The 115343-nt window shown below is 70.4% G+C and carries 97 protein-coding genes, 10 tRNA genes, 1 other RNA gene, 4 pseudogenes and 1 riboswitch (1 of these 113 running past the window's edge); of the genes and pseudogenes, 63 read left to right on the forward strand and 49 right to left on the reverse strand.

What is annotated here, in order from left to right; all coding sequences use genetic code 11:
• Positions 1–426: 426 nt before the first annotated feature.
• Complete coding sequence (locus AB0937_RS30625; RefSeq protein ID WP_366716199.1) at positions 427–975, reverse strand: MarR family transcriptional regulator; 549 nt, start codon at positions 973–975, stop codon at positions 427–429.
• Positions 976–1097: 122 nt separating this feature from the next.
• On the opposite strand from AB0937_RS30625, the gene AB0937_RS30630 reads away from it, so the two are divergent.
• Entirely contained in the window at positions 1098–2363 is a 1266-nt protein-coding gene (locus tag AB0937_RS30630) for an MFS transporter (protein ID WP_366716389.1), read from the forward strand.
• A gap of 36 nt (positions 2364–2399) precedes the next feature.
• Here the strand turns inward: AB0937_RS30630 and AB0937_RS30635 are convergent, their stop codons facing one another.
• Both AB0937_RS30635 and AB0937_RS30640 read right to left on the reverse strand, forming a co-directional pair.
• Positions 2400–4067 carry a SpoIIE family protein phosphatase gene (locus AB0937_RS30635; protein WP_366716201.1) on the reverse strand — a complete coding sequence of 556 codons (1668 nt, stop codon included), beginning with the start codon at positions 4065–4067 and terminating at the stop codon, positions 2400–2402.
• Positions 4068–4241: 174 nt separating this feature from the next.
• Complete coding sequence (locus tag AB0937_RS30640) at positions 4242–5609, reverse strand: NAD(P)/FAD-dependent oxidoreductase (protein WP_366716203.1); 1368 nt, start codon at positions 5607–5609, stop codon at positions 4242–4244.
• Between the two features lie 371 nt (positions 5610–5980).
• On the opposite strand from AB0937_RS30640, the gene AB0937_RS30645 reads away from it, so the two are divergent.
• Together AB0937_RS30645 and AB0937_RS30650 are read left to right on the forward strand one after the other, a co-directional pair.
• A complete protein-coding gene (locus AB0937_RS30645) occupies positions 5981–6748 on the forward strand; it encodes a helix-turn-helix domain-containing protein (RefSeq protein WP_366716205.1) in 768 nt (255 codons plus the stop codon).
• Between the two features lie 327 nt (positions 6749–7075).
• Positions 7076–9160 carry a sigma-70 family RNA polymerase sigma factor gene (locus AB0937_RS30650; RefSeq protein WP_366716207.1) on the forward strand — a complete coding sequence of 695 codons (2085 nt, stop codon included), beginning with the start codon at positions 7076–7078 and terminating at the stop codon, positions 9158–9160.
• Between the two features lie 12 nt (positions 9161–9172).
• Here AB0937_RS30650 and AB0937_RS30655 read toward each other — a convergent pair whose 3' ends face one another.
• Positions 9173–12466 carry a BTAD domain-containing putative transcriptional regulator gene (locus tag AB0937_RS30655; RefSeq protein WP_366716209.1) on the reverse strand — a complete coding sequence of 1098 codons (3294 nt, stop codon included), beginning with the start codon at positions 12464–12466 and terminating at the stop codon, positions 9173–9175.
• 499 nt (positions 12467–12965) lie between these two features.
• Positions 12966–15083 (reverse strand): asparagine synthase-related protein, encoded by a 2118-nt coding sequence (locus tag AB0937_RS30660; RefSeq protein WP_366716211.1) that lies wholly within the window; start codon positions 15081–15083, stop codon positions 12966–12968.
• A 922-nt stretch (positions 15084–16005) separates the two neighbouring features.
• Between AB0937_RS30660 and AB0937_RS30665 the strand changes: the two genes are divergently transcribed.
• The 4 genes from AB0937_RS30665 to AB0937_RS30680 all read left to right on the forward strand — a co-directional run bounded on the left by AB0937_RS30665 (position 16006) and on the right by AB0937_RS30680 (position 21280).
• On the forward strand, positions 16006–17430 hold the full coding sequence (locus AB0937_RS30665; protein ID WP_366716213.1) for an MFS transporter: 1425 nt from the start codon (positions 16006–16008) through the stop codon (positions 17428–17430).
• Between the two features lie 139 nt (positions 17431–17569).
• A complete protein-coding gene (lhgO, locus tag AB0937_RS30670; protein ID WP_366716391.1) occupies positions 17570–18775 on the forward strand; it encodes an L-2-hydroxyglutarate oxidase in 1206 nt (401 codons plus the stop codon).
• A 232-nt stretch (positions 18776–19007) separates the two neighbouring features.
• On the forward strand, positions 19008–19847 hold the full coding sequence (gene trmB, locus AB0937_RS30675; protein WP_366716214.1) for a tRNA (guanosine(46)-N7)-methyltransferase TrmB: 840 nt from the start codon (positions 19008–19010) through the stop codon (positions 19845–19847).
• Between the two features lie 59 nt (positions 19848–19906).
• Positions 19907–21280 carry a PrsW family intramembrane metalloprotease gene (locus AB0937_RS30680; RefSeq protein WP_366716216.1) on the forward strand — a complete coding sequence of 458 codons (1374 nt, stop codon included), beginning with the start codon at positions 19907–19909 and terminating at the stop codon, positions 21278–21280.
• A 71-nt stretch (positions 21281–21351) separates the two neighbouring features.
• Here the strand turns inward: AB0937_RS30680 and AB0937_RS30685 are convergent, their stop codons facing one another.
• The 4 genes from AB0937_RS30685 to AB0937_RS30700 form a co-directional block, all read right to left on the reverse strand.
• Positions 21352–22296 carry an aldo/keto reductase gene (locus AB0937_RS30685; protein ID WP_366716218.1) on the reverse strand — a complete coding sequence of 315 codons (945 nt, stop codon included), beginning with the start codon at positions 22294–22296 and terminating at the stop codon, positions 21352–21354.
• 154 nt (positions 22297–22450) lie between these two features.
• Positions 22451–23485, reverse strand: coding sequence for a M23 family metallopeptidase (locus tag AB0937_RS30690; protein WP_366716219.1), 1035 nt, complete (start codon positions 23483–23485; stop codon positions 22451–22453).
• An 11-nt stretch (positions 23486–23496) separates the two neighbouring features.
• Positions 23497–23652: riboswitch (cyclic di-AMP (ydaO/yuaA leader) on the reverse strand.
• 286 nt (positions 23653–23938) lie between these two features.
• A tRNA-Met gene (locus AB0937_RS30695) sits at positions 23939–24012 on the reverse strand.
• 65 nt (positions 24013–24077) lie between these two features.
• Positions 24078–25208, reverse strand: coding sequence for a dihydrofolate reductase family protein (locus AB0937_RS30700; protein ID WP_366716221.1), 1131 nt, complete (start codon positions 25206–25208; stop codon positions 24078–24080).
• A gap of 77 nt (positions 25209–25285) precedes the next feature.
• On the opposite strand from AB0937_RS30700, the gene AB0937_RS30705 reads away from it, so the two are divergent.
• From AB0937_RS30705 to AB0937_RS30715, 3 genes are all read left to right on the forward strand, one after another.
• A complete protein-coding gene (locus AB0937_RS30705) occupies positions 25286–25798 on the forward strand; it encodes a MarR family transcriptional regulator (RefSeq protein ID WP_366716223.1) in 513 nt (170 codons plus the stop codon).
• Between the two features lie 132 nt (positions 25799–25930).
• Entirely contained in the window at positions 25931–26572 is a 642-nt protein-coding gene (gene ribA, locus AB0937_RS30710) for a GTP cyclohydrolase II (RefSeq protein WP_366716225.1), read from the forward strand.
• 118 nt (positions 26573–26690) lie between these two features.
• Entirely contained in the window at positions 26691–27197 is a 507-nt protein-coding gene (locus AB0937_RS30715; RefSeq protein ID WP_366716226.1) for a MarR family transcriptional regulator, read from the forward strand.
• 352 nt (positions 27198–27549) lie between these two features.
• Here AB0937_RS30715 and AB0937_RS30720 read toward each other — a convergent pair whose 3' ends face one another.
• The 5 genes from AB0937_RS30720 to AB0937_RS30740 all read right to left on the reverse strand — a co-directional run bounded on the left by AB0937_RS30720 (position 27550) and on the right by AB0937_RS30740 (position 31705).
• Positions 27550–28623, reverse strand: coding sequence for an ATP-binding SpoIIE family protein phosphatase (locus AB0937_RS30720; RefSeq protein WP_366716227.1), 1074 nt, complete (start codon positions 28621–28623; stop codon positions 27550–27552).
• Positions 28623–29066, reverse strand: coding sequence for an ATP-binding protein (locus tag AB0937_RS30725; protein ID WP_366716393.1), 444 nt, complete (start codon positions 29064–29066; stop codon positions 28623–28625). Before AB0937_RS30725 ends, AB0937_RS30720 begins: the two co-directional genes overlap by 1 nt.
• Positions 29066–29452, reverse strand: coding sequence for an STAS domain-containing protein (locus tag AB0937_RS30730; RefSeq protein ID WP_366716228.1), 387 nt, complete (start codon positions 29450–29452; stop codon positions 29066–29068). The genes AB0937_RS30725 and AB0937_RS30730 overlap by 1 nt, the downstream gene beginning before the upstream one ends.
• A 23-nt stretch (positions 29453–29475) precedes the next feature.
• Complete coding sequence (locus tag AB0937_RS30735; protein ID WP_366716229.1) at positions 29476–30393, reverse strand: STAS domain-containing protein; 918 nt, start codon at positions 30391–30393, stop codon at positions 29476–29478.
• Between the two features lie 139 nt (positions 30394–30532).
• Positions 30533–31705, reverse strand: coding sequence for a PP2C family protein-serine/threonine phosphatase (locus tag AB0937_RS30740; RefSeq protein ID WP_366716231.1), 1173 nt, complete (start codon positions 31703–31705; stop codon positions 30533–30535).
• Between the two features lie 146 nt (positions 31706–31851).
• Between AB0937_RS30740 and AB0937_RS30745 the strand changes: the two genes are divergently transcribed.
• Together AB0937_RS30745 and AB0937_RS30750 are read left to right on the forward strand one after the other, a co-directional pair.
• Positions 31852–32346, forward strand: coding sequence for a MarR family transcriptional regulator (locus AB0937_RS30745; RefSeq protein ID WP_362241933.1), 495 nt, complete (start codon positions 31852–31854; stop codon positions 32344–32346).
• 346 nt (positions 32347–32692) lie between these two features.
• The gene (locus AB0937_RS30750) at positions 32693–33541 is read left to right on the forward strand and encodes an RNA polymerase sigma factor SigF (RefSeq protein ID WP_366716395.1); all 849 of its coding nucleotides are present in this window, start codon (positions 32693–32695) and stop codon (positions 33539–33541) included.
• Between the two features lie 60 nt (positions 33542–33601).
• On the opposite strand, the gene AB0937_RS30755 is transcribed toward AB0937_RS30750, so the two are convergent.
• The 4 genes and pseudogenes from AB0937_RS30755 to AB0937_RS30770 all read right to left on the reverse strand — a co-directional run.
• Positions 33602–33674 (reverse strand) — tRNA-Lys (locus AB0937_RS30755).
• A gap of 218 nt (positions 33675–33892) precedes the next feature.
• The gene (locus AB0937_RS30760) at positions 33893–36010 is read right to left on the reverse strand and encodes a DEAD/DEAH box helicase (protein ID WP_366716233.1); all 2118 of its coding nucleotides are present in this window, start codon (positions 36008–36010) and stop codon (positions 33893–33895) included.
• Between the two features lie 409 nt (positions 36011–36419).
• On the reverse strand, positions 36420–36962 hold the full coding sequence (locus AB0937_RS30765; protein WP_366716235.1) for a hypothetical protein: 543 nt from the start codon (positions 36960–36962) through the stop codon (positions 36420–36422).
• An 87-nt stretch (positions 36963–37049) separates the two neighbouring features.
• Positions 37050–37115: pseudogene (locus AB0937_RS30770) on the reverse strand (metallopeptidase family protein); the annotation flags it as partial.
• Positions 37116–37196: 81 nt separating this feature from the next.
• On the opposite strand from AB0937_RS30770, the gene AB0937_RS30775 reads away from it, so the two are divergent.
• Together AB0937_RS30775 and AB0937_RS30780 are read left to right on the forward strand one after the other, a co-directional pair.
• Complete coding sequence (locus AB0937_RS30775; RefSeq protein WP_366716237.1) at positions 37197–38891, forward strand: recombinase family protein; 1695 nt, start codon at positions 37197–37199, stop codon at positions 38889–38891.
• A gap of 662 nt (positions 38892–39553) precedes the next feature.
• On the forward strand, positions 39554–39748 hold the full coding sequence (locus AB0937_RS30780) for a hypothetical protein (RefSeq protein ID WP_366716238.1): 195 nt from the start codon (positions 39554–39556) through the stop codon (positions 39746–39748).
• Here AB0937_RS30780 and AB0937_RS30785 read toward each other — a convergent pair.
• Positions 39749–40288, reverse strand: a pseudogene (locus AB0937_RS30785) (IS3 family transposase); the annotation flags it as partial.
• Between the two features lie 32 nt (positions 40289–40320).
• Between AB0937_RS30785 and AB0937_RS30790 the strand changes: the two are divergent.
• A pseudogene (locus AB0937_RS30790) lies at positions 40321–41088 on the forward strand (methyltransferase); the annotation flags it as partial.
• A 121-nt stretch (positions 41089–41209) separates the two neighbouring features.
• A complete protein-coding gene (locus AB0937_RS30795; RefSeq protein WP_366716240.1) occupies positions 41210–41560 on the forward strand; it encodes a metallopeptidase family protein in 351 nt (116 codons plus the stop codon).
• 27 nt (positions 41561–41587) lie between these two features.
• Here AB0937_RS30795 and AB0937_RS30800 read toward each other — a convergent pair whose 3' ends face one another.
• Positions 41588–41968, reverse strand: a complete 381-nt coding sequence (locus tag AB0937_RS30800; RefSeq protein WP_366716242.1) for a metallopeptidase family protein — start codon at positions 41966–41968, stop codon at positions 41588–41590.
• 83 nt (positions 41969–42051) lie between these two features.
• Here AB0937_RS30800 and AB0937_RS30805 point away from each other — a divergent pair, with 83 nt between their 5' ends.
• From AB0937_RS30805 to AB0937_RS30840, 8 genes are all read left to right on the forward strand, one after another.
• On the forward strand, positions 42052–43626 hold the full coding sequence (locus AB0937_RS30805; RefSeq protein WP_366716244.1) for a metallophosphoesterase: 1575 nt from the start codon (positions 42052–42054) through the stop codon (positions 43624–43626).
• 80 nt (positions 43627–43706) lie between these two features.
• A tRNA-Glu gene (locus AB0937_RS30810) sits at positions 43707–43779 on the forward strand.
• Between the two features lie 35 nt (positions 43780–43814).
• Positions 43815–43889, forward strand: a tRNA-Asp gene (locus tag AB0937_RS30815).
• 24 nt (positions 43890–43913) lie between these two features.
• A tRNA-Phe gene (locus tag AB0937_RS30820) sits at positions 43914–43987 on the forward strand.
• A 174-nt stretch (positions 43988–44161) separates the two neighbouring features.
• Positions 44162–44572 (forward strand): hypothetical protein, encoded by a 411-nt coding sequence (locus tag AB0937_RS30825; RefSeq protein ID WP_366716246.1) that lies wholly within the window; start codon positions 44162–44164, stop codon positions 44570–44572.
• A 220-nt stretch (positions 44573–44792) separates the two neighbouring features.
• A complete protein-coding gene (hrpA, locus tag AB0937_RS30830) occupies positions 44793–48737 on the forward strand; it encodes an ATP-dependent RNA helicase HrpA (RefSeq protein WP_366716248.1) in 3945 nt (1314 codons plus the stop codon).
• Positions 48738–48830: 93 nt separating this feature from the next.
• Positions 48831–48905 (forward strand) — tRNA-Asp (locus AB0937_RS30835).
• 220 nt (positions 48906–49125) lie between these two features.
• The gene (locus AB0937_RS30840; protein ID WP_366716250.1) at positions 49126–49317 is read left to right on the forward strand and encodes a DUF6274 family protein; all 192 of its coding nucleotides are present in this window, start codon (positions 49126–49128) and stop codon (positions 49315–49317) included.
• A gap of 461 nt (positions 49318–49778) precedes the next feature.
• Here the strand turns inward: AB0937_RS30840 and bldC are convergent, their stop codons facing one another.
• The gene (gene bldC / locus AB0937_RS30845) at positions 49779–49985 is read right to left on the reverse strand and encodes a developmental transcriptional regulator BldC (protein ID WP_003949541.1); all 207 of its coding nucleotides are present in this window, start codon (positions 49983–49985) and stop codon (positions 49779–49781) included.
• A 599-nt stretch (positions 49986–50584) separates the two neighbouring features.
• Positions 50585–51430 (reverse strand): hypothetical protein, encoded by an 846-nt coding sequence (locus AB0937_RS30850; RefSeq protein ID WP_366716252.1) that lies wholly within the window; start codon positions 51428–51430, stop codon positions 50585–50587.
• 223 nt (positions 51431–51653) lie between these two features.
• On the opposite strand from AB0937_RS30850, the gene AB0937_RS30855 reads away from it, so the two are divergent.
• Positions 51654–52760: a Glu/Leu/Phe/Val dehydrogenase dimerization domain-containing protein gene (locus AB0937_RS30855; RefSeq protein ID WP_366716254.1), complete on the forward strand. Its 1107-nt coding sequence runs from the start codon at positions 51654–51656 to the stop codon at positions 52758–52760.
• A 308-nt stretch (positions 52761–53068) separates the two neighbouring features.
• On the forward strand, positions 53069–53314 hold the full coding sequence (locus AB0937_RS30860; RefSeq protein ID WP_366716256.1) for a DUF3073 domain-containing protein: 246 nt from the start codon (positions 53069–53071) through the stop codon (positions 53312–53314).
• An 84-nt stretch (positions 53315–53398) separates the two neighbouring features.
• On the opposite strand, the gene purM is transcribed toward AB0937_RS30860, so the two are convergent.
• From purM to purS, 9 genes and pseudogenes are all read right to left on the reverse strand, one after another.
• The gene (gene purM / locus AB0937_RS30865; RefSeq protein ID WP_366716258.1) at positions 53399–54466 is read right to left on the reverse strand and encodes a phosphoribosylformylglycinamidine cyclo-ligase; all 1068 of its coding nucleotides are present in this window, start codon (positions 54464–54466) and stop codon (positions 53399–53401) included.
• Positions 54467–54509: 43 nt separating this feature from the next.
• On the reverse strand, positions 54510–56039 hold the full coding sequence (purF, locus tag AB0937_RS30870; protein ID WP_361122548.1) for an amidophosphoribosyltransferase: 1530 nt from the start codon (positions 56037–56039) through the stop codon (positions 54510–54512).
• 63 nt (positions 56040–56102) lie between these two features.
• The gene (locus AB0937_RS30875) at positions 56103–56876 is read right to left on the reverse strand and encodes an META domain-containing protein (RefSeq protein WP_366716260.1); all 774 of its coding nucleotides are present in this window, start codon (positions 56874–56876) and stop codon (positions 56103–56105) included.
• Between the two features lie 37 nt (positions 56877–56913).
• Complete coding sequence (locus AB0937_RS30880) at positions 56914–57711, reverse strand: sterol carrier family protein (protein WP_366716262.1); 798 nt, start codon at positions 57709–57711, stop codon at positions 56914–56916.
• A 10-nt stretch (positions 57712–57721) separates the two neighbouring features.
• A pseudogene (locus AB0937_RS30885) lies at positions 57722–58284 on the reverse strand (hypothetical protein).
• A gap of 25 nt (positions 58285–58309) precedes the next feature.
• Complete coding sequence (locus AB0937_RS30890; protein ID WP_366716264.1) at positions 58310–58810, reverse strand: winged helix-turn-helix domain-containing protein; 501 nt, start codon at positions 58808–58810, stop codon at positions 58310–58312.
• 113 nt (positions 58811–58923) lie between these two features.
• Entirely contained in the window at positions 58924–61182 is a 2259-nt protein-coding gene (purL, locus tag AB0937_RS30895) for a phosphoribosylformylglycinamidine synthase subunit PurL (protein ID WP_366716266.1), read from the reverse strand.
• Positions 61179–61859 (reverse strand): phosphoribosylformylglycinamidine synthase subunit PurQ, encoded by a 681-nt coding sequence (gene purQ, locus AB0937_RS30900; protein ID WP_366716268.1) that lies wholly within the window; start codon positions 61857–61859, stop codon positions 61179–61181. Before purQ ends, purL begins: the two co-directional genes overlap by 4 nt.
• Positions 61856–62119 carry a phosphoribosylformylglycinamidine synthase subunit PurS gene (gene purS / locus AB0937_RS30905; protein WP_031137820.1) on the reverse strand — a complete coding sequence of 88 codons (264 nt, stop codon included), beginning with the start codon at positions 62117–62119 and terminating at the stop codon, positions 61856–61858. The genes purQ and purS overlap by 4 nt, the downstream gene beginning before the upstream one ends.
• 267 nt (positions 62120–62386) lie before the next feature.
• Between purS and AB0937_RS30910 the strand changes: the two genes are divergently transcribed.
• The 8 genes from AB0937_RS30910 (at position 62387) to AB0937_RS30945 (ending at position 66984) form a co-directional block, all read left to right on the forward strand.
• Positions 62387–62704 carry an Lsr2 family protein gene (locus AB0937_RS30910; RefSeq protein WP_234849502.1) on the forward strand — a complete coding sequence of 106 codons (318 nt, stop codon included), beginning with the start codon at positions 62387–62389 and terminating at the stop codon, positions 62702–62704.
• Between the two features lie 134 nt (positions 62705–62838).
• Positions 62839–62910: transfer RNA gene (locus AB0937_RS30915), tRNA-Gly, on the forward strand.
• An 80-nt stretch (positions 62911–62990) separates the two neighbouring features.
• Positions 62991–63063, forward strand: a tRNA-Gly gene (locus tag AB0937_RS30920).
• 129 nt (positions 63064–63192) lie between these two features.
• The gene (locus AB0937_RS30925; RefSeq protein ID WP_366716270.1) at positions 63193–64164 is read left to right on the forward strand and encodes an ABC transporter ATP-binding protein; all 972 of its coding nucleotides are present in this window, start codon (positions 63193–63195) and stop codon (positions 64162–64164) included.
• Positions 64161–64964, forward strand: a complete 804-nt coding sequence (locus AB0937_RS30930; protein ID WP_366716272.1) for an ABC transporter permease — start codon at positions 64161–64163, stop codon at positions 64962–64964. The genes AB0937_RS30925 and AB0937_RS30930 overlap by 4 nt, the downstream gene beginning before the upstream one ends.
• Positions 64965–64985: 21 nt before the next feature.
• Positions 64986–66269 carry a sensor histidine kinase gene (locus tag AB0937_RS30935; protein ID WP_366716274.1) on the forward strand — a complete coding sequence of 428 codons (1284 nt, stop codon included), beginning with the start codon at positions 64986–64988 and terminating at the stop codon, positions 66267–66269.
• Positions 66266–66886 (forward strand): response regulator transcription factor, encoded by a 621-nt coding sequence (locus tag AB0937_RS30940; RefSeq protein ID WP_366716276.1) that lies wholly within the window; start codon positions 66266–66268, stop codon positions 66884–66886. Before AB0937_RS30935 ends, AB0937_RS30940 begins: the two co-directional genes overlap by 4 nt.
• A gap of 22 nt (positions 66887–66908) precedes the next feature.
• Positions 66909–66984, forward strand: a tRNA-Gly gene (locus AB0937_RS30945).
• A gap of 43 nt (positions 66985–67027) precedes the next feature.
• Here the strand turns inward: AB0937_RS30945 and AB0937_RS30950 are convergent.
• The 6 genes from AB0937_RS30950 to ffs form a co-directional block, all read right to left on the reverse strand.
• On the reverse strand, positions 67028–67927 hold the full coding sequence (locus AB0937_RS30950) for a phosphoribosylaminoimidazolesuccinocarboxamide synthase (RefSeq protein ID WP_366716278.1): 900 nt from the start codon (positions 67925–67927) through the stop codon (positions 67028–67030).
• A 69-nt stretch (positions 67928–67996) separates the two neighbouring features.
• A complete protein-coding gene (locus AB0937_RS30955; protein ID WP_366716280.1) occupies positions 67997–69472 on the reverse strand; it encodes a N,N-dimethylformamidase beta subunit family domain-containing protein in 1476 nt (491 codons plus the stop codon).
• A 214-nt stretch (positions 69473–69686) separates the two neighbouring features.
• Positions 69687–71543: a hypothetical protein gene (locus AB0937_RS30960; protein WP_366716396.1), complete on the reverse strand. Its 1857-nt coding sequence runs from the start codon at positions 71541–71543 to the stop codon at positions 69687–69689.
• 381 nt (positions 71544–71924) lie between these two features.
• Positions 71925–73175 (reverse strand): phosphoribosylamine--glycine ligase, encoded by a 1251-nt coding sequence (gene purD, locus AB0937_RS30965; protein WP_366716282.1) that lies wholly within the window; start codon positions 73173–73175, stop codon positions 71925–71927.
• Positions 73176–73280: 105 nt separating this feature from the next.
• A complete protein-coding gene (locus AB0937_RS30970; protein WP_366716284.1) occupies positions 73281–75785 on the reverse strand; it encodes a DNA polymerase III subunit gamma and tau in 2505 nt (834 codons plus the stop codon).
• 172 nt (positions 75786–75957) lie between these two features.
• An RNA gene (ffs, locus tag AB0937_RS30975) (signal recognition particle sRNA small type) lies at positions 75958–76054 on the reverse strand.
• A 72-nt stretch (positions 76055–76126) separates the two neighbouring features.
• Here ffs and AB0937_RS30980 point away from each other — a divergent pair.
• The 7 genes from AB0937_RS30980 (at position 76127) to AB0937_RS31010 (ending at position 84565) form a co-directional block, all read left to right on the forward strand.
• A tRNA-Ser gene (locus tag AB0937_RS30980) sits at positions 76127–76211 on the forward strand.
• Positions 76212–76705: 494 nt separating this feature from the next.
• A complete protein-coding gene (locus AB0937_RS30985; RefSeq protein ID WP_366716286.1) occupies positions 76706–77011 on the forward strand; it encodes a hypothetical protein in 306 nt (101 codons plus the stop codon).
• Positions 77008–77448, forward strand: coding sequence for a hypothetical protein (locus AB0937_RS30990; protein WP_366716288.1), 441 nt, complete (start codon positions 77008–77010; stop codon positions 77446–77448). Before AB0937_RS30985 ends, AB0937_RS30990 begins: the two co-directional genes overlap by 4 nt.
• The gene (locus tag AB0937_RS30995; protein ID WP_366716290.1) at positions 77445–78062 is read left to right on the forward strand and encodes a hypothetical protein; all 618 of its coding nucleotides are present in this window, start codon (positions 77445–77447) and stop codon (positions 78060–78062) included. Before AB0937_RS30990 ends, AB0937_RS30995 begins: the two co-directional genes overlap by 4 nt.
• Before the next feature lie 196 nt (positions 78063–78258).
• Entirely contained in the window at positions 78259–80226 is a 1968-nt protein-coding gene (locus AB0937_RS31000) for a class I SAM-dependent DNA methyltransferase (protein ID WP_366716292.1), read from the forward strand.
• Entirely contained in the window at positions 80223–81416 is a 1194-nt protein-coding gene (locus AB0937_RS31005; protein ID WP_366716294.1) for a restriction endonuclease subunit S, read from the forward strand. Before AB0937_RS31000 ends, AB0937_RS31005 begins: the two co-directional genes overlap by 4 nt.
• Positions 81416–84565: a type I restriction endonuclease gene (locus tag AB0937_RS31010; RefSeq protein WP_366716296.1), complete on the forward strand. Its 3150-nt coding sequence runs from the start codon at positions 81416–81418 to the stop codon at positions 84563–84565. The genes AB0937_RS31005 and AB0937_RS31010 overlap by 1 nt, the downstream gene beginning before the upstream one ends.
• Before the next feature lie 206 nt (positions 84566–84771).
• Here AB0937_RS31010 and AB0937_RS31015 read toward each other — a convergent pair whose 3' ends face one another.
• The 3 genes from AB0937_RS31015 to AB0937_RS31025 all read right to left on the reverse strand — a co-directional run bounded on the left by AB0937_RS31015 (position 84772) and on the right by AB0937_RS31025 (position 87558).
• On the reverse strand, positions 84772–86550 hold the full coding sequence (locus AB0937_RS31015) for a site-specific integrase (RefSeq protein ID WP_366716298.1): 1779 nt from the start codon (positions 86548–86550) through the stop codon (positions 84772–84774).
• A gap of 11 nt (positions 86551–86561) precedes the next feature.
• Positions 86562–86858: a helix-turn-helix domain-containing protein gene (locus tag AB0937_RS31020; RefSeq protein ID WP_366716300.1), complete on the reverse strand. Its 297-nt coding sequence runs from the start codon at positions 86856–86858 to the stop codon at positions 86562–86564.
• A 160-nt stretch (positions 86859–87018) separates the two neighbouring features.
• The gene (locus AB0937_RS31025) at positions 87019–87558 is read right to left on the reverse strand and encodes a helix-turn-helix transcriptional regulator (RefSeq protein WP_366716302.1); all 540 of its coding nucleotides are present in this window, start codon (positions 87556–87558) and stop codon (positions 87019–87021) included.
• 281 nt (positions 87559–87839) lie between these two features.
• Between AB0937_RS31025 and AB0937_RS31030 the strand changes: the two genes are divergently transcribed.
• The 5 genes from AB0937_RS31030 (at position 87840) to AB0937_RS31050 (ending at position 93824) form a co-directional block, all read left to right on the forward strand.
• Positions 87840–89357, forward strand: a complete 1518-nt coding sequence (locus AB0937_RS31030; RefSeq protein ID WP_366716304.1) for a DnaB-like helicase N-terminal domain-containing protein — start codon at positions 87840–87842, stop codon at positions 89355–89357.
• Between the two features lie 375 nt (positions 89358–89732).
• Positions 89733–90716, forward strand: a complete 984-nt coding sequence (locus tag AB0937_RS31035) for a DUF2637 domain-containing protein (RefSeq protein ID WP_366716307.1) — start codon at positions 89733–89735, stop codon at positions 90714–90716.
• A 119-nt stretch (positions 90717–90835) separates the two neighbouring features.
• A complete protein-coding gene (gene mobC / locus AB0937_RS31040) occupies positions 90836–91504 on the forward strand; it encodes a plasmid mobilization relaxosome protein MobC (protein ID WP_366716398.1) in 669 nt (222 codons plus the stop codon).
• Positions 91501–93228, forward strand: coding sequence for a mobilization protein (locus AB0937_RS31045; protein ID WP_366716309.1), 1728 nt, complete (start codon positions 91501–91503; stop codon positions 93226–93228). The genes mobC and AB0937_RS31045 overlap by 4 nt, the downstream gene beginning before the upstream one ends.
• A gap of 209 nt (positions 93229–93437) precedes the next feature.
• Positions 93438–93824 carry a hypothetical protein gene (locus tag AB0937_RS31050; RefSeq protein ID WP_366716311.1) on the forward strand — a complete coding sequence of 129 codons (387 nt, stop codon included), beginning with the start codon at positions 93438–93440 and terminating at the stop codon, positions 93822–93824.
• 69 nt (positions 93825–93893) lie between these two features.
• Here AB0937_RS31050 and AB0937_RS31055 read toward each other — a convergent pair whose 3' ends face one another.
• From AB0937_RS31055 to AB0937_RS31070, 4 genes are all read right to left on the reverse strand, one after another.
• Complete coding sequence (locus AB0937_RS31055) at positions 93894–94604, reverse strand: hypothetical protein (RefSeq protein ID WP_366716313.1); 711 nt, start codon at positions 94602–94604, stop codon at positions 93894–93896.
• Positions 94605–94695: 91 nt separating this feature from the next.
• Positions 94696–95142 (reverse strand): hypothetical protein, encoded by a 447-nt coding sequence (locus tag AB0937_RS31060; RefSeq protein WP_366716315.1) that lies wholly within the window; start codon positions 95140–95142, stop codon positions 94696–94698.
• Between the two features lie 116 nt (positions 95143–95258).
• Positions 95259–95996: a DUF317 domain-containing protein gene (locus AB0937_RS31065; RefSeq protein ID WP_366716317.1), complete on the reverse strand. Its 738-nt coding sequence runs from the start codon at positions 95994–95996 to the stop codon at positions 95259–95261.
• Between the two features lie 263 nt (positions 95997–96259).
• Positions 96260–96790, reverse strand: coding sequence for an ATP-binding protein (locus tag AB0937_RS31070; RefSeq protein ID WP_366716319.1), 531 nt, complete (start codon positions 96788–96790; stop codon positions 96260–96262).
• A gap of 376 nt (positions 96791–97166) precedes the next feature.
• Between AB0937_RS31070 and AB0937_RS31075 the strand changes: the two genes are divergently transcribed.
• Positions 97167–97742, forward strand: a complete 576-nt coding sequence (locus AB0937_RS31075) for an amino acid transporter (protein ID WP_366716320.1) — start codon at positions 97167–97169, stop codon at positions 97740–97742.
• Here AB0937_RS31075 and AB0937_RS31080 read toward each other — a convergent pair.
• Genes AB0937_RS31080 through AB0937_RS31090 form a run of 3 tightly spaced genes read right to left on the reverse strand, consistent with a single transcriptional unit; the run spans position 97729 to position 100686 of the window.
• A complete protein-coding gene (locus tag AB0937_RS31080) occupies positions 97729–98187 on the reverse strand; it encodes a PPC domain-containing DNA-binding protein (protein ID WP_366716322.1) in 459 nt (152 codons plus the stop codon). The two genes, AB0937_RS31075 and AB0937_RS31080, sit on opposite strands and share 14 nt — an antisense overlap.
• Before the next feature lie 25 nt (positions 98188–98212).
• On the reverse strand, positions 98213–99214 hold the full coding sequence (locus AB0937_RS31085; protein ID WP_366716324.1) for an asparaginase: 1002 nt from the start codon (positions 99212–99214) through the stop codon (positions 98213–98215).
• Between the two features lie 59 nt (positions 99215–99273).
• On the reverse strand, positions 99274–100686 hold the full coding sequence (locus AB0937_RS31090) for a helix-turn-helix transcriptional regulator (RefSeq protein ID WP_366716326.1): 1413 nt from the start codon (positions 100684–100686) through the stop codon (positions 99274–99276).
• Positions 100687–100992: 306 nt separating this feature from the next.
• Between AB0937_RS31090 and AB0937_RS31095 the strand changes: the two genes are divergently transcribed.
• From AB0937_RS31095 to AB0937_RS31160, 14 genes are all read left to right on the forward strand, one after another.
• Complete coding sequence (locus tag AB0937_RS31095) at positions 100993–101754, forward strand: hypothetical protein (protein ID WP_366716328.1); 762 nt, start codon at positions 100993–100995, stop codon at positions 101752–101754.
• The gene (locus tag AB0937_RS31100; RefSeq protein ID WP_366716330.1) at positions 101751–102437 is read left to right on the forward strand and encodes a dTMP kinase; all 687 of its coding nucleotides are present in this window, start codon (positions 101751–101753) and stop codon (positions 102435–102437) included. Before AB0937_RS31095 ends, AB0937_RS31100 begins: the two co-directional genes overlap by 4 nt.
• Entirely contained in the window at positions 102430–103299 is an 870-nt protein-coding gene (locus AB0937_RS31105) for an isocitrate lyase/phosphoenolpyruvate mutase family protein (RefSeq protein WP_366716332.1), read from the forward strand. Before AB0937_RS31100 ends, AB0937_RS31105 begins: the two co-directional genes overlap by 8 nt.
• Positions 103290–103760, forward strand: coding sequence for an NUDIX domain-containing protein (locus AB0937_RS31110; protein ID WP_240103670.1), 471 nt, complete (start codon positions 103290–103292; stop codon positions 103758–103760). The genes AB0937_RS31105 and AB0937_RS31110 overlap by 10 nt, the downstream gene beginning before the upstream one ends.
• Before the next feature lie 5 nt (positions 103761–103765).
• Positions 103766–104434 carry a TylF/MycF/NovP-related O-methyltransferase gene (locus AB0937_RS31115; RefSeq protein ID WP_366716334.1) on the forward strand — a complete coding sequence of 223 codons (669 nt, stop codon included), beginning with the start codon at positions 103766–103768 and terminating at the stop codon, positions 104432–104434.
• Complete coding sequence (locus tag AB0937_RS31120; RefSeq protein ID WP_366716336.1) at positions 104431–105354, forward strand: NAD(P)-dependent oxidoreductase; 924 nt, start codon at positions 104431–104433, stop codon at positions 105352–105354. The genes AB0937_RS31115 and AB0937_RS31120 overlap by 4 nt, the downstream gene beginning before the upstream one ends.
• On the forward strand, positions 105351–106217 hold the full coding sequence (locus tag AB0937_RS31125) for a hypothetical protein (protein WP_366716338.1): 867 nt from the start codon (positions 105351–105353) through the stop codon (positions 106215–106217). Before AB0937_RS31120 ends, AB0937_RS31125 begins: the two co-directional genes overlap by 4 nt.
• Before the next feature lie 30 nt (positions 106218–106247).
• Positions 106248–108107 (forward strand): radical SAM protein, encoded by a 1860-nt coding sequence (locus AB0937_RS31130; RefSeq protein ID WP_366716340.1) that lies wholly within the window; start codon positions 106248–106250, stop codon positions 108105–108107.
• Complete coding sequence (locus AB0937_RS31135) at positions 108104–108823, forward strand: 2OG-Fe(II) oxygenase (RefSeq protein WP_366716342.1); 720 nt, start codon at positions 108104–108106, stop codon at positions 108821–108823. The genes AB0937_RS31130 and AB0937_RS31135 overlap by 4 nt, the downstream gene beginning before the upstream one ends.
• An 88-nt stretch (positions 108824–108911) precedes the next feature.
• Positions 108912–109073, forward strand: coding sequence for a hypothetical protein (locus tag AB0937_RS31140; RefSeq protein WP_240103664.1), 162 nt, complete (start codon positions 108912–108914; stop codon positions 109071–109073).
• Between the two features lie 58 nt (positions 109074–109131).
• Positions 109132–110049: an HEXXH motif-containing putative peptide modification protein gene (locus AB0937_RS31145; RefSeq protein ID WP_366716344.1), complete on the forward strand. Its 918-nt coding sequence runs from the start codon at positions 109132–109134 to the stop codon at positions 110047–110049.
• Positions 110050–110053: 4 nt separating this feature from the next.
• Positions 110054–110683, forward strand: coding sequence for a hypothetical protein (locus tag AB0937_RS31150; protein ID WP_366716346.1), 630 nt, complete (start codon positions 110054–110056; stop codon positions 110681–110683).
• A gap of 171 nt (positions 110684–110854) precedes the next feature.
• Positions 110855–111268, forward strand: a complete 414-nt coding sequence (locus tag AB0937_RS31155; RefSeq protein ID WP_366716348.1) for a hypothetical protein — start codon at positions 110855–110857, stop codon at positions 111266–111268.
• Positions 111269–111289: 21 nt separating this feature from the next.
• Positions 111290–111724, forward strand: a complete 435-nt coding sequence (locus AB0937_RS31160; protein ID WP_366716350.1) for a hypothetical protein — start codon at positions 111290–111292, stop codon at positions 111722–111724.
• 91 nt (positions 111725–111815) lie between these two features.
• Here the strand turns inward: AB0937_RS31160 and AB0937_RS31165 are convergent, their stop codons facing one another.
• On the reverse strand, positions 111816–112520 hold the full coding sequence (locus AB0937_RS31165) for a restriction endonuclease (protein WP_366716352.1): 705 nt from the start codon (positions 112518–112520) through the stop codon (positions 111816–111818).
• Positions 112521–112870: 350 nt separating this feature from the next.
• On the opposite strand from AB0937_RS31165, the gene AB0937_RS31170 reads away from it, so the two are divergent.
• On the forward strand, positions 112871–113008 hold the full coding sequence (locus AB0937_RS31170) for a hypothetical protein (RefSeq protein WP_366716354.1): 138 nt from the start codon (positions 112871–112873) through the stop codon (positions 113006–113008).
• 95 nt (positions 113009–113103) lie between these two features.
• Here the strand turns inward: AB0937_RS31170 and AB0937_RS31175 are convergent, their stop codons facing one another.
• Positions 113104–114366 (reverse strand): hypothetical protein, encoded by a 1263-nt coding sequence (locus AB0937_RS31175; RefSeq protein WP_366716356.1) that lies wholly within the window; start codon positions 114364–114366, stop codon positions 113104–113106.
• 301 nt (positions 114367–114667) lie between these two features.
• Here AB0937_RS31175 and AB0937_RS31180 point away from each other — a divergent pair, with 301 nt between their 5' ends.
• Positions 114668–115343, forward strand: the start of a protein-coding gene (locus AB0937_RS31180; RefSeq protein WP_366716358.1) for a hypothetical protein. The gene runs 818 nt beyond the window's last position; 676 of the gene's 1494 nt are visible here — the first part of the coding sequence; it begins with the start codon at positions 114668–114670; its stop codon lies off the right edge, out of view.

Genomic DNA, 115343 nt, shown 5'->3' on the forward strand with positions numbered 1-115343 from the left:
CTTGCGTTTCCGACTCTATCAGATCTTTCCGATCCGATTTCCTCGGTGCTTTCCAGGTTCCCGCTTCCGCGTTTCCCTTTCCGGCGGTTCCGACTCTATCAGATCCTTTCGGGCCTGATCCCCGGTCAGCGGGGTTTGTCTTTGCGGCTGTTGGGCCGTTCCGACGTGTCCAACCTTAGCGCGTCCTCTCGGCGATTCCCAAATCGACGCCGTTGGAGTCGATCAGATCATCGAGTCCCAATTCGAATTGAATTCGGGCGCGCCGAAATCAACCCTGTCGGGAGGTCGAGCTGGTGGTTGGGGTGCCGCTGCTGCGGCGGAAGTGCTGTCGAAGAACCGTTACGGCTCCGCGGCAACCCGAAGAACTCTACGGATCCGTCAAGGGGGTGTCAAGCGCCCCCTGTCAAGATCTTTTCGGCCCCGGTGTCAGTCCAGGTCGGTGAGGCGTCCGCCGGCGTCCGGCTGTGCGTGCTCGACCCTGCGCAGCAGGCGCGTGAGCACCTCGCCCAGCGCCGTGCGTTCGTCCGGTGACAGGTCCTGGAGGAGGTCCTCCTCGAAGACCGTCGCCAGGCGCATCGCCTCCAGCCACTTCTCTCGCCCCTCGGATGTCAGCTCCACGATGACGCGTACGCGGTTCGACTCGTCTCGCTCACGGGTCACCAGAGATTCGGCGACCATGCGATCGATTCTGTGGGTCATCGCGGCCGGGGTGAGGCCGAGGCGCTTGGCGAGGTCGCTGGGGCCCAGGCGGTAGGGGGCTCCGGAGAGGACGAGGGCCTTGAGGACCTCCCACTCCGCGTTGCTGATGCCGAGGGCCGAGGTCTGCCGTCCGTAGGCGACGTTCATACGGCGGTTCAGGCGGGAGAGCGCCGAGACGATCTGCTCGACCTGGGGGTCGAGGTCCTGGAACTCGCGCTGGTACGCGGCGATCTGCTCTTCGAGGGTCGGCTCGCTGGGGCCGTCGGTGTCGCCCATGTGCGCAGTATCGCACGCCCGTTCTTTGCCTTGAAGTCCTTCGGTATGTACTCTTTAGCTTCGAACTTTAGTTTTGAAGTCTTCACTCCTAACTTGTGAGAGAGGTGAACGTGACCAGGGCGATGGGCGCAGCGATGCGCCGGATTCACGTGGGTAACGCACTCAGCGCGTTCGGGCTCGGCTTCACGGTCCCGTACCTGTACGTCTACGTGGCGCAGGTGCGAGGGTTGGGAGCCATGACGGCGGGTCTCGTACTCGCCGTCTTCGCTGTGGCCGCGCTGGTCGTGCTGCCGTTCGCCGGGCGTGCCATCGTCCGGCGCGGCCCGCTGCCGGTGTTGCTCGCCGCCCTGGTCACCGCCGCGCTGGGTGCGCTCAGTCTGGGGATCGCGAGCAGCGCGGTGGCCGTCCTGGTGTCGGCCTCCCTGCTGGGGGCCGGGCAGGCCGTGATGCAGCCGGCGCTCGCGACGATGATCGTCGACTGCTCGTCCGCTGAGACGCGGTCGCGTGCCTTCGCCATGCAGTTCTTCTTGCAGAACCTGGGGCTCGGCGTCGGCGGCCTCATCGGTGGGCATCTGGTCGACACCACCAGCGCCGCCTCCTTCACGTTGCTCTTCGCGATCGAGGCGGCCATGTTCCTGCTGCTCGTCGTGGTGATGACGACCGTGCGGATGCCGCAAGCGCCGCGGATCGAGGGCGCCCCGCAGGCCTCGGGCCGGGGCAGCTGGAAGCAGTTGCTGGGCAACCGGGCCATGGTGCAGCTGTGCGTGCTGGGCTTCGTGCTGTTCTTCGCCTGCTACGGGCAGTTCGAGTCGGGGCTGAGTGCGTACGGGGTCGAGGCCGCGGGGATCTCGACGTCCGCGCTCGGGACCGCGCTCGCCGCCAACACGCTGATGATCGTCGTCGCGCAGTTCGCCGTGCTGCGGTTCGTGGAGCGGCGCCGGCGTTCGCGGGTGATCGCCGCTGTCGGGCTGATCTGGGCCGTGGCGTGGGCCGTCGCCGGGTACGCGGGGCTCGGGCACGGGAGCCAGGAGATGGCGACGGCCGCGTTCGTCTCGACGTACGCGCTGTTCGGACTGGGTGAGGCGATGCTTTCGCCGACCGTGGCCCCGCTGGTCGCGGATCTCGCGCCGGAGGGCATGGCCGGGCAGTACAACTCCGCGTTCGCCTTGGTCAAGCAGTTGGCGCTGGCTGTCGGGCCGGCGGTGGGCGGGCCGCTGGGTGCCTCGCTGCACGCGCCGTACATCGTGGCGTTCCTGGTGTTCTCGCTGGGGATCACCGTCCTGGCCGTGCGGTTGGGGCGGCAGCTGACCGAGATGCAGGACCAGCCGTGGCTCGGGAAGAGCCGGGTCGTGGCGCGGGGCGGGGCGCCCGTTTCCGCGGACGTCTGATCCCGGTTCCGCCCAGGCTGTCGTGTGGGTCAGGCCCTAGGCGGTCTGGGTGCGGGGCAGGGCGAACTCGCACCAGACCGCCTTGCCGCCGCCGGGGGTGCGGCGGCAGCCCCAGTTCGACGCGATCGTGGCGACGATGGCGATGCCACGGCCAGATTCGTCGCCCGGTTCCGCGCGGCGGCGTCTGGGGAGGTGGTCGTCGCCGTCGGTGACCTCGATGATCAGCCGCCGGTCCGTGCGGCGCAGGCGCAGGCGCATCGGCGGGGTGCCGTGCTGGAGGGAGTTGGCGACCAGTTCGCTGGCGGCGAGGACACCCAGGTCGTGCAGGTCGGCGGGGAAGCGCCAGCTGGTCAGGACACCGGAGGCGAAGGCCCGCGCGCGCGGGGCCGCTTCCACCCCGCCCAGCAGTTCCAGGGCGGCGTTACGGAAGAGCTCGCTGTCCGCGCCGGTGCGCGCGGGGTGCTGGAGGACCAGGACGGCCACGTCGTCGTCGTGGTCGGGTGTCACTCCCGCGGAGCGGACCAGGCGGTCGCAGACGACCTGAGGGGTGCCGGTGGCGCCGGCCAGGGCCCGTTCCAGGGCGGCGATGCCCTCGTCCAGGTCCGCGTCGCGCCGCTCGACCAGGCCGTCCGTGTAGAGGACGGCCGTGGAGCCGGGGGCGAGGGGGATCGAACCCGAGGTGTGCATCCAGCCGCCGGTGCCGAGCGGCGGGCCGGTGGGTTCCTCGGCGCGCAGGACCGTGCCTTTCTCGTCGCGGACGAGGATCGGGAGGTGGCCCGCCGAGGAGTAGATCAGCTTGCCTTCGTTCGGGTCGTGGATGGCGTACGCGCACGTGGCGATCTGGTTGGCGTCGATCTCGGCGGCCAGGCCGTCCAGGAGCTGCAGGACCTCGTGCGGCGGGAGGTCGAGGCGAGCGTAGGCGCGGACCGCCGTGCGGAGCTGGCCCATGACGGCCGCCGCGCGGACCCCCCTGCCCATGACGTCTCCGATGACCAGGGCCGTGCGGCCGCCGCCCAGGGTGATGACGTCGTACCAGTCGCCGCCGACCGCGGCTTCCGTGCCGCCGGGGTGGTAGGTGGCGGCGATGCGCAGGTCGTCGGGCTGTTCCAGCTCCTGGGGGAGCAGGGAGCGCTGGAGGGTGACGGCCGTTTCGCGCTGGCGGCGCTCGCTGGCGCGCAGGCGTTCGGCGGCTTCGGCGTGGTCGGTGACGTCGGTGGCGAAGACGAGGACGCCGCGGCCGTCGCTGCCGCCCTTGCCGTCGCCCTGGGCGACCGGGGTGCAGGTGAAGGTGTAGGAGCGGCCGTCGGGGGCCTTGCGGGACTTGACCGTGCGCGGCTTGCCGCTGCGCTGGACCTGGTCCAGGAGGGGGAACAGGCCGAGGGCGTCCAGTTCGGGGAGGGCCTCGCGGGCGCGTTCGCCCAGGGGGCGGATGCCGAAGGCGCTGGTGTAGGCGTCGTTGACGTAGGCGATGCGGTGCTCGGGGCCGTGGACCAGGGCGACGAGGGACGGGACGCGGTCGAGTACCTCGCGCACCCGCAGGTCGTCGACGGCGGGAAGGGACGGTGCACCGTCGGTCAGTTGTTCGGCGCGGGCGGCGGGTACGGAGCCGTCCCCCCGCCGGTCCGGGGAGGCCGTCTGCTCGGTCCGCGCTGCGGCGCGGCGCTGCGTTCCGGGGAGCCGGGCGCTCCAGCGCGTGAAGTTCACGAATCCTTGCCTCGTGTAGTGGTCGGCGGCCGGCACCGGAACCGGCCGGGGCCCCGAGGGGCCCGCACCGGGGCGCGTGGTGGCGAGCCCGCGGTGGTGGACCAGTCTGGCAGGGCGCGGACCGGACCGACATCCGTCAGACGCCGGGCCGGCCGCTGGAGTTCCTGGGTCCGGTCAGGACGACCCCTTCGGGTCGGGAGAAGGCTTTCCACCGGCCGCGAGTTCGAACTCAGCCCGGGGGTGTTCGAGTGACCCCAGGGAGACGATCTCCCGTTTGAACAAGCCGGCCAGGGTCCATTCGGCCAGCACCCGCGCCTTGCGGTTGAAGGTGGGCACGCGGCTGAGGTGGTAGGCGCGGTGCATGAACCAGGCGGGGTAGCCCTTGAGCTTGCGTCCGTAGACGTGGGCGACGCCCTTGTGCAGGCCCAGGGAGGCGACCGAGCCGGCGTAGGCGTGTTCGTACGTCTCCAGTGGTTCGCCGCGCAGGGAGTGCACGATGTTGTCGGCGAGGACCTTGGCCTGGCGGACCGCGTGCTGGGCGTTGGGGGCGCACTCGCGGCCCGGTTCCTTGGCCGTGACGTCGGGGACGGCGGCGGCGTCTCCGGCGGCCCACGCGTGTGGTGCGCCGTCGACCGACAGTTCGGCCGTGCACGTCAGGCGGCCGCGGCCGTTGCGGGGCAGGTCGGAGGCGGCGAGCACCGGGTGGGGTTTCACGCCCGCCGTCCAGACGACCGTACGGGTGGGGAAGCGGGCACCGTCGCTGAGGACGGCGACCCGGTCGGCGCAGGACTCCAGGCGGGTCCGCAGCCGGATGTCGATGTTCCGGCGGCGCAGCTCGGTGACCGTGTAGCGGCCCATCTCCTCGCCGACCTCGGGCAGGATGCGCTCCGATGCCTCGACGAGGATCCACTTCATGTCCTCGGGCTGGACGTTGTGGTAGTAGCGGGTGGCGTAGCGGGCCATGTCCTCCAGTTCGCCGAGTGCCTCCACGCCCGCGAATCCGCCGCCGACGAAGACGAAGGTGAGGGCCGCGTCGCGGATCGCGGGGTCGCGGGTGGAGGAGGCGATGTCCATCTGCTCGATGACGTGGTTGCGCAGGCCGATGGCCTCCTCGACGGTCTTGAAGCCGATGCCGTGTTCGGCGAGGCCGGGGACCGGCAGGGTGCGCGAGACGGAGCCGGGGGCGAGGACGAGTTCGTCGTAGGACAGCCGCTGCCCGCCCGTGCCCTCCTCCTCGGTGGCGAGGGTGGTGACTGCGGCGGTGCGTTTCGCGTGGTCGACGGCGGTGGCCTCGCCGATCAGGATCCGGCACCGGTCGAGGACGCGGCGCAGCGGTACGACGACGTGCCGGGGGGAGATGGCGCCCGCGGCGGCCTCGGGGAGGAACGGCTGGTAGGTCATGTACGGGTCGGGGGTGACGACGGTGATCTCCACCTCGCCCCGGTCCAGCTCCCGTTTCAGTCTGCGCTGCAGGCGCAGGGCCGTGTACATCCCGACGTAGCCGCCACCGACAACGAGAATGCGCGCACGTTCCTTCACCATCCCATGACGCACCCGTCGCTTGCGTTTGTCCACAGCCTCGACGAATTGTGTGACCGGAGCGGGAGAGTGCGCGGAGTTGGCCGGATTAGCGACCTGCGACACATCCGTGCAGGTCAGAAGGGGTGGTGCAGGGGGCGCGCGGGGGCACATTCGGGACGTATGCGGCTCGTACTCCGATCGGTGGGCGCTCCGTGCGGAACCTGCCCCTTCTGAATTGACTCCCTCTCAACTATGTTCGTGTGTCGACGGGGTGTAGGGGGATGTGCTCACCGGGTCCGCGACGGGCGGGCCGCGGACGGGCCGGTTCCCGCGTCCCGGCATCGAATGGCGGGGAGTCTCCGGGGGGAGACGTCATTACCGGGGGAATGCTTATGCATGTTCAGGACTCTCATTGGTCGCCCGCGTCCGCAGTCGCGGCGGGCGGTATGACGATGAGCGCGGCGGCGGGCAGCGGACGCGACGGATCGCGGACGACGCCGCTGCGCGTGGACGCTCAGCGCAATCTGGAGCACGTGCTGCGGGCGGCGCGCGAGGTGTTCGGCGAGCTGGGGTACGGCGCGCCGATGGAGGATGTGGCGCGGCGCGCGCGGGTCGGCGTGGGCACGGTGTACCGGCGGTTCCCGAGCAAGGACGTCCTGGTGCGGCGGATAGCCGAGGAGGAGACCTCCCGGCTCACCGACCAGGCGCGGGCGGCGCTCGGGCAGGAGGACGAGCCGTGGTCGGCGCTGTCGCGCTTCCTGCGGACGTCGGTGGCCTCCGGCGCGGGGCGGCTGCTGCCGCCGCAGGTGCTGCGGGTCTCGGTCGAGGACGGCGCCGGTGGACCGCGGGTGCCGCAGCAGCGGACCCAGCCGGCTACGACGGAGCTGCGACTGGTGCCCGACCAGCCCGTCGCGGTCGCCTCGGTGCCGGCGGTCGCGGCCGAGGACGACGCCGGGACGACGGCGCTGCTGGAGGTCGTGGGCCGGCTCGTGGAACGGGCGCGTGCGGCCGGTGAGCTGCGGGCGGACGTGTCGGTCTCGGACGTGCTGCTGGTGATCGCCACGGCCGCGCCCTCGCTGCCGGACGCGGCCCACCAGGCGGCCGCGTCGGCCCGGCTGCTGGACATCCTGCTGGAGGGGCTGCGCTCGCGACCCGCGTGAGCCGCCGGGTCCGGGATCCGGGGCGGGCGAGCCCTGGCCGGGGAGGCTTCCGGGCTCGGGCGTGACGTCCGGGCCCGGAGCAGCAGGAAGCCGCCGGGAACGAGAGGGAGCCTCCCGGCCGACAGGCAGCTGCCCCGGAGCGAAGGGCGTCCTCGGAACGAAAGGTCGCCTTCGCGTCTTCCCCGAACGGCTGACGGCCAGTACTGCCGTGCGGCGGGTCCCCACGGATGAGTGGTGATCCGAACTTCAGGGCTCCGACCGGACATTCCTATGGCACGCTGACCTGGTGGTCTGGACGGATGGGGCGGCTGCCGGGGGCTTTCCGCGATGAGCGTTGACGGGCGGGACGAGTCCAGCGGTGGCGGACACGGCGACGCCGCGGCCGGCGACCCGGCCCCGCCGCAGGTGCCGAGTCAGGGTGGACGTGCGAGCGTGCCGCCCGCCGGGCACCCGGCCGACGGCTCGGTCCCGGCCCAGCGCAACGGACGCGAGGGCGGCACCCTGCCGCCTGAACTGCCGCCCTCCGACGCCGGCCTCATCGACCGGATGCGCGCGGGTGACGACACGGCGTACGAGGAGTTGTACCGGCGCCATGCGCAGGCTGTGCGCCGGTACGCGCGCACGTGCTGCCGCGACGCCCACACCGCGGACGACCTGACCGCCGAGGTCTTCGCCCGGATGCTCCAGGCCGTGCGCGGCGGCGCCGGCCCCACGCACGCCGTCCGCGCCTACCTGCTCACCTCCGTCCGGCGCGTCGCCGCTGCCTGGACCAGGTCGGCACGGCGCGAACAGCTCGTCGACGACTTCGCCGTGTTCGCCGCCCAGTCCGCGCACGGGCCCGACGTGTCCGGCGGCGACCCGCTCGAACTGGGCGCGGACGTACGGGCGATGCACGAGGCCGAGCAGTCCATGGCCATGCGGGCGTTCCGGTCGCTGCCGGAGCGCTGGCAGGCCGTGCTGTGGCACACCGAGGTCGAGGACGAGTCCCCCAGCGAGGTCGCCACGCTGTTCGGACTGGACGCCAACGGCACGCGCGTCCTCGCCAGCCGGGCCCGCGAGGGCCTCAAGCAGGCCTACCTCCAAGCCCACGTCAGCGCCACGCTCACCGGCGACGAGGGATGCGCGCGCTACGCCGATCAGCTGGGCACCTACGCCCGCGGACGGCTGCGCACCCGGGCCGAGCGGGGGCTGCGCAAGCACCTGGAGGAATGCGCGAAGTGCCGTCTGGCCGCGCTGCAGATCGAGGAGGTGGCCGGTGGTATCCCGGCCGTCGTGCCGGTCGCCGTCATCGGCTGGTTCGGGGCCGCCGGTTACGCCAAGGCCGCCGGGCTCATCGCCGGGGGTGCGGGAGCGGCCGGTGCGGTGGGGGCCGCGGCTGCCGGGGGCTCGGCAGGTGGAACGGCAGGTGGAACGGCAGGTGGAACGGCCGCTGCGGGTGACAGTACGGCCGCAGGCAGTGCCGCCGGTGGCAGTGCGGCGGGTGGCGGTGCGGTCGGCGGCGGGGGCGGTGCGGTCGGCGGCGGGGGCGGTGCGGCGGCCTCCGAGGGGATCGGCGCACCGGTGAAGGCAGGTATCGCCGCCGGTGTGGTCGCCGTGGGTGTGGTGGCGACGGTGGTGATGGCACTGGCGGGCAACGACAACCCGAAGGACGAGGCCAAGGCCGACCCCGCGCCCCCTGCCCCGTCGTCGGTGGTGCGCCCCGGTGAGTCCACGCCGTCCCCTTCCCCACCCGGAACCGGACCGCGATCGCGCCCCTCGGGGGTCGTGCCGCCGCGCGCCGCGACACCCACGCCCACGCCCACGCCCACGCCCACACCGACAACGACGCCGGAGACCAGCACCACCCCGAGTCCGGACCCGGACCCGGCGACGCCGTCCCCCGCTCCGACCCGGACGTCCGGTCCGCCCGCATCCACCGAGCCGACACCGTCTCCCGACGGCACGCCGGCGCCCACTTCCTCGCCGTCCCCGCCCGCCCCGGCCGTCTACCGGTGGAGCGAGCTGTCGTACGACGTCAACGGCGACGGCGCCAAGCCCGAGATGCGGATCGGGTCGAGCAGCTGGGTCTGGAAGCGGTCCGGCCTGCGGGTCGGCGGCGAGCGGTACGGACACGGCGTCACCGTGCACGGCCGCTCGTCCGTCACCATCGACCTCAACCGTTCCTGCGCGTCGTACGACGCGCTCGTGGGCGTGGACGACATGACGCTGCGGCTCGGCGTGGTGCGCTTCTCCGTCTACGCCGACGGGACCAGGCTGTGGCGGTCCCCGCTGATCGAGGGCGGTGACGCGGCCGTGCCCGTCCACGTGGACCTCACCGGCCGCAGCACGGTCCGGCTGGTGGTGGAGCCGCGCAGCGTCCTCGACGCCGTGATGGCGGTGGACTGGGCGGAGTCCAGGTTCACCTGCGGCTGACGGCAGGGCGGTTCAGGTCACCCTGCCGGTGGCGTACGCGACGCACGCCTCGTCCAGCTCGCGCAGGACGTCGTCCGGGGTGAGGGCCGCACCCCGGGCACGCTCCGCCGCGCAGCGGGCCCGGCCCAGGGCGGCACGGGCGGCGGCCTCGGCGCGTTCGGCCGGGGGGATCTCCGGGATGGAGCGCGGGCGCCCGGACCGCCAGTGGTCGCCGGTGCCGAGCAGCCGGACCGCGCGCGGGAAGTCGCCGAGGTCGGCCAGCAGTCCCGCCGCGCCCTCCACGACCGTCGCCCGGACGATGTCCGAGCACCGCTTCTCCACCGCTTCGCGCAGGGCTTCGGTGGCCTTGGCCAAGCCGGAGCGCGGACCGGACTCCTTCGCGCTGATCGCGGCGTCGAGCAGGCGCAGCATCACCATGAACTGGGGCGGCGGTGTGCCGGGGGCGGTGTTGGCGAGGGCCTCCTCCCACCACGCTCGCGCCCGGGCGGTGTGCCCGTCCTCGAAGGCCATCTGGGTGCGCATCAGCAGGATGTACGCCTTGGAGTCCCGCACGCCGTACCGCTCGGCGGCGGCGGTGGCCTCGTCCAGCGCGGACAGTGCGGCCGGCCGGTCGCCCGCACGGTAGGCGATCTCGGCGAGCCGCGCGATGAGGAACGGCGACTCGGCGTGGGCGCCCACCTCGTAGGCGAGCCGGAGTGCCTCCTCGTACTCCCGCTCGGCCTCCTCGAAACGGCTGCGCACCATGGCGGCCTCGCCGGCCGCGCTGCACACCTGGGCACGCAGCCAGCGGTCACCGGCGCGGCGGCTGAGGACCCGCAGTTCCGCGAGGTCGTCGTCTACGCCCTCCAGGCCTCCGGGCCCGTCGACGACCGTGTGCGCGCGGAACATCAGGGCGACGGAGACCTCCCAGTCACCGCCGTACGCACGGCAGTTGGCGACGGCGGCGTCCAGGACGGTCCGGACCTCGCGCTGGTCGCCCAGGTAGGAGGAGAGGATCGGGCAGACGAGCCCCGGGATACGGGCCGCGTGCGGGCCGCCTTCCGTGTAGTGGGCCCACACCCGCTCCATGTACGGCAGCCGCTCGGCGACGAACGTCTCCATCGGGGCCACTTCGGTCATGAAGAACAGATGCAGCAGGCGCACGTCCATGCGCAGTGCGTGCAGCGGGTGTCCCGCTTCCCCGTCCGGTGAGGTGAGGAAGGAGTCGACGTGGCCGGGCGGCTCCGGCTCACCGCCGGCCGGCACACGGCCCGCCGCGTCCAGGGCCGCGCCCAGCTTCAGCGTCCGCTCGAGCCACTCCACGCCCTCGTGGCGGTAGTTGCGCAGCCACCAGAACCAGCCCATGGCCACGGCGAGGGCGGCGGCCTCCGCCTCGTCCCCGGCGGCGAGGGCCCGGTCGAGGGCCGCACGGATGTTGTCCAGCTCGGTCTCCAGGCGGGAGATCCACGGCAGTTGCGCGGCGGAGCGCAGCTGCGGATCGGCCCGCTCGGCGAGCGCACGCGCCCACGCGCGGTGCCGTCGCTCGGCGGCGGCGCGCAGCGGCGGGTCGTCGGCGGCGCGTTCGACGGCGTACTCGTGGATGGTCTCCAGCATCCGGTACCGCATGCCGGGGGGATCCTCGTCCGTGCCGGGCGTCGCCACGACGAGGGACTTGTCGACGAGGGCCCCGATCAGCTCGGCGGCGGGCCCGGAGCACACGGCCTCGGCCGCACCGAGGTCCCAGCCGCCCGCGAACACGGACACCTCGCGCAGCATCGTCCGCTCGGCGTCGTCGAGCAGGTCCCACGACCAGTCGACGACGGCGCGCAGGGTCTGCTGGCGGGGCAGGACCGTACGGCTCCCGGAGGTGAGGAGGCGAAAGCGGTCGTCGAGGCGGTCGGCGATCTGCCGGGGGGTGAGCAGCCGCAGCCGGGCCGCCGCCAGCTCGATGGCGAGCGGAAGCCCGTCCAGCCGCCGGCAGATCTCCGCCACCGCCCGCTCGTCGCGGAGCACGGCCTGCGCATCGGGACGGACGGCGGCGGCGCGCTCCGCGAACAGCCGGCGGGCGTGGTCGGGGCGCAGGGGCTCGACCGGACGGACCACCTCACCCGGCACACCCAGGGGTTCACGGCTGGTGGCGAGGATCGTGAGCCCCGGGCAGCGGGTCAGCAGGGTCTCCGCCAGGTCGGCGGCGGCGCCGATGACGTGCTCGCAGTTGTCGAGGATCAGCAGGAGGCTACGCGGTGCGCAGAACTCGACGAGCAGCCCGACGGGGTCGTCCTGCACGGCGGTGAGCTCACTGGTCATCAGCACGGTCTCGCGCAGACCGAGCGCACTGACCACCGCTCCCGGCACCGCCTCCGGCCGGTCGAGCGGGGCGAGCTCGGCCAGCCATGCCTGCGGGAGCCCGGCGGCGGCCTCCTCGGCGAGGCGGGTCTTGCCGGAGCCGCCCGGTCCGGTGAGGGTGACGAGTCGGGCCCCGTGCATGTCGGAACGGATGGCGTCGATCTCGGGTTCCCGGCCGACGAAAGAGGTCAGCCGGGGGCGGATGGTCCCGGGGCGGGTGGGCTCGCGCTCCGGCGGAGCGGGCGGGGGCTTCTCGTCCCGCGGGGCGGGGTCCAGCAGGTCGGCGTGGAGGGCGCGCAGTTCGGGCCCGGGGTCGGTGCCGAGGCCTTCGGCCAGGGCCCGGCGGACGTTCTCGTACGCGGCGAGCGCGTCGGCGTCCCGTCCGGTGTCGCGCAGGGCGCGGACGAGGAGTGCGTGCAGCGGCTCGTCGTAGGGGTGTACGGCGGTCAGTTCCCGCAGTTCCGGTACGACGTCCGGCGCGCGGCCGAGCCGTAGCCGGGCCTCCGCCCTGGCCCGGTTCGCCTCGAGACGCCTGGCCTCCGGGCGGGCGGCGGCGGAGCGGTCCGGGAGGTCGGCGAGGGCGGGGCCGCGCCAGAGGGCGAGGGCGGCGTCGAGGTGGTGCTCCGCCAGGGCGGGGTCGTTGCCGGTGAGGGCGTCGGTGCCCTGCTGAACGAGCCGTTCGAAGACGAAGAGGTCGATGTCGTCCTGGCCCGCCGCGAGTCGGTAGCCGCCCGTCTCGGAGGTGACGGCGTCCTTGCCGAGAGCCCTGCGGAGGCGGCCGACGAGCGCCTGGAGCGCGGCGGAGGCGTCCTGGGGCGGCTCCTCCGGCCAGACCTCGTCGATCAGCGTCCGGGGGGTGGTGACGCGGGAGGGGCGCAGGGCGAGGGCGGTGAGCAGGGCACGGAGGCGTGGTCCGCCAACGGGTACGACTGAGCCGTGCTCGTCCTCTGCCGTGGTGACGCCCAGGATTCTGTACCGCACGGGGTCATTGTCGCCGGGGTCGGCACGAGGGCCGGGGGGTTTTCCGCGCCGGGCGTTGCCCGGGGGCTCGTGGGCGGGTGCGGGGTTGTGGCTGACCTGGGGGCGGGTGGGTCCGCGACCCGGCGCTGGGGGGTGTCGCTGCGTTGGTGCCGAGGCCGGGTGGGTCCGCGACCCGGCGGAACGGAGTGCCTCCCCCAAACTCTCGGCTTCGCTCGAGCAGGGGCCCCCACGCCCACCCGTGCCGCCCCTGGCGGCACGCATGCCCGCAGCTGGGCGGCTGCGCATGCCCGCGGCTGAGCGGGCCCGCACCCGCCGGACCACGTAAGTGTCGGGGTGTGTCCGCCCGCAGCGGTTGGCGCGTCAACGGGGAGTCAGTCGGTATCCGACCCCATCGCGCCGTCCGAGGACGGACACCCCCCGGCGCGGCCCCGACCCACACCCCACGCGCAGGCGAAGCGCACGCGCACGCGCACCCGCATCCACCCCCACCGATCCACCGCTACACCCGCCGCCCCCCGCCGGCCCCCGCCCCCAACGCGCCCCGCTGCGGGGCGATGCCCGCCGGGACGGCGCGCTGCCGCGCCGGTGTGCCCGTCCAGCAGGTGCCGCGGCGGGCGAGGAGGCGGCGCAGCCACAGTTCCAGGGAGACCAGGTCCGCGAGGCCGTCCAGGGGTAGGGGTTCGCCCGCCGCCGCGCCGCGCAGCGCCTTGCGGACCACGCGGGCCTCGACCAGGCCCGCCTCCGCCAGCAGCGGGGTGTCGAACAGGGCGATCAGGGAGTCCGCAGCGACGCGCAGCCCCGTACGCTCCGCGGCGGCCGCCGTCGCCTGGGTCGGGGCGCCCCAGCCGGGCGGCAGTTCCCGGACCCCTGCCCCTTCCAGCACCGTTCGCAGGATCGCCGCACGCGCCCCGGGCCGCACCCGCAGCGCCTCGGGCAGGGCGCGGGCCGCGCGGACGACCTGGTTGTCGAGGAACGGCGCGTGCAGCCGCTGGAAACGGACCTCCGCCGCCTGTTCCAGCACCCTCAGGTCCGCCGCGTGCCGCGCCAGCGCCGCACGCGCGCGGAAGTCTCCGGGCCGCTGTCCCGGTCCGACCAGCTCCGACCGATGGGTCGACGCCTGAAGACGAACCGATACTTCAGCCAGTGCCTCACCGGTCAGCCAGCGCGCCGCCGGCCCGGGTCTTCCCCAGGTCAGCGCGGCGAGCGAGGCGTCCAGCGCACCCCCGGGCGCGTCGAGTCCGTCGTCGTTGCGGGGGTCGAGCAGGCGCTCGGCGAGGTTCTCCAGGCCCGACCGGTACGGCATGCGGGACAACCGCCGCGCCGCCGCGTACACGCGCGCGGGCACCAGCACCGACCCGTCGGCCTTGGCCAGCGCGGCGACCGGCCGCACGAGATGCCGCCGCCGGCGGTCCATCAGAAGGTCGGCCAAGCGCGCGGGATGGGCGTCCAGGACCTGGCGCGCGCCGTAGCCCGTGAAGTGGTCCGCGCTGCCCGCCGCCAGCCGGGCCCGATGGCGCGCCGCGGACACCAGGCACGGACCGGGTTCGTCCGTCAGGGGTCCTTCCAGGTCGGCGTACGGAAGGGTCCCCTCGTCGCCCGCCACGACGACGTGGTGCAGCCGCGGGCTCGCGGCGAGTGCGCCCGCCCGCTCCAGTTCGGCCTCGCGGCCTCCGACGGCGAGGTCGTTGAACGTGACGGCCAGCAACCGCTCCCCCGCGCCCGTGCCGTGTCCCAGCACGGTGCCCGGCATCCCGGGCAGGCCCGCGGCCAGCAGCGCCAGCGCCCCGGAGGCGGGCCCGCCGGACAGGTCCGCGCCGATCCCCGGCACCGGCATCCCGCGCGCGGCGCGCCGCTCGGCGGGCCCCATGCCGGGCACGGGCCCGGGGTCTATGTCGGCGCCGGGGACGTGCCGCGGCGCCGACAGCCGCGTCCGCACGGCCTCCACGAGCGCGTCGCGCACCGCGTCGACCGCGCTGTCGGGATCGGCCGGGGGCGCCGCCACGGCCAGCGAGGCGACCGGCTCGTACCCGGCGACCTCGCGCGCCCCGGCGCGCAGGATGAGGGCATGCCCGGGCGGAATGCGCTTCACGCCGTCGTACGGCGTGGAGTCGTGCAGTGCGGCGGGCACATCGGGCGCCGCCAGCAGCGCGGCCAGGTGCCCGAAGTCGAGGTTGGCCTCGATGAGGTCGGCCAGCGGCAGCGCGGCGGTCGCGTACGCCGTACCGCCCGCCCAGGGCGTGTGGAACACCGGCCGCGCGCCCGCGAGATCACCGCAGACGGTGATCCGCCTGCCGACCTGGACGATCGCGGTGTAGCTGCCCGGCCAGGCGGTCAGATGCCGAAGTGCGCCGCCGCGCGCGGCGAACAGCGCGACGCGCAACTGCTCGTCGGTGGCGCCGCAGATGCCGAGGACGGCGATCCTGGTCCGGTCGTCGGCCTTCACGACGCGCACCTCGTCGGGGCGCCAGTCGCCGACCGCCCACAGTGGATCGGGGTCGCCCCACAGGAGTTGGGACCCCACCGGGTGCAGCGTCTCACCCTCGCTGCCGGTGGCCCCCGCCGAACCGGCAGCGACGGCTCCCGCGGCGGTGCTGCTCCATCCCACCAACCACCGCATCGCCGCCTCCACAGGCTGTGGACAACCAGTGCACCGTACGAACCGGTTCACCATGCTGCCATGAAGGAAGCGTTCCAGAGGGTGCCGACGCCGCTTGCGCTCCGCTGAATGCGCCCCGGCGGAGCCGCCCGCACCCCCCCTGAACACCCCGAACACCCGCCCACCACAAGAAGATCCGGGCGGAAAGCCGGACGAATCCACGACGCGCAGCCGGAAGACCGGACGGAAGGGCCGACAGAAGAACGGCCGGAAGGCCGACGAAGGACCGGACGGCAGTCCGACGAAGGACCGGACGGTAGTCCGGACGGAGAAGACGCCGAACCATACGCCGCGAAAGGCGAGTCGCGGGAAGACCAGGAAGCGGCGAAGAATCAAGGCACGCCAGCGACATGTCTGCAGTACGACTGCGACACGAATGCGCCCCCGCTACGCGCCCCGATCGCGCCTCACGCGCCCTCAAGTGCCGTGGTCGGAGCCCTGATACCCGGCGACCGGCAGGGGCTCTTTTCGGCCAAATCGCCGTCACGCACGCAGCTTCGAACACGCTCCGTACAGGATCGGCACCCTGTCACCCGGTCGCGCAGTCCGGGAGACGGAGCACGCCTCCCGGACCGTTCCGCCGCCCGCGGGGATGTAGGCGGCGGTGTCCCCCAGCCCACTGGATCCAGTACAGCGGGCCGACCCACGCAATGACCATGGAACCGCTCCCGCGATGGCCGGAGAAGAGCGCACGGACAGGCGCACGGCCACACAGTGGGAGCACGTCGCAACAGCCCGTATCTGAACCGCACTTCAGTACGGACCACAATCCCGCCAACCGGAACAATGCCCCTTAACGCTTGGGATGCGGCGAACTACGCTGGGTTTACGAATGCCGCGTGGTTATGCCAGTGCGGCAGCCGTCTGTGTCGAGGGGTGGCGCATGTCCAGGGAGCAACGCGGGCCGAACGAAAAACTCGGCGCCGTTCTCGCCCTCGCGGGAATCTCCAACGCGGGCCTCGCCCGGCGCGTCAACGACCTTGGCGCCCAGCGCGGTCTGACGCTTCGCTACGACAAGACGTCGGTGGCGCGCTGGGTGTCGAAGGGCATGGTGCCGCAGGGTGCCGCCCCGCACCTCATAGCCGCCGCCATCGGCCAGAAGCTCGGCCGCCCGGTGCCGCTGCACGAGATCGGCCTCGCGGACGCGGACCCCGCACCCGAGGTCGGCCTCGCCTTCCCCCGGGACGTGGGCCAGGCGGTGCGCTCCGCGACCGACCTGTACCGCCTCGACCTCGCCGGCCGCCGGGCCGGCTCCGGCGGCATCTGGCAGTCGCTCGCCGGATCGTTCGCGGTGAGCGCATACGCAACGCCCGCCTCACGATGGCTGATAACCCCGGCCGACAGTTCGGTCGCGCGTGACGTGAGCCCCGGCGAGGGCTCCGGCGCACCGCTCAAAGTCGGCCACAGCGACGTACAGAAGCTGCGCGAGGCCGCCGAGGACGCGCGCCGCTGGGACTCCAAGTACGGTGGCGGGGACTGGCGTTCGTCGATGGTCCCCGAGTGCTTAAGGGTGGAGGCGGCCCCTCTGCTGCTCGGCTCCTACTCCGACGAGGTCGGCCGGGCCCTCTTCGGCGCCTCCGCGGAACTCACGCGCCTCGCCGGCTGGATGGCCTTCGACACGGGCCAGCAGGAAGCGGCCCAGCGCTACTACATCCAGGCCCTGCGTCTGGCCCGGGCGGCGGCGGACGTCCCTCTCGGGGGCTACGTGCTGGCCACCATGTCCCTCCAGGCCACGTACCGCGGCTTCGGCGACGAGGGCGTGGACCTCGCCCAGGCCGCCCTGGAACGCAACCGCGGGCTGGCGACGGCCCGCACCATGAGCTTCTTCCGCCTCGTCGAGGCCCGCGCGCACGCACGCGCGAACGACGCCCAGGCGGCCGGCGGTGCCCTGAAGGCGGCCGAGAGCTGGCTGGAGCGGGCCCGCCCGGGCGACAACGACCCGAGCTGGCTCGGCTTCTACTCCTACGACCGCTTCGCCGCCGACGCGGCCGAGTGCTACCGCGACCTCAAGGCACCCCGCCAGGTCCGCCGCTTCACCGAGCAGGCCCTGTCGAGGCCCACGGAGGAGTTCGTCCGCTCGCACGGCCTGCGCCTGGTCGTCTCCGCGGTCGCCGAACTGGAGTCGGGGAACCTCGACGCGGCGTGCGAGCAGGGGGTGCGGGCGGTGGAGGTCGCCGGGCGGATCTCCTCGGCTCGCACCACCGAGTACGTGAAGGATCTCCTGCACCGGCTGGAGCCGTACGGCGACGAGCCACGGGTGGTCGAGCTCCGTGAGCGTGCACGGCCCCTGCTGGTGGCTCCCGCCTGAACGGGTCCCGGCTCGCTGTGATCTTGTGCCCGCGGGTCGGTCGTGGCTGATCGCGCGCTTCCCCGCGCCCCTGGAGACGATGGTGCTCCCGGCGTTTGAAGGTGCTGTCAGTGGCACAGTGCACTATCGGTACCGGGAGGTGGTGCAGGTGCGGACGGCGTACGACTGCGACGTGCTGGTGATCGGCGGCGGCATCGTCGGCCTGTCGACGGCGTACGCGATCACCCGCGCCGCGCCGGGCACACGTGTCACCGTCCTGGAGAAGGAGCCGGGCCCGGCCCGCCACCAGACCGGCCGCAACAGCGGCGTCATCCACAGCGGCATCTACTACCGCCCCGGCTCCCTCAAGGCGCGCTACGCGGTGCGGGGCGCGGCGGAGATGGTCAAGTTCTGCGCCGAGTACGGCATCCCGCACGCGGTCACCGGCAAGCTGATCGTCGCCACCGACCGTGCGGAGCTGCCCCGCCTGCACGCGCTCGTGCAGCGCGGCCGGGAGAACGGCATCCCGGTCCGCGAACTGGGCGCGTCCCAGATCGCGGAGTACGAGCCGGAGGTCCGCGGCCTGGCCGCGATCCACGTCGGCACGACCGGCATCTGCGACTTCGTCGCGGTCGCCCGCCGCCTGGCCCACGGCTCGGGCGCGGAGATCCGCTACGGCACCCGGGTGGTACGCGTCGACCGGCGTCCCGAGCGGGGAGTCGCCGTGCTCACGGCCGCGGGGGACGTCGTACGCGGGCGGGTCCTGGTGAACTGCGCCGGGCTGCAGTGCGACGAGATCGCCCGGCTCACCGGGGACGACCCCGAGGTCCGGATCGTGCCCTTCCGGGGCGAGTACTACGAGCTGGCCCGGCCGGAGCTGGTGCGCGGCCTGGTCTACCCCGTGCCCGACCCGGCGTTCCCGTTCCTCGGAGTACATCTGACGCGGGGCATCGACGGAGGCGTGCACGTCGGGCCCAACGCGGTGCCGGCCCTGGCCCGTGAGGGATACCGGTGGAGCACGGTGAGACCGCGCGAGCTGGGCTCGACCCTGACCTGGCCCGGCTCCTGGCGGATAGCCCGCAGGCACTGGCGGTACGGGGCGGGTGAGCTGCGGCGATCCCTCTCCAAGAAGGCGTTCACGCAGGCGGTGGGCAGACTGCTGCCCGGGGTGTCCGAGGACGACCTGGTACCGACGGCGGCGGGCGTGCGCGCACAGGCGGTGCTCCGTGACGGAACCCTGGTCGACGACTTCCTGATCCGCGAGGGCGCCAGGACCGTCCATGTCCTCAACGCACCGTCGCCTGCGGCCACCGCCTCTTTGCCGATCGGGCGGGAGGTGGCGCGGAGGGCGCTGAGCGCGCTGTGAGCCGTCCGGAACCCGGCGTTGTCGCTGATGCCGGGTGGGGCCGCGGCCCGGCGGAGCGGGGTGCCTCCCCCAAGCTGTCGGCTTCGCTCGAGCAGGGGGGACCCCCACGCCCACTCGTGCCGCCCCCGGCGGCACACATGCACGCAGCTGAGCCGGCGGACACCCCCCGGCGCGGTCCCGGCCCACCACCGCCGCGTCCGCGTCCCGCCTCAGCCGTAAAATCAGAGGCACTGTGTCTGAGTCCGCGAACACCCCCGAAGTCCAGAGCCCGCACCCGCACCTCCCCGGCGTCTCCGTCCGCCGGAGCCGGGCCAAGGGAGAGCCGCGCTTCCCCGACGGCCCGAAGGCAGACCCCGCCGGTTCGCACTTCGAGCGGCGGATCCGGAGTTTCCAGCCGCGGCGCAGCCGTGTCACCGCCGGTCAGGCGGACGCGCTGCAGCGCCTGTGGCCCAAGTGGGGCCTCGACATCGACGGCGGCCGAACCCTCGACCTGAACGAGCTGTTCGGCAACGACAGCCCCGTCGTCCTGGAGATCGGCTTCGGCATGGGCGAGGCCACCGCCCAGATGGCCGCCGCCGACCCCGCCACGAACATCCTCGCCGTCGACGTCCACACCCCCGGCCAGGGCAACCTGCTCAACCTCGCCGACCGCAACGGCCTGTCCAACGTCCGCGTCGGCAACGGCGACGCGATCATCCTCCTGCGCGAGATGCTCGCTCCGGAATCCCTCGCCGGCCTCCGCGTCTACTTCCCCGACCCCTGGCCCAAGAAGCGGCACCACAAGCGCCGGATCATCCAGCCGGACTTCCTCACCCTCGCCGCCCCCCGCCTCCGGCCCGGCGCGCTCCTCCACTGCGCCACCGACTGGGAGCCGTACGCCGAGCAGATGCTCGAGGTCCTCACGGCGCACCCCGACTTCGAGAACACGCAGGCGGACGGTGGTTTCGCGCCGCGTCCCGACTTCCGTCCGCTGACCCGTTTCGAGGGCCAGGGACTGGACAAGGGACATGTCGTGAACGACCTCCTCTTCCGCCGCGTACAGCACGTGGACCAGCCCCCCGCCGGCGCCTGACCACCCCTGGCACCTCTCCCGCCTGCGGACAGCGCCCATCCGTCGTTAGGGTCAATCCCGTGGCCACCAGCCTCCCGCACCCCTCGTACCCGAGCGGTCCCGACAACGGCGTCCCCTTCGCCGGCCCGGGCACGCCCGGCTCCCTGCGGCACGCCCACTGGTGGCAGCGCGCCTGGGTGCGCTACGGCGCGCTGAGCACGCTCCTCGCGATATCCGGCCTGGTCATCCTCGCCCTGGTCCGTGAGGAGACCGGTACGGAGGGGTTCCTGGTCGGGCTGGGGCTGGCCGTCCTGCCGGTGCCCCTGCTGATAGCCGCGTTCCGCTGGCTGGACCGGGTCGAACCCGGCCCCTGGCGGAACCTGGTGTTCTGCTTCGCCTGGGGCGCCTGCGCGGCGGCGCTGATAGCGATCGTCGCCAACAGCTTCGCGACGAGATGGATAGCGACGGCGACGGCGGACCCGTCCAGCGCGGACACCCTCGGCGCGACGGTGATAGCGCCGGTGGTCGAGGAGTCGGCCAAGGCGGCGGCCGTACTCCTGGTCTTCCTCTTCCGGCGTCGCGACTTCACCGGCATCGTCGACGGCGTCGTCATAGCCGGCGTGACCGCCACCGGCTTCGCCTTCACCGAGAACATCCTCTACCTGGGCACCGCGTTCGGCACCGACCAGCTGACCGGCGGCAGCGGCATCGCCTCCGTCACGGCGGCGACCTTCTTCGTGCGCATCATCATGTCGCCGTTCGCGCATCCGCTGTTCACGGTCCTCACGGGCATCGGCTTCGGCATCTCCGCGCTCTCGGCGGCCCGCCGGCCCGTGCGCCGGATCGTCTTCCCGCTGTCCGGGCTGCTGCTGGCGATGGGCATGCACGCGATGTGGAACGGCTCGTCGGCGTTCGGCGAGTACGGCTTCTTCGCCGTGTACGCGGCGTTCATGGTGCCCATCTTCGGGCTGCTGACGTGGCTGGTGATCTGGACGCGGCAGCGGGAGCTGAAGACCATCCGGGCGGAGCTGCCCGCCTACGCCGTGGCCGGCTGGCTGACCCCGGCCGAGCCGTACGCGCTCGGCTCGATGCGGGCCCGGCGGATCGCCCGCCAGTACGCCCGCCGCCACCTCGGCAGGGCGGCGGCCCGGGAGGTGGCCCGGTACGAGGCGTACGCGACGTCCCTGGCGTTCCTGCGGCACCGGGCCCGGCGGGGCGGCGTCCGGGCGGACTTCGCCGTACGGGAGCGGGAGCTGCTCGGCGAACTGTGGCGACGCCGGGAGGTGTCCCGGCCCGCGCTGGACCACGCGGCGCGGATCACCGCCCCTCCGGTCCCGGTGGTGGCCCCGCCCTGGCCGGTCCACGGGGTGTACGGACACGGGTACGGCTACGGCTACGCCCACCAGCCGACCCGCCCGACGCCGTACCCCGCTTACAACCCCTACCGCTCCTAGTACTCGGACCGAGGCCTGGCGGCCGGTGCCGCACCCCGTTCACAGCCCCTGAAGCTCCTCCTGTGGCCTGCTCAGGCCGAGGCCTCCGTGAGCCGCTCGGCCTCGGCCTCGGAGAGCGTCAGCTCCCCGACGCCGACCAGTGCGGGCAGCTGCTCCACCGTCCGTGCGGAAGCGATCGGCGCCGCCACGGTCGGCCGGGCGGCGAGCCAGGCGAGGGCCACGGTGGCGACGGGCACGTCGTGCGCCGCGGCGATCTCGTCGAGGGCGGCGAGCACCCGCCGCCCCCGCTCGGTCTCCAGATGCCTGGCGGCACCGCCCGCCCGCGCGCTCTCCACCGGCGTACCGGGCCGGTACTTGCCCGTGAGGAAACCGGACGCGAGCGCGTAGTACGGAACGGCCGCGAGGCCGGCCCGCTCGGCGAGGTCCTGGAGCTCACCCTCGTAGGTGTCGCGGGAGACCAGGTTGTAGTGCGGCTGGAGGGCGACGTAGCGGGCGAGCCCCTCGCGGTCGGAGAACTCCAGGGACGTCCGCAGCCGCTCGGCGGAGATGTTGGAGGCGGCGATGTGCCGCACCTTCCCCGCCTTCACAAGGGCGTCGAGCGCGCCGATGATCTCCTCGACGGGCACGTCGGGCTGGTCGAAGTGGGTGTAGTAGAGGTCGATGTAGTCGGTGCGCAGGCGCCGCAGGGAGGCGTCGGCGGCGGCCGTGATGTTGGCGGCGGACAGTCCCTGGAACTCGGGGTGCCGGCTGACCTTCGTGGCGACGACGACGTCGGAGCGGTTGCCGCGCGCCTCGAGCCACTTGCCGAGGATGGTCTCGGACTCCCCGCCCCGGTTGCCGTCGGCCCACGCCGAGTAGACGTCGGCGGTGTCCACGAAATTGCCGCCGACGGCGGTGTACGCGTCGAGGACGTCGAAGGACCGGGCCTCGTCCGCGGTCCAGCCGAAGACGTTGCCGCCGAGGGCGAGGGGGAAGACCTCGAGGTCGGAGGAGCCGAGCTTGAGAAGAGAAGTCATGCCCCGTGTCAACGACCGTACGGGAGGACCTCATTCCGCTACGGACGCGAAATTCCCGTGACCACCGCGACCGAAGACCGGCGGCCCTGACGTCGGGGGGTCGTCGTCAGGGCCGCCGGTCTTCGGTCGCGGTGCTTCAACGGATGTGTACCGCTTACGGGTTCAGTCCCTTGCCGCGCAGCCACGCCATCGGGTCGATGCCGCCGGCGGATCCGCCGGAGTGGACTTCGAGGTGCAGGTGCGCCCCGGTGACGTTGCCGGTGGCGCCCACGCGGCCGATCACGTCGCCGGTGCTGACCTTCTGGCCGACGCTGACGCCGATGGAGGACTGGTGCGCGTACCAGATCTCGGTGCCGTCATCGAGGGTGAGGACGGTCTTGTAGCCGTAGGAGCCGTTCCAGCCCGCCTCGGTGATGGTGCCGCTGTGCACGGCCTTGATCGGCGTGCCCGTGGGGGCGGCGAAGTCGAGGCCGGTGTGGTAGCCGGAGGACCAGTAGGCGCCCGCCTGGCCGAACGTCGAGGTGAGGGTGTACGAGGAGGTCGGCAGGGTGAACTGCTTGGCGAGGGCGGCGAGCCGCTCGGCCTCGGCCTTCTTCCTGGCCTCTTCCTCCGCTTTCTTCTTGGCCTCGGCGGCCTTGGCCTTGGCTTCCTCCTCCGCCTTGGCGACGGCTTCCGCCGCGGCCTTCTCGGCGGCGGCCGCGGCGTCCTGGGCGGCCTTGGTCTCGATCTGGTCCTGCTGGTGCTCGACCTGGGCCATGATCCGGGCGCGCAGCGCCTCGCCGGCACCGGAGGCGCCCTTGGCCTGCTCGGTGTCCGCCGTGACGGTGCCGAGGCTGCTGAGCGGGGTGGCGGAACCTTCGGGGGTGTCGTCGTCCGAGATGAGGGAACCCACCGAGGGCAGGTCCGGAACGGAGATGGACACCGGGGGCTTGCCGGTCTGGGCACTGGCCATGCCGCCGGCACCCACAGCGGCTATGACGCCGACGCCCAGGACGGTGGAGCTGCGGGCGAGACCTCCGCCGCGCTGCTTGGTGACGCGATGCCGGCCGCGGACGGGACGGATGGACTCCTCGGTGGGGTTCCACTCCTGGAACGGGCCCTCGTCGGTGCGCTGACCGCCGTAGCCGAAGGTGTCGGTGTCGCGCTTCGGCGCGTACGGGGCCGTGGGGGCAGGCCGGTTGGACGCCACGTGGGCGTACTCCTTTCCTTCCTTCTCGCCTACCGGGTTAGCTGACGGGTTCGGAGCAGGAAGGTCTCCTACGCGCGTATACCTGCCGTGCTTCCACGGTGGTTACGCCCGATTCACCCCAAGTGGTGGTTCCCCGGTTCCCTTTCGGGATTCGGCGCGTGCGCACGGAGCCGCCTTCTGTGACGGCTGGGACGACCGCGCTGCGTTATCGAACGTTAATGGAGGCGCGAGGGGTATTCCAGCGATTCCACTTGATCATTAACCTTTTTCGCGCGGACTTACCTGCCATGACCGACTTAAATCGGGCGAGTTGACCACCATACAAGTGGCCGACGAGGTTTGACGGTGTGTCAGTTGTTATGCGGAACGGGACGGTTCGCTCACCGACCGTAGCGAGTCACCGGGAAAGCACCGAGGGCCGGAATCCTTTGGATTCCGGCCCTCGGCCTTCAGTAGCGGGGACAGGATTTGAACCTGCGACCTCTGGGTTATGAGCCCAGCGAGCTACCGAGCTGCTCCACCCCGCGTCGTTGTGTCACCAGTGTACGCCATCCGCGGGACTGCTCGCGCACACCCTCCCTCCGGCCCGCGCTCAGCGCACCAGGTGGCGGTTCGGGGCCTTGGCCCGCTCCTCGTGTTCCGGGAGCAACAGCACCTCCACTCCCCGCGCCGCCAGGAGGCCGCTGCCGTCGGCGTCCGTCACGAAGGTGTCCGGCTCGCGCCAGGCCGTGACGACCCGCCGTACGCCCGCGTCGAGGATCAGCCGGGCGCAGGGAGCGGGCCGGGAGGCGCGGCGGGCGCACGGCTCGAGGCTGCTGTACACCGTCGCGCCGGGCAGCCGCGGGTCGGCCGGGTCGAGCTTGGCGAGGGCCGCCTCCTCGGCGTGCACCACGGGGTCGCCGCCCTCGCGGGAGTGGCCGCGGGCCAGTTCCGTGCCGTCGGCGGCGACCACGACCGCGCCCACGCTGAACGCCGTGCCCGACGGCGGGCAGCTCTCGGCCAGTTCGCAGGCGAGGGCCAGCCAGTGGTGATCGGCTGCGGCGGGCAGGGAACCGGTGCCCGGGGCGGTCGGTTCGTAGCGCATCAGGACGACGTCCTCGATCTGCCGCGACTCCAGCAGCCGGAGCCGGCCCCCCTGGTAGCCGCCGGGGCCGAAGAGGCGGGGCGCCCGGGGGTCGCCCACGAAGAGCGGGGCGAGGACCAGCTGGAGTTCGTCGGCGAGGCCCTGGGTGAGGAGCTGCGTGTGGATCAGACCGCCGCCCTCGACCATGAGCCGCCGTACACCCCGGACGTCGTGCAGGTGCGTGAGCAGCCGCCGCCAGTCGAGGCCGGCGCCGAGCGGGACGACGTCGGCGGCGAGGCCGAGCGCACGGGCGCGCTCGGCGCCCCGGTCGGTCGTGTAGAGGAGCTTCTCGCCGCCGGTGTGCCAGAAGCGGGCGTCCGGGTCGAGGTCGCCCGAACCGCTGACGGTGACCTTGAGCGGGTACGCGGGCTTGCCCGCGGCCGTGCGGGCGGCCCGGCGCTGCTCCGAGTTCACCAGCAGGCGCGGGTTGTCGGCGCGGATGGTGCCGGCGCCGATCAGGATCGCGTCGACGTCGGCCCGGACCTCGTCGACCCGGTCGAAGTCGGCCGGGCTGGACAGCAGCAGGCGGTCGGGCCCGGTGTCGTCCAGGTAGCCGTCGAGTGAGACGGCGGCGGACAGCAGGACGTACGGGTGAGGCATCGGTGCTCCGCGGCTGGTCGGGACTGCGGGACGGGACAGGGCTTGGTTCAAGTTTGAAACAAACCTACACTGGCGGCATGACGACTCGCTGGCTCACCCCCGAGGAGCAGCGCGCCTGGCGCGCCTACATCGCCGCCTCGCTGCTCCTGGAGGACGCGATCGACCGGCAGCTCCAGCAGGACGCCGGCATGCCACACCTGTACTACTCCATCCTGTCCGTCCTGTCGGAGTCCCCGGAGCGGCGGCTGCGCATGACCGATCTCGCCGAGCGGCTGAAGATCACGCGAAGCCGGCTGACGTACGCGGTCACACGGCTGGAGAAGGACGGCATGCTGCGGCGCGAGGCCTGCCGGTACGACAAGCGCGGCAGTATCGCGGCGCTGACCGACGAGGGGTTCGCCGTGCTGGAGCGCGCGGCGCCGGGGCACGTAGAGACCGTGCGCAGCTCCCTGTTCGACCGGCTCAGCGAGGAGCAGGTGGGCCAGCTGGAGGAGATCTCCGCGGCGATCGCGCAGGGGCTCCAGGAGGACGGGACCCGGCCGGCGGCGGACGACGTGCCGTGGCGACGGAGGTCGTCGCCCTGCTCGTGACGCGCATCACATAGAGCCGGATTCTCTTTGCTTCAAATTTAAAGCACGAGTAGGGTTCCGATCGTGGATCTGCTTCAAATCTGAAGCACTACGGCTGTGCAGCCGAACAGGAACGGAACCCGGAGGCCCCGCATGCCCGACACTCCCGCCGTCATCGCCACCCCGCGCTCCCGCGTCCGGGTCCCGCTGCGCTTCCACGACGGCTACGAGGCCGACGCCGAGCTCGTCACCTTCCACGGGCTGGCCGACGGCCAGGAGCACGTCGCCGTGGTCCTCGGCGAACCCGGCCCGGTCCCGCTGGTGCGGCTGCACTCCGAGTGCCTGACCGGGGACGTGTTCGGCAGCGCCCGCTGCGACTGCGGCCCGCAGCTGCGCGAGGCGGTCGAGCGCATCGCCGAGCGCGGCGGCGTCCTTCTCTACCTCCGCCAGGAGGGCCGCGGCATCGGCCTCTACAACAAGCTCGACGCGTACGCCCTCCAGGACGAGGGGCTCGACACCTACGAGGCGAACGCGGCGCTCGGGCTGCCGGAGGACGCCCGCGACTACACGGCGGCGGCCCAGATGCTCCGGGCCCTGGGCATCGGCGAACTGGACCTGCTCTCCAACAACCCCGACAAGGCCGACCAGTTGCGATCGCTGGGCGTCGACGTCCGCGACCGGGTCCCCACCGGCGTCTTCACCACCGCCCACAACGTCCGCTACCTGCGCGCGAAAGTCCTCCAGACCCAGCACACGCTGCCGCTCGCTGCGCTGGCGGAGCTCAACGCGGGCTGACCGGCCGCCGGTCCGGCCGGGCACTGAACCGGGCTGCTTGCCCTTCGGTTCATCGGGTACAGCCTTTGCAAGAGGGCGACCTCATCAGTACCCGCGCCTTTATGGAAGTGACCGTTTCGTGACCGATCTCGGCGGCCCCGGCAACCACCGGGCGAGGGGACCGGGCGAGGGCCCGGAGGCCGTCGCAGCGCAGATCACCGATGCTGTGGAGAGCCTGGTGGCGCTGTGGTCGGTCGCCGCCCAGGAGGCGTCCCTGCGGCTGTCACCGCACCAGTTGCGGGCGTTGCGCACCGTGCAGGCCGCGCCCGGGCTGAACCTGACGGCCCTGGCGGACCGTCTGGACATCGGCCTCCCCACGGCCAGCCGCCTCTGCGACCGTCTGGCCGCGGCCGGCCTGCTGGAACGGGCGCCGCATCCCGACACCCGCCGCGAAGTGCAACTGTGGCTCACCACACACGGACAGCACGTCCTGGGTGACGTCGCCGACCGCCGAACCCAGGCCCTGACCGCGGCACTGGCGGCCATGGAACCGGCCGAACGGGCAGCGCTGAGCAGGGGTTTGCGGGGCTTCCTGGCGGCCCGGACCATGTCGCCACCGCACACCCGCAGCCCAGAGGACCGCTGAGAAACCGGCCGGGCGGGGCAGGCGGACCCGGAATCGACGGCGCCGGTCGGTCGCCGGGGGCGTCAGGCGGCTGAGCCATCGCGGCGGCTGCCGCAGTCGGCGGGCATCGAGCGCCCGAGCCCTCACAGCACCCGCCGCCAACAAGCACCACACACCCGCACCCTCACAGCACCCGCCGCCAACAAGCACCACACACCCGCACCCTCACAGCACCCGCCGCCAACAAGCACCACACACCCGCACTCTCACAGCACCCGCCGCCAACATGCACCACACACCCGCACTCTCACAGCACCCGCCGCCAACATGCACCACACACCCGCACCCTCACAGCACCCGCCGCCAACGCGCATCACCTACCCGAGCCGTGGCGGCTCTCGCCGCCTGCGGTGAGGACCGCCACGCAGGTGTCGTCCCGTACCGGGCGGGCCGCGCTTCCCGCGTCCCGGAGCACCACCGCGGCCGCCACCGCCGGGTCGCAGCCGGGCAGGACGCCGTCGTCGGGCGGCGTCCAGCGGCTGGGCAGGCCGTCGCTGTGCAGCACCAGCAGACTGCCCGGGTGCCACGGCACGCGCTGCACGGGCACGGACGCCGGCGTCTGCGCGCCCACGATGCCGGGGTGGGACAACAGCGGCTTCCACGCGCCGTCGGTCCGCAGCCGGGCGCCGACGTTGCCGATCCCGGCGAAACTCAACTGCGCGTCTCGCACATCCAGTTGGGCCACTGCGACGGCAGCGCCCCGGGTGGGGCGCAGGGCCCGGCCCAGACTCCGCAGGATCTCGGCCGGCGGCAGCCCGCCCAGGCCGCGCAGTTCCTCCACGGCCGCGGTGGAGGCCTCGGCGGCCTTCGCCCCGTGGCCGAGCCCGTCGGCGAGCAGCAGGGTCAGCCGGTCGCCGCGGCGCACCCGGGCCCAGGCGTCCCCGGAGTGCTCGGCCCTGCCCAAGGGGACGTTGACGCCCCCGGCGCGCGGCCCGGGCGGGGGCGGCCCCTGGTTGCGGGCGGCGGGCTCGTGGCCGATCCGCGCCATCACGACGGTGCCCCGGCCCGGCGCGCTGTGCAGGTCGAAGTCGTTCGCTATGCGCCGGCACGTCCCGAGTCCGGCGCCCAGCGAGGCGGCGACGGTCGTGGTGTAGCCGTCGCGCATCGCCGCCGCGACGTCCGGGATGCCGGGCCCGTGGTCGAGCGAGACGAGCTGCACGGCCGGCCGGTGGTCGCCGTCGTGCGCGCGCTCGACGAGGTTGATCAGCACCCGCCCGCCCTCGGCGTGCCGCAGCAGGTTGGTGGCCAGTTCCGTCGCGACGAGCGCGGCGGTCGCGGTCCGGTTCGCGGGCAGGCCGGCGCAGGCACTGGCCTCCTCGGCCGCCACCCGCACGTCCCGCACCCGCGTCGAGTCGTCCTCCACCGGAACGTCCCAGACCCTGCTCATCACGGCACCGTCCGGGAGGGCGGCACGACGGTGGCCCAGGCGGTGACGGTGACGGTGGTCCCCTCACCGGGTCTGCTGTCCACCTCGAACTCCTGCACCAGCCGCTTGGCCCCACTCAGCCCGAGCCCCAGGCCACCGCCGCTGGTGTAGCCGTCGGTGAGCGCCTGGTCCAGGTCGCGGATGCCGGGCCCAGTGTCGACGAAGGCCAGCCGCAGCCCGCGCGCCGCGCCGGTGTCCAGCGGGGTGATCTGCACATGGCCGCCCCCGCCGTGGACGAGGGTGTTGCGGGCCAGTTCGCTCGCCGCCGTGACGAGCTTCGTCTGCTGCACGAGCCCGAAGCCGAGCTCGGCGGCGGCCTGCCGGACCTGCTGCCGAACCCACGCCAGATCGGCGTCCGAGCCGATCGGCAGGCTGGCCTGGCCGGCATGGCGGGAAGCCTGCATCATGGACCCCCCTCGCCCCGGCGCGTGGCGACGCCGAGGAGCTCCATCGCTCGTTCGACGTCCAGGGCCGTCCGCAGGCCGGGCAGGGTGAGCCCCAGCTCGACCAGGGTGATGGCCACGGCCGGGCGCATCCCGGCCAGTACCGTGCGGGCTGCCAGCAGCTTTGCTCCGGCGGCGATCTCGGCCAGGACCCGACCCAGGAACGAGTCGACGATCTCCACACCGGAGATGTCGATCACCACCCCGGTCACCCGGCTGTGCGAGATCCGGGCCGTGATGTCCTGCTGGAGCTGCTCGGCCATGCCGTCGTGCAACTCCCCTTGGAGGGTGACCAGCAGGACATCGCCCAGCTGGAGGACCGGCACGGTGAAGCCGTGTCCGCCCACGGGTCCGTGTCCCGCGCTCCCGGTCACCGCGTGCCCGCGTCCGCCGCCGCGCCGGCCACCCTCAGCGGTGCGATCTCGACCCCCTGCTGGCTGAGCGCGTAGGCGAGCGCGTCGGCCAGGCTGGAGCGGGTGAGCACCGTGCCGAGGTCGATGCCCAGGTGGACGATGGTCTGCGCGATCGCGGGCCGGATGCCGGAGACGATGCACTCGGCGCCCATCAGCCGCGCCGCCGCCACGGTCTTCATCAGGTGCTGGGCGACCAGCGAGTCGACCGTGGGCACGCCGGTGATGTCGAGGATGGCGTACCGGGCGCGCTCGGCGACGATCGCGTCCAGCAGGCTCTCCATGACGACCTGGCTGCGCGCGCTGTCCAGGGTGCCGATCAGCGGTACGGCGACGGTGCTGTCCCACAGCTTGATCACCGGGGTGGCCACCTCGTGCAGCTGCTCGCGCTGCCGGGCGATCAGCTCCTCGCCCGCGCTGACCGTGGTCTCCATCACGACCAGGCGCAGTGTGCCCATGAGCACCGTCAGCGCCACCACGGCCTCCTGGGCCTCGGGGGCGTACGGCTCCGGGAACTCGGCGCGCAGCAGTTCGGTCGCCGGCTCGCGCAGCGCGGCGACCTCGCCGGCGACCCCGTCCGGGTCGATGCCCGTGCGGGCGCGGGACGCCGCCATCCGCCCCAACTGGTCGCGCACGGACTCGAATCCGGACGCGCGGATGTCGTCCAGCCGCCCGGAGGCCGCCACGGCCGCCAGCGCCGCGGCCACGGCCCGGCCCGCCTCCACCGCTTCGTCCCGTGAGACGGTGAAGACCGTCCGGAACAGCGCGGCGTCCGCCCAGCGTTGGGCGATCTGCTCGCGGCGCCGTTCCAGGAAAGCGCTCACCTGGTACGCGGCCGGCTCCTGTTCCGCGTTCTCTTCCGACACCGACACTTGCATCGCTCCCTTGCACGGGCCGGACCGAGGTCGCGCGACGGCGCCTCAGCCATTACTTGCCGTATGACAAACATTAGTGCCGACCTACGGCACCATCAAACAATTGCCCTCCGCTGCCCCTGACCTGCGCCTGCCCCATCCCTTACCGCCCACGCCAGTCCAGACACACCACGAGGGCGTCGTCGTCCGGGGTGGACCGGCCGCGGTGGCCCGTGAGTTCGCGCAGGACGGCCCGGGGCACCTCGGCGGCCGGCAGCAGCCGGGTGGACTGGATGGCCCGGGCCAGGGCGGCACCCCCGTAGGCCTCGCCGCCCGGGGAGGCGACGTCGTAGACCCCGTCGCTGACGAAGACCAGCCGGTCGCCCGGCTCGACCCGGAACTCCTGGATCACGTAGTCGGTCTCCTCGAACATGCCGAGCGGCAGCTGGGCGTCGAACGGCACCCGCTCCACCGCGCCCCGGCGCAGCCGCAGCATCTGCGGCGACCCGGCGTCCACGGTCCGCACCCGCCCGGTGGCCAGGTCGAAGTCGAGCATCAGCACGGAGAGGTAGCAGCGACCCTGGTAATGCGCGTACACCGCCTGGTCGGCCAGGGCGGCCTGGTCGTCGATGGACAGCCCGGCCCGGCGCGCGTTGCGCAGCGCGTTGATCGCCAGGTTCGTCAGCAGGGAGGCCTCTATGCCCTCGCCCATGCCGTTGGTGACGTACAGGCTGAGCCGGTCGGCCGAGGCGGACCAGTCGAAGTTGTCACCGAAGATCGCGTACGCCGGCTCCAGTTGCGCGCCCAGCTCGTACTCGGGGCGGGCGCAGGAGCGGCCCGGCAGCAGCTGCCACTGCATCTCGGCGGCCAGCGTGAGCCGGTCCCGGCGGCGCGCCTGGAGGTACAGGTCGGTGTCGCGTTCGGCCACGACGACCTCGTGCCCGAGCACTTCGGCGATCTCGGCCAGCTCGTCCAGGCACCTCTCGGCGTGCTCGGCGCCCGGCAGGGACACCGTCAGCACACCGAGGCGGTCGCCGCGCACGGTGACGGGCAGGTGCGCCCGTACGAGGTCGCCGGCGAGGGTCTCCACGTAGGGCTGCTGCGCGCCGAAGGCCCGGCCCGCCGGGCTGTTGTGCGCGGACACCGGCTGCAGGGTGTGCGGGAGCACGGACACTGGCTGAAGCACCGTCAGTCCGTAGTCGGCCAGGAAAAGCTCGACGGAGTCCGCCGCGTACTGATCGGTCAGTACACGACGGACCGCGTCCAGCAGTTGATGGGGTGCCGCCGTGCGCAGGGCGCGCTCGGCGGCCACGAATCTGCTCGTGATCGTGCTCACGGTGGTCCTTCACCATCCTCGACGGGACGCCGACGCGTCCTTGGAAACGGGTTCTCGTCCACGGGCCAGGAAGCGCCGGGAGGCGGGTCGCGGGCGGTTCACTCCACGCCTAGTACGCTGACGGCCATCCCGGCGCCTGCGAGAGTGTGACTGTGACTTCCCTGCGACCCCGCCCTGAGCCCACCGAGGTCGCCCGTGTGACCTCCACGGCAGCGGAGTTGCTGGAGGTCCTCTGGGGCCGGGCCTCCACCGCGCCGGCCTCCGCGTCCCAGCTGCGGGTGCTGCTCATCCTCGAACACCACGAGGGCATCAACCTGCGTACGCTCGCCGACTCCCTCGCCTCCACACCGCCCTCGACCAGCCGGCTGTGCGACCGGCTGCAGGCGGCCGGGTTCGTCGAGCGCGAGGTCAGTCCGGCCGACCGGCGCGAGGTGCGCCTGCACCTCAGCGGCCGGGGCCGCGCCTTCCTGGACGACCTGCGCGTGCGCCGGGAGCAGGCGCTGCGCGCGGTGCTCGACCAGATGCCCGCGGCGAAACGGGTCGCGCTGCTGCAGGGGCTGGAGGCGTTCTGCGACGCGGCGGCGGCCCAGATACACGACGACTCCGAAGACTCCCGATCGTCCGGCGCCCGGACTGCCTGACCTACGTGCCGCCACCGCGCGGAATCGGACCTTCCGGCCTCTTCCCCGCGCACGTTCGGCACGCCTAGGCTGTTGCCCTCCACCTATAGTTGTCAAACGACAACTGTCCGCTCCGCGAGCCTCACGGTCCTCTCTCGCGCACCCCACCGCCCACCCTCCCTGCCCGTACCGTCGCAGTACCGGTCCGGGTACCCCGCCATCGCCTCGACCTGCGCCGACTGTGGTCAACGTCTCGACGGGGCATATGCGGGACATGATCCGGACGAGGGCGGGTAACGGCGCCTGAGGTGGCCTGTCGGGGGATCGGAGCGGGCCGGACTGACAGGGAGGGCCCGTGACGGCGACCATGCGCATCGGCACGACGACGGATTCCGCCACCTACACCGGTGAGGAGCTGCCGCAGATCGCCGAGCCCCAGAAGCTCGCACCGCAGGACGCGCGGGAGCTGACCGGACAGTTCCTCGGCCGGCTCGCCGTGCTCGAGGAGGGCACGCCCGAATACCAGTACGCCCGCAACACGCTCATCGAGATGAACATGTCGCTGGTGCGCTTCGCGGCCCGCCGGTTCCGCACCAGCGGCCAGTCGATGGAAGACGTCGTCCAGGTCGGCGTCATCGGGCTGATCAAGGCCATCGACCGCTTCGAGGTCTCCCGCGAGGTGCAGTTCACCAGCTTCGCTGTGCCGTACATCATCGGCGAGATCAAGCGGTTCTTCCGCGACACGTCCTGGGCCGTGCACGTGCCGCGCCGCCTGCAGGAGGCCCGTACGGAACTCGCCAAGGCCACCGAGGAGCTGGCCTCCCGCCTCGGCCGTGCGCCGAGAGTCTCCGAACTGGCCGCCCTGATGAACCTGTCCGAGGAGGAGGTCGTCGAGGCGCAGATCGCGGCCAACGGCTACGTGTCCTCCTCCCTCGACGCGACGGTCACCGGCGACCCGGACGAGAGCGAGACGACCCTGTCGGAGTTCATCGGCGAGGAGGACCCGGCCCTCGAACTCGTCGAGGACTTCCACGCCCTGGCCCCCCTGGTCGCCGAACTCGACGAGCGTCAGCGCCTCATCCTCCACCTGCGCTTCGTGGAGGAGCTGACCCAGGCGGAGATCGGCGCCCGGCTCGGCATCTCGCAGATGCACGTCTCCCGGCTGATCTCACGCACGGTGGCACGGCTGCGCTCGGGGATGCTCACCACCGGCTGACCCGGCCCCCACGACGACAAGAGCCCCGGTCCGGATGATCTCCGGACCGGGGCTTTCTCGTAGGCCCTGTGGGACTCGAACCCACAACCAATGGATTAAAAGTCCACTGCTCTGCCAATTGAGCTAAGGGCCCAGGCGATGTTGCCCCCACGAGCATAGCCGGACGACGCCGCGTCTCCGATCGGGTATCCGGGTCCCGGCCGTGGCGGAGGGGCGAACAGGGGCCGATCAGGGCCGTGGAGCGACCGGTTCGGGCGGGTCCGCGCGGGCCGCCGAGCGGGTGTGCCCCCACGACAGAGCGCCGTGGCCCGCCCGTTGGGAGGGGGCCACGGCGCTCCTCATGCGCTGATGTCAGCCGTTGCGCTTCCAGCGCGGCTTGTCCTCGCGGCGCTGGAACGAGCCGCCACCGCGGTGGTCGTCACGACGGCCGTAGGGGCGGTCGTGCCCGCCGGAGCGGAAGCCCGGACGGTCGTCGCGGCGGTCCCGGTTGAAGGGGCGGTCGCTGCCCCGGTGCCCACTGCGCTCGTCCCGGCGGAAGCCGCCGTGGTCACGGTCGCGGTTGAAGCCGCCACGGTCGTCACGACGCTCGAACGAACGGCCGCCACGGTCATCACGACGCTCGAAGGAACGGCCGCCACGGTCACCGCCCCGGTCACCACGGTCGTCCCGGCGGAAGCCACCGCGCTCGCCCCGGTCGGCCCGGTCGTCCCGGCGGAAGCCGCCGCGGTCACGGTCGCGGTCGAAGGAACGGCCACCGCGGTCGCGGTCACGGTCGCGGTTGAAGCCACCGCGGTCGCGGTCACGGTCGCGGTTGAAGCCACCGCGGTCGCGGTCACGGTCGCGGTTGAAGCCACCGCGGTCGTCACGACGCTCGAAGGAACGGCCACCACGGTCACCGCCCCGGTCACCACGGTCGTCCCGGCGGAACCCACCGCGCTCGTCACGCCGCTCCCGGCGCTCGTACGGGGCGGAGGACTCGGGACGCTCCTCGCGCTCCACGTCCTTCGCGGTCGGCTGCTCGGGCACCGACACCTCGACGGCGGCCACGGCCTCGCCGGCCTCCGCGGCCACGGCCGCGGGCTCCTCGCCGCGCTCGCGCGCCACCCGCGCCAGCAGCCGGTCGGACTCCTCGCGCAGCTCGTTCGCGCGCCGCTGCGCCCGCTCCAGCTCCTTGGTGAGCTGGGCGACCTCGCGCTCGGCCTGCTGCGCGGCGTTGCCCACGGACTCGGCCTGCACCTCGGTCATCGACCGGGCACCGGTGATCTCGGCGACCTCCGGGTCGAAGGCGCCGGCGCCCTGGATGATGTGGCGCGAGGCGTCGACGCCCGCGTCCTCCATCAGCCGGAAGATCTGACGCCGCTGGTGCGGCAGCGACAGCGACACGACCGTGCCGGAGCGGCCCGCGCGAGCGGTACGGCCGGAGCGGTGCAGGTAGTCCTTGTGGTCACCGGCCGGGTCGACGTTCAGCACCAGGTCGATGCCGTCGACGTGGATACCGCGCGCGGCGACGTCGGTGGCGACGAGCACGTTGACGTACCCGTCCTTGAAGTCGGCGAGGGTCCGCGTCCGCGCGCCCTGGGTCATGCCGCCGTGCAGCGCGTCGGCCTTCACCCCGGCGTCGCGCAGCTGCTCGGCGACGCGGTCGGCGCCCAGCTGGGTACGGACGAAGATGATCGTGCGGCCCTTGCGGGAGGCGATGGCCGCGGTGACCGGCGCCTTGTCCTTGGGCTTCACGATGAGGATGTGGTGCGACATGGTCGTCACCGCGCCCTGCGCCGCGTCCACCTCGTGCGAGACGGGGTCGTTCAGGTAGCGGTCGACCAGGGTCTTGATCTCGTTCTCCATGGTCGCGGAGAAGAGCATCCGCTGACCGCCCGCCGGGATCTGGTCGAGCAGCTCCGTCACCTCGGGCATGAAGCCCAGGTCGGACATCTGGTCGGCTTCGTCGAGGACCGCGATCTGCACGTTCTCCAGGGAGCAGGCGCCGCGGTTGATGATGTCGCGCAGCCGGCCCGGGGTGGCGACCAGGACGTCGACGCCCCTCTCCAGGGCGTAGATCTGGTTGCCCATGGACGTACCGCCGCAGACGACCTTCATCTTCAGGCCGAGGACGTCGCCGTAGGGCTGGAGCGCGTCGGCGACCTGCATGGCGAGCTCACGCGTGGGGGTCAGGATGACGGCACGCGGCTTGTGCTTCTCGGTCCGGCCGCCGGCCAGCGTGGCCAGGGTCGGCAGACCGAACGACAGGGTCTTGCCGGAGCCGGTGCGGCCCCGGCCGAGGATGTCCTTGCCGGCCAGGGCGTCCGGGATGGTCGCGGCCTGGATCGGGAAGGGGGTGGTCACGCCGTTCTGGGCGAGCTTGCGCACGACGCCCTCGGGGAGACCGAGGTCCGCGAAGGTGACCTCGGGAGCGTCCTCGGCCGCCTCGTTCTCGGGCACGACGACGTGATCAGTACTGGCAATGGACATGCGAATGCGAAACCTTCCGGAGTCTCAGTCGGCACGCGCCCGTCAACTCCGTGATTCGCGATTCGCAATACGACCGCCTCAATGCGGTCCACCACGGCAAGGGAGAGTACGCGCCACACGGCGCGCTCTGCTGTGGCGCCGGGCAAGATGGGATCAAACGATCTGCCACCATACGCACTCCGGGCCCCGTAAGGCAAACCGGACTGTGCAGGCGACAGCGGACCACCGCCCGACGGCCGGACGGCTTCCGCCATGCTCCAACCACCCTCCGGCCGGGGTTCTTCCCGCCCCGGAGGAAATGTGTCCCGCGCCACCCGCACCTCCCCGGGGTGCGGTGCCGGTCGTGCGTGTCGGGTCGCAGAAAACCCACACGCGCCTCGCGGCCGCGATCCGCTCCGCACGACACCCCCTAGGCCGGTGACCCCGCCTCCGGTGCCGGTTCCCGCTGCTCGAGCTGCGGTCCCGGCGGCTCGTGGGCCGACGACGACGGCTCCGGCGTCGGGTCGGGAGACGTCGTCGGCTGCTGCGGAGTGGGAGTGGGCTCGGGTTCGGCGGTCCGGGTGGGCGTCGACTGCGCCGGCGGCCTCGGCGTCGGGCGGGCCGTGTTCCCCGGCTTGTCACGCCCCGGCGCGCCCGGGCTCGCCTCGGAGCTCGGCGACGCCTCGGGGGCCGCCGGCTCCGCGCCACCGCCCTTGCCCTTGCCCTTGCCGCCCTTCTTGCCTTTCCGGCCCTTGCCGTGCCCCCGCTCGCCGTCGGGCCCGGCCACGCCCCGCCCGGCGCCGCCCCCCGACACCGCCGACCCGCCGGACGCCTCGCCGGCCCGCTGCCCGGCGGAATGCGACGGCTTGACGCTCCCGCCCGCGTCGTCGTCGCCGACACTCATGCAGCCGGCGGCAGCGGCGACCGCCACGACCGTGGCGGCCAGTCGGACGGGTACGTACAAGGGGCGCACGGGGCCACCTCCGGAAGGGGCGATGGAGTCAACACCTCCAACTCCCGCCGCCCACAAGAGGACACGCGCCCCGTATTCACAACCCGGTCAGCCGTAGCCCAGGGCGTGAAGGCGCGCGTCGTCGATGCCGAAGTGATGCGCGATCTCGTGCACGCAGAAATTTTTGTGAAACACTGCATGTTGGTCGCGCTCCGTATCTAGGCTGATCCGCGACGTGAACGATGGGGAGGCTCAATGCCACAACGTGAGGTTCTTGCCCGTATTGCCCAGGCGACGCTCCGGGCGATTCTGTACCTGCGCATCTCTGACCTCACGGACACGTCCACGTCGATACCTCGCCAGGAAAAGGCGGGCCGCTCGAAGGTCGATGACCTCGGCGCCGAAGTCGTGAAGATCTTCAAGGACGTGGACAAGTCCGGTTACCACACGTACGTGGATCGCCCGGACTGGGAGGCCGCGCTGTCCATGCTCCGAGAGCGCCTGGCGGACGTGCTCATCGTCTTCAAGGTGGACCGCGCGACCCGCCAGGGCATCCCCCAGGCATCCGAGATCATCCGCGTCGTCTACGAGACGGGCTGCCGCTTCATCTCCATCGCGGACGGCATCGACTCCGAGAACGAGGGCTGGGAACTTCAGCTCACGATCGCCGCTCACCAGGCACACCGGGAGTCCAAGAACACAGCCACCCGGGTGGCCGACCTGCGGGCCGACGAGCGGGACGCCGGCCGTTGGATGGGATCACGCCCGTACGGTTTCCTGGTCACGCCTGAGAGGAAGCTGGAGTTGCACGAAGGGGAGGCAGAGGTCATACGGTCCGTCGCCCGGAAGCTCCTTAACGGCGAGTCCCTGCGGTCAGTCGCAGCATGGATCAACGCCGAGGGCCACGACTCTCCACGTTGGGCAAGTCGCAAGATCCGCATCGCTCAGTTGGAAGCCAAGGGCGAACCGCTCAAGGCTCAGAAGCTCCGGGAGAAGCCACTCAACGGCCCGAATTCCTGGTCGTGGCCTGTGGTCCGGAACATGGTCCTGTCGCCACTCATGACCGGCTACCTGCCGCACAAGGGCGAGATCTACCGCCACTCGCGCACGGGCGAGATGGTCCGAGTCGGCCCCGAGATCATCTCTCTCGCGGATTACACCCGCCTCCGGGCGATGTTCGGTACACGCGTTCCAGTGCACTGGACTCGCGATGCGACCCCAGGCAGCAAATCCAAGGACACGGGACGGGCCGTAACGGGCCTCCTGTCGGACCTCCTGTACTGCGGAGAGTGCGGGGCCCGGATGTCGTACGACGCCTATTGGATCCGAAACGGCAAACCTTGGCCGCGCTATCGCTGCGCGCGCCGCCAGATGAGCGGCAGGTGCCCTGGAACGCTGATGAAGGGTGATCATGCGGACGCCCTGGTCACGGGGGCGCTGGTCGGCCACCTGACCGCCCTGGAAGATGACTCTCCTGCGCTCCTGGCCATCGCGGAACGCTGGGCGGATTTGCAGCACCCAGAACGACGGGCACAACGGCGGGAACTGGAGGCCCGCATCCAGAACGAAGAGGAGTTCTTGGACCGCTTGGAAGAGGAGAAACTGAACGGTCTCTTTCAGGGCAAGCGCGGTGAGGAGCGGTTCCGGCGTCGTTATGACGCCAGCAACGAACGTCTGGAGCAGTACGAGGCGGAGCTAGCGGCTCTCCCCAATGCTCAGACGCTCGACATCACGTTCCTGCGGGACTCGGAGCTGTTCGCGGAAGCGTGGGAGGGCTGGCCACTCAGCGAGAAGCGCGAGATCCTCGGTCTCGCGCTGAACCAGGCCTGGCTCTTCAAGGCTCGTACGTCAGGTGTGAAGCCCTCCGTGGACCGGTACCGGTTCTGGTGGGTGGGTGACCCGGAGCCGACGGACATCGGCGTGCCCCTGACGCTGGCCGAGGCGGACTGAGACGGACGCCACATGAGGAGGGCAGCCCCGCCAAGGGACCTGCCCTCCTGTGCGTTGCGCCACGGCCGACTGAGCTCTCCGTGACGGAACGGGGTGCCAGGGGCAAGAAAAGTGCCCTGGGGCCCTTCTTTCTTGCGTACGTGTGTAGAGAAGGGGCGCAGGGCACGTTTTGTGCCCCCAGAACTTGGGCGGGCCCAGCTCCTGGCGGAGAACGGCCTCAGCCGGTGTCACGGCCCCCAGTGAATGGATACAGACGGACCACAGACCGTCCCACGTGCTTGGCCCCCGTTTCGCGGGTGGTGCCTCCCTGGGTTCTGCGGTCCGGGTGAGTGCGCCCCCGTGGCGGGGGCCTTTTTGCCTGGTGCATCGCGCCCCGGACGGTTCTCTCCTCCCGTCCTGGCGTCCAGGCCACGGCGGTGCACCAATACACGCGGGCGGCCACGAGCCGTCCGTTCTCCTGATGAGTCGCCAGCTCCACGGAGGGGCTCCGGCCGGATGCTCTCCCAGCGTCCTGCCGGGGCCGACTGGCGGCCGTTCGCGCACCGGGCAGGGTGCAATCAAGAACGCAGACTCCCGGCGGTGGGCCGGGCCGCCTCCAGGCAAACCAACCCGCCCCCGATAGGACCCGTTCGGCCCCGTTGCTCCCAGGGCTGCCCCCTTGGTTGAGCGCGGAGCCGGACGGGCCCTTTTCGCGCTCCGGGGCCAAGTCCGTCATCATCAGCGAACACGGCCAGGCGATCTACAAGACCTTGCGCTGGACCCCCTACCGGCGCAGTGACGGCGTGGGGCTGACCACCTGGACGGAGCCTGTCACCGCCGACGAGGCTGAGGTTCCCCCGCTGCGCGGGAGTGGCTGACTAGCAGGTCAGGGCGGGTTGACGTGGTTTCAGGTTCACTTGTTCGGCCGTTGCCCGGCTAGCGTAGTGCTTCTCCTCGTACTCGATCGGGCTGAGGTAGCCGAGCCGTTTCTGGATGCGGCGGGGGTTGTAGAAGCCGTCGAGGTACTCGAAGAGCGTGAGGTTCGCTTCGGCTCTGGTGGAGAAGACGCGGCCGCGGATGCACTCGGTCTTGATGACCATCCACAGGTTCTCCGCGAGGGCGTTGTCGAACGAGTCGCCGACCGAGCCCATGGACGCCTGGATCCCTGCCCTGACCAGGCGTGTTGTGAGCTTCACGGACGTGTATTGACAGCCGTGGTCGGCGTGGTGAATGAGCTCGCCGGGGGCGACTTCGCGGCTGGCCAAGGCGTATTCGAGCGTGGTGAGGACCAGGTCGGCGTCGGCGCGGGCTGAGGTTTCCCAGGCCACCACCCGGCGGGAGAACGCGTCGCGGATCGCGGACAGCCACAGCGGGCCCTCCTCGGTCGCGATCATGGTCAGGTCGGTTACCCACAGGCGGTTCGGCCCGTTCGCGGTGAAGTCGCCCTGCCGTGTCGCAGCGGGCGGACGCGGCCCTGGAGGCGGCGGGGTACTCGACGTGGACCGTCACCGGGGACGGCCTGCTGGGCCACCCTCACCGGGCCCCGTATGACCGCACCATCGCCACATGTGCCGTCCGCCGCGTCCCCTACGCATGGGTCAGGCAGACCAAGCCCGGCGGGGTCATCCTCGCCACCGTGGGCCCCAGTGCCTGGTCCTACGGCACGGGCCTGGCGAAACTCACCGTCAAGGACGACGGGACCGCAGAGGGCCGGATCATCGGCCGCACGTCGTTCATGCCTGCCCGAGCGGAGGCGGCCGTCCCGCTCTCCGGCGACCTTTCCGCCCGCGCCGCCTACGCCGACACCGAGCGGCGGAGCAAGCTCTCCCCCGACATGCTGAACGACTGGGTACCCGCCTTCCTGGCCCAGCTCGCCGCACCCGGAACCCAGCTCGTACGGGCGGTCAGCGACACCCGAGAGACGGTCTACCTGTTCGACACGGCCCGTGAGGCGTTCGCCGCCCTCACTGCCGACGGGGAGGAGTGGAACGTCCGGCAGGGCGGACCAGTCGCCATCTGGGACGCCATCGAAGACACGCTGACCGCATGGCGGGACGCTGGCGAACCCGACATCACCGCCGTGCGCATGGAGGTCACTCCCACAGCGCACGCGTACTGGATCGGCGGACAGCAGATCACGACTGAGGCCCGCTCCTACTGGATCGGTGACCAACCGGCACTCCGCTGGAAGCACCAGTACCCCCCGCTGAGCGCCTGATCCCGCCCCACTCCGCACAGCCCTGGCCGGCCGTCCCCCGGGTGGTGCCAGGGCTGTGCGCTACGGCACGACGGCTCCGCAACCACCCCCGCTCCGCGCGGTCCTCCTGGACAATGGCCGTGTGCTGGAGATGACACGCGACAGGTTCGAAGAACTGGTGAGTGAGGCCCTGGACCAGATCCCGCCGGAGCTGACGCGGGTCATGGACAACGTGGCCGTGTTCGTGGAGGACGAACCCCCGGCGGACGACCCGGAGCTATTGGGCCTATACGAGGGGACTCCGCTCACGGAGCGCGGGGAGTGGTACGCCGGAGTCCTGCCCGACCGCATCACGATCTACATGGGCCCGACCCTGCGCTACTGCGAGACGCCGGATGACGTGGTGCACGAGGTGGCCGTGACCGTCATCCATGAGGTGGCGCATCACTTCGGCATTGAGGACGCCCGGCTCCATGAACTGGGGTGGGGCTGACTTCCAGGCTTTCTCGGCCACGCACCATCATGCCCCTGACCAGGACGGATACCAGGCTCTACCGGCGACGCATCCAGTTGGCTGAAGATCAGCAAAAGAGGTGTACGACGGGGTATCCTGCACCACGGTGATCTCCGTCTCCGCGGCCACGTCCTCCCGCGACTGGCACATCCGCAGCGTCGGGTTCCGGTACACGGTGATCCGGTCCGGAAGCACACCGGCGTACCACTCGCCCCGGTCGGTCAGCGGAGTCCCCTCGTACAGCCCGAGCAGCTCGGGATCGTCCGCGGGCGGTTCGTCCTCGACGAACACCGCGACGTTGTCCATCAGTCGCGTCAACTCCGGCGGGATCCGGTCGAGCGCCTCGGCGACCAGCTCCTCGAACTCCTCGCGCGTCATCTCCAGCACAGGCCCATTGTCGGCCACGACCCCGCCGAACGAGAGCCTCCCGGCGCCGCATATCCCGCCGCCGACTTGGGCATACGGGACCAATGGCCCGCGTCCCCGCCGCAGTCCTGAGTGTCCTGAACCCGATCCGCAAGGCCCCGCACAGACTCGCCCGCCGCTATCGCTCCCGCCAGGCACCCACCACGATCGCACTCGTGGCGCAGCCGCACCCGTGGACGCGTGCCGTGGGGCTCGTGGCCGTCGTCCTGTGCGGCGCGTGGCTGGGACTGCTGGTCGTGGGCAACGTCCGGGTCCCGGTCGGCCCCATGGACACCACGATGACGCTGCGCCCGTCGTTCACCGGCGGCACCCGGATCAACGTCTCGCCCCTCGGCGCCCTCCAGCTGGACAGCCACATCGCCCCCGTCCGCCTGGACGTGAACGTCGACCAGCTCGACCCCGACCGCTCCCAGGCCCTCGTCGACCACCCCGAACGCCTCTCCGGCCTCCAGGACGAGGTCACCCGGGATGTCGGCCGCGGCACCCTCGACCTGGCCGTACGCTCCGGTGTCGCCGTCGTCGCCGGGGCCACCGCCCTCGGCCTGGTCGTCTACCGCCGCCCGCGCCGCGCCCTGGCCGCCGGCGGCCTGGCTCTCACCCTCCTCGCCGCCTCGGGCGGCACGGCGTACGCCACCTGGCGCCCCGACTCCGTCCTGGAACCCAAGTTCTCGGGCCTGCTCACCTCGGCCCCCTCCCTGGTCGGCAACGCGCGCAGCATCGTCACGGAATTCGACGTCTACCAGAAGGAGTTGGCCCGCCTGGTCACCAACGTGACCAAGCTCTACGACGCCACCTCGACGCTCCCCGCCTACGCGCCCGACCCCTCCACGATCCGGGTCCTGCACGTCTCCGACATCCATCTGAACCCGGCGAGCTGGAAGATCATCGCCTCGCTCGTGGAGCAGTACAAGGTCGACGTGATCGTCGACTCGGGCGACACGATGGACCACGGCACGGCCGCCGAGAACGGCTTCCTGGACCCCGTCCAGGACCTCGGGGCCCCCTACGTCTGGGTCCGCGGCAACCACGATTCGATGATCACCCAGCGCTATCTGCAGGGCCTGAGGAACGTCCATGTCCTGGACGACGGCAAGGCGCAGACGATCAGGGGATTGCGTTTCGCGGGCATCGGCGATCCGCAGTTCACCCCCGACCGCTCGCAGCAGACCGGCGCCCGGCAGTCCCAGGAACTGGCCGGTGCGCGTCTGGCCACGGCCCTGCGCGACCAGAGCACGGCCGGCACCCCGGTGGACGTCGCCGTCGCCCATGAGCCCTCCGCCGCCCGCGAGGTGGACGGCGAGGTCCCGCTGGTCCTGTCGGGCCATCTGCACCACGACGAGATGGAGATGCTGCCGTACGGCACCCGGCTCCGCATCGAGGGCTCCACGGGCGGCAGCGGCCTGCGCGCCATCGAGGGCAAGCATCCCGATCCCATCGAGACGTCGATCCTGTACTTCGACCGGGACAGCCGCCGTCTCCAGGCCTGGGACGAGATCGAACTGGGCGGCCTCGGCCTCACGACGGCGGAGGTCAGCCGCCACCTCCCGGAGGAGAACCAGCCCGGCGCGACCCCCTCGCCGGGCGCCCCCACGAAGGGCACCCCGCCGACCTTGCCCTAAACCGTTTTGGCGATAGCTCCCGCCATCCCATATGCTTCTCACGTCCCCGACGCGCTGAGAAGCGCGCAGGCGGGCCGATAGCCCTCATCGTCTAGCGGCCTAGGACGCCGCCCTTTCAAGGCGGTAGCACGGGTTCGAATCCCGTTGGGGGCACGCACCACCCTGTGCGACACTGTCGTACGAAGCTTGGTCCTGTGGAGCAGTTTGGAGTGCTCGCCACCCTGTCAAGGTGGAGGCCGCGGGTTCAAATCCCGTCAGGACCGCTGAGGTTTCACGTGAAACCTCGTGGCTGGGTAGCTCAGTTGGTACGAGCGTCCGCCTGAAAAGCGGAAGGTCGCCGGTTCGACCCCGGCCCCAGCCACAACCGCCCTCACCAGGGCCTGAGCCCCTCTCCGGGATTCCGGAGAGGGGCTCTTCCGTGTCCCACGCCCTCCGCCCCAGACCGGCACCGATGATCTTGAACGTTAGAATCGGGCGCCCCTCACTCGACCCGAGGGGTTCACGCTGCGACGCGTGATGAAGGACGGGGAACGACATGAAGAAGACAGTCGGCAGGATCGCCATCGCTCTCGCCGTGGCCATCGGCGGCGTGGTGGCCACCAGCGGATCCGCGAGCGCCTACGGCACCGGGGAGTGCAAGTACTCGAAGGAGAGGACCGCCTCCGGCCACGGGGACACGGTCATCCTGCAGATCTGGCGCTGCCCGGACGGGCACGACTACGCCAAGGGCATCATCTCCGGAAGCGCCAGTGCCACCAAGGCGCGGGTGTGGATGGACGACTCGATCAACGGCGGCAGGAGCTGGACCGCGCGCCAGTACACGAGCAGCCCGTCGAGGTCGACGCAGACGCCGCAGAACAACCTGCTGTACGACGGCTCGCCGCACAAGGTGCGGGCCTGCGGGGACACCAGCGGTCACAAGACCATCTGCACGGCCTGGTACTGACCGGACCGGCCACGGCCGGACAGCCGGCCGACAGCGGGCACGCACCACGAAGCCGCCGTTCACCTCGCGTGAGCGGCGGCTTCGTGCCCACGGGACCCGGTCCCACGGCCCGCGCCGCTCGGCGCGCGCCGCACGATGCGCGCCGCACGGCCGACTCCCCCACGGCCGACGGCAAAAGCGTTAGCCATGAAATTCGCCGGGATGAGATCCTGGATCGCGTATGTCTACGCACCCCGCCCCCGCCCTCGGCGCCCTCGCCCCCCGCCTGACCGAGCTCTCCCTGCGCGACGCGCACCGGCTCGGGCGCAGGCTCGAAGGCGCGCGCAAGATCCGCAAGCCGGAGGCGCGGGCCGCCGTGCTCGCCGAGATCGAGGCGGAGGTCGGCAGGGCAGAGGAACGCATCGCCGGGCGGCGCGCCCTCGTGCCCGAGGTCACGTACCCCGAGCAGTTGCCGGTCAGCCAGAAGAAGGACACGATCGCCGACGCCATCCGCGACCACCAGGTCGTGATCGTCGCCGGTGAGACCGGCTCCGGCAAGACGACACAGATCCCCAAGATCTGTCTCGAGCTGGGGCGCGGCGTGCGCGGCATGATCGGGCACACGCAGCCGCGCCGGATCGCGGCCCGCACCGTCGCCGAGCGCGTCGCCGAGGAGCTGGACACCCCGCTCGGCGAAGCCGTCGGCTGGAAGGTCCGCTTCACCGATCAGGTCGACCCGGACGCCACGTTCGTCAAGCTCATGACCGACGGCATCCTGCTCGCCGAGATCCAGACCGACCGCGAGCTGCGCGCCTACGACACGATCATCATCGACGAGGCCCACGAGCGGTCCCTCAACATCGACTTCCTGCTGGGCTACCTCGCCCAGCTGCTGCCCAAGCGCCCCGACCTCAAGGTCGTCATCACCTCGGCCACGATCGACCCCGAGCGTTTCTCGCGGCATTTCGGCGACGCCCCGATCGTCGAGGTCAGCGGCCGTACGTACCCGGTGGAGGTCCGCTACCGCCCACTGCTGGAGGAGGACGGCGACGACGCGGACCGCGATCAGATCACGGCGATCACCGATGCCGTGGAGGAGCTCCAGAAGGAGGGCAAGGGCGACATCCTCGTCTTCCTCTCCGGTGAGCGGGAGATCCGGGACACGGCCGACGCGCTCACGAAGAAGCAGTACAGATTCACCGAGATCCTGCCCCTCTACGCCCGGCTCTCCCACGCCGAGCAGCACCGCGTCTTCCAGCCGCACACCGGTCGCAGGATCGTTCTGGCCACGAACGTCGCAGAGACCTCGCTGACCGTCCCGGGCATCAAGTACGTCATCGACCCCGGCTTCGCGCGGATCTCCCGCTACAGCCACCGCACCAAGGTCCAGCGGCTGCCCATCGAGCCGGTCTCGCAGGCCAGCGCCAACCAGCGCAAGGGCCGCTGCGGCCGTACGTCCGACGGCATCTGCATCCGCCTGTACAGCGAGGACGACTTCAACGCCCGGCCGGAGTTCACGGACGCGGAGATCCTCCGCACCAACCTCGCCTCCGTCATCCTGCAGATGACCGCGGCCGGCCTCGGCGACATCGAGAAGTTCCCCTTCATCGACCCGCCGGACCACCGCAACATCCGCGACGGTGTCCAGCTGCTCCAGGAACTGGGTGCCCTCGACCCGGCGCAGAAGGACCCCCGCAAGAGGCTGACGGACACCGGCCGCAAACTGGCCCAGCTGCCCGTCGACCCGCGGCTCGCCCGGATGGTCCTGGAGGCCGACAGGAACGGCTGCGTGCGCGAGGTGATGGTCATTGCCGCCGCGCTGTCCATCCAGGACCCGCGTGAGCGCCCCGCCGACAAGCAGACCCAGGCCGATCAGCAGCACGCCCGCTTCAAGGACGAGACCAGCGACTTCCTCGCCTACCTCAACCTCTGGCGTTATCTCCGCGAGCAGCAGAAGGAACGCGGGTCGTCCTCCTTCCGCCGGATGTGCAAGCAGGAGTACCTCAACTTCCTTCGCATTCGCGAATGGCAGGACATCTACTCGCAGTTGCGCACGGTCGCGAAGCAGATGGGCATCCATCTCAACGAGGACGACGCCCCGGCCGACCGCATCCATCTCTCCCTCCTGGCCGGCCTCCTGTCGCACATCGGCATGAAGGACGTGAAGGAGGGCGCGAAGAACGAGTATCTGGGCGCGCGCAACGCCAAGTTCGCGGTCTTCCCGGGGTCGGCCCTCTTCAAGAAGCCCCCGCGTTTCGTGATGTCCGCCGAGCTCGTCGAGACGTCCCGCCTCTGGGCCCGCGTCAACGCGAAGATCGAGCCCGAGTGGGTCGAGCCCCTCGCCGCGCACCTCGTCAAGCGCACCTACAGCGAACCGCACTGGGAGAAGGACCAGGCCGCGGTGATGGCGTACGAGAAGGTCACGCTCTACGGCGTGCCGATCGTCGCCCAGCGGAAGGTCAACTACGGGCGGATCGACCCGGAGATCAGCCGTGAGCTGTTCATCCGGAACGCGCTGGTCGAGGGCGACTGGCGCACGCACCACAAGTTCTTCTCGGACAACCGCCGCCTCCTCACCGAGGTCGAGGAGCTGGAGCACCGTGCCCGGCGCCGGGACATCCTGGTCGACGACGAGACCCTGTACGACTTCTACGACCAGCGGATCCCCGAACACGTCGTCTCCGGCGCCCACTTCGACTCCTGGTGGAAGCACAAGCGGCACGAGCAGCCCGACTTCCTCGACTTCGAGCGCGAGATGCTCATCAACGAGAAGGCGGGTGAGGTCACCAAGGCCGACTACCCCGACTCGTGGCGCCAGCGGAACCTGAAGTTCCGGGTGACGTACCAGTTCGAGCCGGGGGCGGACGCCGACGGCGTGACCGTGCACATCCCCCTCCAGGTCCTCAACCAGGTCACGGACGAGGGCTTCGACTGGCAGATCCCGGGCCTGCGCGAGGAACTGGTGACGGAGCTGATCCGGTCCCTTCCCAAGCCGATCCGCCGGAACTACGTCCCCGCGCCCAACTTCGCGAAGGCGTTCCTGGACCGGGCCGTCCCTCTCCAGGAGCCCCTCACCGCGACCATGACCCGTGAGTTGCGGCTCATGGTCGGGGTGCCCTTCGAGGCGGACGACTTCGACCTGTCCAAGGTCCCCGACCACTTGAAGATCACGTTCCGGATCGTTGACGAGCGCCGCCGCAAACTGGCCGAGGACAAGGACCTGGAGGCGCTGAAGCTGATGCTGCGCCCGAAGGCCCGCAAGGCCCTCTCCCAGGCGGCCGCGGCGACCGCGGAGCGCTCCGGCGGTGAGTCCCTGGAGCGCTCGGGCCTGACCGACTGGACGATCGGCACGCTCACCCGCGTCTTCGAGACCCGCCGGGCCGGTCAGCCGGTGAAGGCGTACCCGGCCCTGGTCGACGACGGCGACACGGTCTCCGTACGCCTCTTCGACACGGAGGCGGAGCAGGCGCAAGCCATGTGGAAGGGCACACGCCGGCTGATCCTGCGCAACATCCCGGTCAACCCGGCGAAGTTCGCGTCCGAGAAACTGACGAACGCGCAGAAGCTGGCCCTGTCCGCCAACCCGCACGGCTCGATCCAGGGGCTGTTCGACGACTGCGCGATGGCCGCCGCCGACAAGCTGATCGGGGATTTCGGCGGCCCGGCGTGGGACGAGGAGTCGTACCGCAAGCTGTACGACAAGGTGCGCGCCGAGATCGTCGACACGACCGTCCGAACGGTGGGGCAGGTGCAGCAGGTCCTGGCCGCCTGGCAGGCCTGTGAGCGCCGCCTGAAGGCCGTACGCAGCCCCGCGCTGCTGCCGAATCTCCAGGACGTGCGGGGGCAGCTGGACGCCCTGGTGAAGCCCGGCTTCGTGACGGAGGCGGGCCTGCGCCGGATGCCGGACCTGATGCGCTACCTGGTGGCCGCCGACCGGCGTCTGCAGCAGATGCCGACGAACGTGCAGCGGGACACCACGCGGATGCAGAAGGTCCACGAGATGCGGGACGAGTACGCCTGGCTGCTGGAGCAGCTGCCCCAGGGCCGGCCCGTTCCGTCGTCGGTCCTGGACATCCGCTGGATGATCGAGGAGCTCCGGGTCAGCTATTTCGCCCACGCGCTGGGCACCGCGTACCCCGTCTCCGACAAGCGGATCGTGAAGGCGATCGACGCGGCGGTGCCGTAACGGGGCCGGCACGCAGGGTGAGTTCGACCAGGGGCCCACCCTCCTGTACAGTCTCTTCTCGCAGCGCAACGCACGAATCGCACTGCGAAACCTGGTCCTGTGGAGCAGTTTGGAGTGCTCGCCACCCTGTCAAGGTGGAGGCCGCGGGTTCAAATCCCGTCAGGACCGCAGCAAAGGAGCCCGGATCTTCGGATCCGGGCTCTTCGCGTTGCTCGTGGGCCTTCACGGGGCGATCTCTCCCGCATCCTGACCCACGGATCCCCGGCTCTTTCATGCGCCCTGGCCTCCGCGTCCGCCTCCGGGCCGGCACAGGCCGTCTTGACGGCCCCTCAATCCCTCGGTACCCCAGAACCATGGCCGTTCTCCCTACGGCCCCTGGAGGTGGCGTATGGCGGCAGTGGCCAGGCACGAGACGCGCGCTCTGCTCCGCGCGCACCTGTCGGCCGCGTCGTCGTACCGGCACCTCACACGGCACTGCCCGATATGTCATCGCCTGCTGCGGCTGGCGATGGAGTCCGCACCGCGTACCACCCGGACCGCGGCCCCGCCCCCGGAGGACGAGAGCCCGGCGCCGGCATGACCCACGAATGGCCCCAACGCCCCTGCGTACGCGGGCTGCTGGCAAGGGCGGCTTCTCTACCGCACCCCGGGCGGGGCTAACAAGCCGCTTGGTATGTGACGGGTGTCACCGCATGAGTTTTGGAAAGTGCGGTACTTACGCCCCACCTACAAAGGGTCAATTTAATATGTGCAATTGCACCCTGTCCGGGGTGTCACGCACGGGGGATCCGACACCCCTCCCCAGGCTCCTACAAGGCCGCGCACAGCAGGATCGGCAGACCCACCGCGGGCGCACAAAAAAGATCGCGCTGGACCCGGCGGAGTCCAGCGCGATCGACGACGCACCCTGTTGTATGCCTGGAGAGCTCTGAGTGGCTCGGGCGTGGGGCCTGTTGGGGCAGGACCCGCGTCGCTTGGAGCTGCGGTTCCGGGCGTCGCGGCCAGTGGGGGACCGGCCGGTTTGCCCGGTTATTCAGTTGTTCAGGCCTCGCTGCGCTGCTGCGGGATGCCCGCGAGCAGAGCGCGGACCTCAGCCTCGCGGTAGCGCCGATGCCCGCCGAGCGTGCGGATCGACGTGAGCTTGCCGGCCTTCGCCCACCGCGTGACCGTCTTCGGGTCCACACGGAACATGGTGGCGACCTCAGCCGGGGTCAGCAGCGGCTCGGCATCAGGGGTGCGAGCGGTCATGAGCGGCCTCCTCGGGAGAACCGAACCTTCTCGGTTCTTTCCTCTAAATTCTGCACCTTGACCCGCGTTGCCCGAAATGGCGGACGCGAGTCGAGTCGGTTATAGGACGAACGGCTTGTCCTCGGCACTACAACTACACCATCTGTCCAGCCGCGTCGGCCAAACCGATGGAATTGCCCCTCCAGGTGTTCATCAGCGACGGAAGCCGATGGACCATGCCATAGCGGACAGTCACACCACTGTGACGATCAGTCACAGGGCGATCAGGAAGTCACCAGGCCCCCCAAAGCGTGCAATGCTGAGATTCCGCCCATAGTGCAGCACCATGGGACGGAAGGAGCCCTCCCCGGACTCCTTGTCCTATTTTGGCATGAGGAGGGGCAAGGGACGCAAGAGCCTCGTACGTGTACTCCGTCACGCTTGGCCTACTTGAGAGGTCTGCCCGGATCGGGTCCTACGTCCCTTGTTGACGAAGCCTCAGGAAGAACACGGCCCGCTTCAGGAACTCGGTGCGAGGACGAAACCCCAAATCGGGCGGTTCGTCAAACGTCAGTTCGTGACCGAATGCGAGCGGTGTGTACGGACATCAAGGTCAGGGGTCAGTTGGCCGACCGCAGATCCCGTACGGAACGCCAGCGCTCCACGAGCCGGGCGTACGCCTTCCCCGCGGCCTCCCCGTCGCCCCTGCGCAGCGCGGCGATCCCCTCGGCCACGTCCGCGGCCGAATGGTCGTCCTCCAGCGCCCCGGCGGGCACCGCGTGCACCAGGCCGCCGTAGTCCAGTTCCACGAGCGAACGCGGGTGGAACTCCTCCAGCCAGCGCCCGACATCCGTCAGGCCGTCGATCAGCGGCCCTTCGTTCATGGCCTCCCTCAGGGCGCGCAGACCCCGGGCCACCCGCCGCCGGGCCTGGACCATGGGGGTGCGGTAGCGCAGCACGGGCGGGCTGTCGGCCGACGCGCCCTTGTCGTACTCGCGCTCCTCGTCGGAGACCAGCACGAACCAGTTGATCGGCACCTGCCAGGTGGCCGTACGGATCCACGGCCGGGCGTCCGGGTTGATCGCCAGCCAGCGCTCGTAGTCCTGGGCCGCCTGGCGCCGCAGGACGGGCGGCAGGACCGCGTCCATGACCGGCCGGGGCAGCTCCTCGGACAGCTCGTCCAGGGCCAGCCAGCCGCGCAGCCGGGTGCGCCAGGGGCAGACGCAGACCACGCCGTCGACCTCCAGCACGAAGGCGTCCTCGCTCTCGTGCACCGGCACCGGGACCGGCGGGGTGGGCGCCAAGTCGGTCAGGGCACGGCGGAGTTCGTCCTGGTACGAGGGGCGGTCCGTGCGACGGGCGTAGCGGGCCCACTGGCTGCGCTCCGGCTCGGGGAAGGCGGCCAGCGGTTCGTACACGCGCAGGTAGGTCGCGTAGGGGACGATCACCGAGGTCACCTTGGGCACGCCTGCTCCCTCCCCCGCGCTCCGCCGCGAAAACCTGCCGGACCCGCTCACGATCGCGCGGGAAATCTATGCAAATCGTCGCACGGGTGTACTCCGGTCGGAGGGGATCCTGTGCACGGTGCGGCCGGAGGGGCCACCAGGCTCTAATCTCATGCTCAACAGTCCCCGCCACCCGCACGGGGCCTGCTCTCCACCCGCCGCAACTTACTCAGGAGTCACCACAGTGACCGACGTAACCGGCGCACCTGCTGATGTACTGCACACCCTGTTCCACTCGGACCAGGGCGGACATGAGCAAGTCGTGCTCTGCCAGGACCGCGCGAGCGGCCTCAAGGCCGTCATCGCCCTCCACTCCACCGCCCTGGGCCCCGCCCTCGGCGGTACGCGCTTCTACCCGTACGCGACCGAGGCCGAAGCCGTCGCCGACGCGCTGAACCTCGCCCGCGGGATGTCGTACAAGAACGCCATGGCCGGTCTCGGCCACGGCGGCGGCAAGGCCGTGATCATCGGCGACCCGGACACGATCAAGAGCGAGGAGCTGCTCCTCGCCTACGGCCGGTTCGTCGCCTCGCTCGGCGGCCGCTACGTCACCGCCTGCGACGTCGGCACGTACGTCGCCGACATGGACGTCGTCGCCCGCGAGTGCCGCTGGACGACCGGCCGCTCCCCCGAGAACGGCGGCGCCGGGGACTCCTCCGTCCTCACCGCCTACGGCGTCTACCAGGGCATGCGCGCCTCCGCACAGCATGTGTGGGGCGACCCCTCGCTGCGGGGCAGGCGGGTCGGCATCGCCGGTGTCGGCAAGGTCGGCCACCACCTGGTCGAGCATCTGCGGGCGGAGGGCGCCGAGGTCCTCATCACCGATGTGCGCGAGGAGGCCGTGGGCCGGATCCTCGCGGCGCACCCGACAGGAGTGACGGCCGTCGCCGACACCGCCACCCTGATCCGCGCCGAGGGCCTCGACATCTACGCCCCCTGCGCGCTCGGCGGGGCCCTGAACGACGACACCGTGCCGGCGCTCACCGCCAAGGTGGTCTGCGGCGCCGCCAACAACCAGCTCGCCCACCCGGGCGTGGAGAAGGACCTCGCCGACCGCGGGATCCTCTACGCGCCGGACTACGTGGTGAACGCCGGCGGGGTCATCCAGGTCGCCGACGAGCTGCACGGCTTCGACTTCGACCGGTGCAAGGCGAAGGCGTCGAAGATCTTCGACACCACGCTGGCCATATTCGCACGTGCGAAGGAGGACGGCATTCCGCCGGCCGCGGCGGCCGACCGGATCGCCGAGCAGCGGATGCACGACGCGGCCCTGGCCCGCCGGGCCCGGTGACCCCGGGCTGATCCCGGCGTCTCGCACGTTTGGCCGGTACCCGTCGGTGGGCAGTTAGAGAGAACTCTCACTTCTACCGGCGGGTCGACCGCCGATAAGTGGTTAAAATCGCGGTTGACCAGCGAGGACGGGGCGCCTCGAAGGTCCTGGGCGCGGGCACGTCATGCGGGCGACGTACCGTATGGGCGCGGGCTCAGGTACCGTGGAAGCCCTACGGACACGGTCTCTCTGCGGAGAGTCCGTGCCGGACCATGAACGCGTGTCAAGACTCTGGGGCCGTCGAGCCCCGTCGTTGAGGGGGTCGAGCCATGGGGCGCGGCCGGGCCAAGGCCAAGCAGACGAAGGTCGCCCGCCAGCTGAAGTACAACAGCGGTGGGACTGACCTCTCACGCCTGGCCGAGGAGCTGGGTGCATCGCCTTCGAATCCGCAGCCGCCTAACGGCGAGCCGTTCGAAGACGATGAGGACGACGACCTGTACGCACGGTACGCCGACCTCTACGAGGACGACGACGACGAGGACAGCCAGTCCTCGCAGCATCGTCGCGGCGCTTGACCCTGCACTGACGCACTCACCCGGTCGGTGACCGACGGTCACCGACCGGGTTCTGTGCTGCCTGCACGGTCATGACCCCGTGTCTCAGCTCGCGTAGTCACCGATCAGGGCGGCGCCGGTGGTGTGCTCGCCCCGGTCCGTGATCTCTCCGGCCACCCAGGCGTCCACGCCACGGTCGGCGAGGGTCGCCAGGGCCACGTCCACGGACTCCTGGGGCACGATCGCGATCATGCCGACGCCCATGTTCAGGGTCTTCTCGAGCTCCAGGCGTTCGACGCTGCCGGTGCGGCCGACGAGGTCGAAGATCGGGGCCGGGGTCCAGGTGGAGCGGTCCACGATCGCGTGCAGCTCGTCCGGGATGACCCGGGCGAGGTTGGCCGCGAGTCCGCCGCCGGTGATGTGACTGAAGGCGTGCACCTCGGTGGTGCGCATCAGGGCCAGGCAGTCCAGCGAGTAGATCTTCGTCGGCTCCAGCAGCTCCTCGCCGAGGGTGCGGCCGAGCTCCTCGACGTGCGCGTCCAGGGTCAGACCGGCCTGGTTGAGCAGGACGTGGCGGACGAGGGAGTACCCGTTCGAGTGAAGGCCGGAGGACGCCATGGCGATCACCGCGTCGCCCGTCCGGATGCGATCGGCGCCGAGCAGCCGGTCGGCCTCCACGACGCCCGTACCGGCGCCGGCGACGTCGAAGTCGTCCTCGCCCAGCAGGCCCGGGTGCTCGGCCGTCTCGCCGCCGACCAGGGCGCAGCCGGCCAGCACACAGCCCTCGGCGATGCCCTTGACGATGGCGGCGACCCGCTCGGGGTGGACCTTGCCGACGCAGATGTAGTCGGTCATGAACAGCGGCTCGGCGCCGCAGACCACGATGTCGTCCATGACCATGGCGACCAGGTCGTGGCCGATGGAGTCGTAGACGCCCATCTGCCGGGCGATGTCGACCTTGGTACCGACGCCGTCCGTGGCGGAGGCCAGCAGGGGCCGCTCGTAGTTCTTCAGGGCGGAGGCGTCGAAGAGACCGGCGAAGCCGCCGAGGCCGCCGAGGACCTCGGGGCGCTGCGCCTTCTTCACCCACTCCTTCATCAGTTCGACGGCGCGGTCGCCCGCTTCGATGTCGACGCCCGCGGCTGCGTAGCTGGCACCAGTTGTGTCAGGCATGACGATGAAACCTTCGTGTCGTACGGCAGGTGATACGGGCCGTCTACGGACGGCGGATCGCGTCGGCGGCGGCCGTGGCGGCCGGGCCGGCGGCCAGCTCCGTTTCCAGCAGCTGCTTGCCGAGCAGCTCGGGGTCCGGGAGCTCCATCGGGTACTCGCCGTCGAAGCAGGCGCGGCACAGGTTCGGCTTGGCGATGGTGGTCGCCTCGATCATGCCGTCGATGGAGATGTAGGCCAGGGAGTCGGCGCCCAGGGACGTGCCGATCTCGTCGATCGTCATGCCGTTGGCGATGAGCTCGGCGCGGGTCGCGAAGTCGATGCCGAAGAAGCAGGGCCACTTCACGGGCGGCGAGGAGATCCGGATGTGGACCTCGGCGGCGCCCGCCTCGCGCAGCATGCGGACCAGGGCCCGCTGGGTGTTGCCGCGCACGATCGAGTCGTCGACGACGACCAGGCGCTTGCCCTTGATGACTTCCTTCAGCGGGTTCAGCTTCAGACGGATGCCCAGCTGGCGGATGGTCTGCGAGGGCTGGATGAAGGTGCGCCCGACGTAGGCGTTCTTCACCAGGCCGTTGCCGAAGGGGATGCCGGAGGCCTCCGCGTAGCCGATGGCGGCGGGGGTGCCGGACTCCGGCGTCGCTATCACCAGGTCCGCCTCGACCGGGGCCTCCTTCGCCAGCTTGCGGCCCATCTCCACGCGGGAGAGGTACACGTTCCGGCCGGCGATGTCGGTGTCGGGGCGGGCCAGGTACACGTACTCGAAGACACAGCCCTTGGGCTTCGCGTCCGCGAATCGGGAGGTCCTGAGGCCGTTCTCGTCGATGGCGACGAACTCGCCCGGCTCGATCTCGCGGACGTAGCTGGCGCCGCAGATGTCGAGGGCGGCGGACTCGGAGGCGACGACCCAGCCGCGCTCCAGCCGGCCGAGGACCAGCGGGCGGATGCCCTGCGGGTCGCGGGCCGCGTACAGGGTGTGCTCGTCCATGAAGACGAGCGAGAAGGCGCCTCTGACCTGCGGGAGGACCGTGTGTGCGGCCTCCTCGATGGTCAGCGGCTTGCCGTCCTCGTCGACCTGGGCCGCCAGGAGCGCGGTGAGCAGGTCGGTGTCGTTGGTCGCCGCGACGCGCGGGGTGCGGCCGCCTTCCTGCTTGGGCAGGTCGGCGACCATCTCGGCGAGCTGGGCGGTGTTGACGAGATTGCCGTTGTGGCCGAGCGCGATGGATCCGTGTCCGGTCGCGCGGAAGGTCGGCTGGGCGTTCTCCCAGACGGAGGCACCGGTGGTCGAGTAGCGGGCGTGTCCGACCGCGATGTGACCCTGGAGCGAACCGAGGGAGGTCTCGTCGAAGACCTGGGAAACCAGGCCCATGTCCTTGAAGACGAGGATCTGGGAGCCGTTGCTGACCGCGATTCCCGCGGATTCCTGGCCTCGATGCTGGAGGGCGTAGAGCCCGAAGTACGTGAGCTTGGCGACCTCTTCGCCCGGAGCCCAGACACCGAAGACGCCACAAGCGTCCTGGGGGCCCTTCTCACCGGGGAGCAGGTCGTGGTTGAGTCGTCCGTCACCACGTGGCACGCCACCGAGTGTAGGCGAGGTCGACCACTGGTCCGAATTGGGGATACCGGACTTTCCGGTGGATCACCGCTCGGCGACCGCTCGCGCACTCGTACCGTTTTCGCTGGTCAGCGTGAGGGTTTGGTGATCGACTCCGTACTTCAGCTTTCCGTCGAAAAGACGCAGCAGCTTCTTCTCGACGTCCATGAGTGAGTCTTCGCACATCATTCGGGTCGTGGCGGGTGGGCCGAGGGTGATATGGCCGTCGCGGACCGTGGCCTTGGCGTTCACCTTGTTGCAGCCGAGGCTGCCGGAGACGGTGCCCTTCTTCTCGTCGAAGGTGAGGTGGGCCCGGCCGTCGGCGTCCGGGGTCGTGACGGTCCACTGGGTGCCGGCCAGCGGGGCGTCCTTCGCCTCGCTCAGACGGACGGTGTCGCCCCGGTCGGTGGTGAGGGTGAGGCGGTCGTCGTCCACCGTCGCCTTCAGCTCCTGCTCGGAGAGGGCGCGCGCGAGGGTCGTCTCGAACTCCATCGGCATGTTCTCGCAGGCCATCTCGGTGGCCCTGGTCTTGCCGAGCCGCACGCGGTCGCCGTCGACGGTGGCCTCGGCGCTGAAGTGGTTGCAGCCGAGGCTGCCTTCGGCCCGGCCCCGGTCGATGGTCACGTGGGCGCCGGCCGGGGCCTTCTGCGTCCTGCCGTCCGCGGTGACGCTGTCCACGCTCCACCGCACACCGGTGACCTGCTCGCCGGCACCGACCGAGCCGCTGCCGCCGTCCGCCTTCTCACTGCCACAGGCCGCCATGAGCGGGACGAGCATGGCGGCGGCCGTCAGGGTCATGCGCTGCTTCTGCCTGTCCATGCCACTTCGACGGGGGACCCGGGGGGATCGGTTCCCCTTAGCGCAGCAGGGGCAGGCAGCCCGACAGGTCCGCCCGCTCCCCGCTGGCGCTGACCTTGGCGTCCTGGAGCGCCGACGCCCAGGTGACCCGTCCGGTCGCCAGCCGGATCCAGGTCAGCGGGTCCGTCTCCACGACGTTGGGCGGGGTGCCCCGGGTGTGCCGCGGTCCCTCCAGGCACTGCACCACCGCGTACGGCGGCACCCGCACCTCCGTCGATCCGCCGGGCGCCTTCGCGGCGAGCGCGTCGGCCAGGAGCCGGGTGCAGGCGGCGAGGGCCTGACGGTCGTAGGGGATGTCCAGGCCGGGGACGGCGGCGTTGAGGTCGTCGGTGTGGACGACGAGTTCGACGGTGCGCGTGACGAGGTAGTCGGCCAGGGGCAGGGCGCCGGCGCTGGTGGCGAGGAGCCGGGTGCCGGGGTGGGCCTCGAGGCCGGCGGTGAAGCGCTCCTCGGTGGCCGCGAGGTGGGCGACGGGATCCGGGTGGGTCTCGGCCAGTTCGCGGGCGTGGGCGGCGATGTCCGGCGCGTCGGCCGCTATCGCGGAGGGCCAGTCGAGGAGTGTGCCGTCCTGCTCGGCCGGTTCCGGCAGTCCGGTCAGCCGGGACACCGCCCCGAGGCTCATCCCGACGTGGGCCGTCAGGTCCCGTACGGTCCAGTCGCCCAGCCGGGTGGGCAGGGCGAAATGCTCGGGGGTGAGGCCGGCGACAGCGTCCCGTACGTGCCCGAACTGTGCGAGCACCGCCGCGCGGATCTTGGCGGGGTCGTAGCTGCGGGTGCGTTTCCTGGCCGGTGGCATGGGGGCCAGCCTAAGTGCGGGCGGTGACAGGGGGAGCCGCCTCGAAGACCTCTCCGTTCCGGGGCACCCCGATGCCCCGCCAGGTGAAGGGGACGCCCCGGGCCGCGTCCGGGTCCGGGCCGTCCATCAACTGGAAGTGCAGGTGCGGTTCGGAGGAGTTGCCGGAGTTGGGGCGCCGAACGCCGGGAAGTCCCGGGGCCGGCGGGCGAGCGGCCAGAACCAGCCGAAGGACGGGCGGGCGCCCGGCTCGGGCTCGGCGAGGACGTCGATGGCGTACGTCTGCCCGTGGGCGTGCACACCGTGGCTCGGGGTGCGGTCGGCCGGGCTGTTCAGCGCGGACCAGCGCCCGGTGACGGGCGCGGCGACCTCCAGGGGCTCACGGGCGACGCCGGGGTCGTCCGGTGCGCCGCCCCAGCGGTTGGTGACGGTGACCACGACGTAGGCCAGGGCCAGGGGCAGGAAGTCCCACCAGACCGCATAGTCCCAGCCGGTCAGGACGTGGACGATCACCATCCCGGCGAAGGCCAGCTGAAGCCCTCGGAAGGCTGTCGTGCCGAGCTTGCGTGCGGACATGTCCGTCCCCCTCGTTCCGTCGCTGCTACGGGCGGGTCGTCGCCAGTGCCACCAGCAGCGGTACGACCCGGGCCGGTGGCACCTCGTGGCGGCCGCGGCCGGTCGTGTGGAGCCAGCCCGTGGCGGTGAGCTGGCGCAGGTGGTGGTAGATCTGGCCGGTCGTGCCGACCTCGTCCATCCCGGCGAGTTCGGCGGCGGTGCGCCGGCCGCCGAGGATCTCGCGCAGCAGCCGGAGACGGACCGGGTGGCCGAGGGCCGCGAACGACTCGGCGGCCGTGGTCCAGTCGCTCTCCAGCAGGTCCTCCGTGAGGACGGTCATCTGCCAGGAGTACTCCTCGCCCGTCGGCAGGCCCACGGAGCCCGTGTAGAGGACACCGCCGTCGGCCGCCTCCGCCCCGGACAGCTGCTCCTGCAGCCCGTTCAGCGCCCAGAAGTCGCCCCCGACGACGCGGGGGCCGGTGCTCCGGGTGCCCTCCAGGACCGCCAGACGGCGTTCGAGCTCAGCGACGCGTTGTTCCAGGTCCATTTCTCAGAGATTACGGAACTACGTAATTACATGCAAGGGTGGGAGGCGCAACCTCCGTCCGGACACGGCGAAGCCCCCGCCCGGTGGACCGGGCGGGGGCTTCCCTGCGGTGCCTACTTCAGCAGCGCCGGGATCGTGCCCTCGTGCGCCTCGCGCAGCTCGGACAGGGGCAGGGCGAACTCGCCCTGGACGTCCACGGTGTCGCCGTCGACGACGCCGATGCGGGTGGCCGGCAGGCCCCGCGCACCGCACATGTCGTTGAAGCGGACCTCTTCCGAGCGCGGTACGGCCACGACCGCGCGGCCCGCCGACTCCGAGAAGAGGAAGGTGAAGGCGTCCAGACCGTCCGGGACGATCAGACGGGCGCCCTTGCCGCCGAGCAGGGCCGACTCGACGACCGCCTGGATCAGACCGCCGTCGGACAAGTCGTGCGCGGAGTCGATCATGCCGTCGCGGGACGCGGAGATCAGGATCTCGGCCAGCAGCCGCTCCCGCTCCAGGTCGACCTTGGGCGGCAGGCCGCCGAGGTGGTCGTGGATCACCTGGGACCAGGCCGAGCCGCCGAACTCCTCGCGGGTGTCGCCGAGGAGGTAGAGCAGCTGGCCCTCCTCCTGGAAGGCGACCGGGGTGCGGCGGGCGACGTCGTCGATGACGCCCAGGACCGCGACGACCGGGGTCGGGTGGATGGCGGCCTCGCCCGTCTGGTTGTAGAGCGAGACGTTGCCGCCGGTCACGGGCGTGCCGAGCTGCTGGCAGGCGTCCGCCAGACCGCGCACGGCCTCCGCGAACTGCCACATCACCGCCGGGTCCTCGGGCGAGCCGAAGTTCAGGCAGTCGGAGACGGCCAGCGGCCTGGCGCCGGTGGTGGCGACGTTGCGGTACGCCTCCGCCAGGGCCAGCTGGGCGCCGTGGTACGGGTCGAGCTTGGCGTACCGGCCGTTGCCGTCCGTGGCGATGGCCACACCGAGGCCGGTCTCCTCGTCGATCCGGATCATGCCGGAGTCCTCGGGCTGGGCGAGGACGGTATTGCCCTGCACGAAGTGGTCGTACTGGCTGGTGATCCAGGACTTGGAGGCCTGGTTCGGGGAGGCGACCAGCTTCAGGACCTGGTCCCTCAGCTCCTCGGAGGTCACCGGGCGCGGCAGCTTGTTCGCGTCGTCCGCCTGGAGGGCGTCCTGCCAGTCGGGACGGGCGTACGGGCGCTCGTAGACCGGGCCCTCGTGCGCGACCGTGCGCGGGTCGACGTCGACGATCTTGCCGCCGTGCCAGTAGATCTCCAGGCGGTCGCCGTCGGTCACCTCACCGATGACGGTGGCGATGACGTCCCACTTCTCGCAGATCTCCAGGAAGCGGTCGACCTTCCCGGGCTCGACGACCGCGCACATGCGCTCCTGCGACTCGCTCATGAGGATCTCCTCGGGCGAGAGCGTGGAGTCGCGCAGCGGGACGTCGTCCAGGGTGACGCGCATGCCGCCGGAGCCGTTGGAGGCCAGCTCGCTCGTGGCGCAGGACAGGCCGGCGGCGCCGAGGTCCTGGATGCCGACGACCAGCTTCTCGGCGAAGGCCTCCAGGGTGCACTCGATGAGGAGCTTCTCCTGGAAGGGGTCGCCGACCTGCACGGCCGGGCGCTTCGAGGGCTTGGCGTCGTCGAAGGTCTCGGAGGCCAGGATCGAGGCGCCGCCGATGCCGTCGCCGCCGGTGCGGGCCCCGTACAGGATGACCTTGTTGCCCGCGCCGGACGCCTTCGCGAGGTGGATGTCCTCGTGGCGCATGACGCCGATGGCACCGGCGTTGACCAGCGGGTTGCCCTGGTAGCAGGCGTCGAAGACGACCTCGCCGCCGATGTTGGGCAGGCCCAGGCAGTTGCCGTAGCCGCCGATGCCCGCGACGACACCCGGCAGCACGCGCTTGGTGTCGGGGTGGTCGGCCGCGCCGAAGCGCAGCGGGTCGACGACCGCGACCGGGCGGGCGCCCATCGCGATGATGTCGCGGACGATGCCGCCGACACCGGTGGCCGCGCCCTGGTAGGGCTCGACGTACGACGGGTGGTTGTGCGACTCGACCTTGAAGGTGACCGCGTAGCCCTGGCCGACGTCCACGACACCGGCGTTCTCACCGATGCCGACGAGCATCGCGTCGGACTGCGGGGCCTTCTCGCCGAACTGGCGCAGGTGCACCTTGCTGCTCTTGTACGAGCAGTGTTCGGACCACATGACCGAGTACATGGCGAGCTCGGCCCCGGTGGGCCGGCGGCCGAGGATCTCCACGACCCGCTCGTACTCGTCCTTCTTCAGGCCCAGTTCGGCCCAGGGCAGCTCGACGTCGGGGGTCGCGGCCGCGTGCTCGACCGTGTCCAGAGGCGTCCGGCTCATGCGTTGACCAGCTTCTTGAGGATCGAGGTGAAGAACGGGAGGCCGTCGGTGCGGCCGGTGCCGATCAGCGGCTCGACGGCGTGCTCGGGGTGCGGCATGAGGCCGACCACGTTGCCGGCCTCGTTGGTGACGCCGGCGATGTCCCGCTGCGAGCCGTTGGGGTTGAAGTCGAGGTACCGGAAGGCGACACGGCCCTCGGCCTCCAGCTTGTCGAGCGTGTACGTGTCGGCGACGTACTGCCCGTCGTTGTTCTTCAGCGGGATGTGGATCTCCTGGCCGGCCGAGTAGTCGGTGGTCCAGGCGGTCCCGGCGTTCTCCACCCGCAGCTTCTGGTCGCGGCAGATGAAGTGCAGGTGGTCGTTGCGCAGCATCGTGCCCGGCAGCAGGTGGGCCTCGGTGAGGATCTGGAAGCCGTTGCAGATGCCGAGGACCGGCAGACCGGCCTTCGCCTGCTCCAGCAGGGGCTCCATCACCGGCGAGAAGCGGGCGATGGCCCCGGCGCGCAGATAGTCGCCGTAGGAGAAACCACCACACAGCACCACGGCGTCGACCTGCTTGAGGTCCTTGTCCTTGTGCCACAGGGCGACCGGCTCGGCGCCCGCGACGCGGATCGCGCGCTGGGTGTCACGGTCGTCCAGGCTGCCGGGAAAAGTGACGACGCCAATACGAGCGGTCACTTCGCGGCCTCCGCGACTTCCTCGACCCGGATCGTGAAGTCCTCGATCACGGTGTTCGCGAGGAAGGACTCCGCAAGATCATGAATGCGGGCGAGGGCGGCCTCGTCGACCGGCCCGTCAACTTCCAGTTCGAAACGCTTTCCCTGGCGGACGTCCGAGATCCCGTCGAAACCCAGCCGCGGCAGTGCGCGCTGCACCGCCTGGCCCTGGGGGTCGAGGATCTCCGGCTTGAGCATGACGTCGACTACGACGCGTGCCACTGGCACTCCCGGTGTGTGGTGCTGAGCAGGTTCCTTCAGACTACCCGCACAAAATTTCTACGCGCGTTGACTTGTAGGAAACTACGTGACCGTCATCACGATCCGGCATCGACGGACCCACACACGAAATTTTCGGGAAAGATCCCGGATCGACACCCGGCACCTATTGCCTTCTGACACGCGGAAGGATTTAGTCGGGCTTCACAATGTATTGCCAGGCACTGTACAAATGAATTGGCAAAGTGCCGCATGAAGGGACCGATATTCGTGGCGCAGAAGGTCGTGGTCACTCTCTTTGACGACATCGACGGCTCGGAAGCGGCGGAAACGATCGCCTTCGGGCTGGACGGCAAGTCGTACGAGATCGACCTGAGCGAAGGCAACGCCGGAGAACTGCGGAAGGCACTCGCGCCCTACGTGGAGGCCGGCCGCAAGCGGTCCCGCTCGGGCAAGGCGTACCGGCAGACGGAGGTCGCCCCCGACCCGTCGGCCGTGCGCGCCTGGGCGCAGGCCAACAAGATGGAGGTCCCCGCGCGCGGGCGCATCCCCAAGAAGGTCTACGAGGCGTTCACCGCCGCGCAGTGACGGCCCGTCGAGCCCGGGCCGATGCCCGGTCACCCGCCCCTCGCGGCAGCCGACTTGCGCAGCACCCCTGCTGATCAGCTAGAGTCTGGAGCACGCCGAGGGGCGAGGCCGAAAGGCCCAGCTCACGGAAACATGCGGGTGTAGTTCAGTAGTAGAACATCCCCCTTCCAGGGGGAAGGCGCAGTGTGCGATTCCTGTCACCCGCTCTGCATCGCCGTACCGGCCACTGTTGTGGATCAGGTAGGCTGGTGCCGCACCGGTCAGTGAGAGCTGATCGAGAGCAATTGCGGACGTAGCTCAGTTGGTAGAGCGCAACCTTGCCAAGGTTGAGGTCGCGAGTTCGAACCTCGTCGTCCGCTCGGGAAAGAAGCCCCGGTCCATCAGGACCGGGGCTTCTTCGTGTGGGGCTCCCCGCTTCTGACATTTGTCATGCCGAGTGATGACAGCGCGCACTGCCTCCGGTCCCGCCCGGCCGGGACGCTTGACGCATGGAAACCAGCGGACACGAACACGTGATTGAGGTCACCGACCTGCGACGTGTGTACGGGGGCGGGTTCGAGGCGGTACGCGGAATCAGCTTTTCCGTCCGGCGCGGGGAGATCTTCGCGCTGCTCGGCACCAACGGCGCGGGCAAGACCTCGACCGTCGAACTCCTGGAGGGACTCGCGCAGCCCGCCGGCGGACGGGTACGGGTCCTCGGGCACGACCCCTACGCCGACCGGGCCGCCGTGCGGCCCCGCACCGGCGTGATGCTCCAGGAAGGCGGCTTCCCCTCCGAGCTCACCGTCGCCGAGACCGCCCGGATGTGGGCGGGATGCGTGAGCGGGGCCCGCCCGCCGGCCGAGGTACTGGCGCTGGTCGGCCTGGACTCCAAGGCCGGCACCCGGGTCAAACAGCTGTCCGGCGGCCAGCGGCGGCGCCTCGACCTGGCGCTCGCCCTGCTCGGCGACCCCGAGGTGCTCTTCCTCGACGAGCCCTCCACCGGCCTGGACGCCGAAGGCCGCAGGGCCACCTGGGAACTGGTGAGCGCGCTGCGCGACGGCGGGACGACCGTGCTGCTGACCACGCACTACCTGGAGGAGGCCGAGATCCTCGCCGACCGGCTCGCGATCATGCACGAGGGCCGGATCGCCACCACCGGGACCCCGGCCGAGGTGACCGCCACCGAGCCGTCGCGGATCTCCTTCGAACTGCCCGACGGCTACTTCGTCGGCGATCTGCCCCCGCTCGGCGAACTGGGCGTGACCGGCCACGAGACCGACGGCCGGACCGTCCGGCTGTCGACCCGCGAACTGCAGCGCACGGCCACCGCACTGCTGGTGTGGGCCGAGCGGAACAGGGTCGAGCTGCGCCGCCTGGACGTGCGCTCGGCCTCCCTGGAGGAGGCGTTCCTCAACATCGCCAAGAACGTCTCCGCGGAGCAGCCCGGCGGCGTGACGACGAAGGAGTACGCGGCATGAGCGCCATCCGCACGACGCCCCGCCCGGCAGCGGCGGCGACGACCCCGCTGAGCCGGATGACCGCGCTCGCCCGCGCAGAACTGACGCTCCTGGGGCGGACCCGGGGCGCGCTCGTCGCCGCGCTGTTCGTGCCGCTGGTGATGCCGGTCAGCGTGCGGTCGGCGGCGGAGGAGATGGACCTCGCCGGGGCGGGGCTGAGCATCGGCACGCTGGTGCTGCCCGCCGCGGTCGGCTTCTCCCTGCTGTTCGCCGTCTACTCGGTGCTCGTCGGCGTGTTCGTCGTCCGGCGTGAGGAGCTCGTCCTCAAGCGGCTGCGCACCGGCGAGCTGACGGACGTCGAGATCCTGGCCGGTTCCTCGCTGCCGGCCGCCCTCACCGGGCTGGCGCAGTGCCTGCTGCTGACGGCGGGCTGCGTCGCCCTGCTGGACCTGTCCGCGCCGTCGGCGCCCCATCTGGTCGTGCTCGGCCTGCTGTTGGGGCTCGTGATGTGCTCCGCCCTCGCCGCGGCCACCGCCGGCTTCACCCGGACCGGCGAGAGCGCCCAGGCCACGCCCATGCCGCTGCTGCTGGTCTCGATGATCGGCTCCGGCATGTTCTGGCCGCTGGAGCTCATGCCGGACCGCGTGGCCTCCGTCTGCGAGCTGCTGCCCCTGACGCCGGTCGTCACACTGGTGCGCGGCGGCTGGACCGGAGACCTTTCCGCGTACGAGGCACTGGGCGCTCTCGCGACCGCCGTGGCCTGGATCCTCATCGCGGTGTTTGCTGTACGGCGGTGGTTCCGCTGGGAACCGCGCCGCTGACCGAGGGGGAGTGACGGGCCGATGCGCATGCCGGGCAGGTGGTGGCGGCACAAGAGCACGCCGGAGAAGGTCGAGACGTACACGCGGTGGTCGTTCCACTTCTTCGCGGTGATGGAGTTCTTCTCCGCCGGGCTCACGTCCGTGGCCCCGCTCGGGGCGCGCCTCGGCGGTGCCGTCATGCTGGTGGTCGCCGTGCACGCCGCCCTCTGCTTCGTGACCGTGTCACGGGCGGTCGACTGGACGCGCGGGCGCAGGCCCCAGCCCACCGGACTCATGTGGACGCTGGGCGCCGCCACCGCCGCGATCGCCGCCGCCGCGCTCGCCCTCGCCGAGCACGGACCCCACCGCGAGGAGGTCGACACCGCCGCCGGTGGGGTCTTCGGGGTGATCCTGATCTTCGGTCCGGGCATCATCGCGCTCGGCGTCCGCTCGCGACGGCGCGCGTTCGGCATCTCGGGCGGTTTCGCGGCAGGCACCTTGGTGGTGGCCCTGGCCCTCGGCGCCCCCGCCCTCACGGCGCTCTTCACGGCGCTGATCGTGCTGATCGGCGGCGTGTTCATCGCCTTCACGGCCGTCTTCTCGGTGTGGCTGCTGAACGCCGTCTACGAACTCGACGAGGCTCGCGAGACCCGGACCCGGCTCGCCGTCGCCGAGGAACGGCTGAGGTTCGGGCGGGACCTGCACGACGTCATGGGGCGCAACCTCGCCGTGATCGCCCTGAAGAGCGAGCTGGCCGTGCAGCTGGCCCAGCGGGGACGCCCCGAGGCCGTGTCGCAGATGGTCGAGGTGCAGCGGCTCGCGCAGGAGTCGCAGCGGGAGGTGCGGGAGGTCGTGCGCGGCTACCGGGAGGCCGACCTCGGCGCGGAACTCGCCGGTGCGCAAGGGGTGCTGGCGGCCGCCGGCATCGACTGCACGGTCGGCGGGTCACCGGCCGCCGGCCTGCCGCCCGCGGTGCAGTCCGCCCTGGGGTGGGTGGTGCGGGAGGCCGTGACCAACGTGCTGAGGCACGGGGACGCGCGGCGGTGTGCGGTGCGACTGAGGGTGTTGGAGGGGCTGGTGGTGTTGTCCGTGGAGAACGACGGGGTGACCGAAGCGGGGGCGGAGTCCGGGTCCGGGCCGTCCGGCTCGGGACTCGCCGGGCTGCGGGAGCGGCTGGCGGTGATCGACGGGACGCTGGAGGCCGGTCCCGCGGGGCAGGGGCTGTTCCGGTTGACGGCGGAGATTCCGCTGCCGTCGCGGTCCAGCCCTTCCGGCGCTGTCCCGGCCGTTGCCGCGCGGCGCCCTGTGAGCGAGGTCTCATCATGACGGCCGTGGAGCCCGTCCGGCTGCTGCTCGCCGACGACGAACACCTCATCCGGGGGGCGCTCGCCGCCCTGCTGTCGCTGGAGGACGACCTCGTCGTCGTCGCCGAGGCCGCCACCGGCCCCGAGGCGCTGGCCATGGCCCGGGCCCACAAGCCCGACGTCGCCGTGCTGGATCTCCAGATGCCCGGGGCCGACGGTGTGAAGGTCGCCACATCCCTGCGGACCGAACTGCCCGGGTGCAAGGTGCTCATCGTCACCGGTCACGGGCGGCCCGGCCATCTGAAGCGGGCCCTGGCGGCCGGAGTGCGGGGGTTCGTGCCGAAGACCGTGAGCGCGCAGCGGCTGGCGGAGCTCATCCGGACCGTGCACGCCGGGAACCGTTACGTCGACCCGGAGTTGGCCGCCGACGCGATCGCCGCCGGGGACTCGCCGCTGACCGCGCGGGAGGCCGAGGTGCTGGAACTCGCCGCCGACGGGGCACCCGTCGCGGAGATCGCGGAGCGGGCCGCGCTGTCGCAGGGCACCGTGCGGAACTATCTGTCGTCGGCCGTGTCGAAGCTCGGTGCGGAGAACCGGCATGCGGCGGTACGGCTCGCGCGGGAGCGAGGTTGGGTATAGTGGTTCTCGCGCCACGGCGCATGCGAACGTAGCTCAGTTGGTAGAGCGCAACCTTGCCAAGGTTGAGGTCGCGAGTTCGAACCTCGTCGTTCGCTCCATCGAGAAGCCCCCCGGTTCCGGCCGGGGGGCTTCTTCGTGTCCCTAGGTCCAGCTCGTGCCGGTCAGGCGCTCGTACGCCTCGACGTACTTGGCTCGGGTGGCGTCGACGACCTGCTGGGGCAGGGCGGGCGGGGGCTGCTCGCTCTTGCGGTCCCAGCCGGACTCCGGCGAGGTCAGCCAGTCCCGGACGAACTGCTTGTCGTACGACGGCTGCGCCCGGCCCGGCTGCCACTGGCCGGCCGGCCAGAAGCGGGAGGAGTCCGCGGTGAGGACCTCGTCGGCGAGGACCAGATCGTCGCCGTCGAAGCCGAACTCGAACTTCGTGTCGGCCAGGATGATGCCCCGTTCCCGGGCGATGTCCCGGCCGCGGGAGTAGACCGCGAGGGTCGCCTGGCGCAGCCGGGCCGCGGTGTCCGCGCCGACCTGGCGGGCGACCTCCTCGTACGAGACGTTCTCGTCGTGCTCGCCGACGGCGGCCTTGGTGGCCGGGGTGAAGATCGGGGCGGGCAGTTCACTGCCGTCGGTCAGGCCTTCCGGCAGGGCGAGGCCGCAGACCGTGCGCGTCTCGTTGTACTCGGCGAGGCCCGAGCCGGTGAGGTAGCCACGGGCCACGCACTCCACGGGGACCATCTGCAGCGACTTGCAGACCAGCGTGCGGCCCGCCCAGTCGGCGGGGGCGCCGTCGGGCAGATCCGTGCTCAGGACGTGGTTCGGGACCAGGTCGGCGAGCCGCTCGAACCACCACAGCGAGAGCTGCGTGAGGATCCGGCCCTTGTCGGGGATCTCGGTCGGCAGCACCCAGTCGTAGGCGGAGATGCGGTCGCTGGCGACCATCACGAGGTCGCCCGCCTCGTTCCGGTACAGCTCGCGCACCTTGCCGGTGTGCAGATGCACCAGACCCGGAACCTGGATCGGCTCGGGCTTTTCGACGAATCCGGACACGGTTCCTCCCCGTGGTTCTGTCCAAGTGGCTCGATTCTCCCGTATACGAGCCCGCTCCCGGACATGGGGTCAGTCGCGTTTGCAGATGCGGTCCAGCAGATTCGCGGTGGCGCGCTGGATACGCGTGTCGACGTGGCCGGGGCGGTCCAGGGCCGGGGACCAGGCGAACGTTCCTGCTGCGAAGACCCAGGCCCCGGAGGGCGCGCGGTACAGGGACGTCTCCTGGTGGCGGAGCGTGCCCTCCCTGTCGGTGTACGGGGAGTGCGCGAGCAGGATCCGCTCCTCGTGCCCGGGCAGCGCGGTGCGCGGGAAGTAGCGGTCGGCCTCGCCCGCCACCAGGTTCTCGATCTCGTCGCCCTCGTGCGCCCCCGTGGCCTCCCACAGCCAGTGCCCGGCGTTGCGCACGATCAGCGGGTGCGGCTCGGGGACGGGCCCGGCGTACTGGATGCCCAGGAGCTGCTGTTCCGCCCGGTCGATCTCCCGCCACAGCACCGGCTTGCCCGGACCCCTGCGCTTGCGGCAGGTCAGCAGCCGGTCGGGAACGCCGGAGGGGGACGGGCCGAGCTCCACCTGCCAGTACATGGAGTTGGCGGAGAGGAAGACCAGCGAGGTGCCGGCGTCGCGGCCGAGCTCCACGGCTTTGCGCATGGCGGCCGACCAGTACTCGTCGTGGCCCGGGAAGACCAGGCCTCGGTAGCGGGCGGGGTCGACGCGGCCCGCGTGCAGGTCACTGGCCGTGGCGTAGGCGACGTCGTAGCCGTAGCGCTCGGCCCAGCGGATGACGTCGTAGGCGTGACCGACGTGGAGCGGGAGGCCCGCGCCCGCGTAGGGGCGGTCGAACGACACCGTCGTGGCCGCGTCGGACTCGCCCAGCAGCCGGCCCTCGTCGTCCCACGCGTGGTAGAGGCTGGCGCCCGTGCGGCCGTCCTCCGGGTAGAGGTTGTACGCCTGCCAGGTGACGTCGGGCAGCACGAGCAGCAGGTCGGCGGGCTGGTCGTGGCGGACCGTGAACGGGACGTGGGAGCGGTAGCCGTCGGCGGTGGTGAGGACGGCGACGTACGCGCCGATGTTCCAGTACGAGGGGACCTGCAGCCGCCAGGACAGCCACCAGTGGTGGCAGGAGACCGTACGGTCCGCGGCGAGCGGCGCGGGCTGGACGATGCCGGACAGCCGCGGGCTGGTGGTGATCTTCGCGGCGCCGTCACCGCCGTAATGGCCGATGCGGTAGATGTCGACGGCGAACTGCTGCGGCGGGTCCACCGTGATGTGGAAGTCGATGGCCTCACCGGGCGCCACCGCGCCGGTGGAGGTGAAGCCCTTGATCTGACGGTGCACGTCGTCGGCCGCGCGGGGGCCGCCCGACCGGCTGCCCTTCTTCGACGGGTGGGGGGCGTCCTGGTCCACGTACCAGGGGACGACCTGGCCCGAGTCGTCGAAGTACGTCACGTTGCCGCGCAGCCACGGAACGGGGCCCTGTCCGAAGGGGTCCGTCACGGCGTGCGCCAGCGCCCCCGACTCCCAGCGGCGGATCTGCTCCGAACCCATGGTCGTCTCCCCTCCCCATCGCCCCCGTGGTGATGCCTGCCGGTGTGGTGATGCCTGCTGGTGTGGTGCATGCGACGCGTTCACGCCTATGTGTTTGTCGTATGTCGCACGCGCTTGCCATGCACGCGAACGGTCCAAGCACATCACATAACGCGCGCAGTTCGTCACTGTTCGTTTTGAATTGGCCAGAACCGGAAGTGGGTGCTCCGGTGGGTCAGCCGAGGCGGACCGGCTTCTCCGGGCGTATGCCGAGCTGGGACAGCCAGATCCGCAGCGACGTGGCGTCGCCGTCCTCGATGAGCGACAGGACCATGGGTGCCAGATCGGCCGTGCGCTCGCCGTCGACGAGGAGGGTCGGGCCGTCCAGCCAGTCCAGGCCGGGCGTGGCACCGGCGGTGTCCATCGCGGCGCAGCAGACCATCGCCGTGAGGTGGTCCGCGAGCAGCTCCCTGGCGGTGCGCGGGGGCTGGAGCGGGAAGAGGGGGAGCGCCCGGTCGTCCCAGAGGGCCGTGGGATCGGGGGCGGGGGCCGGAGCGGTGGCGGAGGGTTGTGAGGCCGGTGAGGGGTTCGCCGGGGTGGGGGCGGCCTCCTCCCGGGCCAGTTCGGCGCTGAGCCGGGCCGCGAGCGTGGCGCTGGGGGCCGTCGTACCGGAGAGGTCTTCGTCGTCGAGGGCGTCCGGGGTGTCCGTGTCCGGTCCGGAAGCGGGCGGGTGCGCCGCGGGGGCAGCGGGTGGGCGGTCCGCTGAGGGGTTTCCGGCTCCGGCGTGGGTTCGGGGCTCGGTCGTGTCCACGGAGGTCGCGGCCGTGAGGTGGTCGAGGACACGGGAGAGGGTCGGGGCGTCGGTGGCGGCGGTCGTGGGGCCCGGGGCGGGGCGGACGCCCATCGCGTCCAGGACGCGGTGGAGGCGGGCCGCGTCCAGGCGCCACTTGCGGTCCACGACCTCTTCCGGATACTCGCTCCAGTCCACCGGCGACCAGTCGGGCCCGGGTCCGGCGGGGCCGCCGTGGAAGAGGCGGGCGGCGAGCAGGGACGCGGCCTCGTCGACCGCGCCGGGCTCCTCCAGCAGGTCGCAGGCCGGCCGCTCGCCCAGCCGGGACGCGAACCCCTCGGCCAGGCGGTCGCGCCGGGACAGCTCCGTGAGCGCCGCGACCACACCGGCGTCCAGCCGGGACGGCCAGCGGCCCATCCGCCAGGCGGGCAGCGCCACCCGGGTCAGCAGCCGGTCCCAGCCCGCGTAGGCCAGACCCACCTGTTCCTGGGCGACGATCCGCAGCCCGTAATCCACAGCCTGTGCACGCTCCGCGGCCGCGGCCGCCACGCCCCGCTCCATCTCGGCGGCGTGGATCCGGCAGCTGCGCAGCAGAAGCCGGGCGACCCGGCCGACCCCGGCGAGCACCCACCGCGACACCGGATCGCGGCGGGGCTCCGACGCCACGGCCACCGCCGCGTCCAGGCCCTGGACGAAGCGCCGGGCGGCGGCTATGTCCGGATGGGCCGAGGGGCCCGTGCCGGCGATGACCGGGGCGAGGACCGCGCGCAGCTCGCCGACCCGCATCCACCACAGGAACGGGGAGCCGATGACGAGGACCGGCGCGACGGGCTGCCTGCGTTGTGCCTGCTTGCCCGACCCCGCTATGTCGTGGTGCTCCTCGGCCGGGGGCCGTGCGTGGGACCGGTGGGTGCGGTCCTCCAGCCAGCTGTCGCAGTCCGGGGTGAGCGCTATCGCGGACGGCGCGGGGACGTCCAGGCGGTCGGCCAGGTCGCGCACCATCCGGTACAGGTCGGGGGCCGCCTCCTCGGCGACCGGGACGGTCGGGCTCACGGCGGGCCGGGCCCGGGCGACGACCAGGGCGATCCCGGCGGCGGCGAGCAGCACGAGGGCGGCGGCCGGCGTCAGAACCGCCCGGGCCGTGTCCCAACCCGGACCCCGGAGGCGGTCACCGGCGGCGCCGGCGAGCAGGATCACGGCGACGGCGGCCGGCAGCAGGGCGACAGCCAGGGCACGACTGCGGATGCGCAGCACGGCCAGTGCTCGTGCCCGCGCGATCTGCGCGCCTGCTTCCACACCCATTCCGGTCACGACCGACCTCACCCCCTCCCCGTTGACCCGACGCTTCCCTTGCTCACTCCCCCACTGTGGCACCCGTCCCCGACATCGCAATGCCGGTGGGCCAAGTGCCGGAACGCTTGCGCCGCACCTTAGTTGGGGCTCCACCCCCCGTCAGCCGGATAGGGCATCGGTCACTCGATGGAATGGCTTTGGGGAGAGGTGGATGACGATCGGCGAGCATCGCGCCCCCGCCTCCCGCACATGTCAGGCCCCGGATCCTGAGACGGATCCGGGGCCTGCGGGGTTCATCGGCGGCGGGGTGATTTCCCGCCGCGGGTGGAGGCCGGCGGCGGCGCGTGGGGGTCGGCTCACGCCTGAGCGCCGACGGCACGTGAGGGCCGGTTACGCGCCTGCCGCCTTCGCCGCGATGTCCGTGCGGTGCTGGGAGCCGTCGAGGCGGATGCGGCCGACGGCCGTGTAGGCGCGGTCGCGGGCCTCGGTCAGGTCCTTGCCGGTGGCGGTCACGGACAGGACGCGGCCGCCCGCGCTGACGACGGCGTCCCCCTCCTGGCGGGTGCCGGCGTGCAGCACATACGCGTGCGGGGCGTCCTGCGCGGCGACCTCGTCCAGACCGGTGATCGGGTCACCGGTGCGCGGCGTGCCGGGGTAGTTGTGCGAGGCGACGACCACGGTCACGGCCGCGTCCTCGCTCCAGCGCAGCGGCTCCAGGTGGGCGAGGTTGCCGGTGGCCGCGGCCATCAGCAGACCGGCCAGCGGCGTCTTCAGCCGGGCCAGGACGACCTGCGTCTCGGGGTCTCCGAACCGGGCGTTGAACTCGATCACGCGGACACCCCGGGAGGTGATCGCGAGACCGGCGTAGAGCAGACCGGAGAACGGCGTGCCGCGCCGGTGCATCTCGTCCACGGTCGGCTGCAGCACGGTCTGCAGCACCTCGTCGACCAGCTTCGGGTCGGCCCACGGCAGCGGGGAGTACGCGCCCATGCCGCCGGTATTGGGGCCCTCGTCGCCGTCCAGCGCGCGCTTGAAGTCCTGGGCGGGCTGGAGCGGTACGACCGTCTCACCGTCGGTGACGGCGAACAGGGACACCTCGGGGCCGTCGAGGTACTCCTCGATGACCACGCGCTCGCAGGCCGCCGCGTGGGCCCGGGCCGCTTCGAGGTCGTCGGTGACGACGACACCCTTGCCCGCGGCGAGCCCGTCGTCCTTCACGACGTACGGCGCGCCGAAGGCGTCCAGGGCCGTGTCGACCTCGTCCGGCGTGGTGCAGACGTACGACCGGGCCGTGGGCACCTCGGCCGCCGCCATGACGTCCTTCGCGAAGGCCTTGGAGCCCTCGAGCTGCGCGGCCTGGCCGGACGGGCCGAAGACCGGGATGCCCGCGTCGCGCACGGCGTCGGCGACACCGGCGACCAGCGGGGCCTCCGGGCCGACGACCACGAGTTCGGCGCCGAGACGGGTGGCCAGCGCGGTGACGGCGGCGCCGTCCAGGGCGTCGACCTGGTGCAGCTCGGCGACCTCGGCGATGCCGGCGTTGCCGGGGGCGCAGTGCAGCGCCGTGACGTCGGGGTCGTGGGACAGGGAGTGGCACAGGGCGTGTTCGCGGGCGCCACTGCCGATGACGAGGACCTTCACGGGGGTCAGCCTAACGGGAGCCGCCGGGTTCTCCTTGTGCGGGCTGCCGAAGGGAGGACGGATCTTGAGCTGGAGGTTCCTCCAAGAGGGCCCGGCTTCCCCGCTCTACTCGTTCGTGAACTCCTCGACCACCGTCGCCCCCAGCTCCCGGACGATCAGCTCCTGGCCGGAGAGAGCCGACTCGTCGAGGTCGGGGTCGTCGTCCTCGGGGGTGTCCTCCTCGACGGAGACGTGGCGCCGCTGCGGGGCGGACGGCTGGGGAACGGAGGCGGCGGTCGGCGGGGAAGCCGGAGTGGAGGTCGAGGCGGAGCCGGAGCTGCTCGACTGCTGGGCGGGAGGAGCCGAGGACGCCGACGCGGTGGGGGCGGGGCGCTGGGCCGTCGCCGTACCGCCGCTCGCGTTGTAGCCGCCGCCGGAGTTGTAGCCTCCACCGCCGGCGCCGGGGTTGTAGCCACCGCCGGTACTCTGGCCGCCGCCGGTGTGGGGGACACCACCCCCGCCGAAGCCCGAGGGGCCGCCCGGCGCGGGAGGCGCGGAGCCGCCCGACGGGTCGACGATCGCCTCGATCTTCCACTGGACGTTGAACTGCTCGCCCAGCGCCTGCCGCAGCACGTCCTCGCTGCCACTGCTCAGGAAGTTGTCCCGCGCGCCCGCGTTGACGAAGCCGAGCTGCAGGGTCGTGCCGTCGAAGCCTGCCACCTGGGCGTTCTGGCTGAGCAGGATCCAGGTGAAGCGCCGGCGGTTCTTGACCGCGTCCAAGATGTTCGGCCAGAGCATCCTGGGGTCGAGACCGCCACCGCCCGTGGGAGCGGGGGCGGGAGCCGGGGCCGGGGCCGGGGTGGTCCGGGGCGGAGTGTGGGGCGGGGACGCCGGTGGGTTGTCGGGTCCGGGGGCGGGCGCCGGAGGGGTGTTCGAGGCCGGGGCACCCGAGGCTGCGGTGGGCCAGCCGCCGGGGCGACGGGCGCCGCTTCCTGCGGAGGCGGCGGTGGGCCAGGCGCCGGGGGCGGACGGGGCCTGGGCCGGGGACGGCTGGGCGGGTCCGGCGGGAGCGGGAGTGGATGCGGCCGGGACTTCAGCGGGGGTCGCGGCGGTGCCCGGCCCCTCGGGGGCGGAGGGTCCGCCCTGGGCACCTGCTGCCGGAGCAGGAGACGCGGGAGAGCCGTGGGGCGTCGGAGGAGCGCCCTGGCCCGCCGACGCGGGAGCGGGGCCGGGCGCAGCCGCCGCATGGCCGCCTCCGCCCGCACCGCTGCCGCCGTTGCCCGGTGCTCCGGAGGCACGGACCGCCGCGCGGGCCGCGGCCGGGCCGCCGCCCGGCGGCACCGGTACGCCACCGCCCGCCCGGGACTGGGCTGGGCCGCCCGCCTGGCCCGGTGCGTCCGCCGCACCCGCGTGGCCCTCCGGCCCGGGTACGTATCCCATGGCGGGCATGCCGGCGGGCCCCGCGGAGAAGTTCACACCGCGCTCGATCCGGTCCAGGCGGGCCATCACGGAGCGCTCGTCTCCGTAGGCGGCGGGCAGCAGGACGCGGGCGCAGATCAGTTCGAGCTGGAGGCGGGGCGAGTTGGCGCCGCGCATCTCGGTCAGGCCCTCGTTGACGAGGTCGGCCGCGCGGCTCAGCTCGGCGGGGCCGAAGGTGCCGGCCTGGGCCTGCATGCGCTCGATCACATCGGCGGGGGCGTCGATGAGCCCCTTCTCCGCCGCGTCCGGCACGGCGGAGAGGATCACCAGGTCGCGCAGCCGCTCCAACAGGTCGGCGACGAAACGGCGCGGGTCGTTCCCGCCCTCGATCACACGGTCCACGACCTCGAAGGCCGCGGCACCGTCGCCGGTGGCGAAGGCCTCGACGACGGAGTCGAGGAGGGAGCCGTCGGTGTACCCGAGCAGGGAGGTGGCCATGGCGTACGTCACACCGTCGGCCGCGGCGCCCGCGAGGAGCTGGTCCATGACGGACATGGAGTCACGCACGGACCCGCCGCCCGCCCGCACGACGAGCGGGAGCACACCGTCCTCGACGGGGATGGTCTCCTTCTGGCAGACCTGCCCGAGGTACTCCCGGAGAGTGCCGGGGGGCACGAGCCGGAAGGGGTAGTGGTGGGTCCGTGACCGGATCGTCCCGATGACCTTCTCGGGCTCGGTGGTCGCGAAGATGAACTTGAGGTGCTCCGGCGGCTCCTCGACGACCTTCAGCAGCGCGTTGAAACCGGCCGACGTGACCATGTGGGCCTCGTCGATGATGTAGATCTTGTACCGGCTGCGGGCCGGACCGAAGAAGGCCTTCTCACGCAGGTCACGGGCGTCGTCCACGCCACCGTGGGAAGCGGCGTCGATCTCGATGACGTCGATGGAACCGGGGCCGTTGCGGGCGAGGTCCTGACAGGACTGGCACTCGCCGCACGGCGTGGGCGTGGGCCCCTGCTCGCAGTTCAGACACCGGGCCAGGATCCGCGCGCTGGTCGTCTTGCCACAGCCGCGCGGCCCGCTGAACAGGTACGCGTGGTTGACCCGGTTGTTCCGCAGCGCCTGCTGCAGCGGGTCGGTGACATGCTCCTGCCCGATGACCTCGGCGAAGGTCTCGGGGCGGTAGCGGCGGTACAGAGCGAGAGACGACACGCATACGAGGTTATAGGCGCCCACTGACATCGGGACCGGCCCTGGCCCGGCCCGGCAGATCCGCCCTGGTACATGCGTCCGGCAGAGACCCTCGGCATCCTCGCGTGACATCCGCCCGGCAGACGCCCTCGGCACCCCCGCGGGACATCCGCCCGGGAGATCGGTCCGGGAACGCAGACGCCCCCCACGCACCCGCCAGAGCCAACCTACCCTTGCTGCCTTCCGGCCCTGGGGGAGTTCAGTCAGATAGCGCCGCGTGAGGGGCTGCGCCAAGGCTACCTGATGTCCGGGCCGGGGAACGAGTTCGCGAGCACTCCTCTCGGTCATGTAATGTTTCCGGCGGAGGATTCGCCTAGAGGCCTAGGGCGCACGCTTGGAAAGCGTGTTGGGGGCAACCCCTCACGAGTTCGAATCTCGTATCCTCCGCAGCCGCTGACCAGCGGATATGAGGGCCCCGACCAGATCTTGGTCGGGGCCCTTGTCGTGCCGTGGTCTCAGTTTTGGTCTCAGTTGCCGTGATCGGATCGGTGCGGACCTGGGCGGACGGCCTGTATCCGCCGGTGTCTCTGACGCGTCCCCGTGCTGGGCGCCGCTCTGAATGTCCTCCCACGGCTCCCCCCGGCAGCCACAGCGGTCGAGTAGCCCCGCTCCGTAGTGCGGCCTCGTCGCGCACACCGGGCGCCTACCTCTGCAGGCCCCAAGTGCCCTTCATGCGGGGCTGGCCACCATCGCCCGGGCTGCAACCAAAAACACTGATCGTACTGCTGGGTAGCAGCTTCAGGCGGCATGTCTCTCGAACGGGGAGGGACGCCTGGCCCGACCGCCGGCGCGGCGACTAGGAAAGCAGGCAGACCCACTTGCTGGCAGCCAACGTTTCCCAGCAAGGCACTCGACCCGTGCTCCCGAAGGAGGGAACGATCATGACCGTCGTCATCCCCGAGGCATCAACGGTGACGCCGCCCCCAGACGGACGGTGCATCACCACCGCTCCCACAGCTCTCGCCTCCGGACCCGCCCCAGTCTCCGGGCAGCAACTCCGCACCATGAACGATTCGTATTGCGGCGTCACGACCCTGTTGGTCGAGGCCGGGATCGGCTTACACAAGCTCCTCAAACGCGATGGCGGCTCGGACCTCAAGCTCGCTTACATGCTTCTCCAAGAGTTCGTGATCCGGCCCGTGGACGAACGCGCATCGGATGAGGCCGAGGACGAGGCGATCGCGTGAACACCACCGACATCGACCTCGACACGCTTCCTCCGGACACCCTCGTCGCCGAGAACGGCCGGATCACCCCGATCGGGGAGCTGATCATTGCGAAAACGGCCCAGGAACTGGCCGACGTCTGCCGCCAGGCTAACGACCCTCAGGCCGCCCTCCAGATGGTCCTGGAACTCATCCCCAAGCACATGGCGGAGATCGCCAGCCGGCGCACCAACGTCGCCCCCAGCCCGCTGCGCGCCGCCCTCACCGGCCTTGTCGGGTGCGAGTGTCTGGAGCGACGCCCCGGCCGCGACCCACTGACCGGCGATCGGATGGATGGCCAGCCAGACACCGACGACACCTGGTCCGACCGCCTGCCGTGCACCCAGCAGCATGGCCACAGCGGCAACCACCGTGACGCCCTTGGGCGGAACTGGCGACGAGCGGAGATTTCGGCATGACGATCCTCACTCGTGAGCGCCTCTTTCCTGTGTCGCTCCACGTGCGCCAGGGGGATGCCCAGCAGGCGAAGGCCGTCATGCTGCACCGGGACGGGGACCGCTTCATCGCCGCCTACGACCCCCAGCGGGCCTCTCTCGACACGGCAGCCGTGCTCACCCGGGCCCTCCTCTCCTCCGAGCGCATCACCATCTCCGAGGTAATCCTCGAAGGCCACGACCCTGACCTGACGGCCTTGTACCGTGCTGCCTCGAAGCTGCTCCTAGACGTAGAGTTCGCCAGTGGGCCTCGGGTCACGGAACCCGCGGTGAGGGTGCTCAGCCAGGACCCGATGCAGGCGACGTACTTCATCCCCGAGGACTGGGACCTGTCCGACGCCCTCGACAGGCTGCCCGCCGCGTTCGCCGACGCCCGGCCGGAGGTGGCCCGACACATCAAGCGGATCGAGCAGGCGAAGAAGGACTCTGGCGGAAAGATCGACCATGCCCTCGACGTGATTGCCGTGCTGGTTCTGGAGACCGACGATCCGGTCGGCGTCTGGGACGAAGTGCTGCAGCTACTCCACCAGGTCCGCGCCGAACGGACGACGTCCACCGCCCCGGCCACTGCGGCCTGAACTTCCATGCAGACGGCCCGGAACCGACGGTTCCACCACTGGTTCCGGGCCGCAAGGCCATGCGGCTCGTACAGCCGGGCGCACCTACGAGGCGGCCGGGCCTCATTCACCAACGGGGGCGGCAATCCGACCGATCGTGTCCGTGGCCTCTGCCATGCTTGGCCCACACCACCGGTAGTGAGAGAGCAGGGCCGAGTTGAGCATCCTGGGTAACTTCGTCTGGTCGATCGCTGATCAATTGCGAGGCGTCTACAGGCCGCACCAGTACGGCGGCATCATCCTCCCCTTCACGATCCTGCGACGCTTGGACTGCCTGCTCGAGCCCACCCGCGACGATGTCCGCGCCCTGTCCGAGAGGTTCGACGGTGGCGCCTTGGACGTCCAGGTCAAGCGCAAGACCGGCCTGACCTTCTACAACACCTCGCAGTACGACTTCGCCCGGCTGCTTGAGGACCCCGAGGGCCTGCGCGCCAACCTGATCGACTACATCTCGCACTTCTCCGGCAACATCGATGTCTTCGAGCGCTTCGGCTTTGAAGCCGAGATCAACAGGCTCGAAGAGAAGAATCGGCTATACCTCATCGTCGCGAGGTTCGCAGAGGTCGATCTGCACCCGGACACCGTCCCGAACGCGGCGATGGGTGACCTGTACGAGCACCTGATCTACAAGTTCGCGGAAGCCTCCAACGAGGAGGCCGGCGAGCACTACACACCACGCGACGCCATCCGTCTCATGGTCGACCTGTTGTTCGCGGAGGAAAACGAGGCCCTACTGGAGCCCGGCACCATCCGCACGATCTACGACCCCACCGCCGGCACGGGCGGCATGCTCTCAGTGGCCGAAGAGCGCCTACTGGAGCGCAACAAGCAGGCACGCCTGCGCCTGTACGGGCAGGAGATCAACGACCTGTCCTACGCAATCTGCAAGTCCGACATGATCGGCAAAGGGCAGGATGTCGGCAACATCCGGCTCGGAGACACCCTGGCCGACGACAAGTTCTTCGACAAGACCTTCGACTTCTGCATGTCCAACCCGCCCTACGGAGTGGATTGGAAGGCTTCGGAAGCTGCCGTCAAGGAAGAGCGCAAGAAGGACGGCCCCAGCGGCCGCTTCGGCCCTGGCCTGCCGCCAGTCTCGGACGGCCAGATGCTCTTCCTGACGCACCTGGCCCACAAGATGCGCCCCGCGCATGAGGGCGGGGGCCGCGCCGGCATCGTCTTGAACGGCTCCCCGCTGTTCACCGGCGCCCCTGAGTCCGGCCCGTCGGAGATCCGCCGGTGGCTGTTGGAGAACGACCTAGTGGACGCAATCATCGCGTTGCCCACCGACATGTTCTTCAACACCCCCATCGCCACATACATCTGGCTGCTGGACAATTCCAAACGCAGCGAACGGCGAGGCAAGGTTCAGCTGATCGACGCGACCAGCATGTGGACCAAGATGCGGAAGGGAATGGGCTCCAAGCGCAAGGAGATCGACCCGGCTGCACGCGAGCGGATCGTGAAGTTGTACGACGCCTTCACCGAGACAGAGCACTCCAAGATCCTGAAGAACTCCGACTTCGGATACTGGACGATCACCGTCGAGCGCCCTCTGCGGCTGAACTTCTCCGCCTCCCGAGCGGCCAAGCTGGATGACAAGGGGCTAGCTAAGGCATTCGGCAAGGGGACCGACCCTGCGCCGTTCCTGGCCGTGCTGGCGGACATGGGCGAGCAGACATACCTGAGCCAGGAGAAATTCGTCGAGGCAGTCCGCGAGCAGTTCGCGGCGGCCGGGCTGAAGATGACCCCTGCCCAGTATCGCCACCTCGCCATAGCACTCGGTGAACCTGACGACTCAGCGGAGGCTGTCACAGACACCAAGGGCAACTTCGAGCCGGACAGCGCCAAGCGGGACACGGAGAACGTTCCGTTCACCTACGGCGGTAACACGCTCGGCAATGCAGGCATGATCCAGACGGTCAAGGCGTACTTCGACACCGAGGTGGCCCCGCACGTGCCGGATGCCTGGATCGACACGAAGAAGACGAAGGTCGGCTACGAGATCCCGTTCGCCCGACTTTTCTACACGTACACCCCGCCGCGCCCGCTGGCAGAAATTGACCGAGCCCTGGAAGCCCAGATCGCCAAGATCATGGGGCTACTGCGGGAGGTCGAGGCATGACCGCGACGCAGGGCATCCGGTTGAAGTACCTGTACTCCCCTTCGGGAGAGGCCAATCACCCTAACGAAGAAGTCCTCTCGGTGTACCGAGATCACGGAGTGATCCCCAAGTCATCTCGGTCCGACAACTTCAACAAGACCCCTGAGAACGTTGAGCGCTATCTCCTCGTCCGGCCCGGTGACCTCGTCGTCAACAGGATGAAGGCTTGGCAGGGATCCCTTGGCGTCTCGGACTACCGCGGGATCGTCAGCGGAGACTACGAAGTCCTCCGCCCCATTTCAGACTCTGTTTCCGGCCGGTACATGCACTACGCGCTCCGATCACGCCACATGGTCGGGGAGTACAGGGTTCGTTCGACCGGGATCAGGCCCTCCCAGTGGCGGCTTTACTGGGACAAGATGGGCGACATCCGTATCACCCTTCCCCCTCTGGAGGGACAAGAGCGGATCGCCGACTACCTCGATCATGAAACCGCACAGATTGACACCTTGATCACCGAGCAACTGCGGCTCGTCGAGATGCTCCGGGAGCGACGCCAGGCGGTGATCGACCACGCATTCGCCACACTCCCAGGAGAGCGGATCCAACTCCGAAGGTTTATCAGGTTTCTGACTAGTGGATCACGCGGATGGGGTGAGTACTACGCAGATTCTGGTGACGTGTTCGTCCGGATTGGAAATCTGCCGAGAGGCTCCCTTTCTCTGGGCGGCGAGGTGCAGCATGTAAACCTTCCCCCAACCGTCCATGAGGGGCAGCGCACGAAACTGAGGATAGGCGATCTCCTATTTTCGATCACTGCCTATATTGGCTCGGTCGCAGTTGTTGATCAGGAATGGGCCGACTCCTACGTCAGCCAGCATGTCGCCCTCTGTCGGATCAACCAATCCGTCCTGGACCCTCACTTCACTGGTTACTTCATGCTCACCACCGAAGGGCAGGACCAGCTCTCCGAAGGCGCGTTCGGTGGAACCAAGGTTCAACTTGCGCTTGACGATATCCGAGCGCTCCGCATCCCTGTGCCTACTCGGGAAGTGCAGCGACAGATCGCCGAGCACCTTGATCGAGAGACTTCCCGGATCGACACCCTTATCGCCGAGTCCGAGCGGCTGGTCGAACTCTCTCAGGAGCGGCGCGCTGCCCTCATCACTGCGGCCGTGACCGGACAGATCGACATCAGTCAGGAGAGCTGATGAGCCAACACAGCGAGGCCAAGTTCGAGGAGGAGCTGTGCGAGTACCTGGCCGCACATGGTTGGCTGTACTCCACGAACGACACCGGCTATGACCGTGAGCGTGCGCTGTTCCCAGCGGACTTCTTCGAATGGCTGAAGAAGACGCAGCCCGACGAGCTGGCCAAGGTCGTCAAGGCGGGAGCTGCGGACGAGACCAAGCAACGTGATCAGCTGCTCGACCGGCTGGTGAAGTTACTGGCCATCGACATGGAAAACGGTGGCGGCACGCTCAATGTGCTGCGTCACGGATTCAAGCACCTTTCGGCCAAGTTCCGCATGTGCCAGTTCAAGCCCGAATCGACTCTGAACGCTAAGACTGTGGCGGACTACGAGAAGGTCCGCCTACGCGTGATGCGGCAGGTCCATTTCTCGACGGCTGACCAGCGAAGCGTGGACTTGGTGTTCTTCATCAACGGGCTACCGGTGGCCACGGCCGAGCTTAAGACTGACTTCACGCAGACGGTCGAGGACGCCAAGCAGCAGTACAAGACCAGCCGGCAGCCGAAGGACCCAGGCAGCAAACACATCCAGCCGCTGCTCACCGCCGGGCGTGGCGCGCTGGTGCACTTCGCGGTCTCCAATGACGAGGTCTGGATGACCACGAAGCTGGCCGGAGAGAAAACGTTCTTCCTGCCGTTCAACCGAGGCACCGAAGACGGTGGGGCCGGCAACCCACTCAACCCGCATGGGTCGCCGTCGTCCTACCTGTGGGAGCGGGTGCTGCAGCGGGATGCGTGGCTGAACATCTTCGGCCGGTTCATGTACATCAAGCACGACCGGCACACCGATCCGATCTCCGGCAAGATGACGCGGTCGGCGACTCTGCGCTTTCCGCGGTTCCACCAGTGGGAGGCCGTCACCCAGGTGACCGACGCGGTCATCGAGGAGGGTGCCGGCCACCGGTACCTGGTCCAGCACTCGGCGGGCTCAGGCAAGACCGACTCGATCTCGTGGCTGGCCCACCGCCTGGCCCGCCTTCAGGTGGACAACACAAAGGTCTTCGACTCGGTCATCGTGGTCACCGACCGCACCGTGCTCGACGGGCAGTTGCAGGACGCGATCAAACAGATCGACAACGACCAGGGCATCGTGATGGCCATCGACCGAAGGGAGGCCGCCCGATCGGGCTCCTCCAAGTCGGGGATGCTGGCCAAGGCTCTTGCCGACGGCAAGCTGATCATCGTCGTCACGATCCAGACCTTCCCGTTCGCCATGGCCGAGATCCGACAGTCCAAGGGCCTGAAGGGCAAGAAGTTCGCCGTCATCGCCGACGAGGCGCACTCCTCCCAGTCCGGTCAGGTCGCCGCCAAGCTCAAGGCCATATTGACCTCCGAAGAGTTGAAGGAGATCGAGGAAGGCGGTGAGATCGACGTCGAGTCGATCCTGGCGGCCGAAGCCTCCGAGCGGGCCACCAGCGAGAACATCTCCTACTTCGCGTTCACCGCCACACCCAAGAACAAGACGTTGGAGTTGTTCGGCCGGGTACCTGATGGCAAGGATGACGTGCCTCCACAGGCGTTCCACGTGTACTCGATGAGGCAGGCCATCGAGGAGGGCTTCATCCTGGACGTCCTCCAGGGCTACCACTCTTTCAAACTGGCCTTCCAGGTCGGTCAGAACGCTGCCGCTGGCGACGCGGAGGTCGACCAGAGCGAGGCGACCAAGCAGGTCATGCGGTGGGTGAAACTCAACCCGCAGACCATCGCGCAGAAGGCCGCGATCGTCGTCGAGCACTTCCGCTCCAACGTCGCGCACCTGCTGGACGGACACGCCAAGGCAATGGTCGTAGCCGACTCCCGCAAGGGCGCCGTGCGCTTCAAACTGGCTATCGACCAGTACATAGCCAAGAAGGGCCTGGGCTACGGCACCCTGGTGGCGTTCTCCGGCAAGGTCGACGATGCCGAGTCCGGCCCGGAGGATTTCACCGAAGCCTCGATGAACCCGGGCATACACGACCTGCGCTCCGCATTCAGAGGCGACGAGTACAAGGTCATGATCGTCGCCAACAAGTTCCAGACCGGCTTCGACCAGCCGCTGCTGTGTGCCATGTACGTCGACAGACTGCTGTCGGGCGTGACGGCGGTACAGACACTTTCGCGCCTCAACCGCACCTACGTCACCCCGTCGGGCGTTCAGAAGACCTCGGCGATGACGCAGGTCGTGGACTTCGTGAACGACCCGGGCAAGATCCAGCAGGCGTTCGAGCCGTACTACACCGACGCGCATCTGGAGCAGTGCACCGACCCGAATTTGGTGCACGACCTCTCCGCCAAGCTGGACACCTTCGGGATATACACGCCGACCGAGATCGACCAGTGCGCCGAAGCGTTCGTGAGGAACAAGGGCAACAACGCCCTGACGGCCGCGGTGAACCCCGGAAAGCAGCGGTTCCAGAACCGGTACACCACCGCCCTTGCCGCGAACGGCGGCCAGGGAGACAAGGCCGCGCTGGAAGAGCTCGACATGTTCCGCAAGGACGTTGGCACGTTCGTGCGTCTGTACGACTTCATGAGCCAGATCGTCGACTACGGCGATGCGGACCTGGAGAAGCGCAGCATCTACTTGCGGCTGCTGGCCCGCAGGATCCAGCCCGACAACTTCACCGCCCCGATTGACCTGTCCGACGTCGTGTTGCAGAACGTCAAGCACATAGACAAGGGCAAGACCGACATCGTCCTGGGCGGGGAGGACATCGCGCTCAAAGGCATGACGGCCGCAGGGTCGGCAGGCAAAAAGGACCCGAAGCTGGTCGCGTTCCAGACTGTCCTGGAACGGCTCAATGATCTCTTCGGCAACGAAGACTTCACCTCCTCTCAGAAGGTGTCCTTCCTCGAGGCTCTGCTGGGCTCCCTCCTGGAGGACGCGGATCTGGTGCAGCAGGCGAAGGTCAATAGCCCGACGCAGTTCGCCGAGTCGCCAGACTTCGACGACGCCGTCACGGGTGCGGTCGCGGACAACCAGGGCGCACACAACAAGATGAGCGATTATTTCTTCACCAGTACGCCGGGTCGAACGCAACTCGTCGCCGAGATCGCCAAGTGGTTCTACGCTGTTGTTGTCGATCAAGCGGCTGAGGCCAGTGAGGCCACAGAGTCGACCCAGCGGTGACGCGGTGCCGGTCTCGTAGTCCCAGGCCGGGCAGTGCTCCGCCGACCACCCGCACAGTTTGGCGATGCCATGGCTGGCGCACCCAGCGATCGCCCGACCTGTGGTCCGGGGAATACGCCCTGTGGCTTGGGCTTGGTGTGGGAGGTGGCGAAGCCTCCCACACCAAGCCCAGCACTTCTCACCGCAGCGAGTGCGCGACGAAGGCGCTACCACTCGTCGATATCGCCGTACTTCCCTGGGTTCTTGGCACGGTCCATAGCCTGGGCGCATGCCTTCGGGAAGGCGTGCTCCACAGCCGCCTTGTCGGCGCCCCGCACCTGGGCCTCGACCTCCTGGCCTGGCCGGCGGGTGGTGTGCCAGCGCACCGGTAGGTCCGTGTAGAGGTCGGTTTCAAACTCCCAAGCTGGCGTGGACCATTGCTCGTCGCAGCCGATGTTGAGCCGTTCGCCGCCGGGCAGGAACAAGGCGTGAGCATGGTGGACGAGCCGACGGTCGGGCACCCGGTCGCGGACGGCCCGCATGCGGCTGAGGTCCTCCTGCTCCCACTTCCGCCGGTCCCATTCCTCGACCTCCGCAGAGTGGTCGGGATGGTCGGTGCCCCACTGTGAGGCCACGGTCTCGGCGTGCTCGCGGTGCGTGAACGGGATACGACGGTTGCCCAGGTGGGCGACGTACACCGTCGACTCCGTTGCCGCAGCACTCTGGCTCGGGCCAGGCACCGAACTTCCGGGTGTCGGTTGGGTCGGGCGGGGGCCCGTGCCCCACAGCAGGCCGCCGACCTTCGCCGCCGTCTGCTGTAGCACCTGGCCGGTGAGGTGCTGGTACCGGCTGCGCATCCGTGCGGACTTGCCGGGCTCCCAGCCCATGATCCTGTCGACGACCGCTTCGGGAACGCCGAGGATGAGCAGCACCGTGGCGGCGGTGTGACGGGCGTCGTGGAGGCGTCCGTCACGGACGTTCGCCGACTTCAACAGGTCCTTCCACTTGTGGAAGTCGGTGTTGGGGTTTAGCGGCTCGCCGATCGGCGAGGTGAACACGTAACCCTTCTCCTCCCACAGGTCACGGGCGAGCGTTCGTTCTCGCTCCTGTTCCTCCTTGTGCAGCCGCAGCAACTTGAGCAGCTCCTCGGGTATGCCGATAGGGCGCTTGCCGGCGCGGGTCTTGGTGTCCTTCGTCTCGCGCCGGATGCTGATCTTCTGCGGGCAGTAACCAGGCTTGCGTCCGCACTTGTCGCCGCAGCCGTGCTTGTATCGGGGCCGCAGGCGCCCTCGGCGTACGAGGATCACACCGTTTTCGAAGTCGACGTCCTCCCACTTCAGCCCGAGGGCTTCGCCTTGGCGCAGGCCGAGCGCGAGTGCGATGACCCAGCGGGCGGTGTTGCGCTGCTTGCCTGCTTCGAGGAGGAGGCGCTGGACCTCCTCGACCGTGTACGGCTCGACCTCCTCCTCTTCGAGCTTCGGGGCCTTGGCGATGGAGGCCGGGTTGATGGTGAGGTGGCGGCGGCGGACGGCCTCGTTGAGCGCGGTGCGGACCGTGCGGTGCGCCTGGTGGGCGGTGCCGGCGGCGCTGCCGCTGGCCTGCATCTTGCGGTAGAAGCGCTCCAGGTGCTCCGGCTCGAGCTTCTCCAGGCGGTGTGCGCCCAGGCCGGGAATGAGGTGGTGGTATACCGCCACGCGGTAGCCGTCGATGGTGTTCTCGGCGACGCTCGGGGCGGCGATGTTCTCCACCCAGTGGGTCAGCCAGGTCTGGACCGTCCAGGTCTGGCCAGCCTTGGGAACACCGGTGGAGTCGCGCTGCTTCTCCAGCTCGCGCACAACCTTGGTGACCTCGGCACGCGTCTTGCGGCTGACGTGGCGGCGGTCAGGGGTGCCGTCGTCCTTAACACCGACGGTGACGCGGCCGTGCCAGCGTCCGTCCTTGCCGAGGTAGATGGACGAGGCGCCGTTGGGCTGGCGGGACGTGCTGGGCTTCTTGGGCTTTGCCATGCGCGCCCGCCTCAGGCCGCGGCGTCGAAGTCCGAGGCCCGAAAACGACGGGCTAGGAACTCACCGACCGCCTCGGCGGGTATGCGGCGCAGGCTGCCGATCTTGACGGAACGTATCTCCCCGGAGGAGATGTACTCGTACAGCTTGGTGCGGCCGATGCCGATCCGGCGGGCGGCCTCGGTGACGGTGAGGGCGACCAGGGTTGTGTCGCCGGCGGTTCGCCGCTCGGCCATCAGGGTGCGCAGGGCGTCTTCGGGGACGTCCAGGAGCTGGGCTATCTGGGATATGGGCAGGGCGGGCTGCGACAAGGTGTCTCCTCCCCCGGCATTGCGGCGTCGCGGGAGCGGCAACTCCCGTCGGCCTGGCCGGTGGTGTCGTTCAGGGATGGATGGGTGATCGTCGGCGACGGGGGTCGCCGCGTAGGGGTTTTCTCGGCGTTCGTAGCGCCGTGGGTGGGGCAACGGCCGACTACTCGTCGGCGGGCGGCTGCTCCTGGTTTCGCCGGTGTGCCTGGGAAGGGTGCAGGCTTCTCATCGCGGCTCGTTCTTCGAGCCGGAGGAGTTCGTCGACCTGTCCTCTCTGCTCGGGCCCCTTGTCCCCGTAGGCGTCGAGTTCCATCTGGATCTCGTGCAGGTGCATCTGGTTCCGGTCGATCGCCGCTCGCAGTTGGCGGTACTCCCGCGTCATCTGAACGTACTCATGGGCGAGCTGGCGGATGCGGGGCGTGGCCAACTCTCCTGGCGGTCCGGTCAGGTCCTGCATGGTGATGTCGAAGACCTTGCAGAAGCCGAGCGCCTCGTCGAGGTTAACCCTGCGACGGGGTTTGCCGCTCTCGATGCGCCAGATCGCCGACTGGTTAATCGGATGGCCGACAGCGGCCATCTCCTCGGCGAGCTTCACCGTGCTCCAACCGCGGGCCTCGCGCTCCAGCTTGATGCGTGCGGCGGCGTGATCCTCCGGCATCGGACGACCCGGGCCGGCGCGCTCCGCACCTTCCTCACCGCTCATTCGCACCTCCCTTCACACGGCAACCGGGTCCACTGGAGCGAGCGTCCACAACTAAACATCATTGCGGAGTGAAATGCAAGGCGTTGCGCTTCCGAAAAATTGGGCTATGGTCATAGTCCGCCGTACAGCGGTGGACGGACCCGCACACGCAAGCGGCCCCGGTGCTACGAACACCGGGGCCGAGGTAGAGGCTCCACCGCACAACCATCCATCCCTGAACGATCGAAACCGGCACCGGCCGGGGTTGCCGCCCCATAGTGGCCTGCCGGGTGAGGAGCTCTATGCCTCAGGGTACGACCCTGCCGCCCCAGATGCCATCCCGCTTCGACGAGGCCCCTGCGCCGATGGAGCCTCCCTTCAATGTGGACGCCGAGCGCGCGGTCCTCGGCGCCTGCATGCACAAATCCGACATAATCGACGCGGTCCGGCCCATCCTTGGCGAGGACGCCTTCTACCGGCCCGCGCACGAGACGATCTGGCGCGCGCTCCTCGCCCAGCACCGCGAGGACAGGCCGACCGACCCGATCGTCCTCAGCGAACTGCTCCAGCAGCAAGGGGACCTGCAGCGCGTCGGTGGCCGTCCCTACCTGCACCAGCTCGCCGACGTGCACTACGGCACCGGCGGCGCGGAGCACCACGCGGAGATCATCCGTGAGAAGGCCAACCTCCGCCGCCTGCTCGCCTCCGCGATCCACACCGTCCAGCGTGCCCAGGAACCGGGCGCCGACCCCGAGGCGATACGCAGCGAGGTCGAAGCGGAGATGCGGGCCGAGCGCGAGCGGGCCCTCGCCTCGGGCCAGGGCCGACTGAACCGCTTCGCCACCGACGGGTGGTCCTTCGTCAAGGAGACCGGCGCGGACGCCGAGCCCCTGTGGGGCACCCGGGACAAGACCGTCTGGGCGCCGGGCGAGAGCCTGATGATCGTGGGCGCACCCGGTGTCGGCAAGACCACCCTGGCCCACCAGGTGATCTTCGCCCGCCTCGGCCTGCAGGAGACCGTCCTGGAGATGCCGGTCGCCGCCAGTAGGCGGGTGCTCTATCTGGCCATGGACCGGCCCAAGCAGATCGCCAAGGCCATGGCCCGCCGCGTCTTCGACACCGACGAGGCGATCCTGCGTGAGCGGCTCGTCGTCTGGGAAGGGCCACTGCCCGCCACCCTCGACAAGGAGCCCGACCTCCTCGCCGACCTCGCCGCCGCCCACCAGGCCGACACCATCGTGATCGACAGCCTCAAGGACGCGGTGAGCACGATGGTCGACGACAGCCTCGCGGTCGCCTTCCACAACGCCCGCATGCGCGCCCTGCGAGGCGGCGTGGAGATCCTGGAGCTGCACCACCAGCGCAAGGCGACCGCCGACGCCCCGCGCGGCCAGCGCCCCAGCCTGGACCAGGTCTACGGCTCCACCTGGATCACCGCCGGCGCGGGCAGCGTCCTCTTCGTCACCGGCCGGGCGGGCGACCCGGCGGTCACCCTGCACCACCTCAAGACCCCCACCGGTGAGGTTGGCCCGCTGGACGTCACCCACAACCACAAGCGCGGCACCACCACGGTCGACCCGACCAAAGATCCCGCCGTCCTGCTGCGCAACGCGCCAGGCGGCATGACCGCCCGCGACCTGGCGGCCATCTTGATCGGCGGCGACCCCGAGCGCGCCGACGTCGAAAAGGCACGGCGCCACCTGGCTCGCCTGGTCGACAGCGGCCTGGCCACCAGGGCCGACGGCGTCGCCGGAGGAGCCGGAGGCGGGCAGCAGACCCGCTACTACGCCTCCTCCCGCCACCTCACCGCCGTCGGCTGAGTCCCGCCACCGGCCAACGCGGAGCGTTCACGCGACCGTACACGCGGCCCTCACGCGCACACCCCGCCGTTAACCGTTCACAGCGTCCACGCTCACCGCAAAACCGCAGGTAGAGCGATCACGCGAGCGTCCACGCCGTACACGTGCCCAGGCGATCACGCGCGGGGCCCCCTTTAGAAGGGGGCCCGCGTGAACGCCCCCTCCGTGAACGCCGCTCACTCCCACCCCCGCAAGCCTCACTCTCGCCCCGGAGCCCACGCCCTTGCACTCCCCTGCCCCGAGCGCCCCGGCAGCCATACGCGGCAGCCGCGCCGGCATCGCCCTGCTCCCGCTCGCCCCGGCCGCCGAGTACTCGCACCCGCTGGAGGTCGTCGCGTGAACCGCAACGGACGCATCACCCTCGTCGTCGGCCTGGTGGCCGTCGTCCTCATGGCCTTCCGGGTCTCGTGGAACGCGCTGTCCGACGTGGCCCGCGCCATCGGCGCCGACTCCACCGCCGCCCTGCTCTACCCGATCGTCATCGATGGGCTGATGGCCCTCGCGCTGGTCGCCACGCTCGTGCTGACCGGTACCGATAGGAAGTTCGCGCTGCGGGTCCTAGCGACCTACACGATCGCCAGCCTCCTGCTGAATTACGTGCACGGCCTCATTCCGGCCCTGCACACCGAGTCGGTCCAGTGGGGCCGACTGGCCGACTGGGACCCTGCGAACTGGGCCCTTGTGCTGCTGGCGACCTCGCTCCCGGTCGGGTCGATCTACTTCGGGTCGGACCTCGTGGCGAAGGTGCTGCACCACACCCCCGAGTCGGCCGACTCCGCCGAAGTACCCTCTGCCCAGTCGGAGAGTCGGCAAGCTGACGAGCAGGCCGCACGGTCGAGGTCTGACCAGGCCGAATCGGCCCCCGAGCAGCCGACCGAGTCGACCCCCGTGAAGGTCGCCGAGGCGCCCGTGACGAGGCCGACCGAAGCCGACGAGTCGGCCCCCGCCACCCGACCGCCCCGGTCAGCCGCCGTCGTGGAGTCGACCGGAGCCGCCCCGCGTCGGGCGACCGGTCGGGTCCGCACCACTGCCAAGTCGACCGCCGACCGCACCCGCACCGACGCCGCCATCCTCGACGAGGCGCGACTCCTGACCGCCGACTGGAGCGACGACCAGTTGACCGCCGAGCGTCTGCGCAGCGAACTACGGATCGGCCAGAAACGCGCCCGCGCCCTGCGCGACCAGCTGCAGGCCGAGCGCATCAGCCAGGCCGAGTCCACCGCGTACGACGACTTCGAGGCCGAGCCTCTCGACGGACTCGACGAAGCCGCGCCCCGGCTGCAGAGGGACCTCGACACCGCCCCCGTCGGCACCGCCTGACCCCCGCAAACGCACCTTCGCCCCCTTCCGGCTCACCCGTGCCCCGCGCAGACAAGCGCGGGGCACGAGGCCGCGCAAAGCGAAGCCCCCGACACCAGCACCCCATGGAGAACCGTTCCATGCACGATCCGCACCGCGAACTCGCCACTCGTCAGCAGCAGATGACCACCGGCCTGAACGGCGCAGCAAGCAAGGGCGTTGGACCGTCCATCGGCCGGTCCAACGCGGACTCCTCCGCGCCGGGGGTCGCGGAGGATCAGCTCCGGCGCGAGGGCGCGCCGGAGCAGGAGTCGGGGGCGGGCGAAGCCGTCGCTGCCGAGCAGCAGACAGCTGCCGTACGCGCTGCCGACGAAGCCGCGCTCTATCGTGTCCTGCGCCGCCGCGAACGCTGTGACGACGGCCGTCGCGAGGCCCGTGTCGATGCCCGTTACAGCGACGACGAGAAGGCCGCGATCGTGGCCAGGGCCAAGGCGATGGGCATCGCCGGCGCTCACCTGGTCGGCGCGGTCGTCATGGCCTTCGTCAACGGCGAGACGCACCTGCCCGACCAGCGCACCGTCTACGACGACGCCATCGACGAGTTCGCCGCCCTGCGCACCGAGATCACCCGGATCGGCACCAACGCCAACCAGATAGCGCGCCGTCTCAACTCCGGCGGTGATCCACACCCTGTGGACGCCGCCGTCCTGGACCGGGCCGAACGCCTCCTGGCCACCGCCCGCGACGCGGTGAAGGCCGTGGACGAGGCCGCTTCCCGGGCCGCCGGTCAGAAGGCGGGCCGGGCGTGATCGCGAACATCGTCAAACCGGGCAGCAACACCCGCGGCGTACTGAGGTACCTCTTCGGGCGGGGCAAAGCCACCGTGCACAGCGACCAGCACATCGTCGCCTCCTGGGACGGCTTCGTACCCGACCCCGGCCCCGAAGGCAGCCCCGGCCACGAGGAGCGGATGGACCAGCTCGTCAAGGCCCTCGACCTGCGCGTCAAGCAGGCCGGCGACCAGGCCCCGGCGGGGCACGTGTGGCACTGCTCGCTGCGTGCGGCGCCCGAGGACCGCATCCTCACCGACACCGAATGGGAAGACATCGCGCGCCGCATCGTGCACGCGACCGGCATCGCCCCCACCGGCGATCCGGACGGCTGCCGCTGGATCGCGGTGCGCCACGCGGACGACCACATCCACATCGTCGCCACCAAGATGCGCGGGGACCTGCGACCGCCCCGCAACTGGAACGACTACCACCGCGCCATGACCGAACTCACGGCGATCGAGGAAGACTTCGGCCTCACCCGCGTCCCCCGCGGACGCCAGGCCGCCGCCTGCACCCCGGCCGCCAAGCGCCCCACCCGCGCCGAGCAGGAGAAGGCCAAGCGCACCGGCCGCAGCAAGGATGCGCGCGCGGAACTCCGCCACGTCGTCCGCACGGCGCTCGCCCGCGCCGAAGACCTTCAGGAGTTCTTCAACCTGCTCGCCGACGCCGGCCTCCAGGTCGAAACCCGCACTCTGCCCTCCGGCGACCTGCAGGGCTACAAGGTCGCCCTGCCCGGCGACACCAACGACAACGGCGAGCCCGTCTTCTACTCCGGCTCCAGCCTCGCCACCGACCTCTCCCTCCCCCAGATACAGCAGCGCCTCGCCGCCGCCGAAGCTCCCGCCACCGAACCCTCACCGGCCGGGCGCCGACCCAACCCGTGGCACCAGGCCGCCATGGCCACCGAACGCATCCGCCACCACATCGACCACAGCCCCGCCGACGTCGCGCAGGCCCACCTGGTCGCCTTCGGCGAGACCCTCTACGCCCTGCCCCTCTACGCCCCCGCCCATCTGAAGGCCGAACTCCACCGAGCCGCCGTTGCCTTCGAGCACGCCGCCCACACCCGTGCCCGCGTCGACCACCAGCATGCCCGCGCGCTGCGCGGCGCGATCAAGGCGATGCGCCACCACCCCGCCGACGGCAGCGGCCTGGCCATGCTCCTGGACGCGGCCATCCTCGTCGTCACCGCCGTCCAGCGCCACAACGCGCTGCAGCACCACGACCGGCAGGTCGCCGCCGCCCGCCAAGCCCTGCTCCACCTCCGGGCCGCCTACGACCAGACAGCCCCCGAACTCCTGGCCACCGTGGCCGCCCGCAAGCCTCCGGCCAACACCGTCCGCCGGTACGTCCAGCACGTCCGCGACGCGGTTCCGGCCTACGCCGAGCAGATCCTCGCCGAACCCGCCTGGGAGGCCCTGGCCGCCACCCTCGCCGCCGCCGAGGCAGCCGGGCACGACCCGGCCGAACTCCTCCACCACGCAGCAGGGCGGCGCTCGCTGGACGACGCCACATCCCCGGCCAGGACCCTCACCTGGCGCATCCAACGCCTCGGCAACCGGCACGCACCCGGCCACCAAGCACGGGCCGCACAAGCCCGCAGCCCCCACATCCCCCACGTCCCGTCCACAGCACGAGCCACCGCCGCGACACCCCCCACATCCACGCCGCCGTCATCCCGCACCCACCGACCGCGGTGAGCACGAGCACCCACCAAGCAGCGGCCGAGCGCGTCGCACTTCCACCGCCGGCCTCCACCCAACAGCCCTGGCACGAAGCCTTTCCGCCCTCCTCAACCCGCCCCTTCGACCAAGGATGCGCGCCATGCCCCGAGCACCGCCTGCCGACCCGCCCCTCGAATCACTCACCAGCACAAGCCGAACTCGCGACACCACACAAGGAACCGCCCATGCCCTCCTCTGTTCGCCCCAACCTCGTCGTCCTCCTCACCGAAGTGGACAGCACCCGCCCCGATGACCTATCGCTCCTGTATCGCCGCAACGGGACCCTATTCACCACCGCCGAACACGACCTGATCTGCACCGCCACCTCGGCAGAGATAACCGCCGCGAACGCGCAGCGACGGCTTGAGAACGAGTGGGCGCGGGAAACCCACGCGATGCAGAAGGCCCTCGTCGACCTCTTCATGAAGTACGTCGACCAACTCCCCGACGGCTCATGCAGCAACATCTACGCCACCATGACCGACGAGGACTACGCGGAATACGAGCGCCTGATCAAGATCGTCGCCGCACGAACCGGCCTCGAGTACCGCGCCGAGCACGAAGACAACTGACCGGATGCACACCAACGGCGGCCCACCCAGTGGGCCGCCGTTGCGGCAGAACCGAAGCGGCTTGCGGATTCACCCCGTAGACCTGACCACCGTGGCCTTGGCGGCCGCCTTGCGCACGTGGGCATCGACAAGGCCGGGGCTACCGGAGACCACGACGAGCACCGTCCCGGTGCGGACGGCCGTCTGCTTGACGATGCTGCTGCGCCCGCCGGCGGTGAAGGTCAGCAGCTGGCTCCACTGCTCGTCGCCCAGCCGACGGGCGACGAGCACCTTCTGAGTCGTGACCGTGACGGGCGTACTACCGGCGAGGACCTGGTAGGTGGGGCAGGAGGTCATCGCCTCGAAGATCCTTCCCACGCTCCGGGAGATCTTGTCTTCGGTGTCGCTGTACAGCTCCTCGGTCAGCTCGGAGTTGCTGCCGCCGGCGTAGGTGAAGGACGCCTTGGCCTTGCGGGGGAAGGCGAGGCTTGCGCCGTTCACCGCGGCGTCGCCGAGCTTGGCCAGCGCCGGGCAGCCGATCACGGTCACGTCGTCGTGCGCCGCGGTGCGCTGTGGCATGCGGGTGTAGTCCTCGCCGAGGTCGCTCTCGTCCAGGAGCCGTTTGGCCAGTGCGGTCGAGGACAGGGGAGTGGGCGCCGGGGCACTCTGGCCGTCTGGGGGCACCGGGACGGTCGTGGACGACCTCGGGCTGGGGGAGGTGGCGCTGCCATGGGTACAGCCCGCCAGGGCCAGGACGGTGAGGGCGGTGAGGCGGAGGACGGTCGTGGTGTGAACGCGCATAGGAAACCCCTTTGTGGCCTGCGAAACGGACGGTCTGACCAGGCCGGCCCTCCGGGTGCCGGCAGTACGAAGGGGCAGGGGTTTCGGGAGGTCAATGACCGAGGTGGCGCAGGCCCTCTTCGAGAGTGGGGTGGAACCGGTCGACGGGACCGGAGTTGCGGTTGAACCAGGCCGCATCCAGGCCGGGCTCCTTCGTTTCGTGGCCCGCCCGACAACGCAGCCACACCGAGTCGTCGCGCATGCAGAAGACGATCCAGTCCCGGTACACGCCGCACCCGGGGCACGTACGGACCTCGCCGTCGACGAGGAGCGGCTGCAGCCAGCGCATCATCACCCCGGCCACCTCCTGGCGCGACGGCAGCCGCAACTCCGGCGGCAGGCAGTCGGGCACCGCCGCTTCCTCCGCGACAGGGTCCTGTGGGGTCGGCTCGGGGCAGTCGGTCCACGGCTGGGTGGCCTGCAGTCGCAGGAGCAGCTCGTAGCCCGCACGCTGGGCTTCACGGAATGCACGGTCCTCACGAGCCCGTCGAAAGAACAAAGCTCTCTCCTTCTCTGTCATCGGGCGAGTGCGGGGTCGCACCCCGCCTGACCTGCTACTACTCGGGAGATCAGCGACGAGCTGCACCACAGCGGCGCCTCTGGCACGGAGCGTCGTCAGCTGCAGCGGACGACAGTGAGACGCCCCTCCGCGATCTCGGGCACGGTGCGGCGGGGCACCGGGACCGGGGAGGCGAGCGAGGACGCGAACGCGGCCACCAGCTCATGGGGGACGCTGGCGCTGAAGCTGGCACACCACAGATACGGCGCGCCGAGCGCGGGCTCCGCCCACGCCTGCCAACCCACCAAATCCGGCCGCGGGTCGGCGTCCTCGATGAGCGGCGGCAGCATCTCCAGGGAGACGCAGGAGGAGAACCCGGGGTCCGTAGCGGTGGTGCGGGGCCGATCCACGTCACGGATCCAACCCCGGGCACTCAGCGCATCGAGGACCGTCTCGGGCCCCTCGAAGCCGGCATCGCGCGCCTCACGGGCGTCGATCGCCACGAGGAGATCGGCAAGCGCCTCGTAGGAGACGCCCGTGGTGAAGTACGCGTTCCACTCCGACATCGCGGAGGCGGCATGGCCGCGGGCGCTCAGCTGCCCGGCAACGGGCAGACCGCCCAACTCGAACGGATAGGCCGCAAGGACCCACTCGGCCCCACGCAGCCCGTCCGGGCTTACGTAGAGAAGGGTGCGACGGGAGGTAGGCCACATGCGCCAGCCGAGGTCGGACAAGGTGTCGTCGATCCGCTCGGCGAGCACACCGTCGTCACCGGCCAGATGACGCGGGGTGACCCAGTACACCGGGTCCGGCACGTTTGGTCTGGAGTGGTGCGGGAGCAGGGGCGCCTCCATGGGCTCGTGGGGTGGAACACTGGCCGTGCAGGATCACCGGTATCGCCTCGTTGACCAGGTCCTCCGGCAGGTGTTGCAGGTTGACATGGCTACACAGCTGCGCACCAGTCATTCCTGGATCTTTCGTGTCTGCCTGTGGCGAACTGGGAAATGCACGGGCAGGCTTACCCAAAGAAGCGAGCCCGGCTTACGTAGCTCCGGTGTTTGATCGCCGACGGCTTTCGTGGTGCGCCCCGTGGCTCAGACGCGGCCTTGACCAAGGTCTACGAGGACTGTGTCGTTAGGACATCTGATAGCCGGGCTTCCTGGGCGCGGCCGTCACGTCTGGCTGCCTCTGGTTTCCTCGCCGCCGAAGCCTCCGCCAGAACCACCCAGGCGGCCTTGGTTCCCCAGTCCGTGACCTGGAACCCCCACTGTCCCTGGGTCAGCTCGTTCACGATGTGCAGGCCCCGTCCGCGCTCAGTGAGCAGCCCACTCACTGCCTCCGATGCGGTGGCTTCCGGCGAGGCCACGGCAGCCAGGTAGAGGCCCGTAGGAAGCAGAGGTTTCCCGTCGTGGATCTCGCAGATGTATCTCCCGGCAACAGAGCGAAGGTGCACCTCGTAGGGGCCGCACGCGTGCTCGTGCGCGTTTGCCACGAGTTCCGAGACCGCCAGGACTCCGTCACTGATGACGTCGTCGGAGAGGCCCAGATCTTTGAGAACACGTCGCAGGACCGAGCGGGCTTCGCCCGGCGGGTTGATGGTGTGGTCGGTCCAGCGGTACACAAGGGCGGCAGACGGCGCACTGATCATCGGGCGGCGGACCTCCTGTGAGTGACGTCGGTGGCCTCCTCCCAGGGCTCCGGAATGGTCACGGCAGTGGGTACGACACCGAAAGGCGTACGAAGCCTCAGAAAGCAATCGGCATCGAGTGTGTCCGGCCCCTGGGAGAGTCGTGGCTCAAGCACCCGGCAACGAGACCGGTCGCGAGTCACTCGCTTAACGATGGCTGCCGATGCTCCTGATGCTCATGGGCGTTTATGAGCGCAGGGTGCGAGCGGGCTACAAGGCACTCCAGCGAGACCGCCGACCTGCCGTCGGCCTGCGCTTCCGTCCGTCTGGTCACTGGGAGTATGGGCGGGTGAGTGCTGACGTGTTGGGACGCTGGGTGCCGGATAGCCCCGAGGATGTGGCTGCGGTCTTCGCAAAGGCGGACTTCCCGTGGTGGATCGCCGGTGGCTACGCGATCGAACTCGCGGTCGGCCGCGAGCTGCGCGCACACGGCGATCTCGACGTCCTCGTCCTCCGGCGTGACCAGGTCCTCGCACATGAACTGCTGGCCGACTGGGACCTGCACGTGGCGGATCCGCCCGGCCAGGGGAAGTTGCGACCGTGGCGTCCTGGAGAGGTCCTTCGGCCGCCGCTCCACGACATCTGGTGCCGCCGCACTTCCAAGGCGCCCTGGTCGGTGCAGCTCATGCTGGACGAGGCCGAGGGCACCCAGTGGGTCTCACGGCGCACCGCGGAGATCCGGCTCCCGATCGATCAGCTCGGGCGAACAAGCGAGGCCGGCATCCCGTATCTCGCGCCCGAGGTGCAGCTCTTCTACAAGGCCAAGGCGACCCGGGACAAGGACGAGACCGACTTCGAAGCGGTACTGCCGCTGCTCGACGCTCCGGCACGTGCCTGGCTGGCAGACGCGATCAAGGTGATCGCGCCCAACCACCCCTGGCTTCGTCGGCTCCTTCCGGTCAGCCGAACGTGAGCAGCGGAACGTCGTAGAGGTCGGGGTTCCGGGGCCGGGTCATGGTGGGCGACGTAACCTCCACGATCAGCAGCTCGCTGAGGAACTGGACCTTGGCGCTGAGGAGATGGCTCGTCCTGCCGTCGGCCGACTGGGCCTTCAAGCCGGCGGAGACGTGGATGTGCGGAAGTATCCCGCCGGTGTCCGGGTCGTGGGCGAGCGTGCCCGCGCCGAACGCCTCGACGTTGGTGACGTACGTCTTCGCCCAGACTGGTGCGTCCGGGTCGGCGAGCTTCTCGCAGGCGCCCACGATCTCGGCCTCCGCGAAGGCCCCGATGAACGAGGGGATGTAGCCCTGCCGTACGCCGTTGTCCCGGCAGAAGGTGGACAGCGCCTCGAAGAAGTCCTCCCCGTGTTCGAAGGTGACGCCGAAAGTACGGCCGACGGTCAGCTCGTGAGCACGCATGTGCAGGTCTCCTGACGAGGTGGGATCAGCGGGCGGAGGCGGTGGTGAAGGTCTCGCGAACCGTCGTCCCGTCGGCGCCCTGGGCAAGCAGAGCGTGCAGGAGGAGCCGCGCCTGGTACGGGCTGAGGTCTCCGGCGCCGATGAGTCCTCGTCCGAGGAGGTCCTTCTCGGAGCCGGGGAAGCCGTAAGTGTCGGACAGGACGGGGCCGTTCCCGATGCGGGAGGCAAGAACCACGGGGATGCGGGACGCGAGCTTGGTGAGTCCCTCGACGAGGCGCTCCGGGACGTGGCCGACGCCGAAGGCCGCGACCACGAGCCCGTCGCAGTTGCCGTCCCACAGGTCGAGCAGGGCTCCGTCGTCGCCGAGGGTGACGGTGTAGAGCCCGACGCGCGCCTCACGGTCGGGGGCGCCGACCAGCGGTCCACGGGATGGCAGGCCGCCCACCCTCCGCACCCGGTTCTCCACGATCCGCGCGATCGGGCCGCTTGCTGGTGAGGTGAAGGCGGCGGGGCTGGTGGTGTGGGACTTGCGGACGGTCCGTGCCGAGTGGATCTCGTCGCCGAGCACGACGAGGCAGCTGGCGCCCCGCAAGCCGGGGTCGGCGGCGGCCAGGACAGCGGCGTGGATGTTGGCCGGGCCGTCGGGGCCAGGAAGGGTGGGATTGCGCATCGCGCCAGTGACCACGATCGGCTGCTCGTGGCCGTGGTAGAGGTCGAGCAGGAAGGCCGTCTCCTCGATGGTGTCGGTGCCCTGGGTGATGACGACGCCGTCGACGTCACCGGACTCCAGCTCCGCCGTGATCGCGGCCGACAATGCGGTGAGGTCATCGAAGGTCAGGGAGGCGCCGGGCAGACGCCGGAAGTCCCGCACCTTGAGGCCGATGCCGCTCGTGGCCAGAGCGGGTACTGCGGCGAGGAGTTCGTGGGCCGAGAGCGCGGGTACGACACCTCCGGTGGTGGGATCCGTGGTCATGGCGATCGTGCCGCCGAGGGAGAAGACCGCCACGTTCCTGACCGACTCCGTCATATCCCCTGCTCCCCTGTCCAGACGCCGCCGAGCACGGCCTCACGAGTGGTTCACGCAGGCTATCGGGTCGGCGCCGTCCGGGTACGCGGGGTGATCACTAGCTGCTCTGCCACGAACCGGCAGGCAGCCTCCAGCCCTTCGAGGCCGAGCAGCCGACTGCGCGGCCGGGCGAGCCGCTCCGTGCCGACGGCCGACAACTGGGCGCACCGGCGACCGAGCCAGGCGGCGTCGAGGCCGAGGTACTCCGCCGTCGCTGCGAGGCGCTGTCCGGCCTGCTCGGCCGCTGTGGCCGAGTGGTGGCTGACGTGGCCGGTCACATCAGCGAAAGACCGCAGGGCTCCCGGCCGCGCGGTGACCGCGAGGTGGGACGCTCCCTCGGTCCGTACCCAAGAGGCGATGACAGCCCGGCGCCCGGGAGAGAGGGCGAAACCGTCGGTGTGTGCGAAGCCTCCGTCGTCGGTCACCCACGTGCGGATGTCGAAGGACTCCATGAGCGCGATGGCGAGGAACAGCAGAACGCGCTCGTACGCCGGCGAGGAGGCGATCGCCGTCTCGGGGACGCAGAATCCCCGGCCGCTGGTGCCGCCTGGACGTCGGGGGGCCATTCGTTCGAGGTAGCGGTACTTGTGCCGGAAGAACAGCCATGTGGCGGCCTCTTCACCACGCTGTTCCCTGGTCCAGAAGACAGGTGCGTCGCCCAGGTGGTCACGGTTGCCCAGGATGTACCGGGCTGCGGTCTCCGAGCCGATGAGCATCCGGGAGACTTCGGTCAGTCCCTGGTCGGTGGCGATTGGCGCACCTGGGGAAACGGCGAGCGACGCCAGCGAGGTGTGCAGAGGCTCGTCGTCGCCGAGCAGTGCCGCCTCGAACCCCGACACGGCCCACAGGATGCCGTAGGTCAGGTCGTCCAGTTCGTACGCAGCGGGGATGTCGACCGGTTCGGAGGCCGTGGCGCGTACGCCGCTCGGTCGGGCGTCGGTGACGAACTGCCGTACCGCCCCGTCCACCGTGCGGTTCGCGACGACGAGCGCGCGCATCGGCATGGTGCGCCAGGCATCCAGCTCCGGGCGGGAGTCGAGTCTCAAGTTGTCCCCGAGGAAGGAGGCCGCAGGAAGCGTCAGCACGGGAAGCGCTGTCGTCGAGACGGACCGGCCGGCGGGTAAGAGAAGCTGGCCCGGCCCTTCGGGCAGCGCCGCGTATCCACGTGGTCCGGTGTCCGCCGTTGCCGGGCGGCCCGTGGCGTCTGGGGTGTGCGGATCGGCCGTGGGCAGGAGCCCGAGCAGTTCCTCCGGAACTCCCAGCGCATCGGTCCACTGGATGAACTGCCGTCGGTCGCGGATCTGTTTGAGCCCGCGTTCCAGTCTGCTGACCTCGGCCTGGTCGATGCTGACCATCCGCGCCACGCCGGCCTGGGAGAGGCCCGTGTGCTTCCTGAACAGCTTGACAACGGTACCGAGTTCCCATGCGGCCACGGCTCGCCGGACCGTCGGATCACGCCAGAAGGCCGGATCGGCCCGTCGGGCGGCTGGCCCGTCCTGGCACGAGGCGCATCGGGTACCGGCGTTGAAGCGACTGAGAAGGGCACCGCAGCGCGTGCACCGCCGCTGTCCTCTGTCGACCATGGTCGGCATTCTCCCTCGCTCTGCGACCACCGGGACACGTTCTGCTGGCAGGGCTCATAAACGCTCATAGGCGTGGGCCTTCGTGGCGGCCATCGTGGTGGAGCACCACCGACCGGAGCCGCGTGCCGCGACTCCCCGGACGTGAGGATCCGACCTGTGACCTCCTTGACCCTGCCGCCCCGGCCTCCCGATTCGCCGCCGCTGGCCCATGCCTGGCAGACGCTGGCAGACGGGCTGCTGACCCAGCGGCTGCATCTCCATCTCGACGAATGGCGGGCTGCCGTCGCCGAGGAGAAGGCGCTGCCGGACGTGCCGGGCGCCGATGTCTCCGTGCTGGCCCAGTGCCCCTCTCCGCTGCCGGCAGGCGACGAGTCCGCGAGGGCGCTGCTGGAGGACGTCGGCCTCGGCTTCTGGTTGGAGCTGCCCCAGCGGCACGGAGCAGAGTCGCGGAACCAGCGCGGGGCACTTCACCGTGCCGCCGACACCGCTGCGCAGAACATCCTCGTCGAGCAGTCTGGAGCTGCCTGGTCCGACGCCGTGACCGCTGCCAGCGCCGCCGCCGCGTGGTGGGTGGGCTTCTTTGCGGTCATCCGCCACCGCGGGGTGCACCACACCACGCTGGAGCCGCACCCGGGCCCGCTCCATGAGCAGGCCCTGGGCACCGCGGTCAGCGTCGTGGCCCACGGCATGGCCACGCGGGTGCTGGAGGCAGCGCTGCGTAACTCCGACGACGACCCGGCCCTCCGCGCCGCGTACTGCCGGGCCATCGAGGCCGGCGTCTGCGTCGAGCCTGAGCTGCCCCGCCTCGTCGACGAGTTGGCGGAGCTGCGGCTAGTGGACCTGGTGTCCACCACGGCCCGTTGGCGGGGTCGCTTCACCAAGTACGCCGGCGGCACCGGGGCAGGGCAGGTCGAATGAACCACCGCCATCCGTTCATCGTCATCGAGGGGCTCGACGGCACCGGCAAGACAACGCTGCGCAAGGGCCTGTTCCGGCTCTGGGAGGGGCTCTACGGCGTTACCCCGCTGTGCGTACTCACGACCAACTTCCTCGCGGCCGACCAGGCCGCTGCCATCGTCACCGGCAAGTACCAGCCGAACGCCGGGAACCGTGACGCCTACCTGTCCGCGATCGCGGCGGACAAGCGGGCCACGCTGGATCGCCTCGTGCTCCCCCAGCGACCGGCCCGGCCCGTGATCGCGGATCGCTGGCTTCTCAGCGAGCTGGCCTTCTTCGCCGTCAAGCACGGCATGAGGGCGTCGGAGACGTACGAGACGCTGGCCGCGCACCTCACCGTTGCCCCCGATCTCACGCTCGTCTTGGACCTGGAGACCGACGCCTCGATGAGCCGGGCACAGGCCCGCCAAGGTGACGCCGTCCGGGCCGACTGGGACGTGCACGACGTCCAGAGCCGGGTTCGCGAGACCTACGAGGCCGTGGTCACGAAGCCCGACGAGTTCCCGCTCCTCGGCGACGTGGTCCGCCTGGACGCCCGCCGGCCCCGGTCCGAGGTGCTGCTCGCCGCCTGGGACGTACTGCGCGAACGGCAGCTGGTACCGCCCATCGCCGCCCACACGGAAGGAGGAGAGACCCATGGCTGACGGCACGAAGGCGACACGTCTGCGCGAGGCCCTCACCAACAGCGAGCGGAAGCACCCTCTCCTGGCGATCGGTGCGGTGAACGCGCTCGCCGCACACGTCGCGGCGGAAGCGGGCTTCGACGCCCTGTGGGTGAGCGGCTTGGAGGTGTCCGCGGCCTCCGGACTACCGGACGCCAACGTCCTGGGCCCCCGGGACCTGTCCGACGTGGTCACCTCGCTAGGCCGTGTCACCGAACTCCCCATCATCGTGGACATCGACAACGCGGGCGGCTCAGGGCGCACGGCAGAGCGGTTCGCGTACGACCTGATGCGCGCCGGAGCCGCTGCGGTGTGTGTCGAGGACAGCGCGTACCCGAAGTGCAACAGCTTCGCTGCCCACCGGGCGCAGACCCTCGCCGACCGGGACCTTCTGTGCGAGCAGGTGGGGCGCATACGGAAGGTCGCCGGTGACGGCCTCGTGGTCGTGGCGCGCACCGAGGCCCTGATCGCCGGGGAGGACATGGCCACGGCGATCGCCCGCGCCGAGTCATACGCCGAGGCCGGAGCGGATGCGCTACTCATCCACTCCAAGGACACGACCGGTGATCAGGCTCTGACCATCGGACGTGCGTGGAGCCACGACGTGCCGCTGGTCAGCGTGCCCACGGCGTTCCCCGACCTGAGCGCCGCCGAACTCGGCGAGGCCGGCTTCCGCCTCTGCATCTACGCGAACCATCTCAGCCGTGCCGCCCTCGCGGGTATGCGCACCGCCGCTCGTCAGTTCCAGCGCGGAGGGAGCTTCCGCTCCACCGTCGCGGGCTCTCTGGCGGAGGTCGGCGACCTGATGCGCGTCGGCGAACCGGAGGCGCTGTCGTGCCTCTGACGCCCGAGCTGCCTCGGATCAGTGTGTCCGTGAAGGCGGCGATCGTGCGCGACGGCACCGTCCTGCTGCTGTCGTATGACGACGAAGCCGGATTCCACTACAACCTCCCGGGTGGCAAGGCCCAGGTCGGCGAAGACCTGCGTCAGGCCGTGAACCGCAAGGTCGCACAGGAGACCGGCCTCCAGGTCGTGGCTCGGCGTCTGCTGTGCGTCGTCGAGTACGTCCCCGAGTCGTGGCAGGGCGAGTTCGGAGACGTGCAGAAGGTTCAGTTCAACTTCCTCGCCGAGCAGGTGGACGACGCCGAGCCACGCATGCCGGAACCTCCGGACCCGATCCAGGTGGGCTTCGAGTGGGTTCCGCTGGAACGTCTGAGCGACGTGTACCTGCTGCCCCGGATCAACCGCCCGCTATCGGCGGCGTTGAACGGGGAGCTCGCCGACCCCTTCGTGGACAGGTGGTGACCTTCATGGATCCGGCGTTGAAAGATCTGCGGGAGTGGCTGCTACGGGAGCACTCCGGGACGGTCTGTGCCGACCGACTCAGCGTGATCGCCGGCGAGCTCGCCGACCTGAGCGCCCGCGGTCTACCGGGCGCCGTGGTGGAACTCGGCTGCTACAGGGGCGCGATGGCCCTCTGGATGCGTAGCGTGCTCGACTCGCTGGGCGACCGCGACCGCGCGATCCACGTCTTCGACTCCTTCCAGGGCATGCCCGCGCCCGGCGCCGAAGACTCGGACCATCTGGCGGCGGGCGAGCTCCGGTCGTCCCCGGACGACGTGCGCGCCACGCACGCGGCCTGGGGCAGGCCGGCGCCGGTCATCCATCCGGGATGGTTCGACGAGACCCTTCCCAAGGAGCTGCCCGACGAGATCGCGTTCGTCTACCTGGACGGCGACTTCTACGACTCGACCCTCACGGGACTCACGCACTGCGTCACCCGCCTGGTACCGACGGGTGTGTTGCTCGTCGACGACTACGCGGACACTGCGGTCAATCCGCGGGCCTGGGACGGGCTCCCCGGGGTGAAGCGCGCCTGCGACGCGTACTTCGGCGCGCCGTCGCCCGTGACCGTCGTCGTCGTCGGCGAGGGTGATCTCGCCTTCGGCAGGTACGAGAAGCCGGAGTCTCTCGGATGAGCGCAGTCCTCGTGGTGCGCGGTGCGGCGGACTCGGGGGCGATCCGCCGCGCGCTGCCCGGCGTTCTTGTGCACGACTTACTGGACCTGAACTCGCCTCTGCCCGCCGACACGGCCGTGATCGTCCTGCGTTCAGGCGTCCGACTCGGCGAGCGGGAGCTCGACGCGCTCCCTCGTCTGCGGCACGTCGTACGGACCGGCTCCGGCATCGACCACATCGACGTGAGCGCCCTCCGGAAGCGTGGCATCACTCTGCACCGAAACGCCGAGGCCAGCGCGGGCGCCGTGGGCGAGTGGGTCCTCGCCGCTGCCCTCGCACTGGCCCGGCGGATCCCCTTAGGGCAGCACGCGCTGCTGCTCGGCCAGCACGAGAAGCAGGCATGCATGGGCGCGTCACTCGCCACCCTGGCCACAGGGATCTGGGGCGCGGGCCCGGTGGGGCTGGCCGCCGACTGGGCCCTCGCCCCCTACGTGGGCCGCACGGCCTTCGCTGCGTGGCCGTCGAACCCTCCCGGTCTGCGTGAGCTGTCGCAGACAGCGCTCATGGAGCAGTCGCAGGTACACGTGATCGCTCTGCCGCTGCGCTGCACGACCGAAAATCTCATCGGCGAGGACTTCCTCGCACGCGTCGCGCCGCAGCGGCCTCTGCTGATCTGCGCAGGGCGGCTGGAGACCCTCGACATCGCCGCCTGCCTGCGGGCACTGGCGGACGGGAGACTCTCGGGTCTCGCCCTCGACCCGGTCGAGCGGGAGCACCTGCCGCTCCTCACCGGCTCCACGACGCCGCTCAACCTCTTGCTCTCACCCCACATCGGCGCACAGCGCTCCGACGTGCGGGTCGCGCTCGACCGATGGGCCGTCGATCTCCTCAAGGAGATCACTGCCGACGACAAGGTCCTGATCGAAGGAGGGCACCGGTGAACCCATCGGCACGACGACGCCGGGAGATCGCCGACAAAGTCGCCCAGGCGCTGCTCGCATCGGGTGAGGCCCGCGAGGTCTGGCTGGAGGGAGCCCTCGCCTGCGGCTTCGCCCACGCGGCGAGCGACATCGACCTGCGTTGCCTCGTGTACGGCCCCCTTCCGGCGTGGGAGTCACGCATCGTGGACGGCGTCCGTGTCGATCTCCAGGCGACGGCGCCTCAACGAGCCGAGGAACTCCGTCACCTGCTCCGCTCCTTCGACGTCCGCCGCGACGATCTCGGATCGTTCCGCCGGGTACGCGCCTCGATCCACGACCTCATGTGTCTGCGCACCGCTCTCTCGTACGGCTCCGGACGCTGGGATCCGGTGCTCGACCCCGGGGAGCGCCAGGGCTACCAACGCTGGGCAGTCGCCGACCAGGCCGAGGTCGCGGCGAGCCTCGCCGAAGACCTGACCGGCCTCGTCGAGGACGGCCTGGCCGAATCGGCCGGCGTCGTGTGCCGGAAGCTGGAGACCTGTCTCGCCGCGCTCGGCTGCGCGGCGGCCGGCCACCCAGTCCTGGGCGACAAGTGGCTACCGCTGCTTGCCAGCGCTCCGTTCCATCCGCCGATCGCCCCGCCCCGCACGGAAACGTGGGAGTGGTTCCGTCCGGTTCAGCGACGCGTGACCAGAGCGCTCCTGGGCTGCTGGCCCGTCAACGACCCGCTGCGGACGCCCCCCAACCTGGGTGCCCCTGACGCCGGCTGGCTGCCCCAGCGGTATGCCGACGGATGGTTTCTTCGCCGCGGCGACGTCCACATCCCCATCACCGGCGGACAGCTTCTCGGGTGGCTGTCCACGGTCTCCACCGATGGCGCGTAGACCGCGCCTCTGCTCCTCGGGAGGTCTCTGATGCCCGTCACGCGCACCGCCCCCACGGACCTGGAGAGTCTCTACGCCTCAATGTCGAGCACCGGGCCGGACACGGCGGTCTCCGTCATCCTCAAGCTGCGGGGAGAGACCTGCGACATCGACTGCCTGTACTGCTTCGAGAAGCGCAAAGAGTCACCGGGCGGCGCCCGTATCAGCACGGAACAGGTCCACCGCCTCGGTTCGATCTTCTCCGGGCGTCCACTCAGCGTCGAACTCCACGGCGGGGAGCCCCTGACAGCAGGCCGGGAACGGATCGCGGAGATCCTGGACGCGCTCGCTGCACAGCCGAACGTCATCCGCGTGAGCCTCCAGACCAACGGTCTTCAGCTTGACGACGCCTGGCTGGACCTGTTCGAGCGGCACTGTCCGGAGCTGGAGATCGGTATCTCCCTCGACGGGGACGCGCTGGGGAACTCGTGGCGCGTGGGTTACGACGGCCGCCCCACGTACCCGCGAGTGGTCGAAGCCCTGGAGCTCCTCGGCCGTCGGGAACGCCGCGTCGGCGTCATCTGCGCCGTCACCCCGTACGTCCTCGGCCGGGCCTCCGAGGTCATGAAGCACCTCGCATCCTTTCCCGCCGTGACGACGCTCAGCCTTGTGCCGTGCTTCGACGCGGCGGTCACCCGCTCGACCACGGTGGTCGGATCCCGTGCGCCGACCAGTCGGGCCCTCCAGCGACGGGCCATCGGCCCCACCGGCCCGGCCTGGGCCGTCACGCCTCGTCAGTACGCCGACTTCGTGTTGGAGGCCGCCCACCACTGGGTCGCCGACGGAGTGTTCCGCCGCGTCAAGCTGGAGCCCGTCGTCTCTGTCATCCGCCGTCTGAAGGGTCTGGGGACCCGTTCCTGTCACTTCTCCGACTTGAAGTGCGACCACATCCTCACCCTCTATCCCGATGACCGCCTGGGAAGCTGTGACGAGCTGCCCTGGCCGCAGGCCGGCCTCGCCTTCCTCGGCGACGTCCACACCGAGGCGGACGTGGCCGGCGCCCAGGGCGGCTCTCCCTTGCTTCAGCAGGCACGCTCCCTGGTCACGAAGTGCACGGCGTGCGACTACCGCGACACCTGCGGCGCAGGCTGCCCGGCGGTCCGCCTCCGTTTCGCCGCCGCGGGCGACGAAGACGCGTACTGCGACCACCGCATGCGCCTGATCGACGGCGTCGCCGCCCTCCTCGCCCAGCCAGACCTCCCGCCCGGTGCCTCATGTTCCCGGTTGCGCTGGCGTCCCGTCCGCCCCAACAACATGCACCACGTCTCCGCCTTCCTGGCCCGCTGGGACGACCCCACTGTCCCCCGCTCGCCCGCGCGTCTCCAGGTCGGCGCCAACGGGAACATCAACACGGTCGGCCTCCCTGGCGTGCACGAGGCAGACGATCTCGACCCCCACCATCCCCAGTGGCACGAGGGCATCGAACCCGGCATCCGCCCGGTCGTCGACGCGCTCACCTCAGGCTGGAACGCCGTCACCTACGACAGCTGCCAGGGCCACGCCTACGCCGACCTCCCCGGAGCCGAGCCCCGGTTCCTCTCGGTCGGCATCCTGCCGCGCGACCGCGCCGAGTACGCGCGTACAGCGGTGCGCCTGTGCCGTGCCGCCAGCCGAGCCGAGTCCTCCCTGCCGGGCGCGTGTTCGCTGGTCCTCGGTCGCAGCGAACTCGCCTGCCGCACCACCGGCCGGGTGTATCCGACGCTCGACCTCCATCTCGTACCCGCTGCCGGCACCACGGCGGCCGAGTACTTCGAGGACCTCGCCCAAGCGGTGCACGTACTCACGAAGGCCATGACCGAAGCCGTCTCTGCCCCGCCCTCCACCCCCTGCGCATGCGGAGGCGACCAGTGATCCACATAGCCGAGACTCTGTCCACCCGTACCGTGGAGGGCTTCCTCAAGCCGGACGAGATCGAGCGACTCAACCTCGTCATGGACGACACGCTCAGCTCCCTCGGGCGCGACCGGTACGGCACGGCCCGCCGTACCACCATCCATGAGATCCCCGGTCACTCACCCGCCGAGGCGCAGGATGTCTACGAGCCAGCCGGCCGGATCGAGGTCACCGAGATCCCGAACGAGGCGACCACCCTCCTCGACCAGGCCCTGAAGCTCCACATGGCCGCGATCACGCGCACGCTACCGTCGATCACCGGCCACCGGCCGTGGATCTACCTCGAATACGGCCCCGGCCAGTACATCACCCCGCATGCCGATGGCATCGCCCCCGATCCCCTCACCCGCCCCCGCCAGATCGCCGCCGCAACGGTCACGCTCACAGACATCCACGACACCGGCGGCGCGTTCTACGTGGAGACCACAGGCAGCGACGCCCTCTGGACCGCCGACGAGGCGCCGATCGGATCGGGTTACGCCCAGGGAATGCGCTTCGCACACGACGGGACGGACATGTCCTCCCCCTGGTTCCGCACCATGCCCCGCACACGATGGAGCGTCGCACCCGCTCCCGGCACGCTCGTGGTCTTCGGCAGTCAGCTCGTCCACGGCACCGAACCTGTCCGCGCCGGGCGCGTTCGCAAGTTCCTCACGCTCTTCGTCTCCGAGTAGGAGGCTTCCCCGCCATGACCGGCCCCCGCGGCCCGCCCCGCAGCCACTCCCCCCAGCCCATGGCCCCGACCAGAGGAGAGAGCGAGCAGTGGCAGAAGACAAGACGTTCGACGAGTTCCTGGAGGCAGTCGCGTCCCTGCGCGACAGCGACCCCGTGCGCACCACCGCGCACACCTCCAACGCGGCCACCGAGACCTGGCTGGCCACCACGGTGCAGCGCGACGCCGCTGAGCCCACCACCGAGTCCTGACCCGCCACGGGGCCGGGCCCGTCCCCGGTCCGGCCCCGTACCACCACCGGAGCCCCAGATGAGCGCGCTCTCCCCGGAATCCCTGGTCGCCCTCGGCGGCATCGCTGACCATCAGCGCCTACGGACCAGCCGTATCACCTCCGTACTCGCCAACCGCCTCGGCTCGTCCGCCCTCGACTACGCCGTGGCCCACCACCTGCTCGAAGGCGCCGAACACGCGGCGCGCGCCCGGGACGCGGACCGGCTCTCCTGGTACCGCCGTACGACGGTGCGAGACCTGACCCACCTGTCGGCCGGCCCACACATCGTGCTCAACCCGCGTCCCGCGGACCTGCTCCGCTCGGAGATCTCCGAAACCGCGTACTACCTCGTCGGCCCAGACACCAGCCCCGCCCCACCCGAGGCCCTTGACCTCGTTCGTGCCGCCACCGCCTCCGCGACCGAGCACGGCTTCGGGACCCTGCTAACCCACCACGCCCCCGTCATCTGCCTGCTCAACCGTCGCCGACTCGACGAGACCCTCCACAGCTGGGCCCTCACCCGCCTCCCGGGCACGGTCTTCACCGACTACACCGCCCATCCCGAGGTCCTGGCCCGCGACCTGATCCACGAGGCAGCCCACAACTGGCTCAACGACGCCCTCGCAGCACACGACGTGCGCCTCCCCACGGACGTCACCTTCTTCTCGCCCTGGCGAGGCACTGACCGTCCAGTCTTCGGATTCCTCCATGCGTGCTGGGCGTTCGCCCTCACCGTGCTCTACACACGAGAGGCTCGGCACAGCGCCACGGACGCCGTCGCCCCCTTCCTCGACACCCACCTGCGCCACCAAGCGGTTCAGTTCGCTGCCGCCACCGAGCAGGTGGAACAGGCCCTCTCATACGTGACCGCACAAGACATTCGTGAACGGATCGGTCGCGCGGTCGGCAGGGTCGTGGATCCGGCGGGATCAGAAGAACTTCCTGCGGCACCCTGACGCCATGCTGTTCAAGCTCACTGGGTCAAGCTGCTCGGGCAAGACGACCCTCGCCTTCGCGGTGGCCGGTCGGCTCGGGAAGGTGGCCGTGCACGACACCGATGAGCTCGGTGTGCCGGAGGACGCCGACCTGCGCTGGCGCCATCGCATGACTGAGATGTGGGTGCGACGCGCGTTGGACTATCAGGACTGCGGCATCGACCTTCTGCTCAGCGGGCAGTCCCCCTTGGGCGAATTGCTGGCTGCGCCCTCCGCCCCGCTTCTGGATGGCATCGCCGTATGCCTGGTCGATGTCGCTGACCCTGTCCGACGTGCTCGCCTTGCCGAGCGTGACCCGGGACGATGGGACGCTAAGGCGATCGACGCCTACATCGGCTGGGCCGCATGGCACCGCAAGCACGCCCTGGACCCGTCTCACCGGCCCGACGTCATCATCGACGACAGCTGGCCCGAGATGGTCTGGCACCGCTGGGCCGGCTGGAACACCGGTGATCCCCGATGGCACACACAGGTGCTCGACACCACGGACCGGCCAGTCACCGAATCTGTGGACCAGGTCGAGCAGTGGATCACCGAGCAACGCCACGCACTCCATGCTGGTCAGCTCCCCCTGAGCCACGGTTGGGCTTCGTGATCCGCCCGAACGGTTCGGTCAGGTGATTCTGCACGCCCCGGAGGCCGGCGTTCCCGCCCCCAACGTTGACGAGGCGTCACCTTCAACAGCATTAGTCGCACAGTCGAATGGGATTCCCTCTACGTTCGCACCTCTCCTGCCCGGGCGCAGTTACCTCGCGTGAGATAGCCCTTGATCGAAAGGCAGAGGTACGCAGTGAAGTTCCAGTCCAAGCTGTCACCGGAGAAGCGCGCGGAACTGGCGGATCTCGTTATCGCCGGGACCAAGACCGTGCTGGAGCTGAGCATCGAATACGAGGTCCCGCGCAGGACCGTGAACGGTTGGGTGCACAAGCGTAAGCAACAGCTCGGTATCCCCGGATCCACCCATGGGGGAGACCGCACCCTCCCGCCTGCAGCCCTACGCCGCGTCGCAAAGGAGAAGGAGGGGCGGGTCGCGGCGGAAAGGCGCGCGGAGTCCTATCGAAGCGAGCTGGAGGACACCAAGACACAACTCGAGCGGCTGGTGGAGACACTCAACGGGATGCAGATCACCTTGGAGTACTACATGGGACAGAGGCCGCTCGCCGGAGCCGCCGCTCAGTGAGTCCTGGCAAGTCTTCCCCTCATGGGCACCCACCGTCACGACGGCAACCACATCGCGACCGAACTGGAGACCCTCTGCAAAGGCATGGGGCTCCCCGTCGCAGAAACAGACGACCGCACTCAAGCCGTCGGCGTGCTGATCTCGTCAGCCGGCACGAGGGCCGCATCACTGGAGTGGTTCGTCTCCACTACCGCACGCTCAGCCGCGGCACGCGAACAGACCGAAGGACTGGCCGACGGACGCGCCGGCCTCCTGCACCGCAGCACACGTGCCTACGTGCACCACGCACTCACCGGCATCCTCCAGGAACTGGGCTACTCCGTCGCCCACACGACCTCCGGCCTGCGTATCGAGGGCCTACCCGGTGCCTCAGCCGGTGCGGAGACCGCCAGCACCCTCGCGGACTTCCTACGCGGCAGCCTCGACGGCCTGGCCGGCGTACCCGCCCGCGTGTAACCGCGCCGCCGTCGACAAGCGATGTCGACGCAACCTGCGGCCACACTGCAAAACGTCCTGCAAGACCGGCCTCGCACACCCGCGAGGCCGGTCATCTCCCGTACGCCCGCTTCCAGCGCGCCCGGTGTCGAGCGTCTCCCTGGCCGCGGCCGTTCACCTCGCTCAGGGACAGTAGAGAGGCCCCGTTGTTCCACAAGCCGAGGTGATCGCGGTGCACGGCGAGGATGCCGTGCTGCACCGCGAACCTCTCGGAGGGCTGGCTGAAGCGCGTGGTCGTCACGAACACCGCCAGGTCGGCCCCGAAGTACACCTTGGCACCCAGCAGATCGCGCAATTCGCGACTCGCGATCGTGCTGCTCGGCGCATAGCGCTTGCACTGGATCACTATGGTCCGCCCGTCCGGGAGACGGCCGACGACGTCGGCGCCGTTGTCGTTGGCACCGCCCACCCGCCGCACTTGCGTACACCCGTCCCGTCGGCAGAGGCTTGCGACCAGGTCCTCGAACTCGGTGCCGGTCATCGCGTCCACCTCGGCGAGAGTCCGGTGACCGGCCTTCACCGCCTCCTTCTGCCGCCACAGACGGTCCCGCCCACGCACGAGCCGATCCGTACGCCACAGCCACCAGCCCGCCGCGCCGACGCCGCCGAGGACCAGCGCGCCCGCGACGTACGGCCACACGGCCGACCAGAACACCACCAGCAGGACCAACACCAGACCACCGCCGACCGTCAGCGTCTTCAGTCGCGCCGCCCGCCTCCTGCGGGCAGCCGCACCCCCACGTCTACGCCCAGCCACGATCGAAGCCCCTCCCCCACAGGTCTGTGTAGGGCAGTCTGAGCAGCCCGACACCGTGGCAGAAGGGCGCGAGTCGGCCATGGCCGGATTGGACTGCCAGGCGAGGCGGTGTAGGCCCGGTAACGGTGAACGACGCGACCGCCTCGACGTCAACGGCAGCGACCCCTGTCGCTCTTTCCGGTTGTTCCCGAGTTGATCGACTCCGGCGATCCGACTGTGCCGCAACACTCGCGGCGTGGCCGACACAACATCGCACGCACCGGACGGCGCCAGCCCGTCCCCGGAGAATGAGCCCGGGTCAGCGGGAAAGGTGGCTGGCACCGGCCGGGTGCAGTTCTCCCGTGCGCTGGGTGCTCGCGCCTCGAACGACATTGCGGGCCCGCCGCCTAGTGGCCGAGTTCGGGCCGGGGATGGACGCCCAGACCGCCTGGATGATGGCGCGGCTGGCTCAGCACCCGGACGAGCTCCCGTACGCCATGTGGCACTGAACAGTGAGGAGAGGAGCGGCTGATTGCTCAGGCAACCGAGCAGGGTGGAGCACCCCATAACCGCTCGCTTCGCCTCTGAAGTAAAGGCTTCTCGGCTATCGGCCGTTGAGTTCGGCGCGGCACACCGTGCAGTACATGGCCGCATAACGTCCGTGCCGACGCATCAACTGACCGCATCCTGCGCACAGCCCCAACTCCCACGGAGGGCATCCCAGCGCGGCCGAGGCGGCAGCCCGCTCGACGGACGTGATCAGCGTTGGCTTCACAGACCGCTGCAGCGGCATCCGCGGCAGGGTGACACCACCGGTGGGTTGCCCGAAATCGCGGATGGGCCGCGCATCGCTGACGAACCAGCCCTCTTCCCCAGCGCGGCACGTTCGGTCGATCTCCTGGTCGGCGAAGGTGATCTGGTCGTCCTCCTCCAGTTCCGGCGCGACAGGGAGCGGCGCCTTCTCGCCGACCAACTCCCGCCACAGCTCGCAGTCGCCCGCCGGTACCCACATGTGTCGGCCGGCCCGGCCGCTGCCGCGATTGGGCACGTAGACGGGGACGCTCTCGCCTGTCGCGCTGGAGAGAACGAGATCCTCGATATGGACTGGCTTCTTCTCCGGCTGACACAGTGCGGGTAGGAACCACTCGGCATGAATGCCGTCGCAGTGGCCTGCTCCGTCGGACAGAGGGCAGTGGCGATCGCTGCTGGGCACGCACTTCCAAACCTGGAGGTAGCGATAGCCACCGCGGATCACCATCTCCTTGCCGTCGGTTATGTCCTTCCACGGCATGTCGTCCACACGGGCCCACGGCGCCCGGTCGATCAACGAAGCGGTACGGTCCTTCGCCACCCACAGGGGTGTGATGTCGTGCTGTACGGCGTTGTGAGACCTGCGGTGGACGCTGCTGGGACTGATGTGGTGGTACTGGATCTCCCAACCGATACGGATGCCGTCGGGGCCAGTGACGAGGGCATCGGAGACGGTCCGCCTGTTCCCTGCGGGGACTTCGGCTTTGGCCTTCAGACCGCATCGCCAAGCAGTCTCGACGATCCGCTCCTTCGTTGCCTTGTGCTGAGCGCTCTCCGCCGGCGTCGCCTTGTGGGTGATCGGCAGGTGCGCGGCGACCAGAGGGAAGCGCCCGCCGACGCGAGCACGCCGGATGAACATCCACGGCGACTTTCCGCCTGCTTCTGACGCGCATTCCTTTCCCTGGTGGTGTGCAAGGCACTCCAATAGTTGGGGATTTCGATCAGAGACGCTAGTCATGATCTCTTGGAGCAGACCGGGGTAGCCGTCGACTCCGAGATCGGGTTTCGTCAGGTTGATCTCAATGCCGTACTCGGTGTGCCACACGCCATTGGCCATCCGTCCAGCATAGAAACGCCCACTGACACTCCGACAGACCGCAACGTGGCCCGGTGAGTCCATGATCGACGGCGAACACGGGCCACCAGCGGCAGGCAGGATCGGACCGGTCGGTCACCGAAGTGACGTCGAAGACAGTTTTGACTGCTCCATCGCTGTCACCAGCATCTCGCTTTATACAGCACCACTCGAACGAGAGTTCCCGCCTAGGGTCCTCTTCCGCGTCCATCACGATCGGCGAAAACCCGCCCATGCGCAGCGCAAGTACGTCACCATCCCGACATGAACTGGGGAGGAACGTGTGGGTAAGCGCGAGCGCCGCCGCAAGCGGGAACGAGCCAAGAAGCACCAACCGCAACAGCAGCCAGCTGCTCCACAGCCAATCATTCTGGAATACCCGGAGGATGCCCCCCGCATCCGCGTCGTGATCAGCCATGATGCTCCCGAAGATGCCCAGCGGATCAGTGCCCTCTACTGGGAGATCAAGGACGACGGCACATGGGCCCGAACCGTCAGCAGCATTGGAGTAGCCAGCAACATCGGAGCAGTGGCAGCGGCGCACTCCCACGCCATCCTGCTGAGCTCCCTGTGCGCGAACTGCTCCGAACCGATCAACGTCGCCAACCGGTCCTGGGCCAACAAGGTTGGCGGCAAGTACCTCGACGTCGAAGCCCCGACCTACCTCTGCGGTGACTGCTCGGCGATCCAGAAGCGTGAGAAGGCCGAACGGCAGCAGCTGGCCGCTGAGAAGAAGCGTGCCGAGCAGGCGCGCGAGAAGCAGAAGGCCGAAGAGTTCGAACACCTGGTTGGCGAGGCGATCGAGGACGAGGAGGCGAAGATCGAAGCCATCAGCCGCCTCCCAGATGACAACCCTCGAGCCATGGCCCTCTACGTGGCGTTGGTCAGCTACGCCACCCGAAACCCCGGCAAGCAGCTCCCGAGCATCACGGGTATCGGCCCGATGGGTTGGACCGGCG

The sequence above is a fragment of the Streptomyces sp. NPDC047880 genome, assembly GCF_040706515.1.
In the GTDB taxonomy this organism is placed as follows: Bacteria; Actinomycetota; Actinomycetes; order Streptomycetales; family Streptomycetaceae; genus Streptomyces.

Bases quoted from the DNA above. Each gene is read 5' to 3' on its own strand.
- AB0937_RS30625 (WP_366716199.1), bottom strand. From the start codon at position 975: ATGGGCGACACCGACGGCCCCAGCGAGCCGACCCTCGAAGAGCAGATC.
- AB0937_RS30630 (WP_366716389.1), top strand. From the start codon at position 1,098: ATGGGCGCAGCGATGCGCCGGATTCACGTGGGTAACGCACTCAGCGCG.
- AB0937_RS30640 (WP_366716203.1), bottom strand. From the start codon at position 5,609: ATGGTGAAGGAACGTGCGCGCATTCTCGTTGTCGGTGGCGGCTACGTC.
- AB0937_RS30645 (WP_366716205.1), top strand. From the start codon at position 5,981: ATGCATGTTCAGGACTCTCATTGGTCGCCCGCGTCCGCAGTCGCGGCG.
- AB0937_RS30650 (WP_366716207.1), top strand. From the start codon at position 7,076: ATGAGCGTTGACGGGCGGGACGAGTCCAGCGGTGGCGGACACGGCGAC.
- AB0937_RS30660 (WP_366716211.1), bottom strand. From the start codon at position 15,083: ATGCGGTGGTTGGTGGGATGGAGCAGCACCGCCGCGGGAGCCGTCGCT.
- AB0937_RS30665 (WP_366716213.1), top strand. From the start codon at position 16,006: ATGTCCAGGGAGCAACGCGGGCCGAACGAAAAACTCGGCGCCGTTCTC.
- AB0937_RS30685 (WP_366716218.1), bottom strand. From the start codon at position 22,296: ATGACTTCTCTTCTCAAGCTCGGCTCCTCCGACCTCGAGGTCTTCCCC.
- AB0937_RS30700 (WP_366716221.1), bottom strand. From the start codon at position 25,208: ATGCCTCACCCGTACGTCCTGCTGTCCGCCGCCGTCTCACTCGACGGC.
- AB0937_RS30705 (WP_366716223.1), top strand. From the start codon at position 25,286: ATGACGACTCGCTGGCTCACCCCCGAGGAGCAGCGCGCCTGGCGCGCC.
- ribA (WP_366716225.1), top strand. From the start codon at position 25,931: ATGCCCGACACTCCCGCCGTCATCGCCACCCCGCGCTCCCGCGTCCGG.
- AB0937_RS30720 (WP_366716227.1), bottom strand. From the start codon at position 28,623: ATGAGCAGGGTCTGGGACGTTCCGGTGGAGGACGACTCGACGCGGGTG.
- AB0937_RS30725 (WP_366716393.1), bottom strand. From the start codon at position 29,066: ATGCAGGCTTCCCGCCATGCCGGCCAGGCCAGCCTGCCGATCGGCTCG.
- AB0937_RS30735 (WP_366716229.1), bottom strand. From the start codon at position 30,393: ATGCAAGTGTCGGTGTCGGAAGAGAACGCGGAACAGGAGCCGGCCGCG.
- AB0937_RS30750 (WP_366716395.1), top strand. From the start codon at position 32,693: ATGCGCATCGGCACGACGACGGATTCCGCCACCTACACCGGTGAGGAG.
- AB0937_RS30760 (WP_366716233.1), bottom strand. From the start codon at position 36,010: ATGTCCATTGCCAGTACTGATCACGTCGTCGTGCCCGAGAACGAGGCG.
- AB0937_RS30775 (WP_366716237.1), top strand. From the start codon at position 37,197: ATGCCACAACGTGAGGTTCTTGCCCGTATTGCCCAGGCGACGCTCCGG.
- AB0937_RS30805 (WP_366716244.1), top strand. From the start codon at position 42,052: ATGGCCCGCGTCCCCGCCGCAGTCCTGAGTGTCCTGAACCCGATCCGC.
- AB0937_RS30825 (WP_366716246.1), top strand. From the start codon at position 44,162: ATGAAGAAGACAGTCGGCAGGATCGCCATCGCTCTCGCCGTGGCCATC.
- hrpA (WP_366716248.1), top strand. From the start codon at position 44,793: ATGTCTACGCACCCCGCCCCCGCCCTCGGCGCCCTCGCCCCCCGCCTG.
- AB0937_RS30840 (WP_366716250.1), top strand. From the start codon at position 49,126: ATGGCGGCAGTGGCCAGGCACGAGACGCGCGCTCTGCTCCGCGCGCAC.
- bldC (WP_003949541.1), bottom strand. From the start codon at position 49,985: ATGACCGCTCGCACCCCTGATGCCGAGCCGCTGCTGACCCCGGCTGAG.
- AB0937_RS30860 (WP_366716256.1), top strand. From the start codon at position 53,069: ATGGGGCGCGGCCGGGCCAAGGCCAAGCAGACGAAGGTCGCCCGCCAG.
- purM (WP_366716258.1), bottom strand. From the start codon at position 54,466: ATGCCTGACACAACTGGTGCCAGCTACGCAGCCGCGGGCGTCGACATC.
- AB0937_RS30875 (WP_366716260.1), bottom strand. From the start codon at position 56,876: ATGGACAGGCAGAAGCAGCGCATGACCCTGACGGCCGCCGCCATGCTC.
- AB0937_RS30880 (WP_366716262.1), bottom strand. From the start codon at position 57,711: ATGCCACCGGCCAGGAAACGCACCCGCAGCTACGACCCCGCCAAGATC.
- AB0937_RS30890 (WP_366716264.1), bottom strand. From the start codon at position 58,810: ATGGACCTGGAACAACGCGTCGCTGAGCTCGAACGCCGTCTGGCGGTC.
- purL (WP_366716266.1), bottom strand. From the start codon at position 61,182: ATGAGCCGGACGCCTCTGGACACGGTCGAGCACGCGGCCGCGACCCCC.
- AB0937_RS30925 (WP_366716270.1), top strand. From the start codon at position 63,193: ATGGAAACCAGCGGACACGAACACGTGATTGAGGTCACCGACCTGCGA.
- AB0937_RS30930 (WP_366716272.1), top strand. From the start codon at position 64,161: ATGAGCGCCATCCGCACGACGCCCCGCCCGGCAGCGGCGGCGACGACC.
- AB0937_RS30935 (WP_366716274.1), top strand. From the start codon at position 64,986: ATGCGCATGCCGGGCAGGTGGTGGCGGCACAAGAGCACGCCGGAGAAG.
- AB0937_RS30940 (WP_366716276.1), top strand. From the start codon at position 66,266: ATGACGGCCGTGGAGCCCGTCCGGCTGCTGCTCGCCGACGACGAACAC.
- AB0937_RS30955 (WP_366716280.1), bottom strand. From the start codon at position 69,472: ATGGGTTCGGAGCAGATCCGCCGCTGGGAGTCGGGGGCGCTGGCGCAC.
- AB0937_RS30960 (WP_366716396.1), bottom strand. From the start codon at position 71,543: ATGGGTGTGGAAGCAGGCGCGCAGATCGCGCGGGCACGAGCACTGGCC.
- AB0937_RS30985 (WP_366716286.1), top strand. From the start codon at position 76,706: ATGACCGTCGTCATCCCCGAGGCATCAACGGTGACGCCGCCCCCAGAC.
- AB0937_RS30995 (WP_366716290.1), top strand. From the start codon at position 77,445: ATGACGATCCTCACTCGTGAGCGCCTCTTTCCTGTGTCGCTCCACGTG.
- AB0937_RS31005 (WP_366716294.1), top strand. From the start codon at position 80,223: ATGACCGCGACGCAGGGCATCCGGTTGAAGTACCTGTACTCCCCTTCG.
- AB0937_RS31010 (WP_366716296.1), top strand. From the start codon at position 81,416: ATGAGCCAACACAGCGAGGCCAAGTTCGAGGAGGAGCTGTGCGAGTAC.
- AB0937_RS31015 (WP_366716298.1), bottom strand. From the start codon at position 86,550: ATGGCAAAGCCCAAGAAGCCCAGCACGTCCCGCCAGCCCAACGGCGCC.
- AB0937_RS31025 (WP_366716302.1), bottom strand. From the start codon at position 87,558: ATGAGCGGTGAGGAAGGTGCGGAGCGCGCCGGCCCGGGTCGTCCGATG.
- AB0937_RS31030 (WP_366716304.1), top strand. From the start codon at position 87,840: ATGCCTCAGGGTACGACCCTGCCGCCCCAGATGCCATCCCGCTTCGAC.
- mobC (WP_366716398.1), top strand. From the start codon at position 90,836: ATGCACGATCCGCACCGCGAACTCGCCACTCGTCAGCAGCAGATGACC.
- AB0937_RS31050 (WP_366716311.1), top strand. From the start codon at position 93,438: ATGCCCTCCTCTGTTCGCCCCAACCTCGTCGTCCTCCTCACCGAAGTG.
- AB0937_RS31055 (WP_366716313.1), bottom strand. From the start codon at position 94,604: ATGCGCGTTCACACCACGACCGTCCTCCGCCTCACCGCCCTCACCGTC.
- AB0937_RS31065 (WP_366716317.1), bottom strand. From the start codon at position 95,996: ATGGAGGCGCCCCTGCTCCCGCACCACTCCAGACCAAACGTGCCGGAC.
- AB0937_RS31070 (WP_366716319.1), bottom strand. From the start codon at position 96,790: ATGATCAGTGCGCCGTCTGCCGCCCTTGTGTACCGCTGGACCGACCAC.
- AB0937_RS31080 (WP_366716322.1), bottom strand. From the start codon at position 98,187: ATGCGTGCTCACGAGCTGACCGTCGGCCGTACTTTCGGCGTCACCTTC.
- AB0937_RS31085 (WP_366716324.1), bottom strand. From the start codon at position 99,214: ATGACGGAGTCGGTCAGGAACGTGGCGGTCTTCTCCCTCGGCGGCACG.
- AB0937_RS31100 (WP_366716330.1), top strand. From the start codon at position 101,751: ATGAACCACCGCCATCCGTTCATCGTCATCGAGGGGCTCGACGGCACC.
- AB0937_RS31105 (WP_366716332.1), top strand. From the start codon at position 102,430: ATGGCTGACGGCACGAAGGCGACACGTCTGCGCGAGGCCCTCACCAAC.
- AB0937_RS31115 (WP_366716334.1), top strand. From the start codon at position 103,766: ATGGATCCGGCGTTGAAAGATCTGCGGGAGTGGCTGCTACGGGAGCAC.
- AB0937_RS31120 (WP_366716336.1), top strand. From the start codon at position 104,431: ATGAGCGCAGTCCTCGTGGTGCGCGGTGCGGCGGACTCGGGGGCGATC.
- AB0937_RS31130 (WP_366716340.1), top strand. From the start codon at position 106,248: ATGCCCGTCACGCGCACCGCCCCCACGGACCTGGAGAGTCTCTACGCC.
- AB0937_RS31145 (WP_366716344.1), top strand. From the start codon at position 109,132: ATGAGCGCGCTCTCCCCGGAATCCCTGGTCGCCCTCGGCGGCATCGCT.
- AB0937_RS31150 (WP_366716346.1), top strand. From the start codon at position 110,054: ATGCTGTTCAAGCTCACTGGGTCAAGCTGCTCGGGCAAGACGACCCTC.
- AB0937_RS31160 (WP_366716350.1), top strand. From the start codon at position 111,290: ATGGGCACCCACCGTCACGACGGCAACCACATCGCGACCGAACTGGAG.
- AB0937_RS31175 (WP_366716356.1), bottom strand. From the start codon at position 114,366: ATGGCCAATGGCGTGTGGCACACCGAGTACGGCATTGAGATCAACCTG.